Below are 115343 nucleotides of genomic sequence, written 5' to 3'. Positions count from 1 at the left end.
TCAGGGTCTCACCGGTTGCCGGTGCAGCGGTTGAGGTGACGACCACGCCCGCTGCGACCTGCTGAGCCGTCAGTACGGTCGTGGTGCCGTTTACGGTCAGAAGGTCGCCTGGGACTGCGTTCGTGCCGGCCAGACCGATCCGGACCGCGACCAAACCGCCTGCTGCTTCCTGAGCGTTGATGAAGGCGTTGCCGTCGCCAAGCGTCACGGCCGGGATGCCGGGTGGTTGCGTATCGACAACGGCATTGAACGTGGCAAGTGGAGACTGGTTGCCGGCGGCATCGGTCAGCACGGCCTGGACCGACAGTGGCTCGCCATCGGCGGGCGCAGTGATCGGGACCCGAACGAGGCCGTCTGCGATCATCTGGGGCGTAATGGCGATCGTCGTTCCGTTGACGGTCAGCGTGTCATTGACCTCGGCGTCGGCGCCGTCGATATTGACGACCACTTCCACCTGACCGTTCACGATCTCGCCAAGCCCGATGAAACCGTCGCCATTGCCGATGGTAAGGTAGGGTTGTCCGGGATTGACGGTATCGACAAGCGCCGAATAGCCGGCGCTCGCCGAACTGTTGCCGGCAATATCCGTCAGCAGCGCGCTGACGGAGAACGTCTGGCCGGTCGTCGGCGCCTGAACGGCAACCTCCGCAAAACCCGCGCCGATCTGCGCGTCGGTGAGAACGATGTCGACGCCGTTCACGGTCAAGGTATCGCCGGGCGCAGCCCCGGTGCCTGCCAGATTGACGCGAACGTTGATCGTTCCGTTGCTGATCTCGCCGGCCGTAATGAACGCGTCATTATTGCCAATGACGAGTGTCGGCGCGATGGGCAGAGTTGTATCTACTGTGGCCGAAACCGTGATCGGCTGCGATGCGGTACCGGCAGCGCCGATCACCGTCGTCGTCACGTTCAGTGCCGTCCCGTCCGCGGCAGCAGGAACTTGCGTCGTCACGACGCCGTTGGTGATGTCTGCCGCTGTCAGAGGGATGTCGACGCCGTTGACCCGCAATGTGTCGCCGGCGACCGCGCCGGTTCCCGCCAGCGTGACCGTGACCGTGACGGCGCCGTTAATGACCTCGCCGGCATTGATATAGGCATCGCCATCGCCGAGCGAGACGCCGGGGGTGCCCAGCAGGTCCGTGTCCATAAGCGCTGACGCGCTGGCAATGCCGGAACTGTTGCCTGCAAGGTCGATCAGCGTGGCGGTAACGACGAGCTGCGCGCCATCAGGCAAGGCGGGCACATTCGTCTCAACAAAGCCGGCAGCAATCTGGTCTGCTGTCAGCGTGAGCGAAACGCCGTTGACGAGCAGCGTGTCGCCGGCCGCCGCATTGGTGCCGCCGAGGTTGACGGTGACCGGAACCGCTCCGTTGACCAGTTCGCTGGCAAGAATGACGTTATCGCCGTTGCCGAGCACCAAGCCGGGGGCGAATGGCGGCGTGGTATCGACGACCGCCGAGACGCTTGTGACCGGCGACGTGTTGCCGCCGGCATCGGTAAGTGATGCCGTCACTGTCAGCGTTGCGCCTTCGGCCGGGACCGCAAGGGTCGTTGTTACCTGTCCCGCGCCAATGTCGGCCGCCGTGAGCGTGATCGTGTTGCCGTTGATCGTCAGCCGGTCGCCGGCTGCAGCGCCGGTTCCGGCAAGGCCGACAACCACGCTGGTCGAACCGCCGACAATGTCGCTTGGTCCCAGAACGGTATCGCCATTGCCGAGCGTGATGGTCGGGCCGCCTGGTGCCGTGGTATCCACGGTCGCTGAGGCCGTTGCGATCGGCGACGTGTTGCCGGCGGCATCTGTCAATGTGGCGGTCACGAAGAGGGTCTGACCGTTGCCGGGTACCGTGACCGGCACAGTGGCCGTGCCGGCAAGGATCTGCGCCTCGGTCAACGTCACCGAAACGCCGTTGACGGTCAGAACATCACCGGCTGCAGCACCGCTGCCCGCCAGGCTGACCGAAGCCGCAACGGAGCCGCCCGTGATTTCGGCGCTGCCGATCGCTCCCACGCCGTCGCCCAGCGTCAACCCGCCAACCGTCGGCGGCGTCGTGTCGACAAGCGCGCTCACCACCGTCGATGGAGAGACATTGCCTCCGGCATCGGTGTAGGACACTGTAACCGTCAGGCTCTCACCTTCGGCGGGGACCGGCAAGCTCGTCGTCACGCGGCCGGCAGCGATATCCGTCGCCGTAAGCGTGATCGTGTTGCCGTTGACCGTCAGCGTGTCCCCGGGAATTGCGCCGGTATTGGCAAGATCGACGGAAACCGCAACCGTACCTCCTGCGGCTTCCGTGGCGTTGATATAGGCGTCGCCATCGCCGATCGAGACGACGGGCGCGCTGGATGGGTCTGTCGTGACCAGAGCCGTCACCGTGACGGGCGTTGAACTGTTGCCGGCGGCATCGGTGATGGAGACGGAGACGTCAAGGGGCAGGCCTGTGGCCGGGACGGTCACGGGAGCAGTGATGAAGCCGGCGGCGATCTGGGCCGCGGTCAAGACGATCGGCGTTCCGTTGACGCTCACAGTGTCACCGGCCACGGCGCCCGTGCCTGCGAGATCGATCCTGACGGTTGCTTCGCCATTGACGACTTCGGAACCGGTAATGACATTGTCGCCGTTGCCGAGCGTCACGACGGGCGCGGAAGGGGCCGTCGTGTCCACGCCGACTGTAATCGTCGTAGGCGGCGAAGCATTCCCGGCGGCGTCGGTCAGCGAGACCGATACGGTCAAGGGCTGCCCGTCTGCCGGAACGGGTACGGGGATTTCCACCGTGCCGGCGGCGATCTGCGCCGCAGTCAGCACGACCGGCGTTCCGTTGACGGTGAGCGTGTCGCCGGCAACGGCGCCGCTACCTGCAAGGTTGACCCGGACGGGGACCTGCCCATTGACGACTTCCTCTGCCGAAATGACGGTATCGCCATTGCCGAGCACCACGGCTGGGCTGCCGGGCGGCGTCGTGTCGACGACGGCCGATACCGTGGTCACGGAAGATGTGTTGCCCGCGGCGTCCGTCAGCGTGGCCGTCACAGTCAGCGTCTGACCGTCAGTGGGGGCAGGCAGGCTGATCTCGACGACCCCGGCAGCAATCTGCGCCTCGGTCAGCGTCGTGACGGTGCCGTTCACCGTCAGCCGGTCGCCAGCCACGGCGCCGGTCCCGGCCAGGCTGACGGTCACGGTAACCGAGCCGCCGGCAGTTTCCTGCGCGTTCAGAAAGGCGTCGCCGTTACCAAGCCGGACGGTCGGTGCGCCCGGAGCCGGCGTGCCGGGTTCGCCGCCATCGCCGCCGCCATTGCCACCGTCATCGCCGCCACCGCCGCCGCCGCCCATGCCGGCCGCCGCGGCCGCCACAGCGCCAAGAAGGCCAAGAGGCGCGAGAACGCCCAGACCGGAGGCGCCGCCGGCAGCCGCCGAACCGACCATCTGGTCAACGGCGCCCAGTTCTTCCACCTGCACTCCGGCAAGCTCCTCGGCATATTGGGTGGACCAGACATTGCCGGCTTCGTCCTGGAACACGAGTTCGCTCTGTTGCTCGCCCTGTTGCTCGAAGAAACCATCAATACGGATCTGCTCGCCGCTCTTGAGGTTGATGATGAGATCGGAGCCGGAGCGGGCCGTCGAGGCCACATCCGTCGGCGCAAGGGTCAGTCGAACCGTGCTGGGGCCGGAAAGGGGTATGTCGCTACCCGCGACGGTGGATGTCTGGCCACTGACTTTGTCGACTACAACTGCAACCATCGCACGCGTGCTCCTCTTTTTTTTTCCCTATGGAGGGACTGTGCCCTCTCTTGCCGCCTTCATTGACGGCGTGGCTCCCGGCCCGGCCGACACGGCGCCTGCCTTTTTTCGAGATAAGCAGACGCGGCTATCGACGACCCGAGAAGACACGAAATAGAATAAGCAAATACTAAAATAACAAGTTGCTAAAATGATAGGGGCGGCGATTCTTTTTTTGATGATTTGAATAGCGTGAAGAAGGCTGCGTATTTCGTAGGATGTGACCCGAAATGGGGCATCGGACCCCGTCGCCGGATCCGCAAAAGGTCGAAGGCCGCGGCTTGGTACCGATCGGTGCTGCGAGCTACCACAAAGGCCTGCATGTGGTGTTGTGGCTGCGGACCTACAGGAGGCTGCCCGACTGTTCGGACATGGGCAACGAATCTGCGACCATCCATCCGATACGGGACTGGTCGCATGGCATTCGGAATGCCGGATGCAGGCCCCGATTCCCTGTCGAATTGATGACCTGAACGCTGCACCACGAAGCGAAGATGCGTCTCGTGTCTTGTCGGCAGCCGGGCGGTTCGATGGCAAGCGGTCAAAGCCGCCGGCATACCGAGGCGAGCGATATTGAGAAGCCGGGTGCGTTTCTTGCGTCATGAGGTTGTACGGTTCGGCAGGTTGCGAAGGCGCCGCGGCGTAGATGATATTTCCTACGGGGTTGCGCCTGAATGACCTATCCGTCAGGCCGTCACGCAGAAACACCGGCGGTCATTGCAGTTTTGCGAGAAACCCGGCCGCCTGCCTGCGAAGATCTTGTTGCGTGCCTTCGTCCATCCTGTCCCAGGTGGCGTAGGGTTGAGCAAGGCGCCGATTGGCCCTCAGTCTGCCGCGGTTGCGCGCCAGGAAATCCCAATAAAGCGCATTGAACGGACAGGCATTTTCGCCAAGCCGCTGTTTAGGGTTGAAACGGCAGGTGCCGCAGTAGTCCGACATGCGGTCGATATAGTTGCCGCTCGCCGCATAGGGTTTGGTGCCGAGCAAGCCGCCATCGGCGAACTGGCTCATGCCGACGACATTGGGCAGCTCTACCCATTCATAGGCATCGGCATAGACTTCAAGATACCACAGATGCACGGCCTTCGGATCGACGCCCGCCAGCAGCGCGAAATTGCCGGTAATCATCAGCCGCTGGATATGGTGGGCATAGGCATGATCGATGGTCTCGGTAATCACGATCGAGAGACAGTTCATGTCCGTCTTGCCCGACCAGTAGAATGACGGCAGCGGGCGGGTGTTTTGAAAGAAGTTGTTGTCGACGTAGCTCGGCCCGGCATGCCAGTAGATGCCGCGCATATATTCGCGCCAGCCGATGATTTGCCGGATGAAGCCCTCCACGGCATTGAGCGGGGCGTTGCCTTCGAGATAGGCGCGTTCGGCGGCACGGCAGACCGATAGTGCGTCGAGAAAGCCGATATTGATATAGAACGACAGGAGCGAATGATTGAGGTAGGGATCGTCCTGCAGCATCGCATCCTGCGTGGCGCCGAAGCCGGCAAGGAAATCGGTGACAAAGCTGTCGAGTGCCGTTTGCGCATCCGCGCGCGTCACGGCGAAGCGGAAGCCATCAAGGCTGCCGAAATTGTCCGGAAACAGGTTCCCGACGTTGTCCAATACCTCCGCCGTGATCGCGTCGGGCTCAAAGCTCGGATGCCGGGGGCGCAGCAGGTCCGGCTTTGCCGGTTTGCGGTTCTCCGCATCGAAATTCCAGCGACCGCCGATCGGTTCGTCACCGCGCATCAGCAGGCCCGTCCGGCGTCGCATGTCGCGATAGAAGAATTCCATCGTCAGCGATTTGCGACCAGCTACCCAGGTTTCAAAATCGGCGTGTGAGCACACAAAGCGGGTATCGTCCCGCATGTCGACCTGCAAACCCAGCGTTTCAGGCCAGAGTTTCATTTCGTTCAGCACGCGCCACTCGCCCGGTTCGGTCACGCAGATCGACGTGGGCTTCAACGCATCCACTGCGCGCCTTACCTCCCCGGTAAAGGATCCGGCATTCTCCGGGTCATCAATCTTGGTATAGCGGACCTGGTAACCGGCTTGCCGCAACCCGTCGGCAAAATGGCGCATGGCCGAGAACAGGAAAGCGATTTTCTTCTTGTGATGTCCGACGTAAGTCGCTTCCGCCATCACCTCGCAGATCAGAACCGCGTCGCATTGCCGGTCTGCGCCCTTTAGGGAGGAGATTTGCTCAGACAGTTGGTCGCCCAGGATCAGGATCAGTTTAGCCAAGGGTGTTTCCAATACGAATAATACCCGGCTTCCGGCCCGGCAGGTCCGGTCTCGACTTTGTGTCGCGAAGCCCTGGTAAAGCTTTCTGTTAATCTGGGCCGTCACTGACGCACGTCAACGCGGGACGGGCGCCCGCGCGCTCCTGCCTCTCCTTTACACAACGGCTGCAACCGGATTCAAAATCTCCACAACGGTAAAAACACGCAATAATTTATCTTTCTATTTTAGGATTATGACCTCACATTTATGCGAAATATGAATTCAGGCTCAGCATTCGTGTCGTCTACCGTCGCATCGCTCGCCGCCCTCGAGGCGCGCCTCAAGCAGGACTTGCTCTGGCTGAACCAGCCGGCAAAAGCGTGGATGCCTGCAATGGAGCACGGGGGTGAGCCCGTCCTCGACGTGGCGGTGGTGGGAAGCGGCCTGTGTGGTCTTGTCACCCTCGCGGCGCTGAAGAAGATCGGCATCGATCGGGTGCAGGCTTTCGATCGTGCGCCCGCCGGGCGCGAAGGTCCGTGGGTGACCTATGCCCGCATGCAGACCCTGCGCACCCGCAAGGAGGCGGCTGGTCCGGCTCTGGGCTTGCCGTCCCTGACCTTTCGCGCCTGGTTCGAGGCCCAGCATGGTGCCCAGGCCTTCCTCGACATGGATCTCATTCCACGTGAGATGTGGATGGATTATCTTGTCTGGTACAGACATGTTCTTGATCTCGACGTGGTCAACGAAACTGCGGTCGCTGAAATCCGTCCCGGCCCGCAACGGTTCGTCACACTTGTGGTCGAGCGCAATGGCGAGCGCCGGATCGTGCATGCCCGGCGCGTTGTTCTTGCGACCGGCCTCGACGGCCTCGGCGCGCCAAACCTGCCCCCGGTGGCTCTGAAGGTGCAGGCCGGCTTTGTCAGGCACGGCGCCGATGCGATCGAGATGGCATCGGTAAGGGGACGGCGGGTTGCCGTTGTCGGCGCAGGTGCATCGGCAATGGACAATGCCGCCTCGGCGCTCGAAGCCGGCGCTGCCCGCGTCGACATCTTCGTGCGGCGGTCGGATATTCCAAGTATCGACAAGTTCACCGGCGTCGGCAGCCAGGGCATGACGCAAGGCTATTTCGGCCTGCCGGATTCGGACAAGTGGACCTATATGGTGGCTGGCGACCGCGCGCAAATCCCGCCGCCGCGTCACAGCGTCCTTCGTGTGTCGCGCCATCCGAACGCCTTCCTGCATCTGGCGAGCCCGGTCGAAGACCTGGTCGAGGCAAAGGACGGGGTAGAGGTCGTCACGCCGAAAGGACGTTACGGCGCTGATCTCGTCATCTTTGCAACCGGCTTTACGGTCGACCTCGAAAAGCGGCCGGAATTTGCTGTTCTGGCCGGCAATATTCTGACCTGGGGCGATGCCTATGTGCCGCCGAAAGGCTGGGAGCACCAGCAGATGGCTGCGATGCCCTATCTTGGCGCGGCCTTTGAGTTTCAGCCGAAGCCGGGTCTTGACCCGACACTTGCCCAAGCCATCGCACGGATCAGCTGTTTCGCCTACCCTGCCGTACCGAGCCACGGCAAGATCACCAGCGGCATTCCCTCAATCAGCGACGGCGCGACGCGACTGGCGACGGGTCTGGCGCGCTCGCTTTTCGTTGAAGACCGTGCCTATCACCTTGATCGCTTCCTTTTCTTCGACGAGCCGGAACTGTTCGGCGACGAATGGAGCCATGCGGACAACCACAAGGAAATGAACCATGCCGAAGGATGACGGCGGCCCGGTGCTGCAGATCTTCTATGGAATTTCGTCCCCCTGGGCGTATTTCGGTGCCCAAAAAACCATCGATGTCGCCCGGCAAAACGAAGCGCGCATCGAACTTCGGCCGATCCGCATCATCGAGGCGAATGGCGGCATTCCGCTGCGCAAGCGTCCCGATGCACGCCAGCTCTATCACGAGGTCGAGCTCGGCCGCTGGCGCGACCATCTCGGTATTCCGCTGAACCTGAAGCCGAAATTCTATCCCTGCCGCACGATCGAAACGGCGGCGCAGGCGGTGATCGCGCTGCAGAAGGCGGGGCTTGATGCGCTGGCTTTCTCCTTCGCTGTTCAGCGTGCCCTTTGGGCCGAGGACCGCGACATTGCCGATCTGGCCACATTGCGCGAAATCGCCCGCGCGACTGTCGGCGAAGCGGGCCTGCCGCTCGTTGTCGATGTGCAGGCCGATGACGTGGTCGCGGAATGGCACGGCAATCTGGCACAAGCCGGGCGGCTCGGCATTTTCGGCACCCCGACCTATGTCGTTGATGGGGAATTGTTCTGGGGGCAGGACCGGCTGGATTTCGTCGACCGTGCCCTCAAGGCCCGCCGCAACAGGATGAACAAACTGAAGGAGAGCGCGTGATGACCGACGCAAGGAATTTGCATGAAAGCGCCATCATCGTCGATGGTCTCCAGACGTGCCAGTGGAGCCGCTCGATATTCGAGGAAATGCGTGTCGGCGGGCTGACGGCCGTCAATGTCTCCTCGCTTTTGTGGGAGAACTTCCGCGAAGGGATCGGCTACGTTTCGGAGTGGAAGCGCTTCCTGCGCGAGAATGATGATATTCTGCGTCCGGTGCGCAGCGTCGCTGATATCCACGCCGCCAAGGCGGAAAACAAGACGGGCATCATCATCGGCTGGCAAAACACGTCGCCGCTCGAGGACCGGCTCGATTATGTCGAGATCTTCAAGGACCTCGGGGTCGGCATCATGCAGCTGACCTATAATACCCAGAACTATTCCGGCGCCGGATATCTCGAAGAAAACGACAGCGGCCTCACCGGTTTCGGCAGGGAGGTGCTTGCGGAAATGAACCGTGTCGGCGTGCTCTGCGATCTCAGCCATGTCGGCGACAAGACCAGCGCCGACGTGATCGCCCAATCGAAGAGCCCGGTCTGCATCTCGCACATTCTGCCGCGCGCCCTGCGTGACGTGAAGCGCAATAAGCCCGACGAACTGTTCGTCGCCTGCGCGCAGAAGGGCGGCCTGATCGGCGTTAGCCTGTTTGCGCCGGGGCTTGCCGCGGGCAATGACGCGACGGTCGACGACTATCTCGACGCCATGGCCTACATCATCGACCTCGTCGGCGAGGATCACGTCGGCGTCGGCACCGACTTCTCGCTGGACCGTCCGCGACCCGGCCCGTGGCTTCTCTGGGCCAACAAGGACAAGGGAACGGCGCGCAAGCTGACCGAGTTCGGCAATGTCAAGATCAACAAGCCCAAGGGCATCGAGCGCATCACCGACATGCCTAATCTCACGGCGCGCATGCTGGCGCGCGGCTGGAGCGACGATCTCGTTTTGAAACTGCTTGGCGGTAACTGGCTGCGGGTGCTGGAAAAGGCCTGGACCCCTACGGTGTGAAACGACGACAACCGGGACGATCTGCCCCCCAGACATTCGGCAGCCCTGCTGCGCATCAATCGGAGAGACTGACATGACGAACCGCATGCCAAACATAGTGTCGCAGCTGGTCGGTGCCGGCACGCTTGCCGCGAGCCTGATCGCCTTCGTCGCGGGGGCGCATGCCCAGGACGCCTCGGTCAAGGGCACCGTCAACATCGTGGGTTTTTCCGGCGTCTTTGCCGACAATTATCAGAAATTTGTGGTCGAGCCCTTCAAGGCCAAATATCCCGGCATCGAGGTCACCTACCAGCAGAGCAAGAACTCGGCCGAGACGCTTGCCTTGCTGACGCTTCAGCGCGACGACCCGAAGATCGATGTTGCGCTGATCGATGTTGCGGTCGCCATCAAGGCCAACAAGGAAGGCCTGTTTGCGAAACTCGATGCAAGCGAGGTGCCGGCTCTTGCGGAACAACCCGAATGGGCGCGTTTCGGCGAGGACAAAGCCATCGCCTTCTCACAGGATAATCTGGCGATACTCTACAACACGGATACGGTAAAGGAGCCGCCGACCAGCTGGAACGATCTGACCGATCCGAAATACAAGGGCAAGATCGCCGCGAAACTGGGCGATACCCGCGGCGTCATCCTGCTGCCGATCCTCAGCAAGCTAAAGGGGTCGGACTACAAGGACAGCATCGATCCGGGTCTCGACATGCTCAAGGAGATTGCTCCCAACGTCTCGACCTGGGAGCCGGCTCCGGACTGCTACGCGGTGATCCAGAGCGGCGAAGTCGATTTGTCGATCTGCTGGAACGGCCGCTCGCAATACCTGCATGACACGCAGGGCGGCAAGATCGGCGTTGCGGCGCCCAAGGAAGGCTCGATCGGCCAGACCAACACGATTGGCCTTGTCGAAAAATCGAAGAATGCCGCCGCCGCAAAGCTGTTCGTCGACTATGCGCTGGGCGCGCAAGCACAGGCGGCCTTTGCCGAAAAGAGCTTCTATGGTCCGGTCAACAACAAGGTGACGCTGTCGGATGTCGTCGCCGCCCGCATCTACGGCTCCAAGGAGGCGCAGGCCGCGCAGATGTCGCTCGACTGGAATTTCGTTGCCGAGAAATATTCGGCATGGATCCAGCGCATCAATCGCGAAGTCATCGCCTTCAACTGATAGACCGAGGGAACCGGACGACCATGGCTGCCCATCACGTCACGATCGAAAATCTCGTGAAGACCTATCCCGGCGCCCAGAAGCCATCGGTGGATCACGTCAGTTTCTCGCTGCCGCGCGGCGAGATGCTGGCACTGCTCGGACCCTCCGGCTGCGGCAAGACGACCATTCTGCGCATGATTGCCGGTCTGGTCGCACCCTCTTCGGGAACGATCCGGCTGGGCGAGCGGGATGTGTCCTCGATCCCGGTCTACAAGCGCAACATGGGCATGGTGTTTCAGGCCTACGCGCTGTTTCCGCATATGACGGTAGCGCAGAACGTCTCGTTCGGGCTGGAAATGCGCAAGGTCGGCAAGGCGGAACGGGATGAGCGTGTCCTCAAGGCGCTCGATCTCGTCAAGCTCACAGGGCTCGGCGATCGCCGGATAGGCCAGCTTTCCGGCGGCCAGCAGCAGCGCGCCGCCATCGCCCGCTCGCTCGTGATCGAACCGGAACTGCTCCTGTTCGACGAACCGCTGTCCAATCTCGATGCCAAGCTGCGCGACGAGATGCGGGATGAAATCCGGGACATCCAGACGCGCACGGGTGTGACGGCCATTTTCGTCACCCACGATCAGGATGAGGCCCTGTCCATGGCCGATCGGCTGGCCGTTATGTCTAATGGGAAACTCGAACAGATCAGTACACCACGCGAGATCTTCGACCGGCCGCGGACGGATTTCGTCGCCTCTTTCATCGGCGCCGGCACGGTGTTCGAGGGTAGGGTCACCGCCCCGGGCGTGGCGGCAGTCGAGGGACTGGCGGACCTGCATTTCGAGGGGGATGCGGCGGTCGGCTCAGTCGTCAGACTGATGATCCGTCCGCACCGCCTCGTCGTTGCAGGCGACGCGAACCAGCCGAACCGTTTTTCCGGGACTGTCGAACATATCGTCTATCGCGGCCAGATGCTGACCCTTAACGTCCGCTGTGGCAATCTCCTCCTGCAGGCGGACCTTCCGACCCATGCGGGAGCGCTGCCGAACAAGGGCGACACGTTGACGCTCACGGTCGCACCGCAGGACGTGACGCTGATCGGGCAGATATTGTCATGACTGCAACGGACGCATCGTTGGCTGGCACGCCATCGTCCCGCGCACCGCGTGGCATTCTGCTTGTCCTGCTGCTGCCGGGACTGGCAGCGCTGGTTATTACCTTTCTTCTGCCGCTGATCTGGTTGCTGCGGGCATCCTTTGCCTCCTCCACGATCGGCACATTCAGCGGCGGCGACTGGACGTTGCAATCCTACAGCGCAGCGCTGTTTGACCCTTTCTATTGGCGCGTTGCGTGGAACACGCTGGTGCTGGGCTTCAATGTCGCCCTATTTGCCGTTATTCTGGCCTTTCCGATCGCGCTTTTTCTGGCACGTACCGAAAGCCGGTTTCGTGGCGTGCTGACCGCTCTGGCCGTCGCACCGCTTCTGACCTCGTCGGTTGTTCGGACCTATGGATGGATGGTCATCCTCGGCGACCGCGGCGTGATCAACAGCACGCTGCAGTCACTGTCGCTGACAGAGGGTGTCATTCGTCTTTCGAACAATAGTTTCGGCGCCACTGTGGCGCTTATCGAGATCCTGATGCCCTATGCTGTCCTCGCCATGCTGAGCGGCTTCGGTCGGCTCAATGCTCAGCTGGAGGAGGCGGCGGCGATGTTGGGCGCCAACCGCTTGCGCGTGTTCTGGCGCATCATCCTGCCCCTCAGCCTTCCTGGGGTCCTCACCGCGGCACTTCTCGTCTTTGTGCTGGCGATCTCGTCCTTCGTGACACCGCGGCTGATGGGGGGAGGGCGCGTCTTCGTCCTAGGCACCGAGGTCTTCAACGAGGCGACGGTAACCCTTAACTGGCCGCTGGCGGCAGCACTTTCTGTCATGCTGCTGGTCCTGTTTTCCAGCATCATTCTCATTTACCAGCGCGCTTTGCGCGCGCTTGAAGCGTGAGGTCGGTCATGCACCCCACCAACCGCCTCGGCAGTATCGCCTGGACCGCACTGATCACGCTTCTTTATCTCTTCCTGCTGGCGCCGATCATTGTTGTCTTCATCATCTCCTTCGATACGCGGCAGTATCTCGCCTTTCCGCCGGAAAGCTGGTCGTTCGGCTCCTATCTGAAGGTGTTCGAAAATGCCAAGTTCATCGCGGCGTTCTGGCGCAGCCTGATCATCGGCGGCATTGTCGGCATCACGGCCGTCACCGCCGGCATGCTGCTATCGCTGTCGCTCGTGCGCTACCGCTTCCGCGGCAAGGGCGCCGTCAATTTTCTTATTCTGGCACCGTTTCTGGTGCCGCATATCGTGCTTGCGGTCGGCATCATGCTGGTCATCTCGCCGCTTGGTCTGCTCGACAGCTATCCTGGTATCGTGCTGGCTCATCTTGGCATCACCATCCCTTACACCGTGCGCACCATCACGATGAGCCTGATGGCCGTCGATACGCGGGTGGAGGAGGCGGCGCTCGTGCATGGTGCCTCGCCATGGATGGTGTTCTGGCGCATCACGCTGCCTCTGGTGCGGCCGGGCCTGATTGCCGGCGGCGTCATCGCCTTCCTGATCTCCTTCGACGAAGCGACGATTTCGCTGTTCATCGTATCGGTAAAGGCGTCGACCCTGCCCACCGAAATCTATCACTATCTGGAATATTCGACCGATCCGCAGATCGCGGCGCTGTCGGTGCTGTTGATCCTGATCTCGGTCGTCGTGGTCGTACTGGTCGAGCGCCTGATCGGCCTTCGAAAGGCGCTGTGACATGCAGGTCGCAACCCGGGCCGGCGTCGTTGAAGGTTTTGAAGAGCATGGATGCGGCGTTTTTCTGGGCGTGCCCTATGCGGCGCCGATAACGCAGGCGCGGCGCTTTGCGGCACCGCAGCCGGTCGAGCCTTGGTCCGGTATACGCGATGCCAGCAAACTGAGCGCAGTCTGCCCGCAGCTTCCCACCTATGGTCCCGTGGGCACGGCGGCGGCATCGGCACTCGAATTCGGCACGGATTTCCTGACTGTCAACATCCGCACGCCGGCGCTGACGGGGTCGGCTCCGGTTCTGGTATGGATCCATGGCGGCGGCTATGCGGTCGGTTCCGCCAACGAGGCGGTCCTGCAAAGCGGTGCCTTCGCCGCAAGCGGCATAGTCGAGGTCACGGTTAACTATCGTCTCGGTGCGCTCGGCTTCTTGCATTTTAATGACGGCTCGCCGGACAATCGCGGCCTGCTCGACCAGATTGCCGCCCTCGAATGGGTACGCGACAATATCGCCGCCTTTGGCGGGGACCCTTCACGCGTTACCCTTGCCGGACGATCGGCAGGCGGCTTTTCGGTCGCGGCAGTGATGGCAATGCCGGCGGCGCGAGGTCTGTTCGCCAGGGCGATGCCGCAGAGCGGCGCCAGCATCGGCATCGCCACGATGGAGGATGCGCAAAAGCTCACCCGTCGCATGGTGGCCGTGTTGGGGATAGAAGAAAGCGCCCTGCACACCATTCCTATCGACCAGCTGCTTACGGCGCAACGCGACCTTTGTAACGAATCCTACGAACGGCACGACTTTGCCCGCGATGGGAATGCTGCCATGTTGGGCGTTCCCTTCGTGCCGGTCGTGGATGGTACATCGCTGCCGCAGCACCCCGAAGACGCCGCACGCGACGGAAAAACCGCTGCCGTTCCGATGATGATCGGCTGTACCAGCGGGGAATACGTTACACATGCCACGGCGCAGCCGGACATGGATTTCACGCTTGCGGCCCGGCTTCTGCATGAGCGTGTAAAACCCATGGGCCTTTCGGGAGCCTGCATTGTCGAGCGCTATCGCAGGGCATTGCCGGACCATTCGGCGATCGGCATCTGGCGCGCGGTTGCCGGCGATCTGGTCTTTCAAAACCCGGCCACGCGGTTTGCGGATGCGCAGGCGGCCTTTCATCCCGTCTTCAAATACCTCTATGGGCCGATCCTGACGGATGAAACGGGCGCCGCGCACGGTGCCGAGGTCGGCGCCGTCTGGTATCGTCGGGGAATGGATCTGAGCCATCTTCGACCCCATCAGGCGATCGTCGACCGGTCATTCGCCGAGGCGGTGCACGAAGTCTGGGCCTCGTTCATACGCGACGATGGTCCGGTGACGCCCGCTGGTAACTGGCCAACCCATGACCCGGCCACTCGACAGGTTTTGCACATGACCAATGGTGCTTTTCACCTTATTGACGACCCGTTCGGAGCGCGTCCGGATCTCTGGTCCGCGCCTGCCCAGTAGTCCCTGCGTTCCGTCTCCACCATGAGAATGAATTTGATGGTCACCGATTACCTCGATACGCGTCAGCTGGAAGCCTTCGTTGCCGTGGTTTCGATCGGCAGCATGACGGGTGCAGCCAAGGCCTTGGGCAAATCCCAGCCGGTAATCACCCGCCTCATCCAGGAACTCGAGCGGGATGTGGGCTTTACGGTTCTTCATCGCAACGGTCCGCGCATCGCACCGACGGAGCCGGGTCTCGCGCTCTTTTCGCAGGCCGAGCTCTTTCTCAGCGGCTTGCGCACGATCAGCGAACGGGCACGAACGATCGCGACCGCCGCGCCCCGACCCATCGAGATCGCGTCCATTCCCGCACTGGCTGCGAGCGTGCTGCCGTTGGCGCTGAGCACATTCGCGCCGGACCAGTTGCCGCGACATATCCACCTGCAAAGCACCTCGGCCGAAAACGTGGTTCAGGCGGTCGTAGCGCGCTCGGTAGATATCGGCATTGCCAGCCTGCCGCTCGACAATCCCGGCATCGACGTACACTGGATCGGCGAAGTGCCCTGCGTGGCGGTGGTTGCCGAAAGCGATCCGCTGGCCGCACGCGACGTGATTGAGGCCGAAGACCTGAGCGGCCGACGCCTGATCATGTCGGCCAATCCCTATCGGCTGCGCATGCGGATCGACCAGGCGCTAACGCGCCATGGCCTTGCTGCGGAAAAGATCATCGACAGTAACGCCACCTACGTTTCTCTGGCGCTGGCAAGAACGGGTGTCGGTGTGGCGCTGGTGGAATCCGCTACGATCGCTGGCCTGCCGGTTTCCGGCGTGGAAGTAAAACCTCTCGGTTTTCATGTTCCCTTCTATTTCGGCATTGTCACGGCGTCGGGACGTCCGATGGCGACCGCCATCGAGCGTCTTATAGGAGCGATTGACGACTGCGCGCGCGCCATTCCCGGTTTCGTTCGCCATGAAAACGCTTCCGGTCTGGAAACCGGCAGCTGAAGGCGTTCGGTCGGTCATAACACAAGGCGTCAACGGCGCCAGGCGTACAGCCAATCCGAGTTATTGCTGATGCAAGCCTGTTCCCCCTGCAATTCGCAGTGGTCGGATACGGCTGCGAATGTGCGCCGACACCTCCGTTTGCGCGGCACCACTCGTTGAAGAATTCAGTGGCATGGGCGCGGTATAAAAGCTACTATAGTAGCAATAAAAGCCATATCCGTGTATAAGTGCCGAAATGATGCCATTTAAAATGTCTTCGCCAGCTGAGGTGATGATCGATCTGGCTGGTCGGGCCAAGCGGCGACGCATCGACTCCGATCTCACGCAGCGCGAACTCGCTGCGAGTGCAGGCGTATCCTACAGTTCGCTGAGGCTTTTCGAGGAATCCGGCAAGGCATCGCTGGAGACCCTCGTCAAGATCGCCTTCGTGCTTGGGGCGGAAGGCGAGTTCGCAGGGTTGTTTCCTGCCAAAGCAAACCGAACGATCGACGATATCGTCGATCGTCCCCTGAGGCAGAGAGTTCGCAAATCGTGAAGTTCGAACCTGTCCGCAAGATGAGCGTGATGCTCGATATCGAAGGTCATTCGAGAAAGCTCGGCATACTGGCCTGGAGCCAGGCCGAACGCCGCGCCTATTTCGAATATACGCCCGAATTTCTCGCAAGGCCGCTGCTTGTCTCTCCATTTCACCTCATGGCCAATGCCGGCGTTATTCAGGCGCCACGCGATCCGTTCGACGGCTTGCATGGCCTTTTCAACGACAGCCTGCCAGACGGGTGGGGCAAGATCCTGCTCGACCGCCGACTGCAGCAAGCAGGAATCGATTTTCACGCGTTGACACCGCTTGATCGCCTCTCGGCTGTCGGGACTTCCGGCATGGGCGCGCTGTCCTACATTCCCGAAATCGCCGAGGAGAGCCGTGCGGAAGGGGATCTCGACTGGTTCGTCGATCAGGTCGCTCTCGTTCAAGGGCAGATGAACACAGCGGATCTGGACACGCTTCAGGGTGCGCAGGGCGGCTCCGCCGGCGCACGGCCAAAAATCATGATCGGCTTCAATCCGGCGACCGACAGCCTGGTCTTCGATTACGGGCAGGAGGACATGCCGCCGGCCTTCGAACGCTGGATCGTCAAATCTCGGAGCGGTGAGGACCCCGCCCATATCGGCGCCGAGGAACAGGCTTATGCGCTAATGGCCCGTGCTGCCGGCATCGACATGGCCGAGACGCGGCTTTTGACCACGCGCAGGGGCAACAGATTGTTCGCGACCAAACGTTTCGACCGCACGCCTTCGGGCAGGCTGCATATGCACACGGCCAGCGGCCTGCTGAATGCCAGCCACCGGGAGCCGTCCGTCACTTACGAAATGTTGCATAAACTCACATGGCTGATGACCCGGGACGCTACCGAGGTGCAGAAGATGTTCCGGCGCATGGTTTTCAACGTCCTGTCCCGCAACCGCGATGACCACGCCAAGAACCATGCTTTCCTCATGGGAGCCGACGGCCGCTGGCTTCTGTCGCCGGCATACGACCTTACCTATTCCTCCGGCCCCGGCGGCGAGCATAGTGCCGATATTGCAGGCGAGGGGAGGGCACCCGAGAAGACCCATATGCTGAAGGTCGCAAAAGCGGCATCGATCCCGGTCAGGGCGGCGCATGCCGTCATTGACGAGGTTCAGGCAGTCGTCGCCCGCTGGCGGGACTTTGCTGAAGAAGCAGAGTTGCCAACGCCGCGGGCAAAGGAACTGGACCGTATGTTGAATGGGCCTTGAGCGAGCGTTGAGCGGCAGGCATCGTTATGCGATTTGATCTTCCACGCCGTTGGGCGCCATCAGTGCGCTGCCCCAGAGATCAACGAGCGTCGCTGAACGCATGTGTTGCGGAAACGCTTACGAACGGGCAGCATACTCGCCCAACCCGCCATGTGATCGTCCTCGCGGGAACATATCCAGCCTGCGTCATCTCCCGGCTTTGATGGTTTGCGCTATGGCCTCTATGGCACGATAGGCGGATGCAACGGATCCTTCCTGCCAGCCGGGCCAATAGCTCCATGTGTCACCGGCGCAATAGAAAGAGCCATTCTCCGTGAAGGTGGTGATCTGCTTGTAGACTGCCGGATTCGTGTATGCGGTATCGGAGGCCCATCCGCCGACCTGATGCGGCATGTATTGCCAGGCAATGGACATGCCGTGCGTGACATTGTCTTCCTCGCCCTTGTGGAGTTTACCGAGCCCGGCTCTGGCGGTCGCAAGGCGCTGCTCCTGGGTCTGACGGGCGTATGTCGCAGCCATTTCTCCCCGGTTGTAAGCGCCTGTGAGAATGCCCGTGTGCGCCGTGAAATCCTCTGACGGATACCATATCTGGCCGATAATATCGGTCGTCCAGGAAATGCCGCCATAAATCTCGTTCTTCGTTTCCCAGAAACGATCCTTCCCTTGCCACCCTACCTTGATTGCCGGCGTCCAGAGATCGGGGGCCGGATCGTTTCCCCAAGGTCCGCCGGTTTTGGAGAAAGCGGTCAGTCCGTCCAGAAATTCCCGTGGGATGTTGCTGGGGTTCAGAATATCGCGCAGGAGCGAGGGCGCGATGGTGGAGACGCAAAAATCGAATGCCACTTCCGATGGTGCATTCTGGCCCGATCGTTGAAACGCCAGACTGACACCCGTGTCCAGAACGGTGACGCGAGAAACGCTTGTGTTGAGCAGCACGAGGTTGCCGACCTTGGCGCCCGCGCCCGGTTGCTCCTGGATAGACGGGTCCGCGAATGCGGTTGAGGGTATATCCTGCAACAACAACTGCTGCCAGATCCGATCCATGCCGCCGACAGGCTGCATGAGGGTCGGTTGCCAGTCGATATTGAAAGAATTGAACAGGAACGAACCGGGCGAGAGTTCCGGGTTGGCATCCGCGTCGCCGATGAAATGTGAATTGAGAATTTCTTCCATCGGCACCGATTTGCGGATCGCGCCTGCATCTCTCCAGCCCCCTGGCAGTGTACTGAAACCGAGCTGCGAGGTGTCTTGCGCCTGGCCGTGTGTGGATAGGTTGCCGAACAGACGGTAAAGGTTTTCGAGCTTCGTGGCCTGTTCGCCAGCACTGGCGCCCTGCAGTTTTACGACTTCCTGCGTCACCCTGTACATCATCGCAGCCATCTGGCTGAAGAGGCTGTAGTTGACCTGACCGAACGGGATCGCCTCGCCACGTCTGAAAGTGTCGCTCTGCAGGAGGTTGGATGTGGACAGGAAGAAATAGGGCTCCAGGGCCACGCCGATTTCCTGGCATAGGGCAATCAGGTTGACGTGGTTCGAAGGAATGCGACCCGGTCCGGCGTTGAGAAAGAGTTCCACGGGATTTCCGCGATAGCCATTTGAGGCCCATTCGTCGTCCATGAAGGTGCAGACCTGCTCCCCGGCAGCCGGGCTGTCCGGTCTTTCCTGGTAACGATCGACATACATGGCAGGGAAACGTCTTTCCCGATTGTATTTGGCGAACCACCAATCCTTGTATTTCGCATCGGAAGGGCGCGCCGTGAGACTGCGGCCGCCATAACGACCATCTGCCTCGAATACGGCGACCCTGAAACCGGCATTGGCCAGCGTATAGGCGGCGGTCAACCCGGCTACGCCGCCGCCGATAATGGCGACACGGCGGCCCTTGCCGAACTCCCTATCAAGGTCCGGTTTCGTTGTTTGATAGGTTGCCTTGGCCTCACGGAAACCATTTACCAGGGGTAACGCGAAATAACTTCCCGCCAGTGCTGTCATCCCCCGCAATAATGAGCGACGGGACGGTGAGTATCTGATCCCCGGCATGACAGCCTCCGTGTTTGGGTCATTTCGGCTGCTACCCTAGGTGTATGTCGATAATTATGCTACCTGGAATATGGGGTTCGGACGAACAATTTTGGGTATGTCATGAGCGTGTTTCCAGCGGACGCCAAGGTCTCGCAGGAACGCATTCTGTGGGCGAAATCAGGGCGCCGTCGCTTTTGCTGGCGGCGTCAATGTGAACTCCAGCGGTGCAACAACTGATTTCGGTGCTCGCGGCATGTCGGCCGGGAAGGTCGGAAGCGGCGCTGCGCGCGTCGGAATCTGCAGCGCGGTCTCATCCAGCGTCTCGTTGCCGGACGACTTTACGATGCGAATATCGGAAACCGAGCCGTCGGGTCTTGCAATGAAGCCTATCGCCAGCGTGAAGTGACCGAATATTGTCTGCCGTCGGCTGATGGCTACGACTGATCCGGAGTAGCGTTGCAGACGCCCCCTGACAAACCGCATCCATTCCGCTTCATTTTGCGGGACCCTCATCTTGAGCGTCTCCTGCGCGGATGAGGGCAAGCCCGTGGCGAGCCAAGTCGCTGCCGTTATCACCGCCAAAATCGCTGCGGTCCCACGCATCCACACCATACACCTCACCTTATTCAGACGGCTGCACTTCAGATCGCGTTCGGCGCCACAAGAGGGTGCACGCCGGCAAGAATTCGAGACGACCCGTTTTTGCTCGCCGCGGCCGCGAATGATGGGGAACCGTGCGAGCCACGGATCGTTAGACGTGTTCGATACATGCAAGAGAAAGCTGAAATGATCAAGATCATTACCATTGCCGCCATGACCTTGACGTCGACGACAGCAATGCTGGCTGGTATTGGGTTCGCGGCCGAGCCCTCTCAAAATACTGCTCCGGCGTCCGCGCAGACTTCGAGGGCGGCACAGCGGGACCAGGACAAAACGCAGAATGACACTGGTTCCAACGCTCCGACGACCACACAAGACGGTCAGTGGAGTGGGAGTTGTGTCGAGCAGGGCAATTCGGGCGCTGCAACTGCCACGCAAGGCACGACAGACGGGTCAGGGACCACGGTCAACAACTGCTGACGGTGGCACGAGCGCTATCCCGCCCCGCGGAAGGCGTTGATTCAGACTTTTGCCGAAATAGAGCCACTCGTCATATGGCGGGTGCGGTTAGGAGATCTGGATCATCTGCCGCTTGAGCCACCGACCATTCTTACCCGCACATCCAGCCTCTGGACCTTAGGGAACCTGCCAACGCGCGTTGGATAGGACGGGCCGGATTGATGCGACCATCAAGCCGCTCCCGAGCGCCAACGTCTCGGGTCGGTTTTTTTGTTCACCATCACACCCTCTTGCCGCTCGCCTTGTCGAACAGATGCGCGCGCGGCGCATCGACCGCGATGCCGATATCGTCACCGAAGCGGATGTCCAGACGCTCGCGGAAGAGGCATGAAATCTCCTCTTCATGGCTTCGGACGCGGGCAAAGATTTCCGAGCCGGTGCCTTCGACGATCTCGACACGGCCTGCAATGCCGCTAGGCTCGGCACGGATATGTTCCGGGCGGACGCCGTAGACCAGTTTGCGGCCGCCGAGTTTGGCGGTGTCAGCGCCGGGCGGCAGGGGCAGGATGAGGCCCTTGTCGCTGCGGAACACGCCTTCCTCGATTTTTCCATCGACGAAATTCATGGCGGGCGAACCGATGAAGCCGGCGACAAACAGGTTGGCGGGGCGGTCGTAAAGGTCGAGCGGCGCGCCGACCTGTTCGATACGGCCGTCGTGCAGGACGACGATCTTGTCGGCCATGGTCATGGCCTCGATCTGGTCGTGAGTGACGTAGATGATCGTCGTGCCGATGCGCTGGTGAAGCGCCTTGATTTCGGCGCGCATCTGTACGCGCAGCTTGGCGTCGAGGTTGGAGAGCGGTTCGTCGAACAGGAATACCTGCGGATCGCGCACCAGCGCACGGCCCATGGCGACACGCTGGCGCTGGCCGCCGGAAAGCTGGCGCGGATAGCGGTCGAGCAGTTTTTCGAGGCCCAGAATGGCGGCAGCGCTTTCCACCTTGCGCCGTGTCTCGGTGGCATCGGCTTTCTTGAGTTTCAGCGCAAACGCCATGTTGTCGGCCACCGTCATGTGCGGATAGAGCGCGTAGTTCTGGAACACCATGGCGATGTCACGGTCTCGGGCCGGCAGATGCGATACCTCGCGCGGGCCGATGCGGATGGCACCGCCGGACACTTCCTCAAGGCCGGCGACCATGCGCAACAGCGTGGATTTTCCGCAGCCGGACGGGCCGACGAGGACGACGAATTCGCCATCGGCGATATCGACGCTCAGATCACGGATGACTTCGACGGCGCCGAAACGCTTGGCGATATTCTGGATATTGACGGTAGCCATGGGTGAAAATCCTCCCGATTTTCGTATGTGTTTAGCCGCCCTTGACCGCGCCGGCGGTGAGGCCTGCGACGATCTGTTTCTGGGCGAACATGGTCAGCAGCAGAACCGGCAGGGTGACGATCAGCGCGGCGGCGGCAAGCGGACCCCAACTGACCTGTTCGAAGGACAGCATGTTGTAGACGGCGACGGGCAGCGTGCGGGTCTCGCGGCTGGCGAGCACGATGCCGAAGACAAAATTGTTCCACGAGAAGATCACCGCCAGGATGAAGGCGACGACGATGCCGGGTTTTGCGATCGGCAGGGCGACGAGGCGGAACACCTGCCATGAGGTCGCGCCGTCTATGCTGGCGGCTTCCTCTAATTCCTGGGGTGTTGTTTCGAAATACCCGATCATGATCCACACGACGATCGGCACCGTGACGACGAGGTGGATGATGATCTGCGGCAGAAGCGTCCCGAGCAGGTTCATCCATTGGAACAGCAGAAATAGCGGGATGAGGAAGGAGAGGCCGGGTGTCATGCGGGCGATCATGATGACCATGGCGGCACGCTCGGCCTTCAGACGCGCGATGCCATAACCGGCAGGCACGCCGATGACGAGGGCGAGCATTGTTGCGGCGCCGGTGACGAGGACCGAATTCCAGAAATAGAGAAGAAAATTGTTCTCCTCGAACACTTTTGCATAGTTCGACCATGCCACGCGTTCGGGGATGAGGATCGGCGGATAGGCGCCGTTGTCGATCTCGAATTTCAGCGACAGCGAGATCATCCAGATGAAGAACAGAATGACCGGCGAAATCATGATGAAAGCGGCGAAGAACAGGCCGATACGGTTGAGCATACGGTGTGCCATCAGCGGTCCTCCATGTCGGCCCAGTTGGTGCGGGCGCGGACCATCATCAGCACGAAGGACAGCGCCACGATGACGACGAAGAAGACGACGGCCATGGCCGACCCGTAACCGATGTCGTAATAGGCGAAGGCGGTGTTGTAGAGGTAGATGTTAATGGTTTCCGATGCCGTGCCGGGTCCGCCCTGCGTCATCGCATAGATGATGTCGAAGCTTTTCACCGCATCGATGGAGCGGATGATGACGGCGATCATCAAGAAGGGCGCGATCATTGGCAGCGTCAGATAACGGAATTTTTGCCAGGCATTGGCGCCGTCGATTTCCGCACTTTCATAAGGTTCGCGCGGGACGGCCGCGAGACCGCCGAGCACGATCAGCATGATCAGCGGCGTCCATTGCCAGGTCTCGACCAGAACCAGCGACGGAATGACCGTCGACTGGTTATAGATCCATTCCTGCGCGCCGATGCCGATGAGCGACAGAAGGTAATTGAGCACGCCGAGCTGCGGGTGGAACATCATGGTCCAGACCAGCGCGATGGCGACCGGGGTCGCCATCATCGGCATGACGAACACGCCGCGCAGAAGGCCACGCAACGGAAACTGGCCGTCGAAGACGAGGGCGGCCAGCGTGCCGAGAAACAGCGGCGCCACCACCGAAAGAACGGTGTAGATCGCCGTATGCCACATACTTTCCCAGAAGCGCATGTCGCCGGCGAGCCGGATATAATTGTCCAGCCCGATGAAGGTCTGGTCCTGTCCCAATGTCCAGGAATTGACGCTCATCCACAGGGTGAAGACCCATGGGAAGACGATGACTGCCCCAATGACCACGAGGGCCGGGAGGACGAAGGGCCAGTAATTGGGGGAAAGCCTTGGCGGCTTCACCCCTTTCGCTGTCACGGCGTCTGCCGCGCTCGTATCAACGGTCACGGAAGCCACTATCCCTCGCTGCGTGCCAGAACCGGTGCGAACTGCTCGCCCGCTTTCTTGAGTTCGGCAGCCGGGTCTGCGCCGCCGATCATGTTGGTGAGCGCTACGCCATAGATGTCGCGGAACTCGGTGACCGGGATGATGACCGGCAGCGCCAGCTGCGAGACCTTGCCGGAGGCAACGACGGCATCCACCCATTCGCCAGGCATGGTGACGCCTTCGCGCACCTTGGCATCGTCGAGGATCGACTGGCGGTAGGGCACGCCGGCGCCGGCCTGCAAGAGATGCGCGCCCATTTCATGGGAGATCGCCCATTGGCAGAACAGGTAGGCGGCTTCCTTCTTGGTGCTGGCGGCGGTGACGCCAAGACCATCGCCGAACGTACCGGCGGCCTGTGAGGCCGGGCCCTTGGGGATGACGCTGTAACCGGTCTTGCCGACGACGCGCGATTTTTCCGGGTTTTCGATCGGCGGAGCAAAACCGACGCCATCGAACCACATGCCGACCTTGCCCTGCAGGAAGGCGGATTGCGCTTCGGCCCAGTTGAAGCCCGAGACGCCGACAGGCGCTGCCGTGGTCATCAGCGTCTGATACATTTTTGCGGCTTCGACGGCTTCCTTGCTGTCGCTGGTCACCTTGCCGTCGGTGATCGGGGTTGCGCCATAGCCCAGCATCAGCGAGGTCCAGACCGGCGTATTGGCATTTTTCAGGCCACGCGCGACGAAACCGAATGTGTTGTTGGACTTGTCGGTCAGCGCCTCGGCCGTGGAGACCATTTCCTCGAAACTCTGCGGATATTTCAGGCCCTTGGCGTCGAACAGTTCCTTGTTCCAGTAGACGATCCAGTAATCGACGGAAAAGGGCAGGGAGCGCAGAGTGCCATCGGCATCCTTGGCGAATTTCAGACCGGCCTCGGCAAAATCACCTTCCACCATGGATGGATCGGTGAGGCTCGGGTCCTTGAAGAACTCGGTAAGATCGGCGAGCCATTTGCCCTTTTCATACTGGCGTTTCTGCACATGGTAGCTCAGGTGCACGACGTCGAAGCTGGGGCGGCCGGACGAAAGTTCGATCGTCGTCTTCTGGCGCTGTTGCTGTTCGGGGGTCGCCTCGGCATTGACCTTGATGCCGGTCAGTGCCTCGAAATCCTTCATGTATTTCAGAATAATTTCGCCGCGCGGGCTTTTGACGAGATTCACTTCCAGCGTGGTGCCGGCAAATTTTTTCCAGTCGACCGCTGCCGATGCCGGGCGGGCGCCGACAAGGCCAGCGGCGCCGAGGGCTGCGGAACCTGCCAGAAAATTGCGGCGGGTCGGGGTCCAGAAAGATGATGTCATGATGTCCTCCTCCAAGGTTTACCGGGATCTCCTCATCCCGGCTCATGAACGTTGTTTCTGCTTCTCTAAATCCTGAGGGCGCGGTCCCTCGCATGTCCGATATGTTTTACCAGGGCCGTGACCGCATCCTCGACGGAACGGCGCTCGATGGCATCCAGAACGGCGATGTGTTCGCCCATGACGGACGTGACGCGGCCGTTAATGCGAAACCGCTCCTGGTTGATCAGCCGCATCTTGATCGAATTGACGCGGTAGGCATTGGAGATGATGCGGTTACCGAGCGCATCGATGAACGCGTCATGCATGCCCCAGTCGACAGCCTGTGCTTCCGCCTCCAGTTCCGGCGTTTCGCTACCGGCGGCGGCTGCAGCCGCAAGCTCGCGGTGTTTGGTGATCATTCTGCCGATCAACTCGTCGGATGCCGACTGGACGAAAAGCGCCACCGCCTCCTTTTCCAGAAACAGGCGCAGTTGAAACGCCTCGCGGATGAGATGCAGATCGATATGGGCGATCTGCAATCCGCGCTGCGGCACAGTCTTGATCAGACCCTCCGCCTCCAGTCGCGGGATCAATTCACGGATGGCGCCGAGCGGCAGGCCGGTCAGTTCGACAAGATGACGTTGCGAGACGAACTGGCCGGGTCGCACGTCACGCGCCAGCAGATGCCGGGTAAAGCTTTCATAGGCTTTTTCCCGAAGGGTGGGTTCTTCCACCTGCTGGTCGTCGTGCTGTTGCATCGTCATCCCTGTTGCGGTCGTCTTCTACTCAAGCCGCCTTGGCGCGGAACAGCCTGTCGAAAACGGTGCCAAGCTCCCTCTGCACGTCGGTCGATGTAGAAAGGAGCGGCGCGCGAACCGCAAGCCATTTCTGATCGCCAAGCTCGCGAGCGAGCATCGCCTTGACTGCGGGTGTGACCGGATGTTTCAGCAGTGCGACCACGAATTCGACGATCCGCGGATCGTCCCGCCCCTCATTGGCCATGGCGGCAACTTCCGCAGCGGCAAAATTGGCGACACCGGAAATCGCGCCGTGACCACCCATGCGCACACCCTGTGCCAGATGTCGCTCATCGCCGATCAGGATGATCAGGTCGGAATGATCTTGCAACAGTGCCTGCGTATGGGGCCAATCCCCCGACGAATCCTTGACGCCGGTGACGATGCCCGGAAACGCTTCACGCAGACGGGCGACGAGCGGTACGCTCAGCGTGACCATGGTCACGGAGGGAATGTTGTAGACAAGGACGTCACGGGCCTTGTTTCCCAGCAACGAGAAGACGCGGGAAAACCAGCGGAACAGGCCCTCGTCGCTGACGTTTTTGAAATAGGAGGGTGGAGCGAGAAGGATATTGCGCACGCCGAGGTCTAGCGCATTGCCCGCCTGTTCGGCGGCGTCTTCGGCCGAGTCGACCAGTACGCCGGCGACGATCTGCATAGGCTCAATTCCGGCATCAAGGATGGCGGTCAGCGCCAGCTCGCGTTCCTTCATGCCAATTGATGACCCTTCGCCGGTGGTGCCAAACAGGGTGCAGCTGTCGCAGCCAGAGCCCAGGCTGCGCTTGGCCTGGGCAACCATCATGTCGAGCGCAATATTACCGTTTTCGTCAAAAGGGGTGGTCAAAGCAACGGAAAGACCGAAGCGGCTCATGAGTGTCTCCTCCACTGATTGCTCAGGGCTATCGTACTAACATGTTAGCTGTCAACCTCCTGGGGCGGCGATTTTGGAAAGAGGGGTAAGTCGATGGCTTGTCGGGGTGTGGCCATCCATGGTTGGAGGAACGATGCGTTCGGAAGACGACGCGCGGGCAAGGCCGGCCTGTATGCTCGCGAGGCAATTCAAGGCGCCGTGACGTGCGAAGCAAGGGCTCAAGCTTTCAAGCCCGACGAGAAGGATGCACGCGATCAGTTCGACAGCCGCACTGCTCTTCGGCCGCATCAATTCGCTCGTCGAAGCAACCATAGTCCCGCGGGCTCTCGACAGGAATCTCATAGGCAGTCTACATACTCGATACGTTAACTGTCGGGACTCCGGATGTTTGCAATATTTAGAAAAAAACCGTCGAGTATCAAACGGCTGCAGATCTCCCCTCCGACGCCTCGCGCCGACAGACAAGGTGTTGCGATATCAGTGTGCGTCAAGAACGAGGGGCGATACATTGCCGAATGGATACGTTTCCATCGCGCAATCGGAATCCGCCATTTCATTATCTACGATAACGGATCGACGGATAACACATGCGAAATCGTTCGCAGCGAATTATCGTCAGCCCATCTCACTATCGTTCCGTGGAATGGCAGGGTTGCGGCGACCAAACCAAACAGGTTCATAGATGGACAGGTCCTTGCTTTCGCTCATGCGATCCAGAATTTCGGCGACCGATTTAGCCACATGGCATTCATAGATGTCGACGAGTTTTTGGTGCCGAAGGTTGGCTCCACGATCGACGAAGCGCTGCGGTCATGCGGTCATTTTCCGAACATATCGCTGCCGTGGCACATGTTTGGGACCAGCGGGCGAAAAACGGCTCCCTCGGGCGGCGTCGTGATGAACTATGTGATGAGAAGCGCGGACCTGGTCGGTAAGGGCGAACCGTCCTTTAATTTCAAGTGCATCGTGGATCCTTGCGAAGTGACGGAGGTAGCAGTCCACCACTTCCAAACGAGAACGCATGGAGATGTCACGAGCAACGATGTTGGTCGAAAATCCACGCGTCGGGAACGCAAGGAGCCAGACTTCTTTTCGAACAGCGCTATCCAGCTGAACCACTATTACAGCAAGTCCGAAGCCGAGATGCTCGAAAAGCTGGCAAGGGGTTCGAATTATGCGACCTCATCGACCGTGTTGGCTGAAAAAATGCGCGAGACTCTTCGAATTATCGAGGAGGACGAGATCGAAGACTCAGCGGTCATCGACTTCATTCAAGCTCATAACATCGATCTCGACCGACCATTCGAGCCCGAAGACCTGCATGCACAGTAGGGTATCAATCCCCTTGCTTCAGCTTCTCCAAAGCCTCGACGAAAATCGGTGCTAGCTTTGCCGCTCCCTGGCCGGATAGATGGTCACCGTCCCGATACAACACCGTGTCACCGTCCATCACTCGACACCGATTTTGGTCGCACATGGCTTCCATGGGATCGACGACCAGAGCCCCTGTTTCTTCGGAGGCTGACAGCAGCACCTTTCTCGCCAGCGACTGTCTTGCATGGGTGTAGGCAATTGGAGGAGCGATTTCCAGAGACTGGCCGGTCATCTGGGCTCGTGCCAATGCTTCGGGAACGCGATATCCGGCTTCCGGGACATCCATGACCAGCGCGACCTGCGAACCGTCGCCTTTCAATTGCTTAATGACGCGCATCAGGCCCGATGCAATCGGCTGGGACCAATCACTGAGATCGGGTGCAACGTCAGGACTGAAGAAAACGCCCTGTCCCGGGAGTTCGCTGCGATGGACGTATTTCGGCCAGTAAGCAGCCAGAAACACAAGTGGAAACCTTTCTCTCTTAATAAGTGCCTCAATCGCTTCCGTATGCGCTATGCATCGCTTGACGTCGGTGTCCTCCGCAAAAGGGGTGCCCGGAAGCGGGGGGCAGGAACCCCGGCCGACAAACAGTCCGGTCACGCCCAGCTGTTTGGCGGCGGCAGAAAGCCCGGGTGCAATCGCTGCGGCATGCGAATCTCCCCACAAGAGGAAAGATGCCTTTCCCGGGACGCCAATTGTGCAGAGATCTCCGCTTAGAATTTGAGCGGGCTGCAGGCCGCGTCCGTCGCTGTCGGCAAAGCAGGCCGGAGGGAAGTAAGTGCCGAAATCGAATGTCGCCTCATAGAGTTTGCGTGCATCGGCGGGCAGCCGCCCTGGCAGGCCGTCACGAGAAGAGACAAACGTTCCGAACCCGACCGCTGTCAAGATAACAGCGACGCCCGCAGGTGCCAGGATTTTCCAGGATAACGCACTCACCCGCCCAAATCTTACGGGCTGTTCGACATACTTCCACGAGAGAGTTCCGCAGATGAGTGAGGCAACGATCACGCTCGCTGTCAGGATCGGGGTCAGCTCTCCCCCGGTCTGATATTGCGCAAAAACGATGAGGGGCCAGTGCCACAAATAAACGGAATACGAAATAAGTCCTACAAAACGAGAGACGCGGTTTGCCAGCAGGACGCTGATCGGCCCGGTGTGGCAATTTGCGTATATGAGAACGGCAGTTCCAAGGCAGGGGAGGAGAGCGCTGGCGCCGGGGAAAGCTGTTCCCGGCTGATAAAGAGCGACAGAAAGCAGTATTGCGAATGCGCCTGCGGCAGCCAGGGCCTGGTGGACGCGCTCGCTTGCTCGCAGTTCTGGCAGCAGAGCGACGCCGGCACCGATCAGCAGTTCCCATACCCTGAAGTGCAGCAGGTAGAATGCCTTTTCCGGTCGCTCCTGCATGGCCCAAACTGCCGCAATGAATGACGCGAGCGTCAGCGCACCGATGACTATCGCAACGGACCGTTTCGCGTATCTGTGAGCGAGGAAGAGACCGATTGGGAAGACGACATAGAATTGTTCTTCGAGCGAAAGCGACCAGGTATGAAGCAGAGGCTTCATCTTGGATCCTATGTCGAAATATCCGCTCTCATCCAGAAAAAGGATATTTGAGTAGAACAGCGCTGAAGCTCGAACGCTTTTGGCAAAATATTCGTATTCGGCCGGCATGAACAATAGCGTCGCCAGGATGGTGGTGGCGAAAATCATCACGAAAAGGGCCGGGAATATCCTTTTGGCCCTGCGGCCATAGAATTCCACAAAGCTGAAGCTGCCTCTCTCGAGATCCCGCATGATGATCTTCGCCATGAAGAAGCCGGAGAGGACGAGGAAGACGTCAACTCCTACAAAGCCCCCCGGTACCCATGAAATGCCCGCATGGTAGAGGAGCACCGAAAGAACAGCGACGGCTCTCAGCCCGTCTAAATCTGCGCGATAGGAAAAATGGTTTGGGCTGGTAATGGTATGCATCTGTTCATTTCATATGGATTCAGGTCAGACTGCTAGCGCAGATGAGGCAGGGACGTCCATAGCGGGCGATTATCGATTTGCGTCACGTGTACCTATAGGCTACCACAGCTACGTCTCATAAGCGGGCGGCGGCTGGCTGTATGCCCTCAGGGGTCAGTTGCCAGCGACATGCCATCCTTAACGTTGATCAAGCAGCAAATTCCCCTGACAGGAGTGATAGAATGAATTCTGCAAATGTGTTCGTTGGCTTCGACAGTAAAGAGGTCGTCGCTTACCATGTGCTTTGCCAAAGCATTCTTGAAAAATCGTCCATCCCGGTGAATTTCGTACCGATCAACCTTGCCAATCTCGGCCATATCTTCAAGCGTGAGCGTAATTCACTGCAATCTACGGAGTTTTCGTTCTCCCGCTTTCTCGTGCCTTACATGAGCAAGTTCGAAGGGTGGTCGTTGTTTGCGGATTGCGACATGCTGATGCGAACCGACATCGCGAAACTCTGGGAATTGCGCGACGATCGTTATGCGGCGATGTGTGTCAAACACAACTATGTCCCCAAGGTCGAAACCAAATTTCTCGGCCAGGTCCAAACGAAATACGAGAAAAAGAACTGGTCCAGCGTCATCCTGTTCAACAATGCCAAATGCACCAAGCTTGATCTGGAATACGTAAACAACGCCACCGGTCTTGAGCTCCACCAGTTCAAATGGCTTGAGTCCGAGGACCTGATCGGTGAGTTGCCGGCGAGCTGGAACTGGCTGGTGAACGAGTACGACTACTCAGAAGACGCCAACCTTGTCCATTTCACGGATGGCGGCCCCTATTTCACAGAATACCAGAACGACGATTATGCGGACGAGTGGTTCGAAACCCGTGATCGCACCATGCACGTCACTCAGCGCACTGCCTGATACGGGCATGAACCCGCCAGCGGTTTTTACGCTGGCGGGTCTGATACCTGGTTTCCATCGAAATTTGCGTCCCATAGAGGTATTCCGACATTGGCGGAAACCTCTGGATCCGCCGTGTAAATCGGCCAGCCTTGCTGGATGAGACGCACAAGAACTTGGCGATCCATATCGACATGCATCCGTTTGAGGCCGGCTGAGTTATAGGAATGTCCCATAGACCCCGGATTGATGCCGGTTATGATAACTGCAGATGCGCCATGATACAGAGCGAACAGGACAGCGTTTATCCCATTTGAGCATTTGGAATCTGCGTCCAGCTCCCATGACGGCATGCCGGCAACCTTATCCATAAGCGCCATACGCTGGTATCGATCCACTGTAATCAGGCGGTCGTACCCATAATCGAACGCTGCCAGACCGTGCCGCAACTGCGCAACCTTGTCATGTCTCCACAGCAAGACATAAAGCGCTTTGGTCCTACGACCGCTTAAGACGCGCCGGACCTCACGAGCATTTGTCGTTGTCCCCTCAATCTGGTGAAACATCATGAATGTTACATCAGGTTCATCTCTGCCCCAGTCCTTCGCGTTAAACTGCGAAGCATTCACTGTGAACAGGGCATAGCTGCTGTCCATTCCCGCCGGTTTATGGCTTGTGGGGGCCGATCCCAATACGACCACAGGTCCGTTTATGGACCCTGCGAAGGGTGGCGGGGACGGTCGCAGGATCCGGAATTTCATCCGCCTGTACAATAGCGTCTTCAGTTCCTTGAAACGTGCCATAAGTTTTCTCGATGCGACTGCCACGACCCGGCTACCCCTACTTGCCCTTTGGCTTTTTTCTCAGAAAGCTTGGTCTTAATCCGCGCAAGGACGTGTCAAACCAGCGAAACGCCCCTGTGAGAGAGATCAACTTGTCGACCTGTTTCTCTGTGGCGTTCAGCCTCGAAGACAGGACCTCCGCGACAGTTGCCGATATCTGGGTCGCGGAAAACTCTGGGAAACGCTCCAGCAGAACTTCATAGCCGCTGTGTGCCATACCGCCATGCATCGCGATCTTTCCCTGTTTGACCATCAGCCTCAGAAAGATCTGCTCGAATGTCCAGTCGTGCGCCGACACGACACGCCATTTATCGCTTCGTTGCCCTGTGAACCCGGCCAATACGATCTTAGTCGGAATTGCCTGCTCGGAAAGCCACAAAGCGAACGCAAATCCTGATGTCGGTACCCGATCCCGAGGATAAAAGGCATCGCAGTATCCGGAAAGGTCAAATTGGCCGGACAGGGCATTATGGTAGTCCGCCTTCGTGTTCAGCCGCTCACTGTGGCTGTACCGAACGTTCACAATGCCGAGAAAACTGCGAGACGAAAACAAGTTGATGATCTTCGATACCTCTTCCCTGTACACTATATTCGCGCCCTTTGGCTGAGCCCGGGAGATGAGTACAGCGGGCGCATCGAACGGCGCCTTGAGAACTTTGTCCGCTCGGTTGAAGAAAGCGAAAAGCGTGGATTCGGGGTAAGCGGCACGGAGTTCATCGACATTGACTGCATCGCTGTTTGCGACCAGCACGATGTGCGCGTACTCGGAAATTCTTTTTGTCCACTCGTCCTGTTGGAGGAATGCCAGAGGTTTTGGCGAATTATTGATCATTGGCTTTCCTGGGTTTGGATTGAGAACTGACGCGGACCGCGTCAATCCGTGCGAGGTAGCTGCTGCGCGTTTGGATATACCGCAAAAAAGGTAACGGTAGTAATCCCGTTCACCGTATGTAACTGTAGATCGGACACGAAATCGAGGAATATGGATGTCCGACCGACCTTTGAAACGCTCAGTCGTCAAATTGATGAGTCCGTTTCTGTTCGGAAAAGCGCGTGCCCATTATCAAGAGAGTTGGCCCGCCCTTCGCTTGGATATTCCTCGTCAGGAGGGGGCTTCGGGTATGATTGAGTACCGCAGGAAGCCCATTGCCAAGCTCTCGCATTCGTCCGCAATCCTGGAAAATGGCCTTGACGAAATTGCGATAGTTGGATCCGGCCCGACAATCCTGGAAACGGAAACAAGGATTGGAGATCGGTCGGGCGCAATTTATCTCAATGGCGCAATCAGTTTGATAAACGGGAATAGCGCGCGATCGCCAGTGATCGCGATTGAGGACGAGCGGTTCATCTGGCGGCACTTCGCGATGCTACGGGAAAATGTGCCGATGAGCTGTCAGTGTCTGCTGTCGGTGAGCGTGATACGCGCCATTTGCGAACTTGATCCGCAATGGTTGGTTGGCAAGACAATCGTCCTGATCGACGATCTCCGTAAGCCATATGGCCACAAGCGGCGAAGTGTTGCCACTATATCGGATCTGGAGGTTGGCTCGATGGGCACTGACGGGACAAGCGGTTTCTCGTGTCAACCATCCTATGGCGTTTTCAAAGGCGGATCCGTCGTGGTCAGTGCCGTGCAATTTGCAGCCGCCAAGCGACCCCATCGGATCGGCTTCCTTGGGATCGATATTGTCAATGCCAACCGGCCGCGTTTCTATGAAAAAGGCGGAAACGTCGCAACATCGGGGGTATTCAGAGCTGAAAGCCGCATACTGTCGCATATCGCTTTGGCGAAGAATTTTTGCGACGAAAACGGAATTATGATGGTCAACTATTCTCCTGTGTCAGCCTTAAGTAAGTGCGGCATACCCTTCAGTCCCGCGCGCGCAAAGTTGCCTCAGGATGACGGTCGGAAGGTTTTAACATCTTGATGACACGTGTTTAGAACCTGCGTTTGGCCATCCCGTTATATCAGCCGTGCCGCGCGCCCACTTCGCCGCGCGGCGTTGTTACGATAGCTCGACGCCCGCCAAACCGACCGCTGTCGTGACGGCTCCATGCCCTCGGGCAGAATGATCGGCTGCTCCGTTGCCAGAAACGGCACGGGGCGCTTCGTCTTCTTCAGGAAAAATGTTCCATAATCCATATTACCGAATTCCTGTCGAAGAAGCGGTACATTCTGATTTCAGTCGCGGCATGCCAGCAATTTCATTGGCTTCACTTTGATGATCTTGGCATGTCGCGACCCTATGCGCGGATCACCCCCGCCGACAGCACATCATCTGGTGGCAGCAAAGTGCCGGTCAACGAGATGGCGCGTCAACTTGGTCGCCATCTTTCCACGATCTATCGGGAGATAAGGCGCAACACGTTTCGCGATCGCGAACTGCCGGACTGTGGCGGCTGTTACAGCACCGTTGCCGACGACATCTCCAAGGAGCGCAGCAGGCACTGAGAAAGCTGAGACGGCATCCGCAGTTACGCGCTTTGATCGTTGAGCGATAGTTGAGCACGGCGGCCTGGGCGGCCGCCGCCGGTGATCATGCAACGTCCGGCAGTTCCGCGATCAGCTTGTCGAGCGTGATCGGATAATGGCGCACACGCACGCCAGTTGCATTGTAGATCGCGTTGGCGATGGCGGCCGAGACGCCGCAAAGGCCGAGCTCGCCGACACCCTTCGCCTTCATCGGTGACGAGTATGGGTCCGTCTCCTCCATGAAGATGACTTCCTGATGCGGAATATCCGCATGGACAGGCACCTCGTAGCCGGCGAGATCATGGTTGACGAAGAAGCCGCGGCGGGTATCGACCGCAAGTTCTTCCGTCAGCGCACCGCCGGCCCCCATTGTCATTGCTCCGATAACCTGACTGCGGGCAGTGATCGGATTGAGAATGCGGCCCGCCGCACAGACGGCGAGCATGCGGCGTATGCGTGTTTCACCCGTCGCGATATCGACGCCGACCTCGACGAAGTGCCCGCCGAAAGTCGACTGCTGATGCGTCTCGGTGAGGTCGCCCCACTCCATCGTATCTTCGCCGACCAGACCATCGGCGCCGGCGGCTTCGGCAAGGGGAACGGCGCGGTTGCCAGACCGGACTTCGCCGTTCTGGAAGACGACGTCGGCCGAGTTGAACCCCAGAGCGCTGGAAACTGCCTCGCGAAGCTTGACGCAGGCAGCATAAACGCCTGATGTGGCCGAGTTGGCGCCGAACTGGCCTCCGGATCCCGCCGAGACAGGAAAGCGAGAGTCGCCGAGCTGGACCGCGACCTTGTCAATGCCGACGCCCATCATCTCTGCCGCCGTCTGGGCGATAATGGTATAGCTGCCGGTACCGATATCGGTCATGTCGGTCTCAACGGTGACAAGGCCCTGGCTGTCGAGCTTGACACGCGCGCCTGACGGCATGACGAGATTGTTGCGAAAGGCGGCGGCGACACCCATTCCGATCATCCAGTTGCCGTCCCGCCTCGCGCCGGGCCTGGCGCGGTTGTGCCAGCCGAACTTTTCAGCGCCAAGCTTCAGACAGCCGACAAGATCGCGATGGGAGAATGGCCGCTCCGGCTTTTCCGGATCGACTTGCGTATCGTTCTTGATACGGAACTCGATCGGGTCGATGCCGAGCTTCTCCGCCATTTCGTCAATGGCAATTTCCAGAGCCATCAGGCCGGGCGCTTCGCCCGGTGCTCTCATGGCATTGCCTTCGGGCAGATCAAGCGTCGCGAGCTTCATGGCGGTCATGCGGTTTTCGCCGGCATATAGTAGCCTCGTCTGCATGACGGCGGTCTCCGGCCCTCCTCCCGGCAGATCGCCCGACCAGCTTTCGTGGGCGATGGCGGTGATCATGCCGTCATGGCCAGCACCAATGCGAATGCGCTGGATCGTTGCCGGGCGGTGGGTCGTATTGTTCGGCATCATCGGTCGCGGAAGCGCCACCTTGACCGGCCGCCCGACAGTCTTCGCAGCGAAGGCCGCAAGCACCGCATCCGCGCGCAGGAAGAGCTTACCGCCGAAACCGCCCCCGATGAAAGGCGACATCAGGTGCACCTTTTGCTTGTCGATGCCGAGTGTCGTCGCAAGGTCGGTACGCCACCAGTCGATCATCTGGCTCGATGTCCAGACAGTGACCTCGTCACCGTCCCATGCGGCGATCGACGCATGGGGCTCCATCATGGAATGGGACTGGTCCGGTGTCGTATATTCGGCGTCGAGCGTGACGGGGGCCGCGGCAAAGGCTGCCTGGAAATCCCCGGCTTTGCTGTCGGGCTCTGTCGAAGGATCCGGTGTCTTTGCATTGGCCATTTCGGTCCGCAGATCGAACGCGCCCTTCTCCGCAGCATAATCGACCTTGATCAGGGCAGCCGCTGCGCGCGCCTGCTCGAAAGTCTCGGCAACCACGACGGCGACCGCCTGATGGTAGTGCTGGATTTCGCTGCCGCCGAACAGTTTGGCGGTGTTGAGCTTGCCCTTCTCGAGATCCCCGACATCGAGCGTGGTAACGACGCCGAGGACACCGGGCGATGTCCTGGCGGCGGAACTGTCGATCGATGTGACATGCCCCTTGGCGATGCCGGCGCCTACGGGATAGCCGTAGGCATAGCGCATGGCGGGATCGTGCCATTCATAGGCATACATGGCGCGCCCGGTCGTCTTCAACTCACCGTCGATGCGATGGATCGGCTTGCCGACCACCTTGAGCTGGTCGATCGGATTGGTCGTTGCCGGTTTATCGAACTTCATGGCCTTAACCCCTCGCCTCTGCCAGGACCGCGCCAAGCGTCCGTTCCGTCAGGCTGATCTTGAACTTGTTCTGCTCGGTCGCACGCGCATCCGCCAGAAGCGCCGAGGTCACGGCGCGAGCACCCTTCGGCAGCTCGGCTTCGGCAGCCTCGACGCGCCACGGCTTATGGGCGACGCCGCCGACGGCCACTTTCCCCCGACCATCGGGCTGGATGACGGCAGCAACGGATACCAGGGCGAATGCATAGGATGCGCGGTCACGGACCTTGCGGTAGATCTGCGTGCCGCCGATCGGCGCAGGCAGGACAACGCTCGTGATCAACTCACCATGCTCCAACGCGGTCTCGATATGCGGCGTATCGCCCGGAAGACGATGGAAATCGGCCATCGGGATGGTGCGCTTCGCTCCATCCGGCTTGACGGTCTCGACTACCGCATCCAATGCCCGCATCGCCACGGCCATATCGCTCGGATGGGTCGCGATACAGGAATCGCTGACACCCACGACGCCAAGCTGACGGGTCACACCCCCGATGGCGGAACAGCCGCTGCCGGGCTGGCGCTTGTTGCAGGGCTGGTTCGGATCATAGAAGTAAGGACAGCGCGTGCGCTGAAGCAGATTGCCCGCGGTCGTGGCCTTGTTTCGCAACTGACCGGATGCGCCTGCAAGAAGCGCGCGGGACAGAAGCCCATAGTCGCGGCGAACCGTTTCGTCCGCCGCAAGGTCGGTATTGCGCACCAGTGCACCGATACGGACACCGCCTTCCGGCGTCTTTTCGATCGTATCAAGATCGAGACCGTTGACATCGATGAGGTGCGACGGCTTTTCGATCTCGAGTTTCATCAGATCGAGAAGATTGGTGCCGCCGGCGATAAACTTTGCCTCGGAGTTTTGCGCAGCCGCCTTGGCTGCCGCCTCGACGGAGGAGGCCCGTTCATAGGAAAACGCCTTCATGCCGGCACTCCCGCAACTTCGTTGATAGCGTCGAGAATGTTGGAATAGGCTCCGCAACGACAGATGTTTCCGCTCATGCGCTCGCGGATTTCCGCCGACGTGACGGCCGCCTGTTCAGTAAGATTTTCTGTGACGTGGCTCGGAATGTTCGCCTTGATCTCCTCGAGCACCGCCACGGAGGAACAGATCTGCCCAGGGGTACAGTAACCGCATTGAAACCCGTCATGTTTGACGAAAGCGGCCTGCATGGGATGGAGATTGCCCGGCTGACCGAGCCCTTCGATAGTGGTGATACTATCGCCTTCGTGCATCACCGCAAGCGACAGACAGGAATTGATACGACGACCATCCACAATCACGGTACAGGCACCGCACTGCCCATGATCGCAGCCTTTCTTCGTTCCCGTCAGATGCAGGTGCTCCCGCAAGGCATCGAGCAAGGTGGTGCGGTTATCCAGTGTCAGAGCCTGTTTCTCGCCATTGATCTCGAGGGCGACTGTTGTGGTGTTTTGCAAAGCTTCTCCCCTTGTGTCTGCCGCGCGAACGTCCTTTGCGGCTCCTGCGAGCGCTACCGTTGCGGCTGAGGACACAAGCAGTTCTCGTCGGGAAAGTTCCAATTGGATGGGCGTGAGCATCTTAACCTCTCAGTTTATGGTTTGGCCACGTGGAGGCTCGCAGCCCCGCGTCGGTTTTATCTGGAGCCGCGATCGAGAAGGATTACCCCTTCAACTCTGCATAGGGCTATTGGCTGTGTTCATGAATGGCCCTCGGTTGCGCAGCACAACTCATAGAAGCTGCGGGCCGCGCGCCTGTTCCAGTCCCTCGGCCCATCCGCAGCACAATTGGGTTACTTGCCGCTGGATGAGCGTGCAGAAGCAGCAGCGCGGTTCCCCTCGGCCGTCATTTGGGCACAATGGCTGCCCCGGCCGAGCCGAGAAAGGAATGACCATTGAAAGCAGAATGCCTACTGCACCCTATCGGGGGCCGGCGGCCGGTTCGGCGTCGGAGTATGGGGCCTGTTCTCCGGAAATGCCTGCGCAGTTTGCGCCGGATAGCCGGCGCCGCAACGGTCAGCAGAAGGACAAGGGCGGGCAAAAAGCCTGACGGCGCTGATCGCATGCGCCACGAAGGCAAGTGGGTCACCCTTGGAGACCAGCCTCGCTCCGCGAAGATATTCCTGCCTCATCGACCCCAGGATGAAGCCGGGCAGCAGCGGTGCCGGCTCGCAGTTCAGGCGACGCAGGACGTAGCCGAAGACCCGATAGCGACGATCAGGTAGACGTCGAAGACAGACTGGTGGATGCTGAAGACGCCTACCGCGCCAAAGCGCAGCGGCGCATGACTGCGGAACCCGGCACTGGCTTCGGCGCGCGGTTCTAAGATGATCGCGACGCCGATGCGCCGGCTCCATGGGCGAAGAGACGATGCCGATCGCCTCGCATCCCCAGGGCTTCGACGGATCCTCTAAGGGTCCGAGGTTAGGGCATCACGAACCTGGTTCCAGCACGTCTCGTCAGGCGCGGTCAGCAGGTGGCCGGTGGTCATCGTTGGCCGGTAGGTCTCGCCGGCGAGCGTTGCCGCAAAACCGCCAGCTTCCGTGTGGATCAGCACGCCGGCGGCGTGATCCCAGGGTTTCAGGCTTTCGTTAAGGCAAAAGCTCATGGCACCGGTTGCCAGCATCCGGTATTCCCAGGCCGAGCAGCGCCATGTGGTCACGCGCAGGAATTTCAGCACGCGCGGTGCAAGTTCGGTTCGGAAATCCTGCCCGAACATATGCAGGGGGATGAAACCGTGCATTTCGTTGACGGGTGTCGGGGCAGCAACGGAGAGACGGGTGCGCGCACCGTCTGCCGCCACATGCCATGCCCCCTGCCCCGGCCGCGCCACCAGAAAATCGTCCAGAACCGGGTAATGGATGATGCCGGCAATGGTTTTGCCGGCCGAGACGATGGCCAGAATGCTGCCGAACATGGGTGTGCCATGGGCAAAATGCCATGTGCCGTCGACCGGGTCGATGACGGCCGCCAGATCGGCCTTGTCCAGCGTGTCGAGGATGCAAGCATCTTCCGACACAGCCTCCTCGCCGATGACGGTGATGCCCGGCAAGCGCGTTTTCAACCTTTCGCTGATCACGCGTTCCGACGCGATATCCGCATCCGTGACGATATCGTCGGCCGCGGTTTTAGCGCGGATGCTATCCGATGTCACGGAGCGGAAGCGCGGCAGGATTTCTCCCGCCGCCGCCTCGCGGACGATCCCCATCAACTCATGGAGCAATTCGTCCGAAACGGTGTTCATGCGCGACGGCCCTCCAGATAGGCCTTCAGCGCTTCCGGCTCGTCCGTCTGGAAAACACTGACGCCGGCATCCATCAATGTGCCCCAGATGCGGTCGGGATCGACAAGCGCCGTCTTGTCCACCCACTCACCGCTGGCTTCCATGTTGAGCGTGTTCGTCCACAGCGCCATGTTCGCATCGAGAAACATCTGTCGGTTGGCCTTGATGGTTTCGAGGCTGTCGAAACGCATCTCGCACATGAACGGCTTGATTTCCGACAGCAGCGCCATGGTCTCATGGATACCTTCCGCCGTGAACTTCGACATCGCCATGAAGGCAACGCCATCGATATTCTGGGCGCGCACCCAGTCCAGTTCCTCGCGGGTCATGACGCGGGTCTTCAAGTCGACATAAGAGGCGGCGTTCATCTCGCGGGCGCAGGCGGCGACTTCGGAAAACAGGCTGCGATCCTTGAGATCAAGATCGGCAAAGATGCGGCCACGGATCACTTCTAGTGCCTGTTTCAGGGTCGGGATGCGCTGATCCGTCGTCGCGCGGTGCTCGCCGCCATCGTCTTCACGCAGCGCAATGGCCTGCAGCTCGGCGATGGTGAAGGTTTCGGCACCGCGATCGATGCCGGCCATGCGCAACAGCGTGTCGTCGTGCATGATGAACAGTTCGCCATCGGCACTCTTGCGAATATCGAGCTCAACAACGTCAGCGCCGACGGCGATCGCCTGCTCGATGGCCGCGAGGCTGTTTTCCGGCGCGCCATGCCAAGCGCCGCGATGGGCAACGATGGCGGGATCGCGTTTCTGGTCGGCGATATAATCTACGTAATGCGTCATGTCATTCTTCCTTGGAGAGTATTCAGGCGCGGCGGGCCGCGAGATAGGATTTGAGAGCGGCGGCCTCATCGGTCTGGATGACCGAGATGCCGGCATCGATCAGCCGCCCCCAGACGGCATCGGGATCGGCAAGGGCCGAGGTATCGGTGAAGTTAGCGCAGGCGATGCTGTCGAGCGTGTTGACCCAGAGCGCCATGCCGGTGTTGCGGGTGAGGTCCTTCAAGGCAGCCAGCTCTTCCAGCCTGTCGAAATAGATTTCGCAGACGGCAGGAGAGAGTTCTTCCAGCAGAGACAGCTGAGTGGCGGCGCTGGGCACATTGAGCCGAGTCTTGGCCAGAAACAGCACGTCATGCGGAAGGATCGTATCGCGGATCCAGCAAAAATCCTTTTCGGTTTTCAGCGAGGCCCAAAAATCAACTTGCTGCTCGACACCCATGGCCTTGGCAAGCGCGATCACATCCGGGATCACCTCGCGTTCCTTGACGTCCAGATGCAGGAAAATGCGGCCCCGCGTCAGCTCGAAAACCTCGGCGAGGCTGGGCAGCCTCTCCAGTGTGAAGACATTGTTTTCGCCACCATCACGGTCGCGCAGACGCAGAACGGCAAGGTCGCTGGAAGCCAGCACTTCCGGCCTCTGATCGAGACCGCACATGCGCTCCAGCGTGTCGTCGTGCAACAGAATAAGACCGCCATCGGCGCTGCGACGGATATCGATCTCGACGACATCATAGCCAGCATCGATGGCGCGCTGGATGGCGGACAAGCTGTTTTCCGGTGCATTACGCCAGATGCCGCGATGCGCAACCACGGCGCAGTCGCGGGTCTTGTCGGCGATATACTCCCCGTAATTCACTGGTATTCCTTCGCCGATGCCGGTTGTGTTTTACCGAAAGCGTTCGCAATGGCGCGGCCGGTTTCACCGTCAAAGAGATGCAGGCGTGCCTGCGGGAAGGAGAGAGACAAGGTCTGCGTCGTATCGATCTCGACGCCGAAGGGCATGGCGATCCGCAGGTTCTGCTCGGCGATTTTGGTTTCCAGAATTTCGTGAGAGCCGAGGTCTTCGCGGTAACGGATTTCCGTCTTGATCGACCCGCCCTCGTTGACGGCAATATCTTCCGGGCGGATTCCAAGCTGGAATTGGCCGTTGCCGGAATAGTTGGCGACGACCTGACCGTCCGCCAGCCGCAGCACGGAACCGTCACCTTCGACCTGCAGAATGTTCATCGGCGGAGAACCGATGAATTTTGCGACGAAGACGGACGCCGGATGATGATAGATTGCCTTCGGCGTATCGAACTGCTCGATATGACCCTTGTTGAGGATGAGGATACGGTCGGCCAGCGTCATCGCCTCGACCTGATCGTGGGTGACGAACACGCTGGTTGCGCCGATGCGGCGATGCAGTTCGGCAAGTTCGACGCGCATATCGTGGCGGAGCTGCGCATCGAGGTTGGAGAGCGGCTCGTCGAACAACAACACGCCCGGCTCCCGGATGATGGCACGGCCGATGGCGACACGCTGGCGCTGACCACCGGAAAGCTGGCTTGGCTTGCGGGTTAGAAAATCCGCGAGGCCAAGCATCTTGGCGACGGTCGCGACCCGCTCGGCGCGTTCCGCCTTGGAAACGCCGGCGACCTTGAGGCTATAGGCCATGTTTTCGGCCACCGTCATATGCGGATAGAGCGCATAGTTCTGGAACACCATGGCGCAGCCGCGATGTTTTGGTTCCAGATCCTGCACTTCACGGCCGCCGATGACGATCCTACCCCCGGAAACGCGCTCCAGACCGGCGATCATCTGCAACAGTGTGGACTTGCCGCAGCCCGAGGGGCCAAGCACGACGGTGAATTCACCGGGACGCAAGGTCACGTCGATAGGCGGGATGATGGTGTTTTTGGCGTCATAGGATTTGGTGACGCCGATCAGATCGATCTCGGCCGCGGCGGCGCGAATGGCTGTATCGATGGCGGTCATGGGATCATTTCTCCGAAAGAACGAGGCCCTGAACGAGAAAGCGCTGCAAAAGGGCGATCATCGTGAGCGGAACGAGTGAGACGAGCACGGCACCGGCCATGATCATCGGAAAATCGGGCACCTGGTCGTCAGCATCGGGCACGAGGCGGGCAAGACCGACGACAGCGGTCTGCATGTCGGGCGTCGAGGCACCGACCAGCGGCCACAGATATTGCGTCCAGCCGCTGAGGAAGGTGAGCACGAACAGCGAGGAAAAGCTGGTGCGGGCAAGCGGCAGCAAGATGTCGAACAGGAAACGGATCGGCCCTGCCCCGTCCATGCGGGCCGCCTTGAACAGATCTTTCGGCAGCGTCAGGAAAAACTGGCGGAACAGAAATGTGCCGGTGCCATGCGCCACAAGCGGCGCGATCAGGCCGAAATGCGTATCGAGCACACTGAGCTCAAGCTGCACCGGCGCGCCGAAAACCATCCCGATCAAACTGTTGAGGCCTGTAAAATCCAGCACGGCATTGAGCGGAGACAATATGTTGGCCGCCACCTGATAGGTGGTGATGACGCGGATATCGAGCGGCAGCATGATAGTGGCGAGGATGAGCGCAAAGGCCACGCCCGCCCAGCGAATGCGGAAATAGACGATCGCATAGGCCGACAGAAAGGACAGCGCGCAGGTGGCCAGCGCATTGGAGAAGGCCACGATCATGCTGTTGAGCATCTGCACCGGGATGCGCGTATCGTGAATGACCTTGCCCATATTGGTGAACAACTCGGTGCCCGGCACCCAGGCCAGTCCGTTGCGCAGCATGTATTCATAGGATTGCGAGGCGGTGGACAGCGTCAGGTACAAAGGCCCGACGATATAAAGGATGCCGATGGCGAGCAGGATGCTGGCGGCGATGTTGATGGAACGTGCGTTTTCGACCATGGCTCAGCGCTCGTAATTGATGCGCCGGCCGAGGAAATAGAACTGGCAGGCTGCAAGAAGAAGGACGAAGACCATTAGAATGGCCGTCTGAGTGGATGCGCCGGAAAGATCGAACCCGCGAAAACCGTCGACATAGATCTTGTAGACGAGCAGCGTGGTGGAGCCGCCCGGACCGCCACCGGTAATGGTGTCGATCAGCGCGAAGACCGATGTGATGCTTTCGGTGAATTCCAGAACGAAGGTTAGGAACAGCTGGGGCATGATCAGCGGCAACTGCACATCGAAAATGCGGCGCCACGGGCCGGCGCCATCCATCGCGGCCGCCTGATACATGGTAGGCGGGATCGAGCGCAGGCCGGCCAGCAGGATGACGAAATTGAACGGAATGCCGCTCCAGACATGGGCGGCCACCAGCGTGACGAACGCGTCCGTGCCGTCAATTCCGGGGTTCCACAGGCCGGGAAACAGTGCATTGAGCGGCGCCATCAATCCCACGAACGGATTGAAGATGAAGGCGAAGACCACACCGATCGAGGCACCGGCAATGCCCTTCGGCCAGACGAGAATGTTGCGGGCCGGATAGGACATGCCGATCTTGCGATCGGCGGCGATCGCCAGCATCAGCGGCACGGCAACGGCAAGCGACGATGCCGTCAGCATGAAGATGACCGTGCGGCCGGTCGCCCCCCAGAATTCGGGATCGGAAAGCACGCGCTGGAAATTTTCAAGGCCGACGAATTCCGAACCGCCGCCAAACGGCTGCTCGAGGAAAAACGACCAGTAGAACGCCTGGAAGACCGGCACATAAAAGAACAACGCGATCAGCAGCAGCATCGGCGTCAGCAGCAAAGCCGGCAGCCAGCGATGGCTGAACAGGGAGGATTCCGACGACATGGATCACTTCCGAGTGAGAGAAGGCATGGGGCGAACGTTCGCCCCATGCTGAGATGGCTGAGAGCCGAGGATCAAGGAAGCTGCTTGCCTTTGTAGGTCTGCTCGAAGCGGCGCAGCAGCTGGTCGCCGCGCTTCTTGGTGTTGTCGAGCGCGACCTGCATGGTCTGCTGGCCGGCAAATGCCTTCTGGGTTTCTTCCATGAAGACTTCGCGGAACTGCACGTAGAAGCCGAGACGGACGCCGCGGGTATCGGCTGTCGCCGGCTGGTTCATGGATTCAACGCCAACCTTCGCAGTCGCATATTTCGGAGAGTTCGCTTCGTCGCTCTTGGCGATGACATCGAGAACATCGGTCGTGACCGGCACGTAACCCGTGTTGGCGGTAAAGAACATCTGCTGTTCCGGCTTGCGCAGGAAGTCCAGGAACGCCTTGGCGGCGTTGATTTCAGGCTCCTTGTGACCCTTCATGACGTAGATGGAAGCGCCGCCGACGAACGTGTTGTGGCGCTCATAACCGTCGTACATCGGGGCCATCGAAACGGTCAGCTCATACTTACCGTCAAACGCCTTGGCGGCAGCAGCGTAGGAACCGGAAGACTGTTCCATCATCGCGCATTCGCCGGCATTAAAGGCAGCGGTGTAATTGCCGGCCTTGGTATCGGCTGCGAGGCGAACGAGACCTTCCTTGCGCCATTCGACCAGATTGGCGAGGTGTTTTGCCGCAAACGTGGAGTTGATGACGTATTCGGCGTCAAGACCGTCATAACCATTGTGCTTGGTGGCGATCGGCAGGCCGTGACGGGCGGAAAACTGCTCCAGCACGCGCCATGTGTCGCCATCAGTGACGAACGGGCAGGCATGGCCGGCAGCCTTCAGCTTGCGGGCTGCCTCAATAATGCCTTCCCAGCTCGTCGGCGTTTCGGTGATGCCGGCTTTCTCGAGTTCGGTCTTGTTGGTGTAGAACAGAAGCGTCGAGGAATTGTAGGGCTGGGCGAACAGCTTGCCCTTCGACGTTTCATAATAGGCGCGAGCGCCGGCAATATAGCTGTCCCACTTGACGTCCGGCATCAGATCCTGAACCGGCTCGACGGCGCCGGACAGCATCAGGTCGAGCGTACCGGCATCGAAGAACTGGATGAGAACCGGATGGTTCTTGGCGCGATAGGCGGCAATCGCCTTCTGCATCGACACTTCGTAGGAGCCCTGCCCCACGCAATTGACCTTGTGCTCGCTCTGGGCGGCGTTGAAGGCATCGCATTGTGCCTTGATCGCGGTTTCAACCTGGCCGGTATTGCCGTACCAGAATTCGATATCGGCCGCCTGCGCCGCGCCGGCCCCGGCCATCACGGCGGTAAAGGTCGCCAAGGTAAATCTGTTCATCATCGCCCTCGCCTTTAGGAGTGGACCGGGCCCCGCCCGATCTCTGACGGCGGCTTACTACACTTTGCGTGTAACATTTCCATGACGGTTAATTTGCTTGAAAAATGTCGGGTAGCGCGATAACCCAAGTCAGGTTGCATGAATTGCGACGCAATTATTACACTTTTCCAGTAAGGTATTGGGCGTGGCGGGCTATGTTCCGGAAGCTTTGATCAGTCCTCGCTTCCTACGCGCGAACGAGACGACTGTTGTTTCCCGCAATGAACGACAGCTGCTGCAACTGATCTGGCGCAATCCTGGAATTTCGCGATCGGAAATCAGCGGCCATACCGACCTGACCCAGCAATCGGTTCACCGCATTCTCGACAATCTGGCCGAGCGAAAGGTCATTCTCCTGGGTTCGGCCAAGCCGGGCCTGGGGCGAGGCCAGCCGAGCCCCATGCTGCATCTCAATGGTGCCCATGCCTATGCCTGCGGTATCTCGGTCAATACCGACGTCATCGGCATCTGCATCACGAATATAGCGGGAAAAATTCTGGGCGAACGTGAAGTGGCGCTACGCGAACTGACAATGGATCGTGCGCTTCAGCTGGTCAGACAGCAGGTCGTCGAGCTGCAGCGGCAGAACGATCTCGCCGAAGAGAATCTGTTCGGCATCGGTTTCGCCATTGCCGGCTATCATGTCGACGGTACACGCCACAATGCGCCTTTGCCGCTGCACGAATGGTCGATGATCGAGCTTGGACCCATCATCACCGATCTGTTTGATCGGCCGGCCTGGGTCATCAATGGCGGAAAATCGGGCGCCGTCGCGGAATCTATGTTCGGGATCGGCCGCTTCATTCAAAACTTCGCCTATCTGAGCTTCAATTACGGCTTTGGCGGCGGGGTCATTATCGACGGAGAGCTGTTGAAGGGCGGCAATGGCAATGCCGGCGAATTTTCCGGCCTCTATGATGAGATCGAGACGGAACGGCGCCCGGCGCTGCAATATCTCATCGATCGGGTGAACCGGAACGGCGTGAACGTCCCCTCGATCCACTACATGCGCCGTCACTTCGATGCGCGTTGGCCGGGTGTGGCGGAATGGGTGGACGAGGTAACGCCGGCATACATCCGTCTCGTCAACGCCATCCGCGCCACACTGGACCCACAGGCGATCGTGTTCGGCGGTCAGATCCCGCCCGGGCTGGCGTCGCTTTTGATCGAGCGGACGAAGATTTTCGATCGCCCGCGTTATGGCGTACACCGGGGCGGTCCCAAACTGATCATTTCCGAAATCGCCACCGACGCGGCCGCGATGGGCGCCGCCATCATGCCGTTTCGCCGCATGTTCTACTAAGCGATTACGCCGCGCTTCTGCGAAAGATCGTGTTCTTGCAGGTCAAACCCGCCCGCACCCTATCCCTTAACTTGCCGTCAGACCGGATGAAGCCCGGAAGGTCTTGAACTCTCCCAGCGATCTGATTGATCGGCCGTCGTCTATCAGCGTTTCCGCCAACTGATCCATCCTGCTGCCAAGCTCGGTCGCCACGTAACCGGATCGGGTGAGGCGCAGCGCAATGAACGAGGATAAGGCCGCGAAATGCCCGCGACCGAAAACGAACACGCGCCGGTAGTCGCGGGTCGAAAATGCCCGGACATCCGTATCGGAAACCGTGTTGCGGGCCTGCTGCACGGCTGCGATCTCGCTGTCGATCACGGAGGTCAGGAGCCATTGCCCTTGGCACGGACCAGACGCGCCGATGACGGAGAGCGCGGACGCACGACGTCCCTAGTTGCCAAACGGCATGAGACGCTTTGCTCCCCGCATGAAGAACCCGGTGGCGATTGCGCGTTGTTTGAACGTGCCGTCCGGTGCACGGGCTATCGGGAACCATGGCCCCAAATGCGAGCGTGACGACGAATGTGCGACGACGAATGTGCGACGACGTTATCAGGGACGAGGTGGTCAAGAAAAGACGGACGTTCAGCGGGGTCTCACGGCTAAGGTAGGAAGAAGCCCTTACGGCCGGTCCGTTTTGTTGTCTTTCTTTTCCTGATCACGATGCCACTTGATGGCGTAGAACATGCCCGTGCCCAGAACGACGATCTTGAACGGGAAGAAGACGAGAGGGAACCAATCCCACATTTGACGATGTCCACGCTGGTTTCGATACTCTGCGGGAAAGAGCACTATCGCAAAACGCTCCGCCAAAACATCCGGCATGTTGACGCAGATGGAAATTGCCGTCGATAGTGCAAGGGGCTCCGGCACAGCGCGCACTCCGCTGAACGCTTTGAGTGGGGCGGTCGGCTTACCGGCAGGGGGCGTACCGCAAAGATATCGGCGGGCCAAGAGATTCTGCGGATCGCGCGGTATGTGAACCGTGCTGTCACCGCCTTCAGTATAATTTCAAATTCGCCGGCCGTTGGCCGCAAAGTGCGCACATCCCGCGCAAAGGAACATGTGCGCACTTTCGGCCAGGGCAGTCGGTTATTCTCCGCAGGTCTGCGGATAACCCGTCGGGGCTCAGGCGGATGGCATGGCCTCGTAGCCGATGCGGAAGATCACGCTTCCGGCACCCGCAATGTCCGAGGCAATATCGATGGTGCGGTTATAGTCGATCTGATTGCCCACGGTGCCCTCGACGATCAGGCAGTCGCCTTCGGTGGCGATCGAGATCCTGCCGGAATAGTCAGGCAGCGAGCTTAGTTCCGCCTGGATGGCTGCCCTCTTGGCATACAGGGTTTCATCCATGCCAAACGTGAAAGCGTTGACCGTCTGAAGCGAACTCAGAAACATGGGAAGCACCTTTCTACATGAACGTCAGATGAATAACCTGTTCAGCTTCAGTTATGTTCCACGTTAAGTGGCTGATCGGCCATATTTATTTCCGATTATATATCGGATACGCGGGAAGTCACGTGATTTCTCGTCAACAGGTTTCCCTTGTCAGCCCCGGATTTCTGAATGCTTCGGGCTTGAAAAAGGCGTTCGAGCCGTGTCGCTGTCCGACCGGACGGTCAGGAAGCGACGGCGTCCGGCGCGTTTGCCGGTCTGGAATGCCATCGGCCGCTAGACCGCCAGGAGACGACGAGGCCCGCCACGACGGTTTGCAGGCAAGCGGCGGTATCGCTGACCGCCGACATGGAAAGAAGGCGGCCCATGAAAGGCCGCCCCAACATCAGGCAACGCCATCGCCACCGGTCGCGCCAAAAACCTCGCCGGTCAGATAGCTGCCTTCCTGGCTCGCCAGAAGCACATAGAGAGGCGCGATTTCGACAGGCTGGCCGGGGCGGCCGAAGAGGGTTTGCTCACCAAACGTCGTCACCTTCTCCTGAGGCTGACCACCGGTGGACTGCAGAACCGTCCAGAACGGACCCGGCGCTACCACATTGGCGCGAATGCCCTTCTCCATCAGTTGGGCGGCAAGTGCCTTGGTATAGGCGACAATGCCGGCCTTGGTCGTGGCGTAATCGAGAAGGATCGGCGACGGATCATAGGCTTGGATAGAGGCCGTGGTGATGATGGCCGCGCCGGCCGGCATGTGTTCGACAGCCGCCTGGGCGATCCAGTGCATGGCATAGAGGTTCGTCTTCAGGGTCTTGTCGAAGTCCTGCGAGCTGACTTTGGAAATATCCTCGCGATGCTGCTGGCGGCCGGCATTGATGACGAGAATGTCCAGCCCGCCCAGCGCCTCGACGGCCTTGCGCACCAGTTCTCGGCTCCACGCCTCGTCGGTAATATCGCCCGGCAAAGCCACGGCCTTTCGGCCCTCCGCCTCGATCAGGGCGATGACTTCGCTGGCGTCGCTTTCTTCGCTGTCGAGATAGGCGATCGCCACGTCGGCGCCTTCACGGGCATAGGCAATTGCAGTCGCGCGACCAATGCCGCTGTCGCCGCCGGTAATCAGCGCGCGACGGCCGGTCAGCTTCCCCGCGCCCCTGTAACTGGTCTCGCCGTGATCCGGTTTCGGATCCATTTTTGCGGCAAGTCCCGGGACGGGTTGAGGCTGCTCGCGAAATGGTGGCTTCGGGTACTGGTGGCGTGGATCCTGCATCGTCAATCGATCCGTCATCTGGGTCTCCTTTTTTTATCAGCATGCGTGTTTCTCGCCCTGGCTGAAATGAAGTGGACCGGACGCGGTTCCCAGACGATCACAACGAAAGTTGGTTTCGGCCGGTCGATCCAAACGATCGGACGAGCCGCAAAGAATGGTCACTTCACGCCTATCGAAAACCACTCAAGGCGCTCCGCGCCGCCAGAATATGTTCAAGATCCTTGAGCGCCGCGGCTGCGGTCGCCAGAGGCTCCGTGCCGGATCCCATGGCAAGCGTTTCGCCCATTGCGTCAGTCACGATCCGAATGGCCTTGTCCTTGCCGCGGACCTGCGCGAACGGGTGGGAAAGCGGATAGGACCTGATGCCGACACCGGCGACGATGCCCTTTTCACTTCTTGAAAAATGGCCGATAAGCTTGGGAACGAGACCCTGTTCGCGAAAGGCTGCAATGCGCTCGCTGGTCACCGTCTGGATTCCTTCGACGGCCAGGTCATTCATCGCCAAATCTGCACCGAGACCGAAATTGGCAAGGATCAACAGCTTGCAGGCGGTATCCCAGCCTTCGGTATCGTTGCGCGGGTCGGCTTCCGCAAAGCCTCCGTCCTGCGCCTCCCGCAAGGCGGTCTCGAAACCGATGCCGCGCGTCACCATGGCGTCAAGCAGATAATTTGTCGTGGCATTCAAAATGCCCTCGACTTCGAGCACCTCGCATCCTTTGAGGCTTTGCTCGACCAGATCGATCGTCGGCAGGGCCGCGGCCGCCGCACCGCTGAGCTTCAGGATGGAGCCGGACCCTTCGGCGAGCGCGCGCAATTTCCGACCGCTGTGAACCAGCGCACCCTTCGAAATGACGATCGTATCGCACCCTGCCGACAGAGCCGACCGCAGATAGGCAAGACCGGGGCCGCCGGTCCGGAAATCGCTCGGTCCCGCTTCGATCAGTATTTCGGCGTTGCTCTGGGCGATGAAGTCGGGTCCGGACAGGCCGTCCTCGAGGTTCGAAAACGCGTCCTCTTCCAGTCCCTCATCGCTTCTGTTCCCGGATCGCGATCCGCACACGGCAACCAGCCGGACATCGGCGCCATAGACATGGCAGTAACGCGGCCGCCGCGACAGCAGCAGGTGCGCCGTCGCCTTCCCGACGCCACCAAACCCCGCAATCGCAATTCTTACTATCCTCATCTCGTCCCCCCGCTTTCCGCACATGCGTTCGATTGTGACCGCACGAAACCGTCCTGGCTTAGCGCACGTTTCATAGCACCCGTGCGCCATTTTATGACGACTTTCTCCGGCCTCGCAGATCGATGGCGGTCATCGCGTTTTTCGGCAAGCCAAGGTTGGAACCAAAATCCGTGATCGGCATTCTAGGCTACCTTCATCCATTTGGATCGCCGAATGACTGTGACCGCTCTTCGCTTGCTGATCGTAGAGGACGAAGCCCTCATTCGTTTCAGCTTGGCCGATGCCTTCCTGGATGCCGGATTTGACGTGCTGCAAGCGGCCGACGCGCAACAGGCATTGGCGATCATCGACGCCAATCCTGACATCGATGCCGTCTTCAGCGATGTCGACATGCCGGGTGCGATGAATGGGCTGGCGCTTGCACGACATGTCGTCGATTCGTGGCCCCATATCAGCGTCGCGCTCACCTCCGCTTATCTTAAGGTCGCGAGGAACGCGCTTCCCGCATCGGTTCCGTTTTTTCCCAAACCCTACCAGATCGACGCGGTCGTAAACCATATGTGTGGCCTTGTTCGCCAGCGCGCGTAGGGCGATTGCTTTGATCTGGCCTTTGCGTCATAAAAATCCATTCTTTTGGCCTCTGGCGCGGCGCTGCCGCGCAAGCTTTCATTCCATGGATAATCGATGGCACTCGTAAAGACGTCGCAACTGGGAGCCAAGGCAAACCGGGAGGAAGCCGGGGCTGCCCAGACCCCGCCCGTCACGGACAACGCATCGCACGGGCGCCGCTCGCAGCAGGGCTCACGCGTTCGCCAGCAAAAGGCCGCCGAACGCATCGGGGCTGCAACCGAACAGTTGGCGACCGGCGTTGGTGAGGCAGCATCCGCCGCCGAAGAACTGCAAAGAGCGCTGGAGCAGATCGCGTCCGGCGCGGAAGAAGCGGCGGGCGCCGCCCACGAATCCCTGTCTGCGACCACGCATCTGGCCGCACGCTTTGCCGATGCGCGCAACGAAGCCGAGGCCGCGCGGCGCCGCACGGAATTGCTTCAATCCTCTGTTCTGGACCTTGCGGCGCAGATCGACGCTTCCATCCTGTCGATCAACGCCAATGCCACGCGTCAGATCGATTCCGTCACCGTTATCGATCGTCTGCAGAGCCAGGCCGAGAGCATCGGCGACACGACGATGGCCGTTGCCGATATCGCGGATCGCACCAATCTTCTCGCCTTGAACGCGGCCATCGAGGCTGCAAGGGCGGGCGATCACGGTCGCGGTTTCGCCGTCGTCGCCGATGAGGTGCGCGCGCTGGCGGAGATCGCGGAGCGCAGTTCCCGCGACGTCGGCCAGCATGCCCAGACGATCAAGACCGGCGTCATGCGGATCGCGGAACGGATCAGGCTTGCGGCGTCCAAGGCCCAGCAGCAGACGGCGAACGGGCGCCTTGTGACCGAAGAACTCGCGGCCATCCGAACAGGTCTCGCGGCGCTGTCGCAAAACAGCCAGACGATCCTGATTGCGGCCGTCGAGGCCGAGGTCGCGACGCGGGAGGCGCAAAAGGGTGCCGAAACGGTGGCCGCGGCCGCAGAACAACAGTCGGCCGCCGCAGGAGAGGCGCAACGGGCCGTACAGCAGCAAAGCGCAGCGCTGGAAGAAAGCCGCCGGGCGTCGCAAGGGTTGGCGGTGCTTGCCGACAATCTTCTGCACGATGCGGGCCGCGCCACGCGTGCGGACGAGGTGAGTTTTGCGGCAGAAGACCTGTCCTCCACCGTTCAGGAGCTCTCCGGAGCCGCTGGCGAGATCCTCATCGCGGTCGAGCAGATCAGCAGGGGCGCGGAGGCACAGGCGGCCGCGACACAGCAGGCCAATGCGGCAATGCTGCAGATCGAAACCAGCGCCGCCTTGACACAGAAAAGTGCCGAACGGACCCGCTCGGAAACCGAGGCTATCCGGGCGCAGCTGCGGCGAAACCGTGCCGGGCTTGAAAACGTTGCATCCGGTACGCTTGAGGCCGTTGAAGAGACCCGTGCCGCATTGGCGGATCTCGAGGCGCTTGGCGAGATCGGCTTCCGCATCGCGCGGACCGTCGACCGGATCGTGCTTGTGGCCGTCCAGACCAGCATGCTCGCCGTTAGCGGTTCCGTCGAGGCCGCACGTGCAGGCGAATCCGGCCGTGGCTTTGCGGTGGTTGCCGCCGATATCCGTAAGCTTGCCCAGGATGCCTCGGAAAATATCGACGGAGTCAAGGATATCATACGCCTGATCCAGTTGCAGATCGCCACCGTCCAGCGGGAACTGGAGATGATCGTGACGGCCTGTGAGGCAGAGGCGGCCAGGAATCGGTTGATGACCGAGCGGCTGGCGACTGCTGAGCAGGACGTCGATGCCATGGCACAGGGCAGCGTTACCATAGCCGAGGCCGCGGAGGCGATACTGGTGGCGGCACGGCAGGTACAGATCGGCACGCAGCAGATCGCCGCCGTCGCACAGCAGGCGAGTGCGGCCTCACAGCAGGCGGCGACCGCTGCCCGGCAGCAGTCCCGCGGTGCCGAGGACCTGGCCGCGGCCGTTGAGGAAATTGCCTCGCTCGCGGATGAACTCCAGCTTGCCGGAACCTGAGGTCATGCCCCGGTCCCTCCTGCAGACGGAAGCAGATCAACGATGGTTGTCGTTTCGTATCGGCGACGAATGCCGTGAGATCAATGCGGATCATGTTGTCGAACTGATCCGCGCTCCCCATCTTACCCGCGTGCCGGGCGGCCCGTCTATCCTTGCCGGGATCGCCAATCTACGCGGGCGACCGCTTCCTGTGGTGTCGATGACGCGGGTCATCAATGGCGACGGCAAGCCATGGTCCGTTGATGGCAAGATCATCGTCTATGATCATAAGGGGCCGGTCGGGCTTCTCGTTGATGACGTGCTGCGCCTTTCGGGGCCGGCCCAGTTCCCGGCCTTCTCAACGATGGAACTTGCTGAGCGACTGGATGCGGCCTTCCAGGTTTCGAAGCGCGCGTCCCCGGCGCGCAACCGCGTGATCGAGGATGAGGCGGAAGTCGCAGACGCGAAGCCGGCAAGAGTCTTCCTTTCTTTCCGCATTGCCGGTCAGTTGTACGGCTTGCCGCTGGAAGCCGTCATCGAGGTGGCCCCATTACCAGGCGACATGACAGTGGTCGCGAATGCCGACGATGGCATGCTGGGGCTCGCCAACCTGCGCGGTCGTTCGATACCGCTGGTATCGCTTGCTGTTTTGCTCGGCCTTGAGGGCGGAGGCATATTGTCCGCGGGCACGCCGTTTCTGGTCATCGCTCAAGAGAATACGCGGGTCGGTCTCGTCGTTGATACAGTCGAGACGCTCTGCCGCCTGCCGGCTGATGCGCTCGACGCTGTTCCATCGGTGCTGCAACGCGGCCGCGGGCCCGCCCAGATCGAGGCGATCGGGCGCACCGGCGACCGGGGCGCGATCATGGCCATCCTGTCGCCAGACAAGCTCTGGAGTTATGCAGCGGTGAACGAAGCGGTCGATCGAGACGATGGGGCGAAGGAAATGGAGGACATGAGGGAGACCACCCAGGCGGTCGAACAGTTTCTTGTGTTCCGGCTCGGTGACGAACGTTACGGCTTGCCGATTGCCGCCCTGGATGAGGTCATCAGGGTGCCGCGGGAGGTGACGAGCCTGCCCGGCGGGCCGGATTTCATCACCGGCGTCATCGACCTGCGCGGTCGCGTCGTGCCGCTGATCGACCAGCGTCTGCGTTTCGATGCGCTGCAGGCGAAGGACCTTGTCGCGCCGCGCGCCATCATTCTCACACTTGGTGCGCTGCAGGCCGGGTTTGTGGTGGACGAGGTCTCGCAGGTCGTGTCGATAGATGCAAAGGCGCTCTGCGCGGCGCCGGAATTCGCGTCGGACGATACCGACGTGTTCGATCGTGTCGCCCATGTCGATGCGGACGGGAAAATGCTGCTGCTGATCGATCCGAAAGCGCTGCTCAGCAAAGCCGAGCGTGATGTCGTGGCGTCGATCGCGCAGGACAAAGCAGCGGCAGTCGGCCCGTGATCAGATTGCTTGTCGTCGATGATTCCGCGCTTATGCGAAAACTGCTTGGGCAGATTTTCGGCGCTGAAGCCGACTTCGAGATCGCATTTGCGCGCGACGGCGTCGAGGCGTTGCAAACCATTGCTGAGTTTCGCCCCGATGTGGTGACGCTGGATGTGCAAATGCCGAGGATGGACGGGCTGGAATGCCTTGACCGGATCATGCTCGAGCACCCCTGCCCCGTCGTCATGCTATCTTCCCTGACGGAGGACGGGGCACGCGAGACGCTGAAGGCATTGGAAATCGGTGCCGTCGATTTCGCCACCAAGCCGGCCGGGGCTATCTCGCTCGGTATCGATGAACTTGCGCCCGTCCTTGTCGAAAAGGTCAGAATGGCAGCCAGCGTGAAGGTGAGACGCAGCCTCAGGCTTGCTGATCGGGTGCGCCTCGGCGGGGCAGTATCTCGACCTCACCTCTCGAAGGCACCAGCACGGCATATCGCTGCGGCAGCCGGTCCGGCCAAGGCGGGGCTCGTGCTGATCGGCACCTCGACGGGTGGGCCGACGGCGCTCGACGCCATCCTGCCACACCTGCCGGCCAGCTTTCGTCTCCCGATCGTCGTCGCGCAGCACATGCCGGCGTCGTTCACGGGCGCTCTTGCGCAGCGGCTTGGAAAGATATGCGCGCTCCCAGTGACCGAGGTGACGCGGCTGACACCGCTTGACGCCGGGCATGTCTACATCGCCAAAGGAGATGCCGACATCGTCATTTCCTCGCGCGACGGCAGTCTGGTTGCGATGGCAGCGCCGGTCGATGGCAAATATCGCTGGCACCCCAGCGTCGACCGGCTCGTCGCTTCCGCGATGGACCATGTGCCGGCGCAGGACTTGGTGGGCGTACTGCTGACCGGCATGGGCAATGACGGGGCCGGCCCGATGACAAAGCTGCATGCCGCCGGCGGCCACACGATCGCGGAGTCACAGGAAACGGCGGTCGTATGGGGCATGCCCGGGGAACTCGTCCGCCTCAATGGCGCATCCGAGGTCCGGCGTGTCGATCAGATTGCGTCATCGCTTGTGCAGCGGGTTGGCATATGACCATTCCGCCCCTCGCCTCGCGTCCGATTGACGTCCCCTTGTCGGCGGCTGCGCTCAAGGAGATCAGCGCAATCATCTACCAGCGCAGCGGTATGGTCTTCGGCGAGAGCAAGCGCTATTACATCGAGCGGCGGGTGATCGATCTCATCGATCAGAGCGGTGCAAGCTCAGTCCCCGACTATATCGCAAGACTGCGCGCCGATCCTGACGAATCCGAGTTGCTCATAAACAGTTTTACGGTCAACGAGACCTATTTCTATCGCGAGCAGCATCAACTCGCCTGCCTTTCGAACTCCATCCTTCCGGATATCATTCGCAGCAAAGCCCCTGGCGACCGTATCCGCATCTGGTCGATGCCCTGTTCCAGCGGCGAGGAACCCTATTCCATCGCCCTGTGGCTTCTCGAAAACTGGGCGCTGGTGGATGCCTACAATATCGAAATTGTCGGGTCGGACATCGACACCGCCATCCTGAAACAAGCGGTCGAGGGCTATTACGGTTCGCGCTCGCTATCGAAACTGCCGGCAGAGGTGGTGCAGGCCTATTTCGAACCGGAAGCGGGCAACCGCCGCCGCCTGATTTCCGATATTCGCGAATCCGTCAATTTCGTCCGCGGCAATATCATCGATCGACAGTCGCTTGCGCCGCTCGGGCGATTCGATGTCATCTTCTGCCGAAACGTCCTGATCTATTTCGATGAGGCCGCCCGGGAAGTCGCCGCACGCAACCTGCACGAACTTCTCAATCCCGGCGGTTACCTGTGCCTCGGGCATGCGGAGTCGATGTCTCGCATTTCGACCGGGTTTCAGACGGTCCGCTTCCCCGATGCGATTGTCTACCAGGAAGCGGGAGGCAAATGATGAATGAATTGATCGAACAGTTCGTCATCGAGGCCAGAGAGCTTGTTCAGCAGGCTTCGGAAGACCTGCTGATGCTGGAAAACCAACCCGGCGATCGCGAACGGCTGGAAAGCGCGTTCAGGGCGGTTCACACGTTGAAGGGCTCGGTCGGCCTTTTCGATCTCGGGCCGATGCTGGACGTGCTGCACCGCGCCGAAGACCTGCTGTCGCGGGCACGGTCGGGTGAGATTGCCGTCGACGCGGCGCTGATCGATCCGCTGATGGCGGTCATCGACTGGGTCGACGACAGCCTGGGCGGCATAGAGGGAAATGCCGGCCTGTCCGACATACACCGCCAGCAGGCGGTGCGCCTGATCGGCATTCTGGCGCCGGGCATCGCCGCGCCCGCAGCGACCGTCCCTACGCTTGTGCCCGTGCCTACGGAGATGCCGTCATGGGCGGCGTCGCTGGATGCCGATATCCGTAGCGCCGGTATCAGCGGCCGGCTGACGCTCATTCACTACGAGCCGCATCCGGAATGCTTCTTCAACGGCGACGACCCGTTCGCGACCATGGCGCGACTGGCGGACATTCGACATATGGCCTTTCGGCTTCGTGAACCGGCAGATGCACAATCGCAATACGACCCGTTCCGCTGCAACCTCGTGATCGAAGCCGCAGCGGCCGATGCGTTTTCCGATATCGAAGCCATTTTCCGGATGATTCCGGATCAAGTCAGCCTGATCGCCACCGGCGATGACGCCACGGAAACAGCAGTCGCCGACCCGGCCCATGGCGCGGAACGGCTTTCGCCCGTGATGCGGGTGGAAACCGCCCGCATCGATGCTTTGGTCGAGATCGCCAGCGAATTGGTGACGGCAAAAAATACCCTGGCCCCGCTCGTGGAAGAGGCCCGAAGCAGGGGTGAGGAAATGCTGGCCCGCCGCATCGCCTCGAACCACCACGAAATCGAAAGGCTGGTCGCTTCGCTCCATGGCGCAGTGACGCGGGCGCGGATGATCCCGCTCGAGGCGACCTTCCGCCGCTTCCCGCGCCTGGTGCGCGAAACCTCTGCGCGGCTTGGCAAGGGCGTGGATCTGGTGATCGAAGGCGAAGGCGTCGAGGCGGACCGCGAAATCGTCGAAAGCCTTTTCGAACCGCTGCTGCATATCATCCGCAATGCCCTCGACCACGGCGTCGAGACCGAGGCGGAGCGCGTTGCGGCTAGAAAACCGGCGCGTGGACGGATCGGTCTACGGACGCGCCAGCGCGGCGAGCGCATCGAAATCGAAGTGGAAGACGACGGACGCGGCATGGATCCCGACCGGGTGGCCCGGACGGCGGTGGCGCGCGGCCTGATCTCCCCGGAGCAGCTGTCGTCGCTGCCGGCGGAGGCCGTCCTGCAACTTGTCTTCACGCCGGGCTTTTCCACTGCTGCCGCGGTATCTGATCTTTCCGGGCGGGGCGTCGGGCTCGATGTCGTTCGCACCGCCATTGAACGGCTTGGAGGGAGCGTCGGCCTGAGCAGCGTCACCGGTTCCGGGACGCGGTTCGTGCTGCGGCTGCCGATCAGCTTTTCGATGGCCGAACTGATGGTCGTCGAAGTTGGCGGTGAACGCTACGGCATACCGATGAGCGAGATTCTCGAAACCTGCAGACTGCCGCTCAAGGACGTTCAACCAGTGCGCGCCGGCCGCGCTTTCGTCCTGCGCAACAGCACGATTCCGCTGGTCGATCTATCGGACATGCTCAAGCATCCACAACGGAAATCGCCTCCCTCCGCAGGCGATCTCAAGGTGCTGATCCTGCGGCATGGCGGAGAACGGATCGGCGTTGTTGTTGATACGATCACTGAGCGCGCGGAGACATTGACGCGCCCCATGGCGGGCCTGCTTCAGGGCGTCATGGGCGTGGCGGGGACGACCCTTCTGGGCGACGGAAAGGTTCTGCTCGTCCTCAATATCGAGGAACTGATCGCATGACGGTGAACTTGACCAACAGGGCCATCGTCCTGGCCGGGCCGTGCGGCGTAGAGGAAGTCGAGACCCTTATCTCGCATCTGCAGGAGCAGCCGGACCTGCCGGTCGAGATCAGTGAGGCGACGACTGTTCATACGGCACTCTGGCAGGCGCTGATGGTGTTTCGCCCGAAGATAACCGGCGCGCCCACATCCTCCTTCATCGCGCAGCAAGTCCTGCCTGGTTTGAACGTATATTTTACGCAGTCGGAAGGTTCGTGACCGGACACAAACTTGCGCATGCTTGATCGCGCAAATAAATGTAACGATAAGCGCCTGGCAAAACGGCCGAAGTGGTGCGGCGGAGTATGGAAATGACGACAGTTCTGGTCGTGGATGACAGCAAATTGGCGCGTATCGTGGCCGGCAAGGCAATTGCGGCGCTGCAGCCCGATTGGCACCGGGTCGAGGCGTCGAGTGCGCAGGAAGCCTTGGCGATCGTCGCCGAGCAGTCTGTCGACATGGCAGTCCTTGATTTCAACATGCCGGACAAGGACGGGCTGGAACTGGCTGCCGAATTGCGCGCCAGCCATCCTCACATGCCCATCGCCATCATCACGGCCAATGTGCAGGATGAGGTTATCGCTCAGGTTCGTGCCCTCAACGCCACGTTCGTCGCCAAGCCGGTGACCGTTGAATCCATGAGCGGCTTCGTTTCCGGCGCGGCGTTGCGATTGAAAAAGGCAGGTTCATGAGCAGTACCGATCTTGCCCTCGATGAACTCGAACGTGATGCATTGACCGAACTCGTGAATATCGGCGTCAGTCGTGCGGCGGCCAGCCTGCGGAAGATGGTCAACAAACAGGTTGTGCTCTCGGTTCCCGCCGTCGAGGTGGTGACACGCAAGTCCGCGGCATCGCTGATCGGTCAGCGCGAAAGCGAGGGGCTGATCGCCGTACAGCAACAGTTCGCCGGCCCCTTTTCCGGGCGGGCCCTCCTGATCTTTCCCGAAAGCAACGGCTTGTCGCTGGTGCGCGCCATACTCGGCGAGGAGATGCCGGAAGCCGAATTGATCGAGATGGAAACCGAGGCCTTGGCCGAGACCGGCAATGTCATCCTGAACGGTTGCCTGGGCTCAATGGCCAACATGCTGCAGCACACGTTGAAGATGTCGCTGCCGGATGTGCGTCGCGGAAACAGCGCCTTATTGTTCGATGCTCCGGAGAATGATGCGGAGGACAGTTTCGTCCTGTTTCTCTACATCAACTTCTCTGTGCGCGAACATGATATCCGTGGTTATATTGCCATGATCATGGATCTTCCCTCGCTGGAAAAACTCAAACAACTCATCGCCGATTTCATCGATCGGGTAATGGCGGAATCCAATTGACCGTGAAATCGATGTGCTCGGGCCTTGCTCATGAATGATCGGCTGGACAGCAACGGCGACGCCCTTGCTCACGTGAATACCGCGCTGGATCAGGCACAACGACGCTTGCAACTGGCGCTGGATGCTGCAGGGGCGACATGCGGCTGGGACTGGCATATAGCCGAGCGCCGCCTGTTCGCCGACGCCCGCTTTGCGGCCATCACCCAGCAGGACGCGCTCGCTCTGTCCCAAGGGGTTTCAACCGATCATTTCTTTACCTCCATCCACCCGGATGACCTGATAAAGGTGAAGATCGCCGTGGCCGGTATTCTCGCCGGATCGGAGGTTTTTTCCAAGGAATACCGATTGCGGCGCCATGATGGCGGCTATCGCTGGGTGCATGCAAACGGCCGCGCCGTGCTTGACGAAAACGACCAGCCGATCCGTTTCGTGGGCGTGCTGGTGGATATTACCGAGCAGAAGCGGGCGACCGAGCAGTTGCGCATCGCTCAGCTGGCCGGTGGGATCGGCACGTTCGAGCATACGATCGGCTACGGCACGATGCGCGTTTCGGAACAGTTCTGCCGCCTGTTCGGCCTGCATCCGACCAAGCTTCTGCCGGTGCGCACACTGAATGACCTGATCCATCCCGACGATGCCGCGATGATCGACCTGAGCCTTCCAGATGGCTTGCAGGACGCGGCGAGCACGGAGTTTCGCGTGCGCCGTGCCGATGACGGCGAAGAACGGTGGCTGGCACGCCGTGGCGAATATGTCGACGATACCGAATCCAGCGGGCGCCGCTATGTCGGCGTTGTCTTTGACGTGACCGAAGCGCGCCGCACCCAGGAAGAGCTGCGCAGTGCCAATCAGGCGCTGTCCGAAATCGCCCGCGAAAGCGTGCGCGAACGCGATCGCGTCTGGAAGAACTCCCGCGATATTTTCGTCGTCATTGGCGCCGATGGCGTCTTTCGCGATGTCAGTCCGTCGTGGATGGAAATCCTCGGGCATGCGCCGGACGAGGTCATCGGCCACAACGTGCTCGAATTCATCTGGCCCGAAGACCAGCAGAATATTCGCGGCACGCTGCGCCGGGCCGTGGAAGACATTCATAGCGACCTCGAAATCCGGCTGGCGGACAAAGGCGGTGATCCCCGGGTGATTTCCTGGAGAACGACGCAGGAAGGCGACCGCGTCTATGCCTATGGTCGCGATGTGACGCTGGAGCGGGAGCAGCAGGCGACGCTGCACGAAACCGAAGCACAGCTGCGCCAGGCGCAGAAGATGGAAGCGGTCGGACAGTTGACGGGCGGCATCGCCCACGATTTCAACAATATGCTGACCGGAGTGATCGGCGCGCTGTCGGTCATCAAGCGCCGCATTGCCGCAAAAAGGCTGGACGAACTCGACAAGTTCATCGATGCCGCCAGTTCCTCCGCGCAGAGGGCGGCGGCCCTGACGCATCGATTGCTGGCATTCTCGCGACGCCAGTCGCTGGATTTCCAGCCGGTCAATGTGATCGAACTCGTGTCGTCGATGGAAGAGCTGTTCCGTCGCACGCTGGGCGAACAGGTCGAACTGGTGACGGCGATGGCGCCGGAGACTTGGAAGGCCGTCACCGACGCCAACCAGCTTGAAAGCGCCATTTTGAACCTCGTCATCAATGCGCGTGACGCAATGGCCGCGGGCGGCAAGTTGACGATCGAAACGACCAATGTCGTTTTCGGCGAAAGCGATCTGGTGCGTGGCGAAACGCTTGTGCCCGGCAATTATGTGGTGATCGCCGTCAGCGACACCGGCATCGGCATGTCCCAGTCCACGATCGACAAGGCGTTTGATCCGTTCTTCACCACCAAGCCGATCGGCCAGGGAACTGGACTCGGCCTTTCGATGATCTACGGTTTCGCGCAGCAGTCCGGGGGATATGTGCGCATCTACAGCGAGGTCGGTCTCGGCACGACAATCAAGCTCTATCTGCCCGGAAGTCTCGACGGCGTCGCCGCCCGAAAACTGGCAGCGGAAGCCGAAGCCGTTCCGCCGCGTGGCGATGGCGAAACCGTGCTGGTGGTCGAAGACGATGAATCCGTACGCATGCTGGTCGTGGACGTGCTCAAGGATCTCGGCTACCGCGTTATTGAGGCCGTTGACGGCAATGAGGCGATCCCAGTGCTCGAAGGGGCCGGGCGGCTGGATCTTTTGATCTCGGATGTGGGTCTGCCCGGCATGAATGGGCGGCAGATCGCGGAGATCGCGATTTCCGCACGGCCCGAACTGAAAGTTCTGTTCGTCACGGGCTATGCGGCAATGGCGGCTTCGCGCGCCGAATTCCTTGGCCCGGAAATGGACATGATTACCAAGCCTTTCGCTATCGATGAACTGGCACGGAAAATCCGCCAGATGCTGACGACGGAAGCCTAAGGCCGGATCCTGCACGTCATCCGTTCTAAGTGATCTTTTGAGCGGCCTGCGATGGTAAGTTGGACTGTCACAGCGTTCGCTCCCGCCAAGATTGCGGATCGGAGGCGGTATAACGTCTTCGTGAGGCCGGGTTTAAACCGCGATTGTCGTGGCCTAGTTGTGAAAGGCGGCCATAGACGCCGAACAACAACGACAGGAGTTGTCACATGAAATGGACTACACCCAAATTTGTTGAAGTCAGCTGCGGAATGGAAATCAACCGTTATGCGCCCGCCGACGGCGCCGAGCCGGTTCTGTTCTGATCGTGCAGGGCACGGGAGTGACGACCGGACTTCGGTTTCTCGTGCTCGGTTCTGCCGCGGGTGGCGGATTGCCGCAATGGAACTGCAACTGCGCCAATTGTGCCGCCGCCCGCGACACCTCGTCCGGGCTCCTGCTGCAGACCCAGTCCTCGCTGGCCGTCAGTCTCGATGGTGAGACCTGGGCGATTTTCAACGCCTCTCCCGACATACGCCAGCAGATCCAGCAGACGCCGCATCTGCATCCGAAAGGCCTCAGGCATAGCCCGATCCGAAGCGTAGTCGTCACCAATGCCGATGTCGATCACATTGGCGGGCTTCTGACACTGCGCGAGAAACAGGGCTTCGACCTTTTCTGCACGGCGACGATCGGCGGTGTGATAGATGCCAACCCCATCTTCGGAGTTCTCGACCCGGCGATCGTTCGACGGCACGCCATCCGCCTGGACGAGACGTTCTTTCCGCTCGAGGGGCTGGAGGCACGCATTTTTGCGGTGCCGGGCAAGGTTGCGCTGTTTCTGGAAGGGGACACGCCCGACCTTGGCCTTGAAGGCGAACAGACGATCGGGATCGAGTTTCTGGTCGGAGGCCGGCGCGCCTATTACATCCCCGGCTGTGCGTCGCTGCCGGACTGGCTTTGCGGACGCTTGCACGGTGCCGACCTCGTGTTTTTCGACGGAACGGTCTTCGCCGATGACGAAATGATCCGCGCCGGCACGGGGCACAAGACCGGACGGCGCATGGGCCACATGCCGATCATGGGTGACGAAAAGGGTCCTGGCAGCCTTCACTCGTTGTCCGGGCTTGAAATCGGCCGAATGATCTATGTGCATATCAACAATACCAACCCGATCTGGCGCGATGGTCCTGAACGGAAGGCCGTGACTGCCGCCGGTTTCGAGATCGGTCATGACGGAATGGAGATTGGCCTTGCCTGACGCCCAGAACAGAGCCGAATTCGAAGCGCGTCTGCGCGCCATCGGAGAAGCGCGGTACCACGACAAGCACCCCTTCCACGCCATACTGCATGGCGGCGGGTGTTCGATCACGCAGGTTCGCGCCTGGGTCATCAACCGCTTCTATTATCAAAGCCGCATACCGCTGAAGGACGCGGCCTTCATGTCGCGCTGCGAGGATATTGCCATTCGTCGCGCCTGGCGCAAGCGCATCGAGGATCACGATGGAGGCCGGGAAGAAGGAGGCGGCATTCGCCGGTGGCTGAAACTGGCGGAAGCTGTAGGGCTCGACCCGGATTACGTGGCGTCCAACCGTGGCGTGCTGCCAGGAACGCGCTTTGCCTGCGACGCCTATCTGCGTTTCGTGCGTGACATGCCGATGCTGGATGCGGTCGCGGCCTCGCTGACGGAGCTTTTCGCGCCGGCGATCCACAAAAACCGTATTGCCGGTCTGATCGAACATTACGCCTTTGCCAATGACGACGCGCTGTCCTATTTTCGCAAGCGTCTCGACGAGGCCCCGGTCGACGTCGCCTTCGGCCTGAACTATGTGCTCGACCATGCCGACACAAGGGAAAAACAGGACGCAGCCGCAGCGGCTTTGACCTTCAAGACCGACGTGCTTTGGGCTCAGCTCGATGCCCTCCACCATGCCTATGTTTCCCCCCCACTGCTGCCGCCGGGCGGCTGGGACGGGGAGGAAGGGGTGATCGGCGATCTCGCACAGCCGGCACGAAAACAGACCGCCTCGGGAGCCGTGAGATGACGGATGCACCGCCCCCAGTCGTGACCGGCGAGACTGTAGCAAAGCTTGCCCGCGGCGTGCGCCTGAAAGAAGACACTGTTCGCGGCCAGACGCTGTTGCTTGCCCCCGAACGTGCGCTTGCGCTCGATGACATTGCCGTCATGATCGTCAAGGCACTCGACGGCGCGCGTGATCTGGACACCATCGCAGAGGAGTTTTCCATCGCCTTTGAGGCGCCCAAGGCGCAGATTCTGACCGACATCATCGCTTTCGTCGATGCGTTTTCCAAGCGCAGGATGCTGGAGCTGAAATCATGAACGAACATGTCAGCCCGCCGCGGACGAGCGAATGGACCGACCGGAACGGGACCAAAGGCCGTATCCGCATACCGGCGCCGATCGCCATGCTTGCCGAACTGACGCATCGATGCCCCCTTGCTTGCCCCTATTGTTCGAACCCGCTGGCGCTTGATAGCCTGCGTGACGAACTCTCCACGGCAGAATGGATTTCCGTGTTCCAGCAGGCGGCCGGGCTTGGCGTGCTGCATCTTCATCTGTCCGGCGGAGAGCCTGCGGCACGGCGCGATCTGGTGGAACTGACGACAGCCGCTGCCGAAGCGGGGCTTTACACCAACCTGATCACGTCCGGGGTCGGGCTGACGCAAAAGCGCATCGCCGAGCTTTCCAACGCGGGCCTCGATCATCTCCAACTGTCGATCCAGGGGACAACGCAGGCGCTTGCCGATAGGATTGGTGGTTACGCCGGCGGCTATGATCGCAAGATCTCCGTGGCTCAATGGACCCATGACGCTGGCATCCCGCTGACCGTCAACGCCGTCTGCCACAAACAGAATATGGACCAGATTGGCGACATGCTGGATCTTGCCGTCACGCTCGGTGCCCGCCGCATCGAGATCGCCACCGTGCAGTTCCATGGCTGGGCCGAGCGCAATCGTGAGGCACTGATGCCCACACGGGAACAGGTGCTGCGCACCAATGCCTTTGTAGAGGAGGCGCGCGAGCGTCTGGCAGGCGTCATCGTCATCGACTACGTGCCGGCCGATCACCACTCGACCTATCCGAAAGCCTGTATGGGCGGCTGGGGACGCACCGGTCTTAATATTACCCCCTCCGGCAAGGTCCTGCCGTGTCATGCGGCAGAAACCATTCCTTCGCTGTCGTTCGAAACCATCCGCGACATGCCGCTCGCCGACATCTGGTATGACAGCGCCGCGTTCAACGCTTACCGCGGCGATGCTTGGATGCCGCCGCTGTGTCGGTCATGTGACCGCAAGGCGATCGATTTCGGCGGCTGCCGCTGTCAGGCGATGGCGCTGGCCGGCCATGCCGCGGCGACCGATCCGGTTTGCATCCGTTCGCCAATGCGGTCGGCGCTGGTGGAACAGGCTGAAGCCGATAGCCGCGCCGAGCCCCCGCCGTTCATTTACCGCGGCTAGATAGGGTCGCACCGCCCGCAAATTGTCAGGTGGCAACCCATACGGCATTCGAAACCATGCTGCCATTTCATCTCAGACGCATGAGATCGACCGGCCGGTTATTGATGATCGCTTCCATGGAAAAGAAGCCGGTGACCGTGGCCAGATCGAAGTCCGTTATAAGCTTTTGATAGAAGGCGTCATAGCCGGACATGCCGCGCGTGGCGACCTTGATCAGGTAGTCCCACTCGCCACCAATCCGGTAGAAATCGATCACTTCCGGCAGGCGTTCGACATGCGCCCGGAAACCGTCGCTCCAGTCCTTCGAATGATGGCGGGTGCGGATCATTACGAACACCGTCAAATCGAAGCCGAGCGCCGAAAGATCGATAGCACTCTGGGCATTGCCGATCAGCCCCAGCGCCTGCAATCGCTGCAACCGCCGCCAGCAGGCGTTTTGAGACAGGCCGATTCGCTCCGCCAACTCCCGCTGCGACAAGCTTGCATCACGCTGCATGGCACTTAGAATTTTCATATCAAAATCGTCGATTTTGATCTTCTCATCGTTCATACGAACCAAATACCTTCAATACTCGGCAAAAATTGGGACACCGCGGATTCTGATTGGCCTTATCATGCCTGTCAATTTCTAAATGGCGGAGAATGCCCATGGACGCCGCTCATTCCGTAATGCCTGCAACCGAAAGCCCACTGGATCGGTTCCGCCGCAGCCTTGGCGGCGACGATCTCATCGCCCGGCTGAATGACGGGCTGGTGGGCGCGAGAGCGATGATCGAAGGTCCTTATGGGCCACGCGCGCTCGTCTATGCGGATTATGTCGCGTCCGGCCGGGCCCTGCACCAGGTCGAACGTTTCGTTCTCGAAGACATTCTGCCCTACTACGCCAACAGCCACACGGAAGCGTCCTACTGCGGCGGGTTCATGACACGGCTGCGGCGTGATGCGCGCGCTGTTATTGCCCGCTCCTGTCGGGCGACCAGCGGTCACGCGGTCATTTTCACGGGTTCGGGCGCCACGTCTGGTATCAATCGCCTCGTCAAGCTCTTTGGCGTGACCGAAGCGGTGACGGCCGGGCGGCATGCAAGGGTCATCATCGGTCCCTATGAGCACCACTCCAACATCCTGCCCTGGCGCGAAAGCGGCGCAGAAATCGTCGAAATTGGCGAGCAGGCCGGCGGCGGTCCAGACCTTGGCGACCTCGACAGGGTGCTGCGAGACACCCGGCCGGACCTGACCATCTGTGCGATGTCGGCCGCATCGAACGTTACCGGCATTGTCAGCGACGTCGCCGCGATTACCGCGATGGTCAAGGCTGCGGGGGCACGCATGATCTGGGATTATGCCGGCGGTGGGCCTTATTTACCGATTTCCATGTCACCGGCCGAGGGCGTTGAGATCGATGCGATCGTCGTCTCGCCGCACAAGTTCATCGGCGGCCCGGGTGCATCCGGCATCCTTCTCCTTCGACGCGATGCGCCGGCGACCCGCAAACCGACATGGCCTGGCGGCGGTACCGTCAAGTTCGTCTCGCCGCAGACGCATGACTATGTCGATCATGTCGAAGCCCGCGAGGAGGCTGGGACGCCGAATGTCGTTGGCGATATCCGGGCGGCACTGGCTTTCATCGTCAAGGATGCCATTGGCACAACGCAAATCGAGGCCCGCAATCGGGCCCTGACTGCCCGTGCCTTCGAGGCATGGAAGACCGTTCCGCAGCTCGAGCTTCTCGGGCTCCACGATGCGCATCGCCTGCCGATCTTTTCGTTCCGCGTCAGGAACGGCAGAGATGGTTACGTTCACCAGCAGCTCATCACGCGCATGCTGAGCGATCGTTTTGGCATTCAGGCGCGCGGCGGATGCGCCTGTGCCGGGCCTTACGTCCATCGCCTGCTGACGATCGATGACCAGAACTCCGATCGGATCCGTCGGGCCATTCTGTTGGGCGACGAGCTCAGCAAGCCTGGCTTTGTCCGGCTGAATTTCAGCGTTCTTCTGCCGGAGAAGAAGGTGCAGTTTATTCTGGATTCCGTCGCGCAGATCGCTAGGGACGCAGCGGAATTCGCCGCTGATTACGAGGTTGACGCCAACCGTGCGATCTTTTCTCCCAAGCCGATACGGCAAGGTGCAGCCGTCCATCTGAATGCCTGAGAAGGCCATGTCATCGACCGCGCCGGCTTATCGGTCAGGGCGGGCCCGGCAGCGGCCCTAGGCACGGGCATCCAGCTACGCGGGACCGCCCGCAACGGCCAGCTCCGGACCCCGATGCGAGGTCGTTGCTCCGGTCCCCGCAGAACCGCCCTCCTCTTTTGCTTCCTTGACTGTTGATCCGCCGGCACGAACGCCCATCTAAGCCGGGTCCTGTTTGCCGCGCACTCTTCGCGGCCTGTTTTCAAGGAGCTTTTCATGCATCATGTCAGCGCCAACGGCGCCAATATTCCAGCCCTCGGCTTCGGCACGTTCCGCATGCCGGACGAAGACGTTCTGCGCATCCTTCCGCAGGCGCTGAAGCTTGGTTTCCGCCATGTCGATACGGCCCAGATCTACAAGAACGAGCAGGCCGTCGGCGAGGTTCTGGCGCAGTCCGGCATTCCACGCCAGGACATCTTCCTGACGACAAAGGTCTGGGTCGATCGGGTCGGCGACGACGCTTTCCTCGCTTCCGTCGACGAAAGCCTTACCAAGCTGAAGACCGATTATGTCGACCTGCTTCTTCTGCACTGGCCGCAGAGCGAAATGCCGCTGGCGGACCGTATCGGTGCGCTTAACGCTCTGCGCAAGGCCGGCAAGGTGAAGAATATCGGCGTCTCGAACTTCTCCACCGCCTTGATGGCAGAGGCTGTCGCACTCTCGGACGCGCCGATCGTCAACAACCAGGTCGAATACCACCCCTATCTCGACCAGTCCAAGGTTCTGGCCGAGGCGAAGAAGACGGGGATGTCGGTGACGGCCTACTATCTCATGGCCGATGGCGCCGTGCCCAAAGACGAGGTGCTGAGCGATATCGGCTCCCGTCACGGCAAGACCGCGGCTCAGGTCGTGTTGCGCTGGGCCGTGCAGCAGCAGGACGTGATCGCCCTGTCCAAGACCGCGACCGAAAGCCGTCTGTCGGAAAACTTCGACATTTTCGACTTCGCCCTTTCGCCGGAGGAGATGGATGCGGTGCACGGGCTCGCCCGCAAGGACGGCCGTATCGTCAGCCCAGCGCATTTGGCGCCCGATTGGGACGACTGATTTCCGAAGGGCACATGTGAGCGGGCGGGCGGTAACCGTCCCCCGCCCACATCCCGCCCCCGCCGCATCTTCCACACCTTGCACGCCGTGTTCGCGCCGACGAATAGCTGACGATATAGGACCGGCCAAAGATATGGCGGCGGAACCGGACCGGGCCCCGGGCGTTCTTTCCTATGGCAACCATCAGCCGACCCGGCCACATCTGACGGGTCCGCATGCTGCATCGGGAAGGAATGGCCATGAACAAGAATGAGAGCGCCCGGGAGGCGATCGAGGAAAACGAACGCAAGGGCCATGAAGCCGACAGTCCGCCGGCCGGCCCTCACGCGAAACAGCATCTCACCGACAAGAGCAAGACGCCCGGCACCGGTTCTCTGCCCGACGAAGGGGACGACAGCACCACGCCAGGTTCCGGCTGAGAACCCATCCGCTATCTGCGTCCGCCGATTTTCAAGATAGCGGGCCTGCTTGAATGGCGGCTGAAAATTCCTGCGGCCACAACAGGGCCGCGGGCCGATGCGGAAGGGCCGATGGACGGCGCGCCCGCCGAGCAATTTCGAGGAGAAGATCGATCATGGCCGATCACATTGCGAACCCGGAATCGGAAGGTCCGGCCGGGGGGTGGGGTTCACTCAAGTCGATCGCCCGCATTTCCGGCGAAACATTGCCGACGCCTGGCGCGATCGATACGCTTGGCCACCAGAACAAGCCTCGGGGCGTGATGTGCGTCTCCTGTGCATGGCCGAAGCCCGCCAATTATCACCCGTTCGAGTTCTGCGAGAACGGGGCGAAGGCCACGCTCTGGGACCTGACGACATCTCGCTGTACGCCCCAGTTCTGGAACGACCATACCGTCGCGCAGCTGCGTCAGTGGAAGGACCACGATCTGGAAATGACCGGCCGCCTGACACATCCCCTGCGTTACGACGCTGCAACCGATCGCTATGTCGCGGTGACGTGGGAGGAAGCTTTTGCAGCGATCGGAGCGGCGCTTCAGAAGCTGGAACCGGACTCGGCCGTCTTCTATTCCTCCGGCCACGCCGGGCTGGAAGCCGCCTATCTCTATGCCCTGTTCGCCAGGGCCTACGGCACGAACAACCTGCCCCAAAGTTCGAACATGTGCCACGAGACGACCTCGGTGGGACTGAACAAGGTGATCGGTTCGCCGGTCGGCACCATCGTTTGGGAGGATCTCGAGAAGGCCGATGCGTTCTTCTTCTTCGGCCAGAACCCCGGGTCCAACAGCCCGCGCTTCCTGCATCCGCTCCAGGAGGCGAAGAAACGCGGCGCAAGCATCGTCACATTCAATCCGGTGATCGAACAGGGCCTCGTATCCTTCGTCAATCCGCAGAACCCGTTGGACATGATGGCCGGACATGAAACGGCGATTTCCGACGCCTATCTCCAGGTCAGGGCGGGTGGCGATATCGCGGCTATACTCGGGCTTTGCAAGACGGTCGTCGAAGCGGATGATGCGGCCGTTCTATCCGGATCGCGTCGCGTCCTCGACGTCGATTTCATCGCTCAGCACACGACCGGTATCGAACGTTTCATTGAATGTGTCCGCGAAACGGCCTGGGAGGACATCGAGCGCGAAAGCGGCCTGACGCAGGACGCTTTGCGCGAGGCGGGCGACATCTATATCCGTTGCGAGCGTGTCATCGGCGTCTACGGGATGGGGCTTACCCAGCACGCCCAAGGTGCCCTTAACATCGCCATGCTGGTCAATCTGCTTCTGCTGCGCGGGAACATCGGCCGCGAAGGCGCGGGATGCTGTCCGGTACGTGGCCACTCCAATGTTCAGGGCCAGAGAACCGTCGGCGTCGCGGAGAAAACCGACCTGATCCCGATGGACAAGCTGAAGGAGCTTTACGATTTCGACCCGCCAACCAAGGACGGCGTCACGATCGTCGATGCTGTGAAGGGTCTGATGGCCGGCGAGATCAAGGCGACCATCTGTCTTGGCGGCAACCTGCTTCGGGCCGTGCCCGACCAGGCCGCGATGGAAACAAGCTGGGAAAAGCAGGATCTGACGGTGATGGTTTCGACCAAGCTCAACCGCAGCCACCTGTTTCCCGGAAAGCAGGCCTATATTCTGCCCTGCCTTTCGCGACTTGAAATCGATGAGCAGGCGACCGGCCGTCAGGCAGTGACGACCGAGGACAGCTTTTCCCACATTTCCGGCTCTCTGGGGAAACGCAAGCCGGCCTCCGATCAGTTGCGCAGCGAGCTTGCGACCATTGCCGGCATGGCCAAGGCGACCCTTGCTGCAAACCCCAAACTGCGATGGGACGAATGGGCAGGCGATTACAGCCTCGTGCGGGATCTGATCGAGAAAACCTATCCGGATGATTTCAAAGGCTACAACGACCGCATGTTCGAGCCCGGCGGCTTTTACCGTGGTAATGACGCCCATGAACGGATCTGGAACACCGAGCCCGGCAAGGCCGTCTTCACCACGCCCCATCGTCTCAATGCACTGGCCTTCGAGCCGGCTGAGGGCCGGTTTACCCTTGTCACCCTGCGATCGAACGATCAGTTCAATACGACGATCTACGGCTATTCCGATCGTTTTCGTGGCATCGAAGGAACGCGAGACGTCGTGCTGATGTGCGAAGCGGATATCGCGGCTCTCGGTCTGTCGGTTGGCCAGACCGTTCGTCTCGTCAGCGATTTCGGTGATGGTCAACATCGGGAACTGGCGGGGCTGAGTGTGGTCGCGCATCAACTGCCGCGAGGGACGATCGGGGCATACTATCCCGAATGCAATGTCCTGAACGCCATCGATCACCATGACCAGTTGTCCAAGACACCGGCATCGAAGGGCATTCCGGTTCGCATCTCGGCATAGCGAGCGACAACGGGATGTATCGATGGATGGCGGTGGAACAGGCGGACATGGAACATCGGGCAGTTCCGACTGTTGAATGATCGATCAGGACAACCAGAACCGCAAGGGAGGATGCCATGAGCAGACCTGAAGACGACGCCAAGGGCCAGTTCGCCCAATCGCAGGGGGACCGCAAGGCCAGCGGTGTTCATAGTGCCAAACCGACCGTTGTGACCGGCTCGGAGGATGCGACTGTCCACCGGGACCCGCCGGGCAAGAAGGCCGGCAAGGATTTCGACCCTAACTACAATCCCGCCGATTCCGACGAGGGCAAGTTCCGGGGGTGAGAACGTCAAGGTTGACTGCCACGCAGCCGGGCGCTGCGTGGACCTGGATTCGCTCGTAGCCCGCCCCAGTCCCGCCGGGATCCGCTTTGGCTGGCACGTCCGATGATTGCACATCATCGTCATCAACGGCGTTCAGCATACCCGCTGGTTCTGCCAGCGCGCAGTTCCAGGCAGGACAAAAGGTCTTGGGAACGATCTCGCGCTCCTCTCGTTGCGTCTACGCGCCTGTCTCCAATTGTCTGGGGAACAGGCGGGCGTGACGAACCGGAAAGATAAAAGGAGAGACATTCTATGGCGATCGAAAAGAGCGGTTCTGCCCATTGGGTCGGCGGTATCAAGGACGGCAAGGGCGAAATTTCCACGCAAAGCGGTGCGCTCAAGGCCCAGCCCTATGGTTTCAACACCCGTTTCGAGGGTATGCCGGGCAGCAATCCAGAGGAACTGATAGGTGCGGCCCATGCGGCCTGTTTCACTATGGCCCTTTCTAAGATTCTTGGCGAGGCCGGGTTGACCGCAACCGCGCTCGATACGACAGCTACCGTCACCCTCGACAAGGTCGGGGACGGCTTTGGCATTACCGCAATCCGGCTTGAGCTGAGCGGCTCTGTTCCCGGCGCTGACGAAGCACAGTTCAAGGAACTGGCCGAAGCGGCAAAAGCCGGCTGCCCGGTTTCCAAGGCGCTCGCGGCCGTGCCGATCAGCCTGACCGTCTCGTTTTCGTAACCAGAACAGGATGTCAGGCCGAGCCGCTGGCGACCCTACGTCCTTTCATAGGGGATAAGGCGGCCGAAAGCTGGCCGTCTTATCGATGCCGATGTTTGCGATTGCTTGATTGGCGGGTTGCCATGTCTGAAACGGCGTCAGTCATGGATCACAGAACTGATGGTGAAGACGTCGCGGAAGCAACCGTCGACCGGCCGCCTGCCCTCGCGGGATGTATCAAACGCTGCCTTTCCGAAATGCTCTTTGAATGTCGAGAAGGACCAAGCATTGAACGCGCCACGGTAGGCAGGCCTTCTTTACAGATCATCTGGCAAGACTGTCAGCGGAAACACGAGGGCGCGGCGGACAGGTAAAGGTGCTCGCCTGGCTATTCGTTGCCCGCAGCGAGAAATCGGAAAAACCGCTGCGTTCACCATCTCTGTCGCGTCCGATTGGCACGCCGCGACCTCGCGTTTCCATAACCTGCCGAAGCTCAAGCTGTTCCTGGCGGCATCAAAAAAAGCGGCCCGCCCGAATTATTTGGCAGGCTTCACATTCTCTGCGACCTTGCCGTCCCGGGTCATTGCAGGTGGCGTCGCCGGGGTCTCCATGGCCTGGGTCGCACCTTCCGTCTCTTCGTCCGCCGCAACGCGGGGGGCTCCGACTTCATTGGGCTGACGGCGGTCCCCGCCTTCCGGATTGTCCCGCGCTCCCGTCTTGTCGGCCGGGTGTTCAGAAACGGTCATGATCTTCTCCTTTCTGTCTTTATTTCCGCCATCGTGGAACGAGGTAGACCGGCCGACTGTTCCCTCTCCCCAAACATGCAGGAACGAGGAGTATGACGTGACGGACCTGAACTGCGATGTTGCAATCATCGGGGCCGGCACTGCCGGCCTTTCGGCAGAGCGCAGTGCCCGGCGGGCCGGCGCCCGGACGCTGCTCATCGATGACCGTTTCGCCGGCACGACATGCGCGTCCGTCGGCTGCATGCCCTCCAAGCTACTGATCGCTGCCGGCAAAGCCGCCCATCATGCAAGACAGGCTGAAACCTTCGGCATCCATGCGCAGGACGTTGCCATCGATGGACGGGCTGTGATGCGGCGCGTGCAGGATTACCGCGACAGCTTCGTTGCCTCCACCATTCAGTCCATCGAGGAACTTCCGCCGGAAAGCCGTCTGCAGGGTTTCGCGCGCTTTGTCGCTGCGGATAGGCTCCAGGTCAGCGAACGGACGATCCGTGCGAAATCCATCGTCATAGCGACGGGATCATCATCGGCGGTTCCGCCCGCCTTCCAAGGCCTGTCGAACGTCCATACCAATGCGGATATTTTCGACATGCCGGACCTTCCGGCGTCTCTGGCGGTGATCGGGGCGGGACCGCTGGGGCTGGAATTGGCTCAGGCCTTTGCCCATCTCGGCGTCGACGTGGCCGTGTTCGACGAAGGCGACAGCGTTGCAGCACTGAAGGATGCACATGTGGCGGCCGCCCTTCGAGGACGATTGGAGACGGTGTTTGCGCTTCATCTCGGCAGTAAGGTGACGGCGGACGCAGATCGGGAAGGTATCGCAATTTCATGGACGGGAAAAAGCAGCGGGCGCCGGGTCTTTAGCCGCGTCCTGATTGCCGCCGGCCGCCCCCCGAACCTCAAGGGTCTCGATCTCGACGAGGCGGGGATAGAACTGGACGATCACGGCACACCCGTGTTCGATCGCACAACGATGCAGTGCGGATCCTCCGCGATCTTCATGGCCGGGGACTGCAATGCCGACGTGCCGGTCCTCCACGAGGCTTCGGCCGAAGGCGCTATCGCGGGCAACAATGCTGCCCGTTATCCGAATGTGCGCGCATCACGACGAACGACGCCTCTTGCCATCACCTTCACCGAGCCGGCAAGCGCGTCCATCGGCGCCGAGGCGGACGCGGACAGCATCATCGGCGCGGTGTCGTTCGACGATCAGGGACGCGCCAAGGTCGAGGCCAGCAATACCGGCCTTCTGCGGATCTATGCCGACCGGGAGGGCAGGCTGACCGGCGCGGCCATGGCGGCACCTGCGGCAGAACATATGGCACATCTGCTGGCATGGGCCGTCACCCATCGACAGACGGCGATGCAATTGCTGGAACTACCAATCTACCATCCGACCTATGAGGAAGGACTGCGGAGCGCCCTTCGCGACATATGCGGTCAGATGGATATTTCGCCGCCGGACGACCGCGATCAAGGCTCTGCGCCCGGAAACTAGTGCGGATGGCCTCGCGCGCCTGTCGACCAGCGGGTTGGCGTGTACGGTGGCTGGAAAGGGCGTTGGACGCTATGACGAAAACGGCCCGGAAGAACCATCTTTCGGGCCGTTTTCTGACAAAGCGCGTTGAATCAGGAATTGATTGTTTCGAGGTGACTGACGACTTCGGCCTGCTTCCGGTCGTCGAGCACGGCAATGTTTTCCGCCCAGTAGTTTGCGGCTGCCGCGGGTTCGTCATCCCATTTGCGTGTGTCGATGATATTGTCATCCATCTTGGCAAGGCGGGTTCCACCCAGCCTGCGGTATTCTTTTGCAAGTTCCAGTGCTTCAGTTTCCATCGTTACCGGCTCCCTTCCTGAGGTTTGAAATGCGGTGATGAACGTTCCGAAAATCCCTTGCGGATAAGCAGGTTCAATGGCCGGATACGCGCAAGGCGCCTGCTTCCCCAAGGCTGCGCTGAACGGCGGCGAACTGGCTTGCAGCGATGTCGACAGAAACCTCGATCTCGCCAAGGACCGGGGCATCGTCGCGTACCTCGTCGGGCGATCCCACATCGCCGCCCGAAGGGCGGGTGCCGACCGTGTTGTCGCTGCCGGTGGCCTGGATGAAAATGTCGGGTCGCGATACATTATGCTGCTGGACGAGATGTTCGACTGCAAGATCGGCTGCGGCGCGGGTTTCGAACGTCGCGCGAATGGTCGTTGTGCTGTTGTCGGCCATTGGTGTCTCCTTCGCTTCTGTCGATCAAACGTCCGGCTGCCCCGTTGGTTTCCAAAAGGCAGGCGATCCGGGCGATATTGTATCCGCTGGCTTTGAACGCCCGTTTCGGAACCCGCCATTGTCCGGCGCGTTATCGCGCTACCCCGCTCAGTCGGGATCCGCAGTGAGATCGATCCTATGTGCAGTCCGCACTGGCCTAACATCCTCTTCCCCTCGGGCATGATCTCCAGCCGGCATTATCCTCATGAAGGCAACGGCCGCTTTCCCCTTCCCAGCCAGGTGACTTTTCGGCTGCAACGCAGCCGAATCCCGCAAGCCGACGACGGAGGATGAGCCGAGATGACATTGTCTGCGAAACGGCTTGTTGACGGGAGCACAGTTTGACATCCATGACAGATCATTCCGCCGAAGCCTTGGGCGACAAGACGACGCTCACGCCGCAGGAGGCTGAAAAGGCCCGCAAACGCTACCTGCTGAAGCGCTTCTGGATCAGCGCCCGCGGCTATTGGGGCCGAAAGGGCGACCGGCTTGCCTGGCCCTGCTGCATTGCCCTGCTTGCGCTGATCGGCATCAATGTCGGTTTCCAATACGGCATCAACGTCTGGAACCGCGAAATCTTCGACGCTATCGAACAGCGCGATGCTTCCAGCGTCTATTCGCTGGGTGGCATCTTTCCTTTTCTCGTGCTTGGCAGCGTGACCCTTGTCACCACGCAGGTATTCGGACGCATGATGGTCCAACGACGCTGGCGCTCCTGGCTGACCAAGGCGCTGATCGCCCGCTGGCTCGATCATGGGCGCTATTATCAGTTGAACCTGATCGGCGGGGATCATCAGAACCCAGAGGCGCGGATTTCCGAAGACATGCGCATCGCCACGGAATCTCCGGTCGATTTCGTGTCAGGCGTGATTGCCGCTTTCGTCTCGGCTTCCACTTTCATCGTTGTCCTGTGGACGATTGGCGGCGCTCTCACCCTGCCCATTGCGGGAGCCGATATCACCATTCCCGGATTTCTGGTGATTGCCGCCGTCATCTACGCCACCATCACGTCGGGATCGATCGCCTTCATTGCCCGGCATTTCGTGCAGGTGTCCGAGGTCAAGAACCAGGTGGAGGCCGAATTTCGCTATTCGCTGACCCGCGTGCGCGAAAACGGCGAAAGCATTGCCCTGCTTGGCGGCGAGGAGGAAGAGCGCAACGAACTCGACCGGTCGTTCAAGAATGTTCGCCGGCAATGGCGTCTTCTGGCTCACCAATATATGCGCACAACGGTGGTGTCGCACGGATCACTGCTGATCGCGCCAGTCGTGCCCGTCCTGCTCTGCGCGCCGAAATTTCTCGAGGGCAGCATGTCGCTGGGCGAGGTCATGCAGGCGGCGTCCGCCTTCACCATCGTTCAATCCGCCTTTGGCTGGCTGGTGGACAACTATCCGCGTCTGGCTGATTGGAACGCCTGCGCCCGGCGTGTCGCCTCCCTGATGATGTCGCTGGACGGATTGGAAAAGGCCGAGCAAAGCGAAACGGTCGGTCGGATCCGGCGCGGCGAAACGCGCAACGATGTCATTCTGGCGCTCAACAATCTTTCGGTTTCGCTGGGCGACGGTACGGCTGTCGTGAAGGAAACCGAGGTGGAAATCGTGCCGGGTGAACGCGTGCTCGTTGCCGGGGAATCCGGTTCGGGCAAGAGCACCTTGGTGCGGGCAATTGCCGGGCTCTGGCCATGGGGAGACGGAAGCGTCGATTTCCGCGCGGGCAGCAACCTCTTCATGCTGCCGCAAAAGCCATACATTCCCTCCGGCACGCTGCGACGCGCCGTCGCCTACCCGCATGGCGCGGACGAATGGGAAGCCGAGAAAATGACGGCTGCACTCGACAAGGTCGGCCTTGGCCATCTCAACGACAAGCTTGAAGAAGACGCCCCCTGGGATCATACCCTGTCGGGCGGCGAAAAGCAGCGGCTGGCCTTCGCAAGACTGCTTCTCCACCATCCCGAGATCGTTGTCATGGACGAGGCAACATCGGCGCTTGATGAAAAGAGCCAGGACAAGATCATGCAGATGCTGACAGAGGAACTGCCGGACGTCACCATCGTCAGCGTCGGCCATCGCGCCGAGCTGGAGGCTTTTCACAGCCGCAAGATCACGCTGGAAAAACACGAGGGCGGCGCCCGTCTTGTCAGCGACGTCGATCTCATGCGCCATGCCCGCCGGCGGAACGTCCTGTCGCGGCTGCTTCCGCAGAGCCGTTGATGGCGGCCGTGCTGTCAGCGGCGCAGATTTGCCAGCGCCAGTGCGGATTGTCACTCCGAGACCGAAGAGGGATTGGCCCGACGCAGCACAAATGAGCGCGGGCTCGCCCCTATTCTGATCGGCAGGTGGTAGGGCCGGTCCCGCCTCCCCTACCAGGCGATGAGCGGGCTCTGCCGCGACCAGACCTTTTCCTGGACCTCATCCAGTACGAATTTCGCGACATCTTCCCGCGAAACCTGGCCGCCATGGAATTGGCTGAGATCGGTCAGCGCGCGAACTGCGTTGCGGGCCGGTTTGTTGTTGAGGACGGCTGGCCGCACGATGGTCCAGTCGAGCCCGCTCTGCCGGATCACGGCTTCCTGACGGTTCTTGTCGGCATAGACATGGCGTAAAAGGAGGGGAAAGATCACTCTATCGAAGGCAAAGCCGCCATGTCCCCGGCTGTCGCCGGCACCGATCCCGGAGATGGCGACGAGGCGAGACACGTTCTCGGCTTCCATGGCTTTGACCAGTGATTTCGTCACGCTCGACAAAAGCGTCACCGCGCGAAACGGACTTGCCGGCGTGCCGAGCGCGCTGATGACGGCATCGCTTCCATGGATGGCCTGCAGCAGCGCCGTTTCATCACGCGCATCCCCGACGACAAGCCTGGCGCCTTGCATATCCGAAGCCTTGGCGAGCGAGCGGACCAGCGCGGTGACGTCGTAACCGCCGCGCAAGGCCTGGGACACGATGTGGCGGCCGGTCGGTCCCGTGGCGCCAAGGATGGTGATCTTGCGCATGGCGGAAGAATGGTTTCGCATTCCTGATACGGTCATGGTCATCTTCTCCTGATCGGGCCGGCGTCTCGTGCGGGCTGTCTGCCGGCGGCCGAGGGTTGCCGTTCTTTCTGGTTCGAGCGTGAAGATCGCCGCCTCAGGCCGAGGCGATGGTTTCCCTTGCAAAGTCGCGGTAGGTGCGCAGCGGCCGGCCGAGCAGGGTCGTCAGGCGCTCGACATCACCTTCCTCGGGCAGCATCCCGTCCGTCAGGAACCGCTCGCCCATCATGCGCATGTCATAGGCCATCCAGGACGGCATGAACTGCTTGAGGTTGTTCTCAAAGGCCTGCATATCTGTGCCGGCATAGTGAACCTGGCGGCCGAGCGTGTCGGACCAGATGGCGGCGATCTCAGAGCCGGTCAGTGTTTCGGGGCCAACCAGATTGATGCGGTCGAGCCGCAGCGGTTCTGCCGCCTGTTCGCGACGCAAGATTTCAAGCGTGGCGATTTCGGCAATGTCGCGAACATCGATCATGGCGAGGCCCTTGTCGCCGACGGGCATCGGGTAGGCACCGTAATCGCTCATGACATCCTTGATCATCAAATCATTCTGCATGAAGTAGGCCGGGCGCAGGATCGTGGCATTGATCCCCATCTTTTCGATCATGCGCTCGACAGCGAACTTGCCAGCAAAATGCGGCACGTTGACATAGACGTCCGGGTGAAGAACCGACAGATACACGATCCGCTCGATCCCGGCAGAACGCGCGAGGTTAAGTGCGATCAGCGCCTGTGTGAATTCAGCCGGCGCCACGGCATTGAGCAGGAAGAGCGTCGAGACGCCGGACATCGCGGCGCGCAGGGATTCGACGTCAAGGAAATCGCCCTTGGCGACGGACACTTCCGCCGGCAGAGTGGCCTTGGAAGGATCGCGGACGAGGGCGCGAACATCAGCCCCGCGGGCGACGAGATGCTGAATGACTTGGGCGCCGACATTGCCGGTCGCGCCGGTGACGAGAATGGTCATGGATGAACTCCGGGTTTGCGTTGTTGACGTCCCGAATATGGACGGTTCAACATTGGGCCGATAGATTGTCTTTTTGGACGCGACGTCTCACCCGTGGAACAGAAAATGGATCTTCTTGCGCTCGCCGATTTCAACCTGGTCGCCCGTCACGGTGGGTTCGGCAAGGCCGCACGCGCCTCCGGACGCCCCAAGGCCACGCTATCGAGACGTGTGACGGACCTTGAGGCCGCGCTGGACCTCCGCCTCTTCGAACGCGGTGCACGAGATCTCAAGCTGACGGAGGAAGGCCGGGCGCTCCATGAACGCACATCCGCTCTTCTGACCGAACTCGATGAGACGGCCGCGGCTATCGCCTCCGGGTCGGAAGTGCCGCGCGGCAGGTTACGGATCAGCGCCCCGCTTTTTCTGTCGCAGACCGCCATGGGCAGGATCGCCGCGAGCTTTGCGCGCCGATACCCGCAAGTGCGACTGGATATCACGACGGAGGATCGTGCGGTCGACATGATCGAGGAAGGCTACGATCTCGTGATCCGCGTCAATCCCGACCCGGACGAAAGGCTGGTAGGAAAGGCTTTTCTCCATGATCGCCTGGTAGTCGTGGCAGCGCCCGAGATTTGCCGGCCTGCCGCCGAGGCATCGGCGCCGGGCGTGGTGCGCGGACCAATGACCCGACAGGTGTGGACGGTCGCGACTTCGGAAGGGGCCACGACGATGAAGATCGACCCGGTCATGTCCCTGTCGTCACTGATCATGGTGCGCGATGCCGTTCGCGAAGGGGTCGGTGCCGCAAGGCTTCCGATCTCGCTCGTCAGCCGGGATATTGCTGCCGGGACGCTGCAGCACTGGGGCGATGTGGAAGGGTCGGATATTGCGCTGTGGGCTCTCTACCCATCGCGGCGGCTGCTCAGTGCCCGGGTTTCGGCATTTCTGGCCCACCTCAAACTGGCCTTTCCCAACGGGACACCGGAGGATCTCGCGGCTTATATCGGATGACGATCGCCCCGGGCCCGGCGATGTTCCGCTTCGAAGCCGTTGTGCCCTCTCCACATCCGCTGCGTCTCTTCGTCCGCGGTGTCGGGCTTGGCATCACCGATGAAGATGAGCACCGGACCGATATTGGCCTTGTCCGTACCATAGAAATCCAGCAGGCCCGGGCACGCTTGCTGAATGAAGACCGGCATTTGCCCATGCCGGCGCAGCAGGTGGTCGACGACGACCTGATCGCCGTGAACAGAATTGGGAACCTGGCCGCAGCTGCCGGGCCGCATCCAGTGCTCGGCCTGATCCCGGAAATCGTCGTAGAGAAACGACAGCGTATCGTCCCGCCATCGCATCAGGGCGGTCGATACGCGGCCTTTAAGGAAATAGTCCTCCATCGCTATCAGGTCCGCGCCCTGTGCAAGGGCATCGGCACGGCCGAGAAACAGCGTATCGAGATCGCAGAGAATATTGATGTCATCGCGGATGTCTGGGCGAAAGGCCTCGAATTTCGCCCACCATTTCGGCCAGGAGTGCCGCAGGGGGATGGTTTCGACACCGTCAATCGGACCGGCCTCGTCCGTCAGGCAGACGACCCGGTCTACGCCGTCGATGTGGCGACGCGCGCCTCGCGCCAGCCGCTCGACCCAGGTTCGGTCATAGCGGCCGCCCGAACGCAGAACGGTTGTCAGCGTCACCATCCTAAACGACCTTCAGAATTGGCTGTCCGCCGACACTTGCACTGCCAATCCACAGCTCGTCGCACAGTCCCTCCAGCCATCTGGCGGCAGACGCGGCAGCATCCGGCGCATGCAGCGTGGCCAGCACGTTCGGGTCCAGCGCAGCGGCGCGGGCCAGCAGCGCCCGCCAGCCCTCGTAGTCGCCCGGCCAATAGGGGGCCGATACCGCGGCACCCAGGCGAACGAGCTCCTCCGCCTTGCGGTGCTGTTCGGAAAAATAACGCCATTCCGGCATCACGACGTAGCTTTTGGCAGCGCGTGCGATTTCGTGGACGGTATTGTCGCCTGCCGATGCGACCACGGTATCTGCAGCGGCGATATAATCGGTGACATTTGCCACCCAACCCAGTTCCTTGAGGTTTGGGAAATCGGTTTCATGCCCTTCCTTGAGGACGGGGCCGGCGACCAGCCACAGTGCGTCCGGGACGGCGCGGGCCGCCATTGTCAAAGGGGCGTAGGGCGTGCCGCCGCCGCCGCCGCCTGTCAGTACCAGAACCACCTTGCCTTCCATCGGCAGGCCGAGCTTTGCCCGGGCAGCGTCTTTAGGCAGCACCGCATCGCGGGTGGTGCACAGACCACCCGTATAGAATGTCTTCCTGCGCAGCGCCTGCGGATAGTCATCCTGTTCCATCCGTTCGTCGAAAGGAGCCAGAATGCCGACCGAGGATTCGTAGGAACCGACATGGCCGATATCGGAGCGGTCGCCATGCAGGCGCATTTGCACCGTCGGTGTCGAGCAAATCCGTCCGAGAAGGCCGATTTCCGAGGAGACGTCGACTACGAACAGGCCGACATCGCGATCATCGAGATGATCGACGATCGTCCGCATGGTTTTTCGCATGGACGGCAATCCGAGCGGCACGCAATGCATGACGGACGGGGTCGGCTCATCGAACATGCGCGCGGTCGGGACTGCTTCACCGATCATGTTCGGCAAGGCAATGACATCGATCCCGGCGCTGGCAGCGCTGAAATAGTCTGGCCCGGCCGTGAGGACGGAGACCGGGCGATCCTTGCTGAAATGCTCGGCAATGGCCATGGTCCGGTTGGCGTGGCCACGACCCTGGTGATGGACAAAAAACGCGATCGGCTTTTTCATACGCGATACTTCCTATGAATAGATGACATTGCCGGGTTGCTGCGCGGCCTCGATTTCAGCCGGTTCCGGATGGCGGAGGATCTCCAGGGCATCGTTCGCCGGATCCCACCGGATCAGGCCGCTGTCGCGGAACTGACCCAGCCAGTAATCCATGCACCAGCGCCCGTGTTTGTGCCGGAATTGCTGCGCATTGCGTAGAATGGATGCGAAATGGTGGAGCGGCGGAATGGATACGGGATGATGCTGATGATACACCCTGGCCTGACCCACCCGATAGGTCCTTACACCCACGCCCGCCGCATTCGCGGCGAAATCCGTTTCTTCGCCGCCATAGCCGAAAAAGCGTTCGTCCATGCCCCCGATTCTATGCCAGGTCTCCTTGCGCAGCGCGAAGGAGAGGCCCCAGAGCTGGCCTCCGTCCGGTTCTTCCTCAATGCCATCGTCGGGAAATTTCGGTTTGGACACATGCGGCCTGCCGATCTCGTCCAGGACGGCGCAATTGCCCGTGAAGGGTGGCATGTCTGCCGGAAGATAAAAGACTTCGCTGAGGAAGATCCCGTCACGCGCCGTCGCCGCCTGAGCATAGGACGCGACCATGAGGTTCGACGCGATGCAATCGACGTCGAGAAAGACGAGGCAGTCGCCCATCGCCGCCAGGGCAGCGGCGTTTCTCGCCTTGGCAAGCGGCAATTCCTCTCCTTCGACGAACACATGGCGCACCGGGAAGGGCAAGACCGGCAGGTCCTCGAAAGCCTCAGGCTGCATCCAGGCGATCACCAGTTCGTCCGGCAGCAGCGTTTGGCGGGCCAGGCTCAGCATCAGATTGGCAAGATGCTGCTTTCGGCCACGCACAAGGGTCAGGACGCTGACGGGCATGCGACCTCCGCCTGTTTGCGGAAATGCAGGACGCCCTCGATAATGCCCGCGGCATGGGTTTCGGTGGCGATGTAGGAATGTCTGAGGGCCGGCAGGCTCGCCAGACCATCGGAGTAATTGGCAACGATGATCGACTGCGGAATAGCCTGCAACATCTCTATATCGTTGCCGGAATCACCGGCCACGAAAACCATGTTCTCGGGCAGACCGAAGCGGCGACGAACGTAATCGACGGCCGTGCCCTTGGAGGCCTGGAGAGGCAGGATGTCGAGATAGCGCCGATGGCTGTGGATCACCGAAGCCCGCAGCCCGGATTTTTCGAGCAGATCCGTCAATCTGGGAACCACACCCGGCGAGCCGTCGCTGAAATAGCTGAGCTTGAAGTCTCGCTGCTCGAGCGGCGCCTGCGGGGACAGGAAACCCACCTTCCGCAAGACTTTCTCGATAGCCGCACGGTCCCAGTTGGCGGCGATGCGTTCGGCCCATTCCCGGTCGTATTCGTAGGAAACGCCGTTGCGGCTCAAATGGTAGATTTCCGATCCAACCGAGGTGATCATCACCTCGGGGCGCGGCACGTCCTGCTGCTCGAGGATTGCCATGGCGCTGTGGAAGGAACGACCGGTGGCGACCCCGAAGGACAAGCCGCTCTGCTGGCGGCGCCAGTTGCCAAAGGCATGCAGATGCGGCACGGACCCGACGAGCGTATTATCGATATCGCTGATGAGGAGTTGCGCCGGGTCGATGGTCGCCGCCTGCGTCCGATCGACCAGTTCCCGGACCAGGCCATGGTAGCGCGTCGCATGGCGCACCCAGTCGTAACAGGTGATCGCCCGCTCGCCGGCACTGGCATAGCGTTGCCAGGTCTCGGAGCAGCCGAGGATCTTGAGTGCCGCCGCAGCCAGCGCATCCTCGTCCCGAGGACCGATCAGCACACCGTTGCCGCAGGTTTCGACGATGTCGTTCGGTCCGCCGCTATCGGTGGCGATCAGCGGCAGGCCGACGGCCGACGCCTCCAGAAGCGTCAGCCCGAATGGTTCGTTGAGTGCCGGATTGACGAAAATGCCCCCACGGTCGCGAGCGAAGGCGTAATAGGCCGGAACGTCGCAGGGATGGTGCATTTTCGGATAGGCGACCTTGCCGTACAGATCGAACGTGTCGACGAGATGGAGGATTTCGCGCAGGTTGCAGGCGAGATCCGGCTCGAGTTCATCGATCTCATTGCGGTTGCCAGCGATGATGACGAGATTGGCGGCCTCCTGCAGCGCTTTCGATTTCCCATAGGCACGCACCAGACCCACAAGGTTCTTCTTGGTAACCGGGCGGGCAATGGCGAGCAGGACCGGCTTTTGCGGGTCGGCGAGAAAGCGCCCGAGTTCGGCGTCGACCGTCTCGTTCGCGCACGCGTTCTGAAAGGCAGCCAGGTCGCTTCCCGGCGGCAGGACTCGGATTTTGCCGGCATCGTAGTTCCGGTAGCTCTTGTACTGCAGTTCGGCTTCGTCGCGCGAGGAGGCAATGACCAGCGATGCGTGTTCAAGCGCGCATTCCTCGGCAGCCAAACGATGCGTCATCGATGCGTCGCCTGCAATATCCGGCATGGCGGCGATCTTGACCCGCCCGAGCGAATGACCGGTAAACAGGAAGGGAATGCCAAGCTCCTGTTTCACACGGGCGGCAACGGTCGCGGCATCGGCGTAATGCGCATGGACGACGTCAGGCAGACCATTTTCGCGCAGATAGTCGATCAGGGCCGCGCTGAAGGTTTCAACCTGGGCATGCATGTCCTCCTTGGTCACATAATCAGCCGTGTTGGTACGGAAGCGTACAATCGAAATCTTGTCGCTCACACGCTCGAAGGGCCGTTCGTAGTCCGCGCCGTAGCCTTGGAAGGCTCGCGTTGCGATCACGATTTTGGTGGCCGTTTCTTCCGCCTCGCAGGCATTCACCAGGTCCATGAGATAGCGGATATGCCCGCCCGTGTCGGCCGTTACGCCATATTCTACATTATTTCCGCGCAGGCACCCTTGAAGTGCGACGTGAAGAACGAACATACCCAACCTCTTTCAGCGACAAGGATACAAGATGCTAAAATGCGCACCGGAACGCCCCAGACCGCTAAGAGTTGCGCATGTCGCTCCCAGTATTTTTCCGGTACCTCCGCTCGACCATGGCGGAACCGAGCGTGTCATCCACGACCTTTGCATGGCCATGCAAAGTCAGGGTTGTGATGTCACCCTGTTTGCGGCAAGTGAAAGCACCACGCCGATCAAGCGCATCGGGCGGTTGCCCAGCCTGCAGGCTCTTGAAACGGAACACGGCTGCGTGCCGCCTTCCATACCGTCCGTCCTCGAAGCCGTGCGCATGGAGGAAGTTCGCCAGCGACTGGACGATTTCGACATCCTGCATTTCCATGGCGAGTTCTTCCATGCGGCGCTCTTGGGAGAGCACCGCTCGAAATCGCTGACGACCATCCACTGGCGGGTCGACGAGCTGGATCGCCAGCTGTTCTTCGCGGCCTTTCCCGACCTGCCGGTGGCAGCCATTTCGGCATCGCAGCAGAGCGGCATTCCTCAAAGCAACCGGGCGGGCGTCGTGCTTCACGGTGTCGCGAGCGAGCGTTTCGAGCCATGCTTCGATCCCGGCCGCTATCTCGCCTTTATCGGCCGCATGACCGATCAGAAGCGGCCGGACAAGGCCATCGAGGTCGCGATCCGCTGCGGCCTGCCGATCAAGCTTGCCGGTACGGTCGATGTCGGCAATCCCCGTTATTTCGACGAGCATGTGCGCCCGAAGCTTGGCCGCAACATCGACTACGTTGGCCCGATCGGCGACGCTGCGAAAAGCGATTTCCTGCGCAACGCGACGGCGCTTCTGTTTCCCATCGACTGGCCCGAACCGTTCGGACTGGTGATGATCGAGGCCATGGCCTGCGGCACGCCGGTCATCGCCTGGAACAGGGGGTCGGTTTGCGAAGTCGTCGAGCAGGGCGTGACCGGCTTTATCGTCGAGAACGAGGAAGAGGCGGTCGAAGCCGTCAGCCGCGTTCACACGCTTGACCGCCGGCGTATCCGCGCGCGCTTCGAAGAGCGTTTCACCTCTGAGCGAATGGCCAGGGACTATATCGATATCTATGAACGGATGCTGGCGGCATGAGAACCGCACTTCTAGCTTGGGATTACCCGCCCTCACCGAGTGGTCTCTCGACGGCTGCGCGCGAAATTGCTCAGGCGCTTGCGGGTGAAGGGTGCGACGTTACCGTCTTTACGCTCGACAGGACAGGAACCAAGATGGTGGATGGCGTTCGCGTCATCGGCTGTGCCATCGATGGCAATGCCGGCCTGGCGCGCCTGCGCAAGTGGGCAGCAGTCGGGCATCTGGCAGCGCCCGTGCAGTTTCGTCGCGCAGTCCTGCGTGAGCATGCACGTCAACCCTTCGCAGTTGTCGAGGCAACCAACTGGTATGCGCCGGCGGCTCTCTTGACCGGCAGACACGGGTTTGCACTGGTCACGCGCAACTCGACGCCGGCCGCGTGGTCGAGGAGCAAGGATCTGACGCTTCGCAACCGGATCGACGCGCATGCCGCCGACTGGCTGGAGGCGAGACAGGCCGCCGGCAGTGCCGGCCTGATATCCAATACCGACGATCACGGAAGGCGGATAGTCGATCTCTATCGGATCGGCTCGCGCGTCCCGCACCGCACGGTCGGCCTGTCGCTGCCGCCGGACCTGCTCGATGTCGCATCAGCGTCCCCCTATCCTGACGAGGACGCGCCTGTGCGCATCCTGTTCATCGGGCGCGCGGAAAGCCGCAAGGGTTTTGCCGAGCTCATGGGCGCCGCCGAATTGCTGGCAAGCGAGGTAAGAACCGGTGCGGTACCGGCTTTTCATCTGGACCTGCTCGGCGTGCCCGCTGCCGATCTGCCGGAAACACTCAGCGCTGCGGCCCGCAACCACGTGACGGCATGGGGCCGGATGCCCGACGAGACCCTGCACGATCTCTACCGCCGCGCTCATGTGATCGCGGCGCCCTCGAGATATGAAAGCTTCGGCCTCGTCTATCAGGAGGCAATCGCCTTCGGCCGTCCGGTTGTCGCCTCTGCGGAAGACCCGAGCGCCCGGGAATTCATCGGATCAACGGGCGCGGGGATTCTTGCCAGACAGACGACGCCGTCCGACATCGCCGACGCGCTTCGCAACCTTATCCAGTCACGGGAGATGCGCGCTGGCGCTCGTTCCCGCGCACTGGAAGCGGCCGGACGTTTCAATCGGCCCTATCTTGCCCGCGAGACACTGGACCTCTACCGCCAGGCCTTGGCCGCCATGAGGGCGGGGAGATGACCGCAGGATGAAGACAATTGCGCCAAACGAGACCTGCGTCGTCGGCAATTGCCCGACATTCGTGGATCATGACAACGCCATCGATCAGTCCGGCTGGGTGACGCGTTTCAACAACACGGCCGGCTTCGGCACTACATCCGGCTCGCGCGTTACCGAGCTCGTCCTTGTCAGCCGCGGCGGGCAGGCGCGCGAATGGCTGAGCGATCCCGCCTTCGTCGAAAGGCCCGCAATACAGGCTGCCCACTTGGTGACACTGGTTTTTCCCCGCAGCGAGGACCCCGGCGCGGAATGCTGCTTCGATGACCTTGCCCGCCTTTTGACCGAAAGCGGCAAAGCGGTCTCCCATATCGAAGAGGAGGATCACCGATTGGCGCGCGAGGCGCTGCGCAATCTCGGGGCGGCAAGTGACGCCGCTGTGAGTTCGGGTTTCATCTATACCTACAGCAAGCTGCGTGCGCTTGCGGCAGATGCGCCCCCTTTACAGGTTTTCGCGTTTTCCTTCGAGGGCTGGAACGGCCATGCCTGGAAGGCGGAGGAGGCCTGGTTCCGACAACAGGAACGGGAGGGCAGAATTCGGATTCACCCTGCCCGGCGCGAGGGGCTGGAATGACCGCGTTTGACGCACGGTGCGGTCTTTGCCGTGCCCACGGCATTCAGGAGACCGCGCGCACCCTCGATTTCGGCGGTGTCGAAAAATGGTTTGCTCTCGAATGCTCCCACTGCGGCATGCTTTACGAGGACCTTGATGCGGTCGCCGGATCCATCGAGATGGCAAACGGTGAAGGCGTCATGGCCTGCACAAAGGAACAGGATTTCGGTTGCGACATCTATACGTTGCGGATGCTCGCGGCGCGGTTTGGCCTGGCAGCCAGGCCCCAGAGCCGTGACCAGGAAGACGCACTTGCCGATCCGCATAGCAGGCTGGCCGGCATGGCAACGACCATCCCGCTCGAGACTTTGGCGCCGATGCCGTTGACGCTCGGCATCATGTGCCGCGCGCACGAACTGGATCTTGCGCTCGAAAAGTTCAAGGCGATCAGGCAGGAACTGGCGCAATGCATCATTGTCCTCGACCGTGCCGCCGACGACTGGACGGAACCGGCTACCGGTTTTGCCGAGCTACGGGTGGTCTGCCGACCATTGAACCGGCAATTCCATGCCCAGCGGAACTTCATCCAGGATTTGAGCACCACGGATTGGGTCCTGCAGCTCGACCTAGACGAAAGCCTCGACCTCCTGCTGCTGAACAGGCTCAGAAGGCTGGCAACCCTTGCGCAGGAACAGTCTCTCCTGTCGATCGGACTGCCCCGGAGAAATTTCGTCGACGGCACGCTTTCCGACCTCTACCCCGACGTTCAATACCGCCTAAACCACAGGAGTGTCCGCTTTGAAGGCGTTGTCCATGAAAGGCCAAGCCGCCCGTGGCAAAGGAGCATGATCGCGATCGGTATCGATATCGATCACCATCTTGAAGGTACACACGTTCGCAGGCGATCGCATCGCTACGATGATATCCTGCCAGGTGGAGGCCGCAAGGAAGAGGAAAGCATTCTGACGACCCCCTTTCGGGCCTGAGAGATGCGAGCCGATGACTGCGAAGAACATCGATAAGCCTCTACACTTCGCCGTGCCGCGCTTTCGATGCGGTTCGCCACCTTGTTCGGCGATGCGCGACATCAACCTTGAGGAAAGCGGATTGATATGACGGACCTGCCGGCGGCATTGATGGTGAATGGACTGCGGACCCGCTACGGCACCAGGGACATCCTCAAAGGTCTCGATCTGACGATCGAAGCCGGCGAAATTTTCGGTCTTCTCGGTCCCAACGGGGCAGGCAAGACGACGCTGGTGCGCGCGATCTGCGGTCGCCTGCTCGCGGCCGCCGGCGTCATTACCGTTGCCGGCCAGCCCGCAAAAAGGTCGCTGCATCGCATAGGTCTGGTGCCGCAGGAGATCGCGCTTTACCCGCATTTGACCGTACTTGAAAACCTTGAGGTGTTCGGCCGGCTCTGCGGGTTGGGCCGCCGCGGCACAAAGCTTGCAGTAGATGAGATCGCAGGCGCTACCAGGCTTGAGGGACGGTTGAACGAACGGGTGGCAACCCTGTCGGGCGGCTGGAAGCGCCGGGTGAACATCGCCGCCGCCCTGTTGCAGCATCCGGCCCTGCTCGTTCTTGACGAACCGACGGTGGGCGTCGATCTCGAAGCACGTACCGGGCTTGAAGCACTCCTGTCGGAACTGGGGGCAGGCGGTATTGGAATTCTACTGATTACCCATGACCTGCAACAGGTCGAAGCAATCGCTCACAAGGTCGGGTTCCTGAACAATGGCGTGATCGACCTGCAGGGCGATCCGCGGGCACTAATCGAGACAGCGTTTCCCGGGCAGTCCGAAATCGGCCTCACCTTCGGCCGCCCGCCGTCACCCGAACAGCAGGCATCAATGCGCCAGCTCGGATTTTCCGTCTCCCATGACGGCCTGAACTGGCGCATGATCGGCCGCATTTCGCTGCCGGAACTGTCCGATAATCTTGCCCGCGCAGCATTGCAGCCGAAGGAGATGAGCGTGCGGAAACCCTCGCTCGAAACGCTGGTTGCGCGCGTTACCGATCTCGGTCAGGTGCGCTCTGGAGGTTTGATGTGATCTTTGCCGTTCTTCGCGTGATGACACTTGGTTTGCTGCGTGATCGCGGAGCGCTCGTTCTTGCCTTCGTGCTTCCGCCAGCAATCTTCGTCGTGTTTGCGTCCATCTTCGCGGCCAGCGCGTCCGACAGCATGACATTCAAGGTCGCGGTCGGGCGCATGAATGACGACCCGATGGCGTTGCGCCTGGAGCAGGCGCTGCGCGCCGATCCGTCCCTGTCCATGCTCCAGCCGGCGCCGTCGACTGAGCGCGATATCCGCGCGCTTGTCGAACAGGGAGAGGCGGATGTGGGGCTTATAATCGGCAAGGATCTGACACGTCAGAACCCGCCGCCGATCACGATACTGATCGAGCCGTCCAAGCTGATGGCGGGAGCGATCCTGTCCGCGCGGCTGCAAGAAGCCGTTGCGCGCCAGATGCCGGACCTGGCAATGCTCCGAACCGTGGCGGCGCTCGAAACCGCTGTCGGCCCCTTGACGCCTGCGCAGAACGGGCGCTTGATGGCCATGATCGAGACCTTGAAAAAGGCGCAGGGCGGCGCTGTTGAAGCGGGTCCGGGCGGGTTCGTCCATACAGAAATCCTGGGACGAAGCCGGGGCGCCGATGCGACGATTACCTATTATGCGGGCGCCGTCTCCATCCTCTTCCTGCTATTTGCAGCATTGCAGAACGCCGCATCCCTGATCGATGAAAGGAACTCCGGTATCCTGGACCGGATCGCGGTCGGAAGGGCGGGAACCGAAATCGTGGTTCTGGGAAAGCTGGTCTATCTTACACTTCAGGGCTTCGTTCAGGTCTCGCTGATCTTTGCCGTCGCGGCGTTCGTCTACGATGTAGAGGTAGCCCATGCCCGGGGCGCGTGGCTCGTCATCACGCTCGCAGCCGCCTGCGGCGCATCCGGTCTGGCGCTCGCAATCGTCTCGCTTTGCGCGACGAGGCAACAGGCGCATACGCTATCGACCTTCGTGGTCCTGATCTTTTCCGCGGTTGGCGGATCGATGGTTCCCCGGTTCATGATGCCGGGATGGTTGCAGCATTTTGGCCTTTTCACGCCCAACGCCTGGGTGATCGAGGCCTATTACGGGGCCCTGTGGCGACACCAACCCTTGCCGGACCTCATTCCCGAATTATCTTGCATCCTTGCGCTTGCCGTGACGGGAACGCTGGTCGCTCTATTCGTTTCCCGACGGCGCCTGAGGTATTGAGGATACCGCTCCCATGGCCACGTCGATCCGTGCTGCCCTGTTCGCCTACAAGGATGTGATGATCGGGATGGGCCTGGCTCTGGTCATCGCCGCGTCCTGGCTATGCGTTCACGTGACGGCCATCTTCCTTGTCGACTGGAGCCTTCCCGGACGGATGGTCGTGGCACCTCTTGTCATCGCTTTGCAATGCTGGCTGAGTGTCGGCCTGTTCATCGTTGCCCATGACGCGATGCACGGGTCGCTCGCCCCCGGCATGAGGAAACTCAACACCGCGATCGGCCGTATCTGCGTATTCATCTATGCCGGCTTTTCCTACGACAAGCTCTATCGCAGCCATCACGACCACCATCGTCATTCGGGTACGGCGGACGATCCGGATTTCGATGCACATCATTCATCGCGCTTCTGGCCCTGGTATCTGAAATTCTTCCGCACCTATTTCGGCTGGCGGGAATTCGGCATACTGACCGTGGCCGTCTCCATCTATGTCCTCATCCTTCGCGAGCGCTTTCCCGCCATCCTGGCCTTCTGGGCGCTGCCGGCACTTCTCTCTTCCATCCAGCTGTTCTACTTCGGCACCTATCGCCCCCATAAAGTCGAGGATGTCGCCTTCACCGATCGGCACAGGGCACGCAGCAACGATTTCCCGGCGCTGATATCCTTGCTGACGTGTTTTCATTTCGGCTATCATCATGAACATCACGATGCGCCGCGCGTGCCATGGTGGAGGCTGCCGGCACAGCGACGGTCGCAACGAGACGCACAAAAAGACAGAGGTCGCGCATGGAAAACCTTATGAGCTACGCCGTTCCGGTTCTGCTGGTCGTCGGAACCGTGGTATTCATGGAATGGTTTGCCGCATGGTCACATGAACACATTATGCATGGCTGGGGCTGGAAATGGCACAAGTCCCACCACGAACCGCATGACGAGACCCTGGAGAAGAACGACCTCTACGCCGTCATCTTTGCCCTGTTCGCCATCGGCCTGTTCTGGGTCGGCTCGTTCTGGCTATGGCCGCTCTGGTGGATCGCGGTGGGCATTTCCATTTATGGGCTGCTCTATTTCGTCATGCATGACGGGCTCGTCCATCAGCGCTGGCCGTTCAAATACATTCCCCGCAAGGGTTATCTGAAGCGTGTCTATCAGGCGCACCGCCTTCATCACGCTGTCGAAGGTCGCGATGGATGCGTGTCGTTCGGGTTCATCTATGCCGAACCGGTCGACCGGCTTGTCGGCAAGCTGCACGCCAACAAGCGTAAGTTCGATTCCGACGCCCTGCCGGAGGGACCGGCGACCCGCGACTGATCAAGGCCGCTGCCACAGACCGTGACGGGGAAGATCGGCTTTTGCCACGCGGCTGCGTGCCACGTCGCCCAGTGCCAGAGACAGGAGCCCGGCTTTTTCCGCCCTCGTCGTCGAGATTCGTCTATCCCAGCCTGCAGGTCCGGCCGCGCGCAATTTGGAGCCGATGGCCCGGTAGACGCGGCTGGCGGTCGCGATCGCCCAGGCCGACCGCAGCGGCAATGCCGGAAGTCCACACTGCGCGGACTGGTAATAGCGCTCGGCGATATCAAGCAGCTCCACGGCAGCCGCATGAAGGGCCGGCCGTTGCGACCGGCTTTCGGGATCGATCGCGCCGATGCCGTATTTTGCCAGAATTTCGCGGGGGACATAAACGCGCCCGGCCCTTGCATCCTCTACCACATCGCGCGCGATATTCGTCAGCTGGAAGGCCAGACCGAGATCGCAGGCACGATCCAGTGTGGCAGCATCGCGCACGCCCATGATCCTCGCCATCATGACGCCGACCACGCCGGCGACGTGGTAGCAATAGTCCAGCGTCTCGGAGAGGGTCACGTAATCCCGCTGGCAGACGTCCATCTCGAAGCCGTTCAGCAACTCTGCCGGATGACGCTGCGGGATTTGGTGGCGCTCGACGACGCGGCGCAACGCTTCGAATACCGGATCACCGCGCTCCCCCTCCCCCGCCAGCGCTTCGGATGTTTTCTGCCGCAAAATGTCCAGCCGCGCCTGCTGCCCGCGGCGAAAATCGATCTGCTGGTCGTGACCCAATGTCTGGCCATCGATGACGTCGTCGCAATGCCGGCACCATGCATAGAGCATGACCGCGTCGTCCCGCGTTGCCCGGTCGAAAAGACGGGCGGCGGCTGCGAAGCTCTGCGAGCCCTGCGCGATCGCCGCCTCGCTGCGGGTAATGACCTCATCGCTCATGGCCGGCATCCTCGATCATCAGGCCCGCAGTGGCTTTCGCCGAGCCGACAACACCCGGAACGCCTGCGCCCGGGTGCGTGCCGGCTCCGACGATATAGAGATTGGAAATCTGATCGTCGCGATTATGCGGCCTAAACCAGGCGCTTTGCGTCAGGATGGGTTCGACCGAGAAAGCCGAACCGAGATGGGCGTTCAGTTCCTCGCGGAAATCGAGCGGCGTGAAATGCCGCGTCGTCACCAGATCGTCTAGCAGGTTGGGAATGTAGCGATCGTTCAGGTATTTCAGGATCCGGTCGCGATATTTCGGACCCTCGACCGTCCAGTCGATATCCGCAGTGCCGAGATGCGGAACAGGGGAAAGCACGTAATAGGCACTCGATCCCGCTGGCGCGAGACTGTCATCCGTGACCGAGGGCGCATGCAGGTAGAGCGAGAAATCGTCCGCAAGGCTATCCGCGTCGAATATGTCGGCAATCAGCTCGCGGTAGCGGGGCCCGAACAGGACCATGTGATGCTTGAGTTCGGGATGGGTGGTCTTGAGGCCAAAATAGACGACGAACAACGACATCGAAAAACTCTTCTTTTCGAGCGCCCTGCCGTTCTTTTCCCCGCGCGGCGTGCCGCGCATCATATGCTTGTAGGTATTGACCACATCGGCATTGGAGGCGATCTGGTCGAACTCGAAAGAGCTGCCGTCCCGAAGCGCCACGCCCTTGGCCCGGTCGTCCCTCACATCAATCCTGTCGATCTCGGCATTAACGCGCAGGGTGCCGCCAAGATCACTGAAAAGACGGGCCATCGCGGCCACGAGCGCTCCGGTTCCGCCCTTGGCAAACCACACGCCGCCATTGCGTTCCAGCGCGTGTATCAATCCGTAAATGGATGACGTGCGAAACGGATTGCCTCCGACCAGCAGGCTGTGAAAGCTGAAAGCCTGCCGAAGCTGCTCGTCCTTGATGAACTGGCTTACCTTGGAATACACGCTGCGATGGCTCTCCAGCCTGACCAGTTGCGGCGCGACCTTGATCATCGACCAGAAGTTCAGAAAGGGCACCGTGCCGAGTTTTTCGTAACCCTCGCGGTAGAGGTCCTGCGAATAGGCCAGGAAGCGGCGGTAGCCTTCGACATCCTGCGGCGATTTTTCGGCGATCTGACGGTCGATGGCGTCCTGGTCGTCGGCATAGTCGAAGCGGTAACCGTCTTCCCAGCACAGCTGGTAGAATGGCGTGATCGGCAGCAGCGTCACATAATCCGACATCCGCCGGCCGGAGAGTGTCCAGAGCTGTTCGAGACAATCGGGATCGGTAATGACCGTCGGCCCGGCATCGAAGGTGAAGCCATCATCGGTATAAACATAGGCGCGACCGCCCGGCTTGTCGCGCTTTTCGAAGATCGTCGTTTGAATGCCGGCGCTTTGGAGACGGATTGCAAGCGCGAGCCCGCCAAAACCGGCACCGATGACCGCGGCCGTCCTTCCTGAATTATGCATGGGGTCTCCGTTTTATGAGCGAGGCCTCGCGCAGGCACATGAGCGCGCGGTGAAGAGGTACGGGCGGTTTGCCGATGAGAATACGGGCGATATCGCGCGCATGCGTTCGGCCGGCATAGAAACGCTCGATCAGCGGCGTCGGCAGTTTGTAGAAGCGCTCCAGCACGAGATGGCGGCGATCCGGGCGGGCGGCACGAAACAGCATCCGGTTGAGCAGCCGATAGAAAATATGTTTCCGGTGCTGGTCGGCTGCATGTATCCGGATTTTTTCGGCAAGGGCGACACTTCCGATCGGCCAGCTTTCCGCCACCAGATTTGCAACCTTCACTGCGTCGGGAAGGCTGTAGCCGGTGGTAGGATGGAACAAGGCCGCGCGCATGCCCGCCTGGGGAATGTCCGTCGGCAGTTCCGACCAGAATTTCTCAAGGTCGTGCGCAAGCGCGATGGGAAGGACACCGCGTTCCCGCCGCAGCTCTTCCACGATGTGCCAGCCCTTGTCGCTGGCATAGGCGGCAATATCTGCCGTCAGCGCCTCGTCGTCCAGTTCGCCACCGTCCGAGTAACGGGTATCTTCGATCAGCAGACGGGTTGGCGACAACGGAAGCAGATAGACGAAACGGTACCCGTCCAACTGGTCGACCGTTGCATCCATGATCACCGGGTCGATCAGGCCATGGGGTTCGGACAGTTCGACTTCGAGGCCCAGGAATTTCTGGAAGCCCAGAACGAGGGCGGCGCTTGGTCGATAGCCTCGGCAGTCGATGACGCAGGAACAGGCCTGCACCCTGCCGTCCGAGAGGATGACCCCATCCGGTTGCACGGAGGAGGCAGTCATGCCGCCGCGGATCGTCACATTCGCCAGCCCCTTCATCGCACCAAGGACCGAGCCCGACGTCAGGGACGCATATCCGGAAGGCAAGTGGCGTTCATGCCCGCGAAACCGCACTGACTGTCCGTCCCAGTGATGCGCGATCATCGGTCGCAGCCATTGCATGTCGGCGCGGTCGACATCGGCATCATGAAACGACCAGGTGTGGTTGCCGAACGGCGTGTCGTGCTGTTCCAGGATGAGGATGGGCAGCTCCGCATCCTGATGCGACATCCGTTTTGCGATCAGCGCGCTGGCAAGGCCCGCGCCAATCAGGACGAGAGGAAGGGCGGTTTCAGCCAAGGCATGCGCTCCGGCCCCGGCCGCACCAGCCGCAGAGCGAGCGGAGCATGCCGGCGCGAACCGGGCGACAGCGCGAGGACAGACCGGCCTGCTGCGCGGCCGCGGAATTCAAACCGTAAATGGTGCAGCCTCCAATCTTGCCGATCGCAATTGGGCGATATTCGACGATCCGGTACAGAAACAGGCTACGCGCAACTGCGCCGTCATCACTTCGAAATGGTTGATGACATCCTCCGGCGATACGGTTGCGGACCTTAGAACCGAAGCCGCCTGTCCAACCAGATCCGCACCCAGCCGAAGCGCCTTGGCAGCATCGACACCATTGCGGACGCCCCCCGAGCCAATGATGAAAATATCGGGCTGGGCCTGCCGAAGCGACGAGATGGCGCGTGCCGTTGGCTGCCCCCAGTCCGCAAATGCCGATGCGACCGCCGCTTCCGCGGGCGTCCTCGCACGGGCCGCCTCGACCGCCGCCCAGCTCGTCCCGCCGGCGCCGGCAACGTCGATGATCGTGACGCCAAGATTTATCAACCGGGCCGCCACTGTCGGCGAAATGGCAGCACCAACCTCTTTTACGACCAGAGGCACATGCAGCGCCGCGCAGAGTTCGCCGATCCTGCCGGTAAGACCGGCCCAGTTCCGATCGCCTTCGGGCTGAACGGCTTCCTGCAGGGGATTGAGATGAATGATCAACGCGTCGGCATCAATCATCTCAACCGCCCGGCGCGCTTGATCGATCCCGTAACCGGTATTCAGCTGTGCAGCGCCGATATTGGCAAGGATCGGAACGGAAGGTGCCAGACGGCGCAAGGCACGGTTCATGCCCCAGTCCGCATCCGTATCGATCGCCACCCGTTGCGATCCGACGGCGAACGGGATGCCGATTGCCTCGCAAGCAATAGCGATATTGTGATTGATGAGCTCGGCCTTCTCCGCCCCTCCGGTCATCGAGCTGACCAGAAACGGTGCTGAAATCTCTTTTCCCAAAAATCGTGTCGACAAATCAATGTCCGACATGTCGATCTCGGGCAAAGCGACATGCTCGAACCGAATGGCGTCAAAACCCGCTCCGATTGTAGCCGAAACCGGAACCCCGCCTAAAACGATATCCAAATGCTGTTTTTTTCGGTCTATAAGCATTTGGTCCTTTCAACTGGCGCAAAGTGCCACAGATACTCTGGGATTCCCGGCAAGCCGGCGTAGAAGTTGGATATAGGTTAGGCTTGCAAAATGTCTTGCACACGAGCGGAAATTTCTCTTCTGAACGACGAACATAAGAAATCGGATCGCTACACCGCCTTGTCGTCCAGAGAGAATACGAACACAGACTGCCGGCTCGTTATTGAAAAGCTGAAGTCACGGATCGAAGACAGGCTCCATGCCCTGCTTGAACTGGGTGAATACACGCCGCCCAGGCTGGTGGGAGCCATGCGGCATGCCCTGCTTGGCGGTGGAAAAAGGTTTCGGCCACTCCTCCTCGTTCTTTCCGTTCCGCAGGATGACCATCTTGATGCCGCCATCGACATGGGGTGCGCCGTGGAAATGGTTCACACCGCATCCCTTATCCTCGACGACCTGCCCTGCATGGACGACGCGCAGATGCGCCGGGACAAGCAGACCACGCATGTCGTCTATGGACAGGCGACCGCCATCCTCGCAGCGATCTCGCTGCTGACCCGCGGAATGAATGTGCTTTCCAACCTGGAGGGTGTTCCGCCACACGTACGTGCCAGGCTCGTCGCGATCCTCAGCCATGCCGTGGGGCATACCGGGCTGGCTGCTGGTCAGGAAATAGACCTCAGCGACGGCACCGACCTTGGCGTCGGCGTAGAGGAGAAGAACTGGCTGAAAACGGGCAGGCTTTTCGCCGCCATGGCGGAAATGGCTTCCGTACTCGACAACCGGTCAGCGGAACGCGCCGCCGCATTGTCGAAATTCGCTTTTCACGTCGGCTCCGCATTCCAGGCCCTGGACGATCTTCTGGACACGCTCGCAACCGAGAATGCGCTCGGAAAGGATGTGCGGAAGGACGTCGGAAAGAGCAGCATGATGAGTGTGAACGGCGAGACCGTCACGCGTCACATCTACCTAGACCATCTGGAATCCGCCGACCTGACGCTCGGTCGATGCGGCGTGGACGAGGAGCCGATCCGGCTGATGCTGCGCTCAATCGAAGGCCTCGTGCCCAGCGGCCCGCTTACGGTCTGATCGGCATTGCGACCGCTCACCTGTTGCGATCATCCTTTTGCAGATAATCGGCCAGGACGTTCTCGATGATGTCGGCCGCCCGGTTCAAACCGCCAGCCTCTGCAATGGAACGACCGATCTGCGTGGCGCGGTCGGTATAGCTGCGCTGCGACAGCACCGTACGGATCGCAGCCTTCATGCGCGCGGCGGTCAGCAGCGTGGCAGACAGACGCACGCCCACACCATGATGGACGATCCGGGCGGCCACGCCCGGCTGATCGAAGGCAATGGGCAGCGCAATCAGCGGCACGCCGCATTCGAGCGCGTCCATAACCGTATTGACCCCGCCATGGGTGATGCACAGATCGGCGCGTTCCAGGACGGCGCGCTGGGGTGCGAAATCGGTGACCCAGGTGGCGCCCAGCTTTTCCTCCTGCTTTTCGGTGAGCCCGCCGCAATGGGCGACGAGCAACTGCACATCCAATTGACGGCAGGCACGGGCCGCAGCGCGGAAAAGCCGGAAACGATGCCCCTGCAGCGTTCCGAGCGACATGAAGACGAAAGGCCTTGAAGGATCGATCGCAAATGGCAGCTGCGGCTGTGGCTCGTCGCGCCGCAGTGGCCCGACCATATGGAGGCCGCGACTGCTGGCCGTGCGCGGGAAGTCAAAGCTTTCTGTCGTCTGCGCGATGGTCGCGATCTCGGAAAAGCAGGATTGCAGGTCGTCTCCGGCAAGCTTCAGCCCGAAGCGCGCCGACCAGCGCATGATCAACCGACGCTGCTCCGTCAGCAAGAGACGGGCGATCCGCTCGCCGCCCCTGTTGCGCCTGACGCCATTCGGGCTCTTATCATAAGGCCACGGAAGGAAGGGTAGCGGTATGCCTTCATCTCGGTTCAACGCGACGGCGCAGGCAATCGATATGAGCGGCAGACCAAGATACCGCGCGACGAGACCCGCTGCAGGTTCCATCTGGTCGCCCAGCACCGCATCGACGCCAAGCGCCCGCAGCCGTTCCGGTGCGTGCCGGCAGAATGCCTCCGAAAGACCGGCGGTACCATGAACCGTCTTCAGCACGCCAAGCGGACCGTTTGGCCGCGACGCCATCTTGATCAGTCGGTCGATTTGCCGCTTGCTGGTGCCGGCGATCGGATAGACCGGCAATGGCGAGCGGACCTCGGTCTCTGCGCCGCTGTTGACCAGAAGGCTCACCCGATGACCGCGCTGCTGCAACGCTTGGCCCAGCGTTTCGAAGACCGCGATATGGCTTTTGAACGGCAGGCAGATGAGAGCGAAGTGCACGGGCGTTTCCTAAAGAAGCAAGGTCGGCAGGTTCCAGGGTTTTCAGGGCAGCGTCCGCTGTCATGGACGAGGTCTTACGCCACAAGGGACGTGGTGACCCGCAGCAACCCAGCCAGAATGCTGTCGCCGATCATGAAGAATGTTGCAATCTCGATCAGGACGATACCCGAGACCACTACGATCGGCGGCAGGCGGGAAGCGACCGCAAAGCCGAGAATGACGGCCAACGTGTCCCCCACGGAGTTGACGATACTGTCTCCGGAATAATCGAGCCCGCTTCCCTGTGCTCCGAAAAGATGGATGACAAAGGGAAGGTTCTCCGCAATTTCCCAGATGCAACTGCTCGCCACCGCATAGGTCGCGCGACGATAGATAGGCCAGGTGGGCCTGATCGCCTGCAGCCAGATGAACAGAACAGAGCCGAATGCGACGTGCATAAACGAATAGGGATCGATCGGCTGTTGCGAATTCTGGGCCGGATCCGGCATGCCCTGCCAAAGCGTGACATATCCGCAAGTGCAGAACCATGTCCTGTCCAAAAGCAGAAGAACCGCGATTTGCACCGCAATGATGAAAAAGGAAAGCAGCCAGTAATGCCAGACAGGGGGTGCTTGATGTTTCGACGTCACGGTATTGCATGATCCATGCGCGGATGATCCGGCGAAATCAGATATCTAGCGCCTGTCATGACTTCGCCCAGCGTTACGCGGAAATTTATACCGTACCAAGATGCAACTGGATATTGCGCTCTCAAGCAGCGCCTGATCGACGCCAGCCATAGTGGGCATGCGCTGCGGTTGCGCGCCAGACGATACGTCGACGGGCGCCCAGCCCGATCGCCGTGAAGCGTGACGGTCGCGAAACCGGCGGCCGTCTGGCTCGACATCGTGACTACAAGGACGTGCTTTTCGCCTCAGCCGAGACGTCGCCCGCAAGGCGATAGAATGTGCGCAAGGTTCGTTCATCCCGTTTCAGGATGATGATATCGCCCCTGTCGGCAAGCGCATTGAGCTCACGCAGCGTCAGGGCATGCTCGATATCGAGAATACGTGCAAAGCTGCGGCTGTCGCCAGCAATGCCGAGCCGGGCGGCAACCACCATTGCCGCCTGGATCGATGTAAGCGTCGGGTCACGTCCCTGCTCTGCCGCGACGAGCGTCAGAAAACGCTCGGGATCTGCGGCATCCGTTGTCACGCCACCTGCCGCTTGCGGAACGACACCATGATCGATTTCGACGTCGGCGTGTCGCTTTCGTCGCCCGCACTGCCGAGCGGCACCAGAACGTTCAGTTCGGGATAGTATCCGGCAATGCTGCCGCGCGGGATATCATAAGGGACGAAGCGGAAATTTTCGGCCACGCGATCGATACCGTCATTGCTCTCGGTCACGACGTCGATCCGATCACCGGCAGCGGCGTTCATCGCCTCCAGATCGGCGGGATGGATGAAGATGACCTGACGCTCCCCGTAGACGCCGCGATAGCGGTCATCAAGACCGTAAACCGTGGTGTTGTACTGGTCGTGCGAACGGAACGTCTGCAGCGCGAAGTTGCCGCCACCCTTGTTCGCGCGCTGATGAACGGTTTCAGCCGGCAGCGCCACGTCCGAGAAGGTTGCCTTGCCCTTGATGGTGTTCCACTCGCGATGGGCCGCGGCATTGCGCAGATGAAAGCCGCGCGGCTTGCGCAAGCGCTCATTATAATTTTCGAAGCCCGGGATGGTCGCCTCGATATGGTCGCGGATCCGATCATTATCCTGGGCAAGTTCCGACCAGTTGACCACGCCGTTCCCGACGGTGGCTTCCGCAATACCAGCGATGATGGCGACTTCGGACCTTAAGAGCGGAGAAGCCGGGCGGTTGATGCCCGCCGATCCATGCACCATGCTCATGGAATCCTCGACGCTGATCAGCTGCGACACGCCCTGAGCGTTAACATCCATTTCCGTGCGACCAAGGCACGGCAAGACATAGGAAATTTCGCCCGGCATCAGATGCGAGTGGTTCGGCTTGGTGGCAATGTTCACCGTCAGCTTCATGCGGCGCATGGCTTTTTCAACAAGCGCGCTGTCGGGCGTCGCGCGGGCAAAATTGCCGCCGAGACCGATGAACACTTCGGCGGAACCGTCGAGCATGGCGCCGATCGCGGCGAGAACGTTATGGCCTTCGTGACGCGGCATCGCAACGCCGAAATGCTTTTCCAATGCGTCGAGGAAGGCAACCGGCGGCTTCTCGTTGATACCAACCGTGCGGTCGCCCTGAACGTTGGAATGACCACGCACCGGGCAAAGGCCTGCACCCGGCTTGCCGATATTGCCGCGCAGGAACATGAAGTTGGAGATCTCACGAATGGTCGCGACGGAATGCAGGTGTTGCGTCACGCCCATTGCCCAGGTGCAGATGACCCGCTCGGCCTTCATGTAGATATTGGCCGCGGCCTCGATCTGCTGACGCGACAGGCCTGACTGATCTTCGATCTGCGCCCAGTCGGTCGCATCGACTGCGGCGCGATATTCCGCAAGCCCGATGCTGTGCTCGGCCAGAAAGGCATGATCGAGAACAGGCGGAAGGCCGGCCGCGATTGCTGCATCTTCCGCCGCAAACACAGCCTTCGCCATGCCGCGCACGGCAGCCATGTCGCCACCCAGGCGCGGTTGAAGGTAATCGCTGGCGATATCGGTCGCGCCGCCGCTCAGCATTTCAAGCTTGTCTTGCGGATCGGTGAACCGCTCCAGACCGCGCTCGCGCACCGGGTTGAACACCACGATCTTTGCACCGCGGATGGCAGCGCGACGCAGGTCGCCCAGCATGCGCGGATGGTTCGTGCCCGGGTTCTGGCCGATGACGAAGATGGCGTCGGCCTCTTCGAAATCCTCGAGCAGAACCGTGCCCTTGCCGACGCCGATCGACTGGCGAAGGCCAACGCCGCTCGCCTCGTGGCACATGTTGGAGCAGTCGGGGAAATTGTTGGTGCCATAGAGCCGCACGAACAGCTGATAGAGATAGGCGGCTTCGTTGCTGGCGCGGCCGGATGTGTAGAATTCGGCCCTGTCGGGGCTGTCGAGACCCTTCAGAATGCTGCCGATTTCTGCAAACGCCTCGGCCCATTCGACGGCAACATACTTGTCGCTTGCAGCATCGTAACGCATCGGATGCGTCAGGCGCCCATGACGCTCGAGTTCATAATCGGTCAGTTTGCGAAGGTCGGAGACGGTATTGGCTGCGAAGAGCTCGGGCGTGGCGCGCTTCTCGGTCGATTCCCACGCAACGGCCTTGACGCCGTTTTCACAGAACTCGAAGGAAGAACCATGGGCGGGATCACCCCAGGCGCAGCCGGGACAGTCGAATCCGTCCGGCTGGTTGGCCTTCAACATGGTACGCGCGCCCGACAGCGGCGTACCACTTTTCAAGAGCTGCTTGCCGCAGCTTTTCAATGCACCCCATCCGCCAGCGGCAGACGATTTTTTTCCGATAAATCCTGTGTCCATATGCCGCATTTCGGGCAAACCGCGGAAATGTTCAAGCCGATCAATTCCATAGGCTGATAGAAAAAATCTATCACGGCACCGATAGGTCATGATGGCGCGTGCACAGGACATGAAAAACGGGCCCATCTTGCGATCGGCCCGTCAGGAATTTCACGAATTGTCGAGAAATCATGCCGCCTTCAAGGTCGCCATATCGATGACGAAGCGGTAGCGGACATCGCTCTTGACGACACGTTCATAGGCTTCATTGATATCCTTGATGTCGATCAGCTCGATTTCGCTGACAATGTTGTGCTCGCCGCAGAAGTCCAGCATTTCCTGGGTTTCCTTGATCGAGCCGATCATCGAGCCCGAAATGCTCTTGCGGCCCGGGACAAGCGAGAATGCGTGAACCGGAATCGCATGTTCCGGAATACCGACCACAACGAACGAACCGTCGACCTTCAGCAGGCCCAGATAGGCATTCCAGTCGATCTCTGCCGAAACCGTGCAGATGATCAGGTCGAACGTGCCGGCCAGCTTGGAGAAGGTCTCCTTGTCGCTGGTCGCGTAATAGTGATCTGCACCGAGACGCAGGCCATCTTCCTTCTTCGACAGCGACTGGCTGAGGACCGTTACTTCGGCACCCATGGCGTGGGCGATCTTGACGCCCATATGGCCGAGGCCACCCATGCCGACGATCGCAACCTTCTTGCCCGGACCGGCTTTCCAGTGATGCAGCGGCGAATAAAGCGTGATGCCGGCGCATAGAAGCGGTGCGGCCCCATCCAGCGGAAGGTTGTCCGGGATGGACATGACGTAACCTTCCTTGACGACGATATGGTCGGAGTAACCGCCCTGCGTCGGCGTCTTGCCGTCGGCTTCGACACCGTTATAGGTCTGTACGAGGCCCGGCATGTACTGCTCTAGGTCGACATCGCGAGCGGCGCAACCGACACAGCTGTCGACGAAGCAGCCGACGCCGACATGGTCGCCGACCTTGAACTTGGTAACTTTGGAACCGACCGCCGTCACGACGCCTGCAATTTCATGGCCCGGCACGATCGGATAGACAGCGCCGCCCCATTCATTGCGGACCGTATGGATATCCGAGTGGCAGACACCGGCATATTTGATGTCGATCACGACATCGTCGTCGTTGGGTTCGCGGCGTTCGAAGGTGAAGGGAGCGAGGGGTTTGGATGCATCCGTCGCGGCATAGCCTCTGGCAATAGCCATGATGAGAACCTTCCGATTTGATTGAATGAAACTCGGCCGGGCATGGCCGAGCGGTCGAACATAAGATCGCAAACCAGCATCGGCCAGCTCATTCCGCCGAGATCATTGCACGATCCTCCGACCTGGTGCGGGCGGTGGAATCAATAGGGGAGACCGACGTAATTTTCGGCAAGTGACGTGGCAGCAGCGGTAGAATGGGTCAGGTAATCCAGTTCCGCCTCTTGGATTTTCTGGCCGAACTCGCCGCCCTCCGGAAATCGGTGCATCAGCATCGTCATGGACCACGAAAACCGCACGGATTTCCAGACCCGCTTCAAGGCGCGGTCGGAATAGTGCGCGAGAGCCAGCTCCGACCGATCGAGATAATGATCGCGCAACCCCTCGAACAGGTAATGCACGTCGCTGGCGGCGAGGTTCAGGCCCTTCGCGCCCGTCGGCGGCACGATGTGAGCGGCATCGCCGACGAGGAAAAGCGTGCCGAACCGCATCGGCTCTGCCACGAAGGAGCGGAGCGGCGCGATCGACTTCTCGAAGGAGGGCCCGACGATCAGGGCTTCCGCATGGGCGGCGGGCAAACGGCGCCGCAACTCATCGTAAAAGCGATCGTCGCTCCAGTTCTGCACCTTCTCTTCCAGCGAGCACTGAATATAGTAGCGGCTGCGCGTTGCCGAGCGCATCGAGCAGAGGGCGAAACCGCGCGGGTGGTTGGCGTAAACCAGTTCGTGACCAACCGGTGGAACGTCGGCGAGAATGCCGAGCCATCCGAACGGGTAGGTCCGCTCGAATGTCGCGACCGAACGTTCCGGCACAGATTTTCGGCTGATGCCGTGATATCCGTCGCAGCCGGCGATGAAATCGCAATCGATGCGGTGGAGCACGCCCTCCTTGCGATAGGTCACGAACGGCCTTTCGCCGTCGAAGGCGCAGGGCGTGACATCCTCCGCCTCGTAAACGGTCTGGTAGCCGGCCGCCTCGCGCTGGTCCATCAGATCGCGCGTCAGTTCCGTCTGTCCGTAGACCATGACGCGTTTTTTAGTCAGTGCGTGAAGATCAATGCGGTGATCGCGCTCGTTGAAGGCGAGACTGAACCCATCGTGCAAAAGGCCTTCCTCCCGCATGCGCGCGGCCGCGCCTGCCTGTTCGAGAAGGCCCACCGTACCTTCCTCCAGCACGCCGGCCCGTACCCTGCCAAGAATATAGGCCTTGCCGACACGGTCGAGAATAATGTTGTCGATACCGGCATTGCCCAGCAACTGACCAAGTAGCAGACCCGAAGGGCCCGAGCCGATGATGACGACCTGCGTGCGCACGATATCCTCCCAGAATGGTGCGCGGGAAGCTTGAACAAGGACCGGTCCGCATTCAATGGACATTTGCGGCACGATCTTGCACAAATCGAACATTCTCGCGGGGACGCATCCGATGCCGGCCATCATTCCGACCTACGACCTTTACGGCGAAAGCGGCGGCAATGCCCCGGATCTGCGGGTTCATTGCGAAACCATTGCCGCGCGAAGCAGCATCCATCGGTGGGAAATAGGCCTTCACCGTCACGAGCGGTTCGAGCAATTCCTGTACATCGGCAGCGGGTCCGGCGATGTGCTTTTCGATGATCGCTCCGTCGCGCTTGTACCCCCTTGCGTTATTCTGGTTCCGTCCGGCCAGGTCCATGGCTTTCGTTTTTCACGGGATATCGCAGGGCTCGTCATCACCGCCGCGACGGACCGTCCCGCCCCGGCTTGCGACGGCACGGCGATCCGGGTCGTCGATTTCGATCCCGCAAGTCCAGATGCCATATATGTTCACCAGACCTTCGGTCGCATTGCCGAGGAATACAACGCCGCACGCCCGGACCGGGCCCGCCTGATCAATGCCTATCTGGCTGTCATCGCGGGCCTCGTTCAGCGCCAGTGTCCTGACGCCGAAAAGAATATAGGCGCAAGCGAAGCACTGCGGCATGTCGAAGCGCTGAGGGACATGATCGGCCGCCATTTTCGCGAGCAGCTCAGCGCCTCCGACTATGCCGCCCGGCTGGGGCTGTCGCCGACCCATCTCAATCGGGTCGTCCGCAAGGTGACCGGCATGACGGCACATGACCTCATCCGCGCGCGCGCCATGGACGAGGCAAAGCGCGCGCTGGCACTGACCGATGCGAGCATCGGCCACATCGCCGAAGGGCTGGGCTTTTGCGACGCTGCCTATTTCTCCCGTTCGTTTCGCCTGCGAACCGGCCTGTCGCCGCGCGACTATCGGCGCCGACAACGGATTTCGGTGGAGGATAGTGCACAGCCGCGCACGTCCCGTTAACCTTTCGCAGTGCTCTGCCGCGAAAATGCCATGGCGATGGATCGAATTGTCGACGCGTTCGTTAACGCACAGCCAGCGCGTCTCATCGCCGAAATGAAGATGGCGGCAACAGGGATTACGAAGGAGACTGACATGAAGAAGATTATCGCCTTGGCACTTGCCGCCGCACCTATTGTCGCTACCGCCGGCGCCGTCAATGCCGCCGACATGGTTCGCGAGCGCTCCGTGGTGGTTGAGGAAGGTTCGCGTAACGGCGTCAAGATCGGCTATCTCGATTGCAATATCGGGGGCGGTGCCGGCTATATTCTCGGATCGGCCAAGGAAGTCGATTGCGTCTTCAAGTCGACCATCGACGGTGAACCGCTTGACCATTATTCCGGTGCCATCCGCAAGCTCGGTGTTGACATCGGCTTCACGACGCGCAGCCGTCTGATCTGGGCGGTACTCGCCCCGACGGCCGGTTACCACCATGGTTCGCTCGGCGGCATCTATCAGGGCGCCACGGCTGAAGCGACCGTCGGCGCAGGCGTCGGTGCCAATATTCTGGTCGGCGGCACGACCGGTTCCATTCACCTGCAGACGGTCAGCGTAACCGGCCAGCTGGGCCTGAACATCGCGGCAACCGGTACGTCGATGACGCTTGCTTCGGTCAACTAAGACCAGCCCCAAGCCAACACAAATGGAGAAACGCGCCCTGACAAGGCGCGTTTTTCGTTTATCGTGACAGCTTACGGTTCGGTATAGCCGGCAGGTTTGATGCGCAGATCGCGCCCGGCGGGGTCTGTCCGGAACAGCATTGCCCCTCGCGCTTTCGACTGGGCGGGAACATAGTCGAACGTGACCTCCGCGCTTTCCACGGTTTGCGCGGCCTCGCCGATTTCGCCCATCACCGTCACGGCGGCCGCCGTCGTGGGTGAGGCGTTCCCCAGTTCGAACTCCACCCGGAACAGATCGCGTTCCTTTTCGATGCGGGTCACGGTGGCCGACAAAAGCGGCGGCTCCTCCGTCGCGGTAATGGCCTGCCACGCGATCCAGCCGATCATGGATCCCACAAGAATGCAGGAAACCGTCCCGGTCGTCCATTCGATCCAGTGCGGATCATTTGTTTCGGTCTGGCGTCCCTTGGCCTTACTCATTTTACTACCTCACAGGATCAGACGTGCTGCCGCCGCACCGATCGACGCCGGAAAGGCAAGCACGATTGTCGTCATCAGGATCTGTGTCCAGGCCGTATCGTCCAGCCGTCCGAAGACCCACAAAACATAGAGGCTGATCGCGACGGCGATGACATAGCCGGGCACCGTAAAACGGACGAAAGCGTGCCAGCGTGGCGTGTCCTCAGACAGTTCGTGACCGCCGCGAAAGGCGAGCGCATAGACGAAGCCATGCATGAGAGTGATCGATGCGAAGATCGCGACCAGCGTGTGCCAGTGGGTCATCTTGTAGGAAATGAGAGCAACTTCCTCCGTCGGAGCGACATTGAGGCTGAGGAACAGCGCGCCGATTGCCATCATGAACAGTTCGCGGGGGTAGCTGCTGCCAATCCGATCCGCTTCGTCTTCTTCGTCCGGGTCCTCATCAGCCTCATCGCCTGCCTCCTCGTCATCCTCCTTTTGGCCGCCGAGCTGGCTGCGGCCGAGCAAGGCGCCGATCGAGGCCGGGATAGACTGGATCGCCACCTTTCCGACCCACTCGTCCGGCGGCATCCCGGTCTTGAGAACGCCAAGCATCACCAGCAAGACCAGGCTGACGACAATGCCGATCGCAAAGGCGACGGTCGCGTCCCGAATGGCCTCGTGCCAGGTGAACGTGCGCTCGAACCCCATGCGCTGGGCAAGGATGAACAGCAAAGGCACCGTCAGCGTGACGGACAGCAACAGGCGGAGAGGCTCGATCGTGAAGCCGAGAGACCAAAGCTCCATCGTCATCAGCATCGGCAGGCCGAAGATCAGCGCGCCTCCGGCACCACGCAAAAGCCCCGCCAGAAAACGGTTGCGCTCCAGGCGCAGATCTTCGGCTGATGCTGTGGCATTGTTCATCATGAGAGATGCTCCGCAAAGTCCCGGAAACGACATAGCGCCCGCCGGCGCCTGAGCAAGCATGATTGCCGTACGGAAAACAGGATGAGCTGCTGAGAGCAAGGCCCTTCGTGCAAGGCGGACCGGACGGTGCAGAGATGCGCCTCGTTGCCGCGGCGGTTTTTCAACCGTCGTCGCCGGACGATGATGCTGACGAAAATGTCGTCATCGCCTTGACAAGCGGGCGCCGCTTTCCCTCTGTAACGCACCGCAATGACGAAGAGTGAGCGTGACCGGCCTTGAATACACCCGACCAGAAAACCGCTACGGCGCCTGCCCGCAAGGGCCGCAATCTCGTGGAAACGGTCGCCCATCGTATCCGCGAAGCGATTACCGGCGGCAGCCTTAAGCCAGGCGACAAGCTGCCAACCGAAAGCGGCCTGACACAGCAGCATCAGGTCAGCCGCACGGTCATCCGCGAAGCGATAGCATCGCTCCGCGCAGATGGTCTTGTGGAGGTTCGCCACGGTGTCGGCGTGTTTGTTCTGCCGCCACCGGAAAGCCTGCTGCAGACAGGACTTCGCAACGTCGATGCCGGCCGGGTCTCTTCGATCATCGAAATGCTTGAGGTCCGCGCCGCCATCGAGATCGAGGCGGCGGGGCTTGCCGCGCTGCGCTCGTCGCCGGCGCAGCAGGAAATTATCTTCGAATGCCTGGAAGCGATCGGCCGACAGATCGCAGCCGGAAACCCCACGGTCGAGAGCGATCGGGCTTTCCATTTCGCCATTGCCGACGCGACCAACAATGCGCGGTTTCGCGAGCTTCTCGAAGCGATCGGCAAACAGATGATCCCGCGCTCCCAACTGGCCGATGGCGAGCTTGCGCCCTCGCCTGCTGATTACATGAACCAGATCCAGAAGGAGCATGGCGCCATCGCTCGGGCGATTGCGGGATCAGATGACACGGCCGCGCGCGATGCCATGCGGACCCATCTGAAAGGAAGCCAGCAGCGATACCGCTCTCTGATCCGAAGGAGCTGATCGCATCTTATATTATCTCGTTTGACAGTCATAATATCTCTTGCTAGTTTGCGGGCAATCGCAGGCGTATGAGGTCGACATGTCGATGGATCCCCTAGAACTGAAAAAGGCGCTGGGCGCTGGTCTTCTTTCCTTCCCGGTCACGCCGTTCGGCAAGGACGGTCTGTTCAACCGCGCCGTCTACGAAAAGCATGTCGGATGGTTGGCCGGTTTCGACGCGACCGTCCTTTTCGCAGCCGGCGGGACCGGAGAATTCTTCAATCTCGAGCCTTCGGAAATCCCCGAGATCATCGCGGCGGCCAAGGCTTCGGCCGGCTCCACTCCAATCGTTGCGGGCTGCGGTTACGGCACGCGCATGGCCGTATCAATCGCAAAGTCTGCTGAAAAGGCCGGCGCCGACGGCATTCTGCTTCTGCCGCACTACCTGATGGATGCCAGCCAGGAAGGGCTTTTCCAGCATATCAGGACCGTCTGCCAGTCGGTCGGCATCGGCGTCATGGTCTATAACCGCGACAATTCCATCCTGACGGCGGAAACGCTTGCCCGCCTGTGCGATGAATGCCCCAATCTTGTCGGCTTCAAGGACGGCTCAGGCGATATCGGGCTGGTGCGCAAGATCACCGCCACGATGGGCGACCGCTTGACCTATCTCGGCGGCATGCCCACGGCCGAACTTTTCGCCGACGCCTATCTCGGCGCCGGGGTCACCACCTATTCCTCGGCCGTTTTCAACTTCGTGCCAGGCCTTGCGCAGGACTTCTACAAGGCACTGCGTGCCGGTGACACCGCCGCCACCAACAAGATCCTGGTCGACTTTTTCTACCCGTTCATGGACATCCGCAACCGCCAGAAGGGCTACGCCGTTTCCGCCATCAAGGCCGGGGTGCGTATAATGGGTTTCGATGCCGGTCCGGTCCGCTCACCGTTGACCGATCTGACGGCAGAAGAAATGAAGATGATGGAAGCGCTGTGCGAGCCCTATCGCAATGCCGCTCCCCGGCTACAGCCCGCCGAATAACGGCGAGCATTCGAAGCAGCGGTAAAGGTCGGCGGTAATCGCCGGCCTTTGAGAAGCATCAGCCTTCCTCGACAATGCCGCCATATTGCTCGTGCGAAACCTTCTCCATCCATTCGACGGCATTGCCGTCCAGTGCTTCCTGGATAGCGATATGGCTCATGGCCGTATCGGCGCCGGCTCCGTGCCAGTGCTTTTCCCCGGCCGGAAACCAGACGACGTCACCGGCGCGGATCCGCCGGATGGGTCCGTTCCATGTCTGCGCAAGGCCGGCGCCAGAGGTTACGATCAGGGTCTGGCCCATAGGATGCGTATGCCAGGCGGTACGCGCGCCGGGCTCGAACGTGACGCTGGCCACCAGCACCGTGCCCGGCTCCTCGGCCTGGGCAAGCGGGTCCTGACGGACATGACCGGTGAAATAGTCGGCTGACGGGGTGAGCGAAGGACGCGCTTCACTGCGGGTGATCTTCATGGGCAGGCTCCTTTTTTAAGGAAACGGCTGGGCAGTGATTGGGTTGCGCGCGTTCCGCAGGATGCGTAGGCTCGGGTATCAGGCGCCGATGCGCAGTTCGAGGCAAGTCAGATCCAGCCAGCGCCCGAATTTTCGGCCCACCTCGCGAAACGTGCCAACGGTACGGAACCCGAGCTTTTCATGCAGGCCGAGGGAGGCAATGTTCTGCGCCTCGATACAGCCGACCATCACATGGATGCCGCCGGTTTCAGCGCGCCGGATGAGTTCTTCCATCAGCAATCGGCCGACCCCACGCCCCCTGGCTTCGCCGTCGACATAGACCGAATGTTCGACCGTGTGGCGAAAGCCCTCGAATGCCCGCCAGTCGCCATAGGAGGCATAGCCTAACACGGTGTTTTCAATCTGTGCGACAATGACCGGAAAACCACGCTTCAGACGAGCTCCAAACCAGTCCCTTCGATTGTCGAGATCGACCGTATTATCGTTCCAGATCGCCGTCGTGTTGACGACGGCGTCGTTGTAGATCGTCATGATGGCCGGCAGATCGGCCTCTGTCGCGTCGCGAAGGATTGGGCTGGGAGACATGCGATTTCCTTATGAGACAGCGCGGCCATCTAAGGGTCGGGGGCGGGAACTGTCCAGCCCCGCAGTCAGTGTTTACGCAGCCATATTCGACAGACTGAAACAGGTCATCACCGCGCAATAGTGCACGGCTGCCGCGGCAATCACGAAGCCGTGCCAGATGGCGCGCTGAAACCGCAGCCGTTCCCAGACGTGAAAGATAACGCCGACGGAATAGATCATCCCGCCGATGACGATCAGCCACACAGTGATGGCAGGCAGATAATCCGATATCGGCCCCGCTACCATCACGCCGCTCCAGCCCATGGCAAGATAGAGAAGGATCGCCAACCGGTCGTAGCGACCGGGAAACAGGCATTTCAAGGCAATACCACCGATCGCGACGACCCAGATGGCGGCCAACATGAAGGCGATCAACGGCTCGTGCGTGCCCCGCTGCAGAAACGGCGTATAGGTGGCCGCGATCAGCACGAAGATCGCCGAATGGTCCAGGCGTCGGAGGATCCATTTGGTCGGCGATGTCGGCCAGATATTATAGGTGAAGGAGACGGCGAGACAGAGAACGAGGCCGAGACCGTAGACCCACGCGGCGGCAAGTTCGCCATGGCTGGACCATAGCGTCGCGTAAAAGATCAGGGCAGTGACGCCGATCAGCGCGAAAACAAGACCGACCCCATGGACCACGCCATCAGCAACCATTTCCGCGAAATCATGCACCCGACCGAAATCGAACAAATCGCCGATCGGCTTGCGCCCACTGTCGGTCGTCCCTGCATCGGCGTCGTTGCTTATTCGATTCATGATCGCTCCATCTTCCCGATTGCGAGAATGACGCGAGTAGCGACGGCCCGCAATGGTGTTTCGGCGACCTGGGTGTCACATTGCGTTGCAATATGAAAAGCATGGTTCGAGCGACCGACCGGTGCCTCGAGCACGTTCATCCTACAGCCCGCTGGCACCAGCACCGGGGACGGCCAGCAATTGTCAACAGGAAGCGAACGTTTCATCGCCGATACCGCGCCTATCGGGAACCACGGAAACCGGCCATAAGCCATGCCAACGAAGCGATCGACCCGCGCAAGGAGTGATGATGCCCGACGCAACCCTGCCCTTTGCTTTGACAAGACCCGCCCATGTTAGCCAAGCTCATCTGGTGGTCAGCGACCTTGATATGGTCTCGGCCTTCTACCGCAGCATGATCGGTCTCGGCACGCTGGACAAATCGGAGAGCGGCGAGGTGCTGGGCATCGATGGCGTGCCGCTTCTGTCCCTGACGACGCGCGGTGACGCGGTGCGGGCACCACGAACGGCTGCCGGCCTGTTTCATACCGCATTCCTGGTGCCGGACCGCACGGCGCTGGCCGCCTGGCTTGCGCATTATTCGCAGGCGGGGCTGCGTCTCGAAGGCGCTTCGGACCATCTGGTCAGCGAGGCGCTTTACCTCTCCGACCCCGAGGGCAACGGCATCGAGATCTACCGGGACCGCCAGCCGGAGGAATGGACGACCTTTACCGATGGAACGGTCGAGATGGCGACGCACAGGCTCGACCTGCAGGCCCTCTATGACAGCGCCGCAAGAAAGCCCTGGACCGGAATGCAAAGCGGCACGGCGGTTGGGCATATCCACCTGCAGGTCGGCGACCTTCCCGCAGCAGAAGCATTTTATCGCGACGTGCTGGGCCTCAAGGTGATGGCGCGCTATTCCGGCGCAAGCTTCTTCGGTGCCGGCGGCTATCACCATCATGTCGCCGCCAATATTTGGAACAGCCGTGGCGCGCCGCTTCGCTCCGAGGCCATGACGGGCTTGGCGGATTATACGCTGCATTTCAACGACAAGGCGGCGCTGGACCAGGCAGTTGACGCCCTCGACCGGCTCGAAATCGTCACCAGCCGCACCGAGGCCGGCCTGCGCTTTCGCGACCCCTCGGGCATCGGCCTCACATTGACCATGTGATCGTTCCGACAGGTTCTCGGCATTGCGGAACCGGTTGTCCATTGCCGCGTTGATGGGCGTCAAGGGGAACGGTAGAACATGGTCGCGCTCAACATCAAGAACAACAAGTACAAGAAGCACGGCGTCGAACCCTCGGGGCTGGCGGCCGATCCTGCAACGCCTCCCGGAGACCCGACATCATTCGCGCCTCTCGGCCGCGAGGCACTGGAGGTTGCGAGCTCCTGGGCGGTGATCGGGATTTTCATGATCATCGGCTTTGCCGTGGTCAATCACATGGCGCTGATCCTTATTCCGGTGACGCTGGCCGTCGTCGTCGGCATGATCCTTGGCCTTGCGGCCGAAAAGCTGGGGCGCGCTGGCGTCCCGCGTTTCGGCATTGCCATCATCCTGTCGTCGCTGGTCGCGGCCGTCCTGTTCCTGCTCGTCAACGCCCTTGCCGAACCGGTGGTGACATTGGTCGAGGAAGGGCCGAATTTCGTCGAGCGCACGATCGACCGGCTTATGCCCTTTCTCCAGCGCCAGCATTGGCTGAACGTCAGCCCCGCCACGTTCGATACCGGAGCGATGTCGATGCAGTCGCTGATCGACAATAGCGGCAACATTCTGGGCGTGGTCACCTCCAGCCTCACGCCGGCGATTGTTCAGAGCCTGATCTTCTTTGCGGCGCTGCTGCTGTTTCTG

107 protein-coding genes and 2 pseudogenes (2 of these 109 running past the window's edge) are annotated in these 115343 nt (G+C 60.7%); 55 read left to right on the top strand and 54 right to left on the bottom strand.

The features are described 5' to 3' along the window. Together ACQKKX_RS07175 and ACQKKX_RS07170 are read right to left on the bottom strand one after the other, a co-directional pair. Nucleotides 1–3736: the 5' portion of a BapA/Bap/LapF family prefix-like domain-containing protein gene (locus ACQKKX_RS07175; RefSeq protein ID WP_427569841.1), read on the bottom strand. It extends 5162 nt beyond the left edge of the window; only the first 3736 of its 8898 coding nucleotides appear in the window; its start codon is at nt 3734–3736; the stop codon falls past the left edge of the window. 753 nt (nt 3737–4489) lie between these two features. Continuing rightward, complete coding sequence (locus ACQKKX_RS07170) at nt 4490–6013, bottom strand: cryptochrome/photolyase family protein (protein WP_427569840.1); 1524 nt, start codon at nt 6011–6013, stop codon at nt 4490–4492. 276 nt (nt 6014–6289) lie between these two features. On the opposite strand from ACQKKX_RS07170, the gene ACQKKX_RS07165 reads away from it, so the two are divergent. The 11 genes from ACQKKX_RS07165 to ACQKKX_RS07115 all read left to right on the top strand — a co-directional run bounded on the left by ACQKKX_RS07165 (nt 6290) and on the right by ACQKKX_RS07115 (nt 17568). Beyond that, nucleotides 6290–7759: an NAD(P)-binding domain-containing protein gene (locus tag ACQKKX_RS07165; protein ID WP_427569839.1), complete on the top strand. Its 1470-nt coding sequence runs from the start codon at nt 6290–6292 to the stop codon at nt 7757–7759. Beyond that, on the top strand, nt 7746–8390 hold the full coding sequence (locus ACQKKX_RS07160; protein WP_427569838.1) for a 2-hydroxychromene-2-carboxylate isomerase: 645 nt from the start codon (nt 7746–7748) through the stop codon (nt 8388–8390). Before ACQKKX_RS07165 ends, ACQKKX_RS07160 begins: the two co-directional genes overlap by 14 nt. Next, nucleotides 8390–9391, top strand: coding sequence for a dipeptidase (locus tag ACQKKX_RS07155; protein ID WP_427569837.1), 1002 nt, complete (start codon nt 8390–8392; stop codon nt 9389–9391). Before ACQKKX_RS07160 ends, ACQKKX_RS07155 begins: the two co-directional genes overlap by 1 nt. Nucleotides 9392–9476: 85 nt before the next feature. Next, nucleotides 9477–10544, top strand: coding sequence for an ABC transporter substrate-binding protein (locus ACQKKX_RS07150; RefSeq protein WP_427569835.1), 1068 nt, complete (start codon nt 9477–9479; stop codon nt 10542–10544). Between the two features lie 23 nt (nt 10545–10567). Continuing rightward, complete coding sequence (locus ACQKKX_RS07145; protein ID WP_427569833.1) at nt 10568–11635, top strand: ABC transporter ATP-binding protein; 1068 nt, start codon at nt 10568–10570, stop codon at nt 11633–11635. Further along, a complete protein-coding gene (locus ACQKKX_RS07140) occupies nt 11632–12516 on the top strand; it encodes an ABC transporter permease (protein ID WP_427569832.1) in 885 nt (294 codons plus the stop codon). The genes ACQKKX_RS07145 and ACQKKX_RS07140 overlap by 4 nt, the downstream gene beginning before the upstream one ends. A gap of 8 nt (nt 12517–12524) precedes the next feature. Then, complete coding sequence (locus tag ACQKKX_RS07135; protein WP_427569831.1) at nt 12525–13319, top strand: ABC transporter permease; 795 nt, start codon at nt 12525–12527, stop codon at nt 13317–13319. Nucleotide 13320: 1 nt separating this feature from the next. Continuing rightward, on the top strand, nt 13321–14811 hold the full coding sequence (locus ACQKKX_RS07130; protein WP_427569830.1) for a carboxylesterase/lipase family protein: 1491 nt from the start codon (nt 13321–13323) through the stop codon (nt 14809–14811). 36 nt (nt 14812–14847) lie between these two features. Further along, nucleotides 14848–15795 (top strand): LysR family transcriptional regulator, encoded by a 948-nt coding sequence (locus ACQKKX_RS07125; RefSeq protein WP_427569829.1) that lies wholly within the window; start codon nt 14848–14850, stop codon nt 15793–15795. 250 nt (nt 15796–16045) lie between these two features. Then, nucleotides 16046–16330, top strand: coding sequence for a helix-turn-helix domain-containing protein (locus ACQKKX_RS07120; protein ID WP_427569828.1), 285 nt, complete (start codon nt 16046–16048; stop codon nt 16328–16330). Continuing rightward, on the top strand, nt 16327–17568 hold the full coding sequence (locus ACQKKX_RS07115) for a type II toxin-antitoxin system HipA family toxin (RefSeq protein WP_427569827.1): 1242 nt from the start codon (nt 16327–16329) through the stop codon (nt 17566–17568). The genes ACQKKX_RS07120 and ACQKKX_RS07115 overlap by 4 nt, the downstream gene beginning before the upstream one ends. A gap of 186 nt (nt 17569–17754) precedes the next feature. On the opposite strand, the gene ACQKKX_RS07110 is transcribed toward ACQKKX_RS07115, so the two are convergent. From ACQKKX_RS07110 to ACQKKX_RS07075, 8 genes are all read right to left on the bottom strand, one after another. Continuing rightward, entirely contained in the window at nt 17755–19608 is a 1854-nt protein-coding gene (locus ACQKKX_RS07110) for a flavin monoamine oxidase family protein (protein ID WP_427569826.1), read from the bottom strand. Nucleotides 19609–19767: 159 nt separating this feature from the next. Beyond that, a complete protein-coding gene (locus tag ACQKKX_RS07105; RefSeq protein ID WP_427569825.1) occupies nt 19768–20466 on the bottom strand; it encodes an energy transducer TonB family protein in 699 nt (232 codons plus the stop codon). A gap of 463 nt (nt 20467–20929) precedes the next feature. After that, nucleotides 20930–21988, bottom strand: a complete 1059-nt coding sequence (locus ACQKKX_RS07100) for an ABC transporter ATP-binding protein (RefSeq protein WP_427569824.1) — start codon at nt 21986–21988, stop codon at nt 20930–20932. Nucleotides 21989–22019: 31 nt separating this feature from the next. Further along, the gene (locus ACQKKX_RS07095; RefSeq protein WP_427569823.1) at nt 22020–22841 is read right to left on the bottom strand and encodes a carbohydrate ABC transporter permease; all 822 of its coding nucleotides are present in this window, start codon (nt 22839–22841) and stop codon (nt 22020–22022) included. Continuing rightward, a complete protein-coding gene (locus ACQKKX_RS07090) occupies nt 22841–23779 on the bottom strand; it encodes a carbohydrate ABC transporter permease (RefSeq protein WP_427569822.1) in 939 nt (312 codons plus the stop codon). The genes ACQKKX_RS07095 and ACQKKX_RS07090 overlap by 1 nt, the downstream gene beginning before the upstream one ends. Beyond that, a complete protein-coding gene (locus tag ACQKKX_RS07085; RefSeq protein ID WP_427569821.1) occupies nt 23779–25107 on the bottom strand; it encodes an ABC transporter substrate-binding protein in 1329 nt (442 codons plus the stop codon). Before ACQKKX_RS07085 ends, ACQKKX_RS07090 begins: the two co-directional genes overlap by 1 nt. A 65-nt stretch (nt 25108–25172) precedes the next feature. Then, nucleotides 25173–25844 (bottom strand): GntR family transcriptional regulator, encoded by a 672-nt coding sequence (locus ACQKKX_RS07080; RefSeq protein ID WP_427569820.1) that lies wholly within the window; start codon nt 25842–25844, stop codon nt 25173–25175. Between the two features lie 28 nt (nt 25845–25872). Continuing rightward, nucleotides 25873–26754, bottom strand: coding sequence for a dihydrodipicolinate synthase family protein (locus ACQKKX_RS07075; RefSeq protein WP_427569819.1), 882 nt, complete (start codon nt 26752–26754; stop codon nt 25873–25875). Between the two features lie 384 nt (nt 26755–27138). Here ACQKKX_RS07075 and ACQKKX_RS07070 point away from each other — a divergent pair, with 384 nt between their 5' ends. After that, on the top strand, nt 27139–28086 hold the full coding sequence (locus tag ACQKKX_RS07070) for a glycosyltransferase family 92 protein (RefSeq protein ID WP_427569818.1): 948 nt from the start codon (nt 27139–27141) through the stop codon (nt 28084–28086). 4 nt (nt 28087–28090) lie between these two features. Here the strand turns inward: ACQKKX_RS07070 and ACQKKX_RS07065 are convergent, their stop codons facing one another. Continuing rightward, nucleotides 28091–30100 carry an acyltransferase family protein gene (locus ACQKKX_RS07065; protein WP_427569817.1) on the bottom strand — a complete coding sequence of 670 codons (2010 nt, stop codon included), beginning with the start codon at nt 30098–30100 and terminating at the stop codon, nt 28091–28093. A gap of 221 nt (nt 30101–30321) precedes the next feature. Here ACQKKX_RS07065 and ACQKKX_RS07060 point away from each other — a divergent pair, with 221 nt between their 5' ends. After that, entirely contained in the window at nt 30322–31008 is a 687-nt protein-coding gene (locus ACQKKX_RS07060; protein ID WP_427569816.1) for a glycosyltransferase, read from the top strand. A 26-nt stretch (nt 31009–31034) separates the two neighbouring features. Here ACQKKX_RS07060 and ACQKKX_RS07055 read toward each other — a convergent pair whose 3' ends face one another. Then, nucleotides 31035–31790: a membrane-anchored protein gene (locus ACQKKX_RS07055; protein WP_427569815.1), complete on the bottom strand. Its 756-nt coding sequence runs from the start codon at nt 31788–31790 to the stop codon at nt 31035–31037. Between the two features lie 37 nt (nt 31791–31827). Further along, nucleotides 31828–32661: a 3-deoxy-manno-octulosonate cytidylyltransferase gene (locus tag ACQKKX_RS07050; RefSeq protein WP_427569814.1), complete on the bottom strand. Its 834-nt coding sequence runs from the start codon at nt 32659–32661 to the stop codon at nt 31828–31830. Between the two features lie 154 nt (nt 32662–32815). Between ACQKKX_RS07050 and ACQKKX_RS07045 the strand changes: the two genes are divergently transcribed. Further along, the gene (locus ACQKKX_RS07045; protein WP_427569812.1) at nt 32816–33757 is read left to right on the top strand and encodes a glycosyl transferase; all 942 of its coding nucleotides are present in this window, start codon (nt 32816–32818) and stop codon (nt 33755–33757) included. Between the two features lie 35 nt (nt 33758–33792). Here ACQKKX_RS07045 and ACQKKX_RS07040 read toward each other — a convergent pair. Beyond that, nucleotides 33793–33903, bottom strand: a pseudogene (locus tag ACQKKX_RS07040) (integrase); the annotation flags it as partial. 159 nt (nt 33904–34062) lie between these two features. On the opposite strand from ACQKKX_RS07040, the pseudogene ACQKKX_RS07035 reads away from it, so the two are divergent. Next, nucleotides 34063–34328 (top strand): annotated as a pseudogene (locus ACQKKX_RS07035) (helix-turn-helix domain-containing protein); the annotation flags it as partial. Nucleotides 34329–34366: 38 nt separating this feature from the next. Here the strand turns inward: ACQKKX_RS07035 and paoC are convergent. The 10 genes from paoC to ACQKKX_RS06985 form a co-directional block, all read right to left on the bottom strand. After that, nucleotides 34367–36565 (bottom strand): aldehyde oxidoreductase molybdenum-binding subunit PaoC, encoded by a 2199-nt coding sequence (gene paoC / locus ACQKKX_RS07030; protein ID WP_427569811.1) that lies wholly within the window; start codon nt 36563–36565, stop codon nt 34367–34369. A gap of 4 nt (nt 36566–36569) precedes the next feature. Next, nucleotides 36570–37520 carry an FAD binding domain-containing protein gene (locus ACQKKX_RS07025; RefSeq protein WP_427569809.1) on the bottom strand — a complete coding sequence of 317 codons (951 nt, stop codon included), beginning with the start codon at nt 37518–37520 and terminating at the stop codon, nt 36570–36572. Beyond that, the gene (gene paoA, locus ACQKKX_RS07020) at nt 37517–38155 is read right to left on the bottom strand and encodes an aldehyde dehydrogenase iron-sulfur subunit PaoA (protein WP_427569808.1); all 639 of its coding nucleotides are present in this window, start codon (nt 38153–38155) and stop codon (nt 37517–37519) included. Before paoA ends, ACQKKX_RS07025 begins: the two co-directional genes overlap by 4 nt. An 829-nt stretch (nt 38156–38984) precedes the next feature. After that, entirely contained in the window at nt 38985–39818 is an 834-nt protein-coding gene (locus ACQKKX_RS07015) for an inositol monophosphatase family protein (protein WP_427569806.1), read from the bottom strand. Further along, nucleotides 39815–40645, bottom strand: coding sequence for a glycerophosphodiester phosphodiesterase family protein (locus tag ACQKKX_RS07010; protein WP_427569805.1), 831 nt, complete (start codon nt 40643–40645; stop codon nt 39815–39817). Before ACQKKX_RS07010 ends, ACQKKX_RS07015 begins: the two co-directional genes overlap by 4 nt. A gap of 22 nt (nt 40646–40667) precedes the next feature. Next, a complete protein-coding gene (locus tag ACQKKX_RS07005) occupies nt 40668–41498 on the bottom strand; it encodes a glycerophosphodiester phosphodiesterase family protein (RefSeq protein WP_427569804.1) in 831 nt (276 codons plus the stop codon). Then, complete coding sequence (locus ACQKKX_RS07000) at nt 41495–42619, bottom strand: ABC transporter ATP-binding protein (protein ID WP_427569802.1); 1125 nt, start codon at nt 42617–42619, stop codon at nt 41495–41497. The genes ACQKKX_RS07005 and ACQKKX_RS07000 overlap by 4 nt, the downstream gene beginning before the upstream one ends. A 4-nt stretch (nt 42620–42623) precedes the next feature. Next, entirely contained in the window at nt 42624–43541 is a 918-nt protein-coding gene (locus ACQKKX_RS06995) for an ABC transporter permease subunit (protein ID WP_427569801.1), read from the bottom strand. 3 nt (nt 43542–43544) lie between these two features. After that, nucleotides 43545–44435: a carbohydrate ABC transporter permease gene (locus ACQKKX_RS06990; protein WP_427569799.1), complete on the bottom strand. Its 891-nt coding sequence runs from the start codon at nt 44433–44435 to the stop codon at nt 43545–43547. Between the two features lie 71 nt (nt 44436–44506). Further along, nucleotides 44507–45814 carry an extracellular solute-binding protein gene (locus tag ACQKKX_RS06985; RefSeq protein WP_427570113.1) on the bottom strand — a complete coding sequence of 436 codons (1308 nt, stop codon included), beginning with the start codon at nt 45812–45814 and terminating at the stop codon, nt 44507–44509. Between the two features lie 184 nt (nt 45815–45998). Here ACQKKX_RS06985 and ACQKKX_RS06980 point away from each other — a divergent pair, with 184 nt between their 5' ends. Next, entirely contained in the window at nt 45999–47156 is a 1158-nt protein-coding gene (locus ACQKKX_RS06980; protein WP_427569797.1) for an ROK family transcriptional regulator, read from the top strand. A 66-nt stretch (nt 47157–47222) separates the two neighbouring features. Here the strand turns inward: ACQKKX_RS06980 and ACQKKX_RS06975 are convergent, their stop codons facing one another. From ACQKKX_RS06975 to ACQKKX_RS06955, 5 genes are all read right to left on the bottom strand, one after another. Continuing rightward, entirely contained in the window at nt 47223–47516 is a 294-nt protein-coding gene (locus ACQKKX_RS06975; protein ID WP_427569795.1) for a hypothetical protein, read from the bottom strand. Between the two features lie 303 nt (nt 47517–47819). Next, the gene (locus ACQKKX_RS06970) at nt 47820–48071 is read right to left on the bottom strand and encodes a hypothetical protein (RefSeq protein WP_427570134.1); all 252 of its coding nucleotides are present in this window, start codon (nt 48069–48071) and stop codon (nt 47820–47822) included. A gap of 255 nt (nt 48072–48326) precedes the next feature. Beyond that, nucleotides 48327–48599, bottom strand: coding sequence for a BON domain-containing protein (locus ACQKKX_RS06965; RefSeq protein WP_427569793.1), 273 nt, complete (start codon nt 48597–48599; stop codon nt 48327–48329). A 382-nt stretch (nt 48600–48981) separates the two neighbouring features. Beyond that, nucleotides 48982–49875 carry an SDR family oxidoreductase gene (locus ACQKKX_RS06960; RefSeq protein ID WP_427569791.1) on the bottom strand — a complete coding sequence of 298 codons (894 nt, stop codon included), beginning with the start codon at nt 49873–49875 and terminating at the stop codon, nt 48982–48984. 151 nt (nt 49876–50026) lie between these two features. Continuing rightward, nucleotides 50027–51040 carry a homoserine dehydrogenase gene (locus ACQKKX_RS06955; RefSeq protein WP_427569789.1) on the bottom strand — a complete coding sequence of 338 codons (1014 nt, stop codon included), beginning with the start codon at nt 51038–51040 and terminating at the stop codon, nt 50027–50029. Nucleotides 51041–51253: 213 nt separating this feature from the next. Here ACQKKX_RS06955 and ACQKKX_RS06950 point away from each other — a divergent pair, with 213 nt between their 5' ends. From ACQKKX_RS06950 to pqqE, 15 genes are all read left to right on the top strand, one after another. Next, on the top strand, nt 51254–51628 hold the full coding sequence (locus tag ACQKKX_RS06950; protein WP_427569787.1) for a response regulator: 375 nt from the start codon (nt 51254–51256) through the stop codon (nt 51626–51628). A 96-nt stretch (nt 51629–51724) separates the two neighbouring features. Beyond that, nucleotides 51725–53656, top strand: coding sequence for a methyl-accepting chemotaxis protein (locus ACQKKX_RS06945; protein WP_427569785.1), 1932 nt, complete (start codon nt 51725–51727; stop codon nt 53654–53656). A gap of 4 nt (nt 53657–53660) precedes the next feature. Then, a complete protein-coding gene (locus tag ACQKKX_RS06940; RefSeq protein WP_427569783.1) occupies nt 53661–55091 on the top strand; it encodes a chemotaxis protein CheW in 1431 nt (476 codons plus the stop codon). Beyond that, the gene (gene cheB, locus ACQKKX_RS06935) at nt 55088–56167 is read left to right on the top strand and encodes a chemotaxis-specific protein-glutamate methyltransferase CheB (protein ID WP_427569781.1); all 1080 of its coding nucleotides are present in this window, start codon (nt 55088–55090) and stop codon (nt 56165–56167) included. The genes ACQKKX_RS06940 and cheB overlap by 4 nt, the downstream gene beginning before the upstream one ends. After that, nucleotides 56164–57027, top strand: a complete 864-nt coding sequence (locus tag ACQKKX_RS06930) for a CheR family methyltransferase (RefSeq protein ID WP_427569779.1) — start codon at nt 56164–56166, stop codon at nt 57025–57027. The genes cheB and ACQKKX_RS06930 overlap by 4 nt, the downstream gene beginning before the upstream one ends. Beyond that, nucleotides 57027–58988, top strand: a complete 1962-nt coding sequence (locus ACQKKX_RS06925; protein WP_427569777.1) for a chemotaxis protein CheA — start codon at nt 57027–57029, stop codon at nt 58986–58988. The genes ACQKKX_RS06930 and ACQKKX_RS06925 overlap by 1 nt, the downstream gene beginning before the upstream one ends. Next, a complete protein-coding gene (locus ACQKKX_RS06920; protein ID WP_427569775.1) occupies nt 58985–59245 on the top strand; it encodes a hypothetical protein in 261 nt (86 codons plus the stop codon). The genes ACQKKX_RS06925 and ACQKKX_RS06920 overlap by 4 nt, the downstream gene beginning before the upstream one ends. Before the next feature lie 92 nt (nt 59246–59337). Then, complete coding sequence (locus ACQKKX_RS06915) at nt 59338–59718, top strand: response regulator (protein ID WP_427569773.1); 381 nt, start codon at nt 59338–59340, stop codon at nt 59716–59718. Continuing rightward, nucleotides 59715–60353, top strand: coding sequence for a chemotaxis protein CheX (locus tag ACQKKX_RS06910; RefSeq protein ID WP_427569772.1), 639 nt, complete (start codon nt 59715–59717; stop codon nt 60351–60353). Before ACQKKX_RS06915 ends, ACQKKX_RS06910 begins: the two co-directional genes overlap by 4 nt. Nucleotides 60354–60383: 30 nt before the next feature. After that, nucleotides 60384–62750: a PAS domain-containing protein gene (locus ACQKKX_RS06905; RefSeq protein ID WP_427569770.1), complete on the top strand. Its 2367-nt coding sequence runs from the start codon at nt 60384–60386 to the stop codon at nt 62748–62750. A 206-nt stretch (nt 62751–62956) separates the two neighbouring features. Then, on the top strand, nt 62957–63052 hold the full coding sequence (gene pqqA / locus ACQKKX_RS06900; protein WP_427569768.1) for a pyrroloquinoline quinone precursor peptide PqqA: 96 nt from the start codon (nt 62957–62959) through the stop codon (nt 63050–63052). Nucleotides 63053–63069: 17 nt separating this feature from the next. After that, nucleotides 63070–63987, top strand: coding sequence for a pyrroloquinoline quinone biosynthesis protein PqqB (pqqB, locus tag ACQKKX_RS06895; RefSeq protein ID WP_427569766.1), 918 nt, complete (start codon nt 63070–63072; stop codon nt 63985–63987). Continuing rightward, nucleotides 63959–64771 (top strand): pyrroloquinoline-quinone synthase PqqC, encoded by an 813-nt coding sequence (gene pqqC, locus ACQKKX_RS06890; RefSeq protein WP_427569764.1) that lies wholly within the window; start codon nt 63959–63961, stop codon nt 64769–64771. Before pqqB ends, pqqC begins: the two co-directional genes overlap by 29 nt. Then, complete coding sequence (gene pqqD, locus ACQKKX_RS06885; protein WP_427569762.1) at nt 64768–65067, top strand: pyrroloquinoline quinone biosynthesis peptide chaperone PqqD; 300 nt, start codon at nt 64768–64770, stop codon at nt 65065–65067. Before pqqC ends, pqqD begins: the two co-directional genes overlap by 4 nt. Beyond that, nucleotides 65064–66206 (top strand): pyrroloquinoline quinone biosynthesis protein PqqE, encoded by a 1143-nt coding sequence (pqqE, locus tag ACQKKX_RS06880; protein ID WP_427569760.1) that lies wholly within the window; start codon nt 65064–65066, stop codon nt 66204–66206. The genes pqqD and pqqE overlap by 4 nt, the downstream gene beginning before the upstream one ends. Nucleotides 66207–66273: 67 nt before the next feature. Here pqqE and ACQKKX_RS06875 read toward each other — a convergent pair whose 3' ends face one another. Next, nucleotides 66274–66756 (bottom strand): Lrp/AsnC family transcriptional regulator, encoded by a 483-nt coding sequence (locus ACQKKX_RS06875; RefSeq protein ID WP_427569759.1) that lies wholly within the window; start codon nt 66754–66756, stop codon nt 66274–66276. Nucleotides 66757–66854: 98 nt separating this feature from the next. Between ACQKKX_RS06875 and ACQKKX_RS06870 the strand changes: the two genes are divergently transcribed. The 6 genes from ACQKKX_RS06870 to ACQKKX_RS06845 all read left to right on the top strand — a co-directional run bounded on the left by ACQKKX_RS06870 (nt 66855) and on the right by ACQKKX_RS06845 (nt 73337). Continuing rightward, a complete protein-coding gene (locus ACQKKX_RS06870) occupies nt 66855–68354 on the top strand; it encodes an aminotransferase class V-fold PLP-dependent enzyme (RefSeq protein WP_427569757.1) in 1500 nt (499 codons plus the stop codon). Between the two features lie 255 nt (nt 68355–68609). Continuing rightward, nucleotides 68610–69437: an aldo/keto reductase gene (locus ACQKKX_RS06865; RefSeq protein ID WP_427569755.1), complete on the top strand. Its 828-nt coding sequence runs from the start codon at nt 68610–68612 to the stop codon at nt 69435–69437. 239 nt (nt 69438–69676) lie between these two features. Then, the gene (locus ACQKKX_RS06860; protein WP_427569754.1) at nt 69677–69856 is read left to right on the top strand and encodes a hypothetical protein; all 180 of its coding nucleotides are present in this window, start codon (nt 69677–69679) and stop codon (nt 69854–69856) included. Nucleotides 69857–70011: 155 nt separating this feature from the next. Next, a complete protein-coding gene (locus ACQKKX_RS06855; RefSeq protein WP_427569753.1) occupies nt 70012–72288 on the top strand; it encodes an FdhF/YdeP family oxidoreductase in 2277 nt (758 codons plus the stop codon). A gap of 116 nt (nt 72289–72404) precedes the next feature. Continuing rightward, entirely contained in the window at nt 72405–72614 is a 210-nt protein-coding gene (locus ACQKKX_RS06850) for a hypothetical protein (protein ID WP_427569751.1), read from the top strand. Nucleotides 72615–72905: 291 nt separating this feature from the next. Further along, nucleotides 72906–73337, top strand: coding sequence for an OsmC family protein (locus ACQKKX_RS06845; RefSeq protein WP_427569750.1), 432 nt, complete (start codon nt 72906–72908; stop codon nt 73335–73337). A gap of 515 nt (nt 73338–73852) precedes the next feature. Here the strand turns inward: ACQKKX_RS06845 and ACQKKX_RS06840 are convergent. Next, nucleotides 73853–74062: a hypothetical protein gene (locus tag ACQKKX_RS06840; protein WP_427569748.1), complete on the bottom strand. Its 210-nt coding sequence runs from the start codon at nt 74060–74062 to the stop codon at nt 73853–73855. Between the two features lie 97 nt (nt 74063–74159). Here ACQKKX_RS06840 and ACQKKX_RS06835 point away from each other — a divergent pair, with 97 nt between their 5' ends. Beyond that, a complete protein-coding gene (locus tag ACQKKX_RS06835) occupies nt 74160–75560 on the top strand; it encodes a dihydrolipoyl dehydrogenase (RefSeq protein ID WP_427569747.1) in 1401 nt (466 codons plus the stop codon). A gap of 131 nt (nt 75561–75691) precedes the next feature. Here the strand turns inward: ACQKKX_RS06835 and ACQKKX_RS06830 are convergent, their stop codons facing one another. Next, a complete protein-coding gene (locus ACQKKX_RS06830) occupies nt 75692–75898 on the bottom strand; it encodes a hypothetical protein (protein ID WP_427569745.1) in 207 nt (68 codons plus the stop codon). A gap of 73 nt (nt 75899–75971) precedes the next feature. Further along, nucleotides 75972–76280, bottom strand: a complete 309-nt coding sequence (locus ACQKKX_RS06825) for a hypothetical protein (RefSeq protein WP_427569743.1) — start codon at nt 76278–76280, stop codon at nt 75972–75974. A gap of 389 nt (nt 76281–76669) precedes the next feature. On the opposite strand from ACQKKX_RS06825, the gene ACQKKX_RS06820 reads away from it, so the two are divergent. Further along, entirely contained in the window at nt 76670–78529 is a 1860-nt protein-coding gene (locus tag ACQKKX_RS06820; protein WP_427570112.1) for an ABC transporter ATP-binding protein/permease, read from the top strand. Nucleotides 78530–78678: 149 nt separating this feature from the next. Here the strand turns inward: ACQKKX_RS06820 and ACQKKX_RS06815 are convergent, their stop codons facing one another. Both ACQKKX_RS06815 and ACQKKX_RS06810 read right to left on the bottom strand, forming a co-directional pair. Further along, nucleotides 78679–79347: an NAD(P)-dependent oxidoreductase gene (locus ACQKKX_RS06815; RefSeq protein ID WP_427569741.1), complete on the bottom strand. Its 669-nt coding sequence runs from the start codon at nt 79345–79347 to the stop codon at nt 78679–78681. Nucleotides 79348–79444: 97 nt separating this feature from the next. After that, nucleotides 79445–80314, bottom strand: a complete 870-nt coding sequence (locus ACQKKX_RS06810) for an SDR family oxidoreductase (protein ID WP_427569739.1) — start codon at nt 80312–80314, stop codon at nt 79445–79447. 105 nt (nt 80315–80419) lie between these two features. Between ACQKKX_RS06810 and ACQKKX_RS06805 the strand changes: the two genes are divergently transcribed. Next, on the top strand, nt 80420–81307 hold the full coding sequence (locus ACQKKX_RS06805; RefSeq protein ID WP_427569737.1) for a LysR family transcriptional regulator: 888 nt from the start codon (nt 80420–80422) through the stop codon (nt 81305–81307). On the opposite strand, the gene ACQKKX_RS06800 is transcribed toward ACQKKX_RS06805, so the two are convergent. The 4 genes from ACQKKX_RS06800 to ACQKKX_RS06785 are packed head-to-tail and all read right to left on the bottom strand — an operon-like array spanning nt 81295 to nt 86055. After that, on the bottom strand, nt 81295–81993 hold the full coding sequence (locus ACQKKX_RS06800) for a hypothetical protein (protein WP_427569736.1): 699 nt from the start codon (nt 81991–81993) through the stop codon (nt 81295–81297). The genes ACQKKX_RS06805 and ACQKKX_RS06800 overlap by 13 nt on opposite strands. Before the next feature lies 1 nt (nt 81994). Continuing rightward, nucleotides 81995–83131: a glycosyltransferase gene (locus ACQKKX_RS06795; RefSeq protein WP_427569735.1), complete on the bottom strand. Its 1137-nt coding sequence runs from the start codon at nt 83129–83131 to the stop codon at nt 81995–81997. Between the two features lie 12 nt (nt 83132–83143). After that, entirely contained in the window at nt 83144–84007 is an 864-nt protein-coding gene (locus ACQKKX_RS06790; protein ID WP_427569734.1) for a glycosyltransferase family 2 protein, read from the bottom strand. Next, a complete protein-coding gene (locus ACQKKX_RS06785) occupies nt 83989–86055 on the bottom strand; it encodes an HAD-IIB family hydrolase (RefSeq protein WP_427569733.1) in 2067 nt (688 codons plus the stop codon). The genes ACQKKX_RS06790 and ACQKKX_RS06785 overlap by 19 nt, the downstream gene beginning before the upstream one ends. Nucleotides 86056–86086: 31 nt before the next feature. Here ACQKKX_RS06785 and ACQKKX_RS06780 point away from each other — a divergent pair, with 31 nt between their 5' ends. The 8 genes from ACQKKX_RS06780 (at nt 86087) to ACQKKX_RS06745 (ending at nt 93497) form a co-directional block, all read left to right on the top strand. Then, nucleotides 86087–87157, top strand: a complete 1071-nt coding sequence (locus tag ACQKKX_RS06780) for a glycosyltransferase family 4 protein (RefSeq protein ID WP_427569732.1) — start codon at nt 86087–86089, stop codon at nt 87155–87157. Next, nucleotides 87154–88341, top strand: coding sequence for a glycosyltransferase family 4 protein (locus ACQKKX_RS06775; protein ID WP_427569730.1), 1188 nt, complete (start codon nt 87154–87156; stop codon nt 88339–88341). Before ACQKKX_RS06780 ends, ACQKKX_RS06775 begins: the two co-directional genes overlap by 4 nt. A gap of 7 nt (nt 88342–88348) precedes the next feature. Next, the gene (locus ACQKKX_RS06770) at nt 88349–88951 is read left to right on the top strand and encodes a hypothetical protein (RefSeq protein WP_427569729.1); all 603 of its coding nucleotides are present in this window, start codon (nt 88349–88351) and stop codon (nt 88949–88951) included. Continuing rightward, nucleotides 88948–89916, top strand: a complete 969-nt coding sequence (locus ACQKKX_RS06765) for a hypothetical protein (RefSeq protein ID WP_427569728.1) — start codon at nt 88948–88950, stop codon at nt 89914–89916. The genes ACQKKX_RS06770 and ACQKKX_RS06765 overlap by 4 nt, the downstream gene beginning before the upstream one ends. 126 nt (nt 89917–90042) lie before the next feature. Continuing rightward, complete coding sequence (locus tag ACQKKX_RS06760; protein ID WP_427569727.1) at nt 90043–90984, top strand: ABC transporter ATP-binding protein; 942 nt, start codon at nt 90043–90045, stop codon at nt 90982–90984. Continuing rightward, complete coding sequence (locus tag ACQKKX_RS06755) at nt 90981–92189, top strand: ABC transporter permease (protein WP_427569726.1); 1209 nt, start codon at nt 90981–90983, stop codon at nt 92187–92189. Before ACQKKX_RS06760 ends, ACQKKX_RS06755 begins: the two co-directional genes overlap by 4 nt. Nucleotides 92190–92202: 13 nt before the next feature. After that, a complete protein-coding gene (locus ACQKKX_RS06750; RefSeq protein ID WP_427569725.1) occupies nt 92203–92988 on the top strand; it encodes a fatty acid desaturase in 786 nt (261 codons plus the stop codon). After that, complete coding sequence (locus ACQKKX_RS06745) at nt 92985–93497, top strand: sterol desaturase family protein (protein WP_427569724.1); 513 nt, start codon at nt 92985–92987, stop codon at nt 93495–93497. The genes ACQKKX_RS06750 and ACQKKX_RS06745 overlap by 4 nt, the downstream gene beginning before the upstream one ends. Here ACQKKX_RS06745 and ACQKKX_RS06740 read toward each other — a convergent pair whose 3' ends face one another. The 4 genes from ACQKKX_RS06740 to fni all read right to left on the bottom strand — a co-directional run bounded on the left by ACQKKX_RS06740 (nt 93498) and on the right by fni (nt 98224). After that, complete coding sequence (locus ACQKKX_RS06740) at nt 93498–94424, bottom strand: phytoene/squalene synthase family protein (RefSeq protein WP_427569723.1); 927 nt, start codon at nt 94422–94424, stop codon at nt 93498–93500. After that, the gene (locus ACQKKX_RS06735) at nt 94414–95913 is read right to left on the bottom strand and encodes a phytoene desaturase (RefSeq protein WP_427569722.1); all 1500 of its coding nucleotides are present in this window, start codon (nt 95911–95913) and stop codon (nt 94414–94416) included. The genes ACQKKX_RS06740 and ACQKKX_RS06735 overlap by 11 nt, the downstream gene beginning before the upstream one ends. After that, the gene (crtY, locus tag ACQKKX_RS06730) at nt 95906–97084 is read right to left on the bottom strand and encodes a lycopene beta-cyclase CrtY (RefSeq protein ID WP_427569721.1); all 1179 of its coding nucleotides are present in this window, start codon (nt 97082–97084) and stop codon (nt 95906–95908) included. The genes ACQKKX_RS06735 and crtY overlap by 8 nt, the downstream gene beginning before the upstream one ends. Nucleotides 97085–97192: 108 nt before the next feature. Continuing rightward, nucleotides 97193–98224, bottom strand: coding sequence for a type 2 isopentenyl-diphosphate Delta-isomerase (fni, locus tag ACQKKX_RS06725; RefSeq protein WP_427569720.1), 1032 nt, complete (start codon nt 98222–98224; stop codon nt 97193–97195). 90 nt (nt 98225–98314) lie between these two features. Between fni and ACQKKX_RS06720 the strand changes: the two genes are divergently transcribed. Continuing rightward, nucleotides 98315–99292: a polyprenyl synthetase family protein gene (locus tag ACQKKX_RS06720; RefSeq protein WP_427569719.1), complete on the top strand. Its 978-nt coding sequence runs from the start codon at nt 98315–98317 to the stop codon at nt 99290–99292. Between the two features lie 16 nt (nt 99293–99308). On the opposite strand, the gene ACQKKX_RS06715 is transcribed toward ACQKKX_RS06720, so the two are convergent. The 6 genes from ACQKKX_RS06715 to pobA all read right to left on the bottom strand — a co-directional run bounded on the left by ACQKKX_RS06715 (nt 99309) and on the right by pobA (nt 106584). After that, the gene (locus tag ACQKKX_RS06715) at nt 99309–100571 is read right to left on the bottom strand and encodes a glycosyltransferase (protein ID WP_427569718.1); all 1263 of its coding nucleotides are present in this window, start codon (nt 100569–100571) and stop codon (nt 99309–99311) included. A gap of 74 nt (nt 100572–100645) precedes the next feature. Then, nucleotides 100646–101200, bottom strand: a complete 555-nt coding sequence (locus ACQKKX_RS06710) for a DUF2585 family protein (protein WP_427569717.1) — start codon at nt 101198–101200, stop codon at nt 100646–100648. Nucleotides 101201–101462: 262 nt separating this feature from the next. Continuing rightward, nucleotides 101463–101765, bottom strand: a complete 303-nt coding sequence (locus ACQKKX_RS06705) for a hypothetical protein (RefSeq protein WP_427569716.1) — start codon at nt 101763–101765, stop codon at nt 101463–101465. Further along, the gene (locus ACQKKX_RS06700; protein WP_427569715.1) at nt 101762–104056 is read right to left on the bottom strand and encodes an FdhF/YdeP family oxidoreductase; all 2295 of its coding nucleotides are present in this window, start codon (nt 104054–104056) and stop codon (nt 101762–101764) included. Before ACQKKX_RS06700 ends, ACQKKX_RS06705 begins: the two co-directional genes overlap by 4 nt. Nucleotides 104057–104224: 168 nt before the next feature. After that, nucleotides 104225–105274, bottom strand: coding sequence for an NAD(P)-dependent alcohol dehydrogenase (locus ACQKKX_RS06695; protein WP_427569714.1), 1050 nt, complete (start codon nt 105272–105274; stop codon nt 104225–104227). A 140-nt stretch (nt 105275–105414) separates the two neighbouring features. Beyond that, nucleotides 105415–106584 carry a 4-hydroxybenzoate 3-monooxygenase gene (gene pobA, locus ACQKKX_RS06690; RefSeq protein ID WP_427569713.1) on the bottom strand — a complete coding sequence of 390 codons (1170 nt, stop codon included), beginning with the start codon at nt 106582–106584 and terminating at the stop codon, nt 105415–105417. Between the two features lie 112 nt (nt 106585–106696). Between pobA and ACQKKX_RS06685 the strand changes: the two genes are divergently transcribed. Continuing rightward, a complete protein-coding gene (locus ACQKKX_RS06685; protein WP_427569712.1) occupies nt 106697–107581 on the top strand; it encodes a helix-turn-helix domain-containing protein in 885 nt (294 codons plus the stop codon). Between the two features lie 132 nt (nt 107582–107713). Then, on the top strand, nt 107714–108238 hold the full coding sequence (locus tag ACQKKX_RS06680) for a DUF992 domain-containing protein (protein ID WP_427569711.1): 525 nt from the start codon (nt 107714–107716) through the stop codon (nt 108236–108238). Nucleotides 108239–108309: 71 nt separating this feature from the next. Here ACQKKX_RS06680 and ACQKKX_RS06675 read toward each other — a convergent pair whose 3' ends face one another. Together ACQKKX_RS06675 and ACQKKX_RS06670 are read right to left on the bottom strand one after the other, a co-directional pair. Continuing rightward, nucleotides 108310–108717, bottom strand: coding sequence for a TIGR02588 family protein (locus ACQKKX_RS06675; protein WP_427569710.1), 408 nt, complete (start codon nt 108715–108717; stop codon nt 108310–108312). 9 nt (nt 108718–108726) lie between these two features. Further along, complete coding sequence (locus ACQKKX_RS06670; RefSeq protein ID WP_427570111.1) at nt 108727–109620, bottom strand: TIGR02587 family membrane protein; 894 nt, start codon at nt 109618–109620, stop codon at nt 108727–108729. Between the two features lie 278 nt (nt 109621–109898). Here ACQKKX_RS06670 and ACQKKX_RS06665 point away from each other — a divergent pair, with 278 nt between their 5' ends. Together ACQKKX_RS06665 and kdgD are read left to right on the top strand one after the other, a co-directional pair. Continuing rightward, the gene (locus tag ACQKKX_RS06665) at nt 109899–110639 is read left to right on the top strand and encodes a FadR/GntR family transcriptional regulator (protein WP_427569709.1); all 741 of its coding nucleotides are present in this window, start codon (nt 109899–109901) and stop codon (nt 110637–110639) included. 85 nt (nt 110640–110724) lie between these two features. After that, nucleotides 110725–111657 (top strand): 5-dehydro-4-deoxyglucarate dehydratase, encoded by a 933-nt coding sequence (gene kdgD / locus ACQKKX_RS06660; RefSeq protein WP_427570110.1) that lies wholly within the window; start codon nt 110725–110727, stop codon nt 111655–111657. 58 nt (nt 111658–111715) lie between these two features. On the opposite strand, the gene ACQKKX_RS06655 is transcribed toward kdgD, so the two are convergent. The 3 genes from ACQKKX_RS06655 to trhA all read right to left on the bottom strand — a co-directional run bounded on the left by ACQKKX_RS06655 (nt 111716) and on the right by trhA (nt 113407). Beyond that, nucleotides 111716–112126: a (R)-mandelonitrile lyase gene (locus ACQKKX_RS06655; RefSeq protein ID WP_427569708.1), complete on the bottom strand. Its 411-nt coding sequence runs from the start codon at nt 112124–112126 to the stop codon at nt 111716–111718. A gap of 78 nt (nt 112127–112204) precedes the next feature. Beyond that, complete coding sequence (locus tag ACQKKX_RS06650; protein ID WP_427569707.1) at nt 112205–112711, bottom strand: N-acetyltransferase family protein; 507 nt, start codon at nt 112709–112711, stop codon at nt 112205–112207. Nucleotides 112712–112783: 72 nt separating this feature from the next. Beyond that, nucleotides 112784–113407, bottom strand: a complete 624-nt coding sequence (gene trhA, locus ACQKKX_RS06645; RefSeq protein ID WP_427570109.1) for a PAQR family membrane homeostasis protein TrhA — start codon at nt 113405–113407, stop codon at nt 112784–112786. A gap of 391 nt (nt 113408–113798) precedes the next feature. On the opposite strand from trhA, the gene ACQKKX_RS06640 reads away from it, so the two are divergent. Together ACQKKX_RS06640 and ACQKKX_RS06635 are read left to right on the top strand one after the other, a co-directional pair. Further along, complete coding sequence (locus ACQKKX_RS06640; protein ID WP_427569705.1) at nt 113799–114662, top strand: VOC family protein; 864 nt, start codon at nt 113799–113801, stop codon at nt 114660–114662. 78 nt (nt 114663–114740) lie between these two features. Next, nucleotides 114741–115343: the 5' portion of an AI-2E family transporter gene (locus tag ACQKKX_RS06635; protein ID WP_427569704.1), read on the top strand. Its footprint extends 549 nt past the window's final position; only the first 603 of its 1152 coding nucleotides appear in the window; its start codon is at nt 114741–114743; its stop codon lies beyond the right edge, outside the window.

This window comes from Neorhizobium sp. NPDC001467 (genome assembly GCF_050275975.1).
Lineage (GTDB): Bacteria > Pseudomonadota > Alphaproteobacteria > Rhizobiales > Rhizobiaceae > Neorhizobium.
The sequence above is the reverse complement of the archived record's forward strand: the minus strand, read 5'-3'. Positions and strand labels throughout refer to the sequence as shown.

Coding starts and splice junctions, on each gene's coding strand:
- pqqA (WP_427569768.1), top strand. CDS start 62,957: ATGAAATGGACTACACCCAAATTTGTTGAAGTCAGCTGCGGAATGGAA.
- ACQKKX_RS07150 (WP_427569835.1), top strand. CDS start 9,477: ATGCCAAACATAGTGTCGCAGCTGGTCGGTGCCGGCACGCTTGCCGCG.
- ACQKKX_RS06875 (WP_427569759.1), bottom strand. CDS start 66,756: ATGAACGATGAGAAGATCAAAATCGACGATTTTGATATGAAAATTCTA.
- ACQKKX_RS06670 (WP_427570111.1), bottom strand. CDS start 109,620: ATGAACAATGCCACAGCATCAGCCGAAGATCTGCGCCTGGAGCGCAAC.
- ACQKKX_RS07045 (WP_427569812.1), top strand. CDS start 32,816: ATGTCCGACCGACCTTTGAAACGCTCAGTCGTCAAATTGATGAGTCCG.
- ACQKKX_RS06955 (WP_427569789.1), bottom strand. CDS start 51,040: ATGAGGATAGTAAGAATTGCGATTGCGGGGTTTGGTGGCGTCGGGAAG.
- ACQKKX_RS07065 (WP_427569817.1), bottom strand. CDS start 30,100: ATGCATACCATTACCAGCCCAAACCATTTTTCCTATCGCGCAGATTTA.
- ACQKKX_RS06950 (WP_427569787.1), top strand. CDS start 51,254: ATGACTGTGACCGCTCTTCGCTTGCTGATCGTAGAGGACGAAGCCCTC.
- ACQKKX_RS07095 (WP_427569823.1), bottom strand. CDS start 22,841: ATGGCACACCGTATGCTCAACCGTATCGGCCTGTTCTTCGCCGCTTTC.
- ACQKKX_RS06750 (WP_427569725.1), top strand. CDS start 92,203: ATGGCCACGTCGATCCGTGCTGCCCTGTTCGCCTACAAGGATGTGATG.
- ACQKKX_RS06800 (WP_427569736.1), bottom strand. CDS start 81,993: ATGGTGACGCTGACAACCGTTCTGCGTTCGGGCGGCCGCTATGACCGA.
- ACQKKX_RS06700 (WP_427569715.1), bottom strand. CDS start 104,056: ATGGACACAGGATTTATCGGAAAAAAATCGTCTGCCGCTGGCGGATGG.
- ACQKKX_RS06905 (WP_427569770.1), top strand. CDS start 60,384: ATGAATGATCGGCTGGACAGCAACGGCGACGCCCTTGCTCACGTGAAT.
- ACQKKX_RS06910 (WP_427569772.1), top strand. CDS start 59,715: ATGAGCAGTACCGATCTTGCCCTCGATGAACTCGAACGTGATGCATTG.
- ACQKKX_RS06845 (WP_427569750.1), top strand. CDS start 72,906: ATGGCGATCGAAAAGAGCGGTTCTGCCCATTGGGTCGGCGGTATCAAG.
- ACQKKX_RS06855 (WP_427569753.1), top strand. CDS start 70,012: ATGGCCGATCACATTGCGAACCCGGAATCGGAAGGTCCGGCCGGGGGG.
- trhA (WP_427570109.1), bottom strand. CDS start 113,407: ATGGTTGCTGATGGCGTGGTCCATGGGGTCGGTCTTGTTTTCGCGCTG.
- ACQKKX_RS06685 (WP_427569712.1), top strand. CDS start 106,697: ATGCCGGCCATCATTCCGACCTACGACCTTTACGGCGAAAGCGGCGGC.
- paoC (WP_427569811.1), bottom strand. CDS start 36,565: ATGAAGTTCGATAAACCGGCAACGACCAATCCGATCGACCAGCTCAAG.
- ACQKKX_RS06940 (WP_427569783.1), top strand. CDS start 53,661: ATGCCCCGGTCCCTCCTGCAGACGGAAGCAGATCAACGATGGTTGTCG.
- ACQKKX_RS06735 (WP_427569722.1), bottom strand. CDS start 95,913: ATGCATAATTCAGGAAGGACGGCCGCGGTCATCGGTGCCGGTTTTGGC.
- ACQKKX_RS06780 (WP_427569732.1), top strand. CDS start 86,087: ATGCTAAAATGCGCACCGGAACGCCCCAGACCGCTAAGAGTTGCGCAT.
- pqqC (WP_427569764.1), top strand. CDS start 63,959: ATGACGGAATGGAGATTGGCCTTGCCTGACGCCCAGAACAGAGCCGAA.
- ACQKKX_RS06745 (WP_427569724.1), top strand. CDS start 92,985: ATGAGCTACGCCGTTCCGGTTCTGCTGGTCGTCGGAACCGTGGTATTC.
- ACQKKX_RS06795 (WP_427569735.1), bottom strand. CDS start 83,131: ATGAAAAAGCCGATCGCGTTTTTTGTCCATCACCAGGGTCGTGGCCAC.
- ACQKKX_RS06720 (WP_427569719.1), top strand. CDS start 98,315: ATGTCTTGCACACGAGCGGAAATTTCTCTTCTGAACGACGAACATAAG.
- ACQKKX_RS06985 (WP_427570113.1), bottom strand. CDS start 45,814: ATGAACAGATTTACCTTGGCGACCTTTACCGCCGTGATGGCCGGGGCC.
- ACQKKX_RS07060 (WP_427569816.1), top strand. CDS start 30,322: ATGAATTCTGCAAATGTGTTCGTTGGCTTCGACAGTAAAGAGGTCGTC.
- kdgD (WP_427570110.1), top strand. CDS start 110,725: ATGGATCCCCTAGAACTGAAAAAGGCGCTGGGCGCTGGTCTTCTTTCC.
- ACQKKX_RS06930 (WP_427569779.1), top strand. CDS start 56,164: ATGACCATTCCGCCCCTCGCCTCGCGTCCGATTGACGTCCCCTTGTCG.
- ACQKKX_RS06640 (WP_427569705.1), top strand. CDS start 113,799: ATGCCCGACGCAACCCTGCCCTTTGCTTTGACAAGACCCGCCCATGTT.
- ACQKKX_RS06695 (WP_427569714.1), bottom strand. CDS start 105,274: ATGGCTATTGCCAGAGGCTATGCCGCGACGGATGCATCCAAACCCCTC.
- ACQKKX_RS06650 (WP_427569707.1), bottom strand. CDS start 112,711: ATGTCTCCCAGCCCAATCCTTCGCGACGCGACAGAGGCCGATCTGCCG.
- ACQKKX_RS07130 (WP_427569830.1), top strand. CDS start 13,321: ATGCAGGTCGCAACCCGGGCCGGCGTCGTTGAAGGTTTTGAAGAGCAT.
- ACQKKX_RS07125 (WP_427569829.1), top strand. CDS start 14,848: ATGGTCACCGATTACCTCGATACGCGTCAGCTGGAAGCCTTCGTTGCC.
- pqqE (WP_427569760.1), top strand. CDS start 65,064: ATGAACGAACATGTCAGCCCGCCGCGGACGAGCGAATGGACCGACCGG.
- ACQKKX_RS06965 (WP_427569793.1), bottom strand. CDS start 48,599: ATGTTTCTGAGTTCGCTTCAGACGGTCAACGCTTTCACGTTTGGCATG.
- ACQKKX_RS06915 (WP_427569773.1), top strand. CDS start 59,338: ATGACGACAGTTCTGGTCGTGGATGACAGCAAATTGGCGCGTATCGTG.
- ACQKKX_RS06990 (WP_427569799.1), bottom strand. CDS start 44,435: ATGTCGTCGGAATCCTCCCTGTTCAGCCATCGCTGGCTGCCGGCTTTG.
- ACQKKX_RS06770 (WP_427569729.1), top strand. CDS start 88,349: ATGAAGACAATTGCGCCAAACGAGACCTGCGTCGTCGGCAATTGCCCG.
- ACQKKX_RS06960 (WP_427569791.1), bottom strand. CDS start 49,875: ATGACGGATCGATTGACGATGCAGGATCCACGCCACCAGTACCCGAAG.
- ACQKKX_RS06865 (WP_427569755.1), top strand. CDS start 68,610: ATGCATCATGTCAGCGCCAACGGCGCCAATATTCCAGCCCTCGGCTTC.
- ACQKKX_RS07155 (WP_427569837.1), top strand. CDS start 8,390: ATGACCGACGCAAGGAATTTGCATGAAAGCGCCATCATCGTCGATGGT.
- ACQKKX_RS06675 (WP_427569710.1), bottom strand. CDS start 108,717: ATGAGTAAGGCCAAGGGACGCCAGACCGAAACAAATGATCCGCACTGG.
- ACQKKX_RS06815 (WP_427569741.1), bottom strand. CDS start 79,347: ATGACCGTATCAGGAATGCGAAACCATTCTTCCGCCATGCGCAAGATC.
- ACQKKX_RS07070 (WP_427569818.1), top strand. CDS start 27,139: ATGTTTGCAATATTTAGAAAAAAACCGTCGAGTATCAAACGGCTGCAG.
- ACQKKX_RS06945 (WP_427569785.1), top strand. CDS start 51,725: ATGGCACTCGTAAAGACGTCGCAACTGGGAGCCAAGGCAAACCGGGAG.
- ACQKKX_RS06925 (WP_427569777.1), top strand. CDS start 57,027: ATGAATGAATTGATCGAACAGTTCGTCATCGAGGCCAGAGAGCTTGTT.
- ACQKKX_RS07080 (WP_427569820.1), bottom strand. CDS start 25,844: ATGCAACAGCACGACGACCAGCAGGTGGAAGAACCCACCCTTCGGGAA.
- ACQKKX_RS06765 (WP_427569728.1), top strand. CDS start 88,948: ATGACCGCGTTTGACGCACGGTGCGGTCTTTGCCGTGCCCACGGCATT.
- ACQKKX_RS07055 (WP_427569815.1), bottom strand. CDS start 31,790: ATGGCACGTTTCAAGGAACTGAAGACGCTATTGTACAGGCGGATGAAA.
- ACQKKX_RS07015 (WP_427569806.1), bottom strand. CDS start 39,818: ATGAACACCGTTTCGGACGAATTGCTCCATGAGTTGATGGGGATCGTC.
- ACQKKX_RS07140 (WP_427569832.1), top strand. CDS start 11,632: ATGACTGCAACGGACGCATCGTTGGCTGGCACGCCATCGTCCCGCGCA.
- ACQKKX_RS06805 (WP_427569737.1), top strand. CDS start 80,420: ATGGATCTTCTTGCGCTCGCCGATTTCAACCTGGTCGCCCGTCACGGT.
- ACQKKX_RS07025 (WP_427569809.1), bottom strand. CDS start 37,520: ATGAAGGCGTTTTCCTATGAACGGGCCTCCTCCGTCGAGGCGGCAGCC.
- ACQKKX_RS06790 (WP_427569734.1), bottom strand. CDS start 84,007: ATGCCCGTCAGCGTCCTGACCCTTGTGCGTGGCCGAAAGCAGCATCTT.
- ACQKKX_RS07085 (WP_427569821.1), bottom strand. CDS start 25,107: ATGACATCATCTTTCTGGACCCCGACCCGCCGCAATTTTCTGGCAGGT.
- ACQKKX_RS07010 (WP_427569805.1), bottom strand. CDS start 40,645: ATGACGCATTACGTAGATTATATCGCCGACCAGAAACGCGATCCCGCC.
- ACQKKX_RS06740 (WP_427569723.1), bottom strand. CDS start 94,424: ATGAGCGATGAGGTCATTACCCGCAGCGAGGCGGCGATCGCGCAGGGC.
- ACQKKX_RS07160 (WP_427569838.1), top strand. CDS start 7,746: ATGCCGAAGGATGACGGCGGCCCGGTGCTGCAGATCTTCTATGGAATT.
- ACQKKX_RS07050 (WP_427569814.1), bottom strand. CDS start 32,661: ATGATCAATAATTCGCCAAAACCTCTGGCATTCCTCCAACAGGACGAG.
- paoA (WP_427569808.1), bottom strand. CDS start 38,155: ATGCTCACGCCCATCCAATTGGAACTTTCCCGACGAGAACTGCTTGTG.
- ACQKKX_RS06870 (WP_427569757.1), top strand. CDS start 66,855: ATGGACGCCGCTCATTCCGTAATGCCTGCAACCGAAAGCCCACTGGAT.
- ACQKKX_RS06830 (WP_427569745.1), bottom strand. CDS start 75,898: ATGGAAACTGAAGCACTGGAACTTGCAAAAGAATACCGCAGGCTGGGT.
- ACQKKX_RS06840 (WP_427569748.1), bottom strand. CDS start 74,062: ATGACCGTTTCTGAACACCCGGCCGACAAGACGGGAGCGCGGGACAAT.
- fni (WP_427569720.1), bottom strand. CDS start 98,224: ATGCTTATAGACCGAAAAAAACAGCATTTGGATATCGTTTTAGGCGGG.
- pqqD (WP_427569762.1), top strand. CDS start 64,768: ATGACGGATGCACCGCCCCCAGTCGTGACCGGCGAGACTGTAGCAAAG.
- ACQKKX_RS06820 (WP_427570112.1), top strand. CDS start 76,670: ATGACAGATCATTCCGCCGAAGCCTTGGGCGACAAGACGACGCTCACG.
- ACQKKX_RS07100 (WP_427569824.1), bottom strand. CDS start 21,988: ATGGCTACCGTCAATATCCAGAATATCGCCAAGCGTTTCGGCGCCGTC.
- ACQKKX_RS06920 (WP_427569775.1), top strand. CDS start 58,985: ATGACGGTGAACTTGACCAACAGGGCCATCGTCCTGGCCGGGCCGTGC.
- ACQKKX_RS06680 (WP_427569711.1), top strand. CDS start 107,714: ATGAAGAAGATTATCGCCTTGGCACTTGCCGCCGCACCTATTGTCGCT.
- ACQKKX_RS07120 (WP_427569828.1), top strand. CDS start 16,046: ATGTCTTCGCCAGCTGAGGTGATGATCGATCTGGCTGGTCGGGCCAAG.
- ACQKKX_RS06775 (WP_427569730.1), top strand. CDS start 87,154: ATGAGAACCGCACTTCTAGCTTGGGATTACCCGCCCTCACCGAGTGGT.
- ACQKKX_RS06995 (WP_427569801.1), bottom strand. CDS start 43,541: ATGGTCGAAAACGCACGTTCCATCAACATCGCCGCCAGCATCCTGCTC.
- ACQKKX_RS07135 (WP_427569831.1), top strand. CDS start 12,525: ATGCACCCCACCAACCGCCTCGGCAGTATCGCCTGGACCGCACTGATC.
- ACQKKX_RS06760 (WP_427569727.1), top strand. CDS start 90,043: ATGACGGACCTGCCGGCGGCATTGATGGTGAATGGACTGCGGACCCGC.
- ACQKKX_RS06810 (WP_427569739.1), bottom strand. CDS start 80,314: ATGACCATTCTCGTCACCGGCGCGACCGGCAATGTCGGCGCCCAAGTC.
- ACQKKX_RS06825 (WP_427569743.1), bottom strand. CDS start 76,280: ATGGCCGACAACAGCACAACGACCATTCGCGCGACGTTCGAAACCCGC.
- ACQKKX_RS07110 (WP_427569826.1), bottom strand. CDS start 19,608: ATGCCGGGGATCAGATACTCACCGTCCCGTCGCTCATTATTGCGGGGG.
- ACQKKX_RS07075 (WP_427569819.1), bottom strand. CDS start 26,754: ATGAGCCGCTTCGGTCTTTCCGTTGCTTTGACCACCCCTTTTGACGAA.
- ACQKKX_RS06655 (WP_427569708.1), bottom strand. CDS start 112,126: ATGAAGATCACCCGCAGTGAAGCGCGTCCTTCGCTCACCCCGTCAGCC.
- ACQKKX_RS07145 (WP_427569833.1), top strand. CDS start 10,568: ATGGCTGCCCATCACGTCACGATCGAAAATCTCGTGAAGACCTATCCC.
- ACQKKX_RS06785 (WP_427569733.1), bottom strand. CDS start 86,055: ATGTTCGTTCTTCACGTCGCACTTCAAGGGTGCCTGCGCGGAAATAAT.
- ACQKKX_RS06860 (WP_427569754.1), top strand. CDS start 69,677: ATGAACAAGAATGAGAGCGCCCGGGAGGCGATCGAGGAAAACGAACGC.
- ACQKKX_RS06850 (WP_427569751.1), top strand. CDS start 72,405: ATGAGCAGACCTGAAGACGACGCCAAGGGCCAGTTCGCCCAATCGCAG.
- ACQKKX_RS07000 (WP_427569802.1), bottom strand. CDS start 42,619: ATGACCGCCATCGATACAGCCATTCGCGCCGCCGCGGCCGAGATCGAT.